The organism is Paenibacillus sp. sgz302114 (genome assembly GCF_056120345.1).
On record NZ_JBVYOI010000003.1, the window covers coordinates 1 to 115,343 of the forward strand.

118 protein-coding genes (1 of these 118 running past the window's edge) are annotated in these 115,343 nt (G+C 49.8%); 7 read left to right on the plus strand and 111 right to left on the minus strand.

Annotated features, from left to right (window positions below):
* The 61 genes from AC0LWF_RS09045 to sucC form a co-directional block, all read right to left on the minus strand.
* The coding region (locus AC0LWF_RS09045; protein ID WP_474651234.1) for a translation initiation factor IF-2 N-terminal domain-containing protein at window positions 1-677 on the minus strand (677 nt) is incomplete at its 3' end.
* Window positions 670-1,002: a L7Ae/L30e/S12e/Gadd45 family ribosomal protein gene (locus tag AC0LWF_RS09050; protein ID WP_090574476.1), complete on the minus strand. Its 333-nt coding sequence runs from the start codon at window positions 1,000-1,002 to the stop codon at window positions 670-672. The genes AC0LWF_RS09050 and AC0LWF_RS09045, both read right to left, overlap by 8 nt.
* A complete protein-coding gene (rnpM, locus tag AC0LWF_RS09055; protein ID WP_474651743.1) occupies window positions 986-1,306 on the minus strand; it encodes an RNase P modulator RnpM in 321 nt (106 codons plus the stop codon). Before rnpM ends, AC0LWF_RS09050 begins: the two co-directional genes overlap by 17 nt.
* A 33-nt stretch (window positions 1,307-1,339) precedes the next feature.
* Window positions 1,340-2,437, minus strand: coding sequence for a transcription termination factor NusA (gene nusA / locus AC0LWF_RS09060; RefSeq protein ID WP_474651235.1), 1,098 nt, complete (start codon window positions 2,435-2,437; stop codon window positions 1,340-1,342).
* 64 nt (window positions 2,438-2,501) lie between these two features.
* A complete protein-coding gene (gene rimP, locus AC0LWF_RS09065) occupies window positions 2,502-2,966 on the minus strand; it encodes a ribosome maturation factor RimP (protein WP_474651236.1) in 465 nt (154 codons plus the stop codon).
* A gap of 263 nt (window positions 2,967-3,229) precedes the next feature.
* Window positions 3,230-3,445: a hypothetical protein gene (locus tag AC0LWF_RS09070; RefSeq protein WP_474651237.1), complete on the minus strand. Its 216-nt coding sequence runs from the start codon at window positions 3,443-3,445 to the stop codon at window positions 3,230-3,232.
* Between the two features lie 348 nt (window positions 3,446-3,793).
* Window positions 3,794-8,101 (minus strand): PolC-type DNA polymerase III, encoded by a 4,308-nt coding sequence (locus AC0LWF_RS09075; RefSeq protein WP_474651238.1) that lies wholly within the window; start codon window positions 8,099-8,101, stop codon window positions 3,794-3,796.
* A 117-nt stretch (window positions 8,102-8,218) separates the two neighbouring features.
* Window positions 8,219-9,670, minus strand: coding sequence for a proline--tRNA ligase (gene proS, locus AC0LWF_RS09080; RefSeq protein WP_474651239.1), 1,452 nt, complete (start codon window positions 9,668-9,670; stop codon window positions 8,219-8,221).
* Between the two features lie 7 nt (window positions 9,671-9,677).
* Complete coding sequence (gene rseP, locus AC0LWF_RS09085; RefSeq protein ID WP_474651240.1) at window positions 9,678-10,958, minus strand: RIP metalloprotease RseP; 1,281 nt, start codon at window positions 10,956-10,958, stop codon at window positions 9,678-9,680.
* An 82-nt stretch (window positions 10,959-11,040) separates the two neighbouring features.
* The gene (locus AC0LWF_RS09090) at window positions 11,041-12,180 is read right to left on the minus strand and encodes a 1-deoxy-D-xylulose-5-phosphate reductoisomerase (protein WP_474651241.1); all 1,140 of its coding nucleotides are present in this window, start codon (window positions 12,178-12,180) and stop codon (window positions 11,041-11,043) included.
* 56 nt (window positions 12,181-12,236) lie between these two features.
* Window positions 12,237-13,031: a phosphatidate cytidylyltransferase gene (locus AC0LWF_RS09095; RefSeq protein WP_474651242.1), complete on the minus strand. Its 795-nt coding sequence runs from the start codon at window positions 13,029-13,031 to the stop codon at window positions 12,237-12,239.
* Between the two features lie 32 nt (window positions 13,032-13,063).
* Entirely contained in the window at window positions 13,064-13,828 is a 765-nt protein-coding gene (gene uppS, locus AC0LWF_RS09100; RefSeq protein WP_474651243.1) for an undecaprenyl pyrophosphate synthase, read from the minus strand.
* 74 nt (window positions 13,829-13,902) lie between these two features.
* A complete protein-coding gene (frr, locus tag AC0LWF_RS09105) occupies window positions 13,903-14,457 on the minus strand; it encodes a ribosome recycling factor (protein WP_474651244.1) in 555 nt (184 codons plus the stop codon).
* A complete protein-coding gene (pyrH, locus tag AC0LWF_RS09110) occupies window positions 14,457-15,188 on the minus strand; it encodes a UMP kinase (protein ID WP_090574172.1) in 732 nt (243 codons plus the stop codon). Before pyrH ends, frr begins: the two co-directional genes overlap by 1 nt.
* Before the next feature lie 109 nt (window positions 15,189-15,297).
* The gene (gene tsf / locus AC0LWF_RS09115) at window positions 15,298-15,948 is read right to left on the minus strand and encodes a translation elongation factor Ts (RefSeq protein WP_474651245.1); all 651 of its coding nucleotides are present in this window, start codon (window positions 15,946-15,948) and stop codon (window positions 15,298-15,300) included.
* A gap of 104 nt (window positions 15,949-16,052) precedes the next feature.
* A complete protein-coding gene (rpsB, locus tag AC0LWF_RS09120) occupies window positions 16,053-16,751 on the minus strand; it encodes a 30S ribosomal protein S2 (protein WP_474651246.1) in 699 nt (232 codons plus the stop codon).
* A gap of 198 nt (window positions 16,752-16,949) precedes the next feature.
* Window positions 16,950-17,582: a hypothetical protein gene (locus AC0LWF_RS09125; protein WP_474651247.1), complete on the minus strand. Its 633-nt coding sequence runs from the start codon at window positions 17,580-17,582 to the stop codon at window positions 16,950-16,952.
* Window positions 17,575-18,156 (minus strand): DUF6115 domain-containing protein, encoded by a 582-nt coding sequence (locus AC0LWF_RS09130; protein ID WP_474651248.1) that lies wholly within the window; start codon window positions 18,154-18,156, stop codon window positions 17,575-17,577. Before AC0LWF_RS09130 ends, AC0LWF_RS09125 begins: the two co-directional genes overlap by 8 nt.
* A 31-nt stretch (window positions 18,157-18,187) precedes the next feature.
* Window positions 18,188-18,517, minus strand: a complete 330-nt coding sequence (locus AC0LWF_RS09135; protein WP_474651249.1) for a hypothetical protein — start codon at window positions 18,515-18,517, stop codon at window positions 18,188-18,190.
* A gap of 46 nt (window positions 18,518-18,563) precedes the next feature.
* The gene (locus tag AC0LWF_RS09140) at window positions 18,564-19,973 is read right to left on the minus strand and encodes a flagellar assembly protein A (protein WP_474651250.1); all 1,410 of its coding nucleotides are present in this window, start codon (window positions 19,971-19,973) and stop codon (window positions 18,564-18,566) included.
* A gap of 19 nt (window positions 19,974-19,992) precedes the next feature.
* A complete protein-coding gene (locus tag AC0LWF_RS09145; protein ID WP_474651251.1) occupies window positions 19,993-20,778 on the minus strand; it encodes a FliA/WhiG family RNA polymerase sigma factor in 786 nt (261 codons plus the stop codon).
* Window positions 20,779-20,782: 4 nt separating this feature from the next.
* Entirely contained in the window at window positions 20,783-21,217 is a 435-nt protein-coding gene (locus tag AC0LWF_RS09150) for a hypothetical protein (protein ID WP_474651252.1), read from the minus strand.
* A gap of 4 nt (window positions 21,218-21,221) precedes the next feature.
* A complete protein-coding gene (locus AC0LWF_RS09155) occupies window positions 21,222-21,716 on the minus strand; it encodes a chemotaxis protein CheD (protein WP_474651253.1) in 495 nt (164 codons plus the stop codon).
* Window positions 21,713-22,333, minus strand: a complete 621-nt coding sequence (locus AC0LWF_RS09160; protein WP_474651254.1) for a chemotaxis protein CheC — start codon at window positions 22,331-22,333, stop codon at window positions 21,713-21,715. Before AC0LWF_RS09160 ends, AC0LWF_RS09155 begins: the two co-directional genes overlap by 4 nt.
* Before the next feature lie 4 nt (window positions 22,334-22,337).
* Window positions 22,338-22,799, minus strand: coding sequence for a chemotaxis protein CheW (locus AC0LWF_RS09165; RefSeq protein WP_474651255.1), 462 nt, complete (start codon window positions 22,797-22,799; stop codon window positions 22,338-22,340).
* Window positions 22,800-22,812: 13 nt separating this feature from the next.
* The gene (locus tag AC0LWF_RS09170; protein WP_474651256.1) at window positions 22,813-24,879 is read right to left on the minus strand and encodes a chemotaxis protein CheW; all 2,067 of its coding nucleotides are present in this window, start codon (window positions 24,877-24,879) and stop codon (window positions 22,813-22,815) included.
* 48 nt (window positions 24,880-24,927) lie between these two features.
* On the minus strand, window positions 24,928-26,238 hold the full coding sequence (locus tag AC0LWF_RS09175) for a protein-glutamate methylesterase/protein-glutamine glutaminase (protein ID WP_474651257.1): 1,311 nt from the start codon (window positions 26,236-26,238) through the stop codon (window positions 24,928-24,930).
* A 25-nt stretch (window positions 26,239-26,263) separates the two neighbouring features.
* Window positions 26,264-27,145 carry a MinD/ParA family protein gene (locus tag AC0LWF_RS09180; RefSeq protein WP_474651258.1) on the minus strand — a complete coding sequence of 294 codons (882 nt, stop codon included), beginning with the start codon at window positions 27,143-27,145 and terminating at the stop codon, window positions 26,264-26,266.
* Entirely contained in the window at window positions 27,135-28,538 is a 1,404-nt protein-coding gene (gene flhF, locus AC0LWF_RS09185) for a flagellar biosynthesis GTPase FlhF (RefSeq protein ID WP_474651259.1), read from the minus strand. The genes AC0LWF_RS09180 and flhF overlap by 11 nt, the downstream gene beginning before the upstream one ends.
* Complete coding sequence (gene flhA, locus AC0LWF_RS09190; RefSeq protein WP_474651260.1) at window positions 28,535-30,568, minus strand: flagellar biosynthesis protein FlhA; 2,034 nt, start codon at window positions 30,566-30,568, stop codon at window positions 28,535-28,537. The genes flhF and flhA overlap by 4 nt, the downstream gene beginning before the upstream one ends.
* 35 nt (window positions 30,569-30,603) lie before the next feature.
* Complete coding sequence (gene flhB / locus AC0LWF_RS09195; RefSeq protein ID WP_474651261.1) at window positions 30,604-31,695, minus strand: flagellar biosynthesis protein FlhB; 1,092 nt, start codon at window positions 31,693-31,695, stop codon at window positions 30,604-30,606.
* Window positions 31,696-31,712: 17 nt separating this feature from the next.
* Window positions 31,713-32,501 carry a flagellar biosynthetic protein FliR gene (fliR, locus tag AC0LWF_RS09200; protein WP_474651262.1) on the minus strand — a complete coding sequence of 263 codons (789 nt, stop codon included), beginning with the start codon at window positions 32,499-32,501 and terminating at the stop codon, window positions 31,713-31,715.
* Between the two features lie 11 nt (window positions 32,502-32,512).
* The gene (fliQ, locus tag AC0LWF_RS09205; RefSeq protein ID WP_090574132.1) at window positions 32,513-32,782 is read right to left on the minus strand and encodes a flagellar biosynthesis protein FliQ; all 270 of its coding nucleotides are present in this window, start codon (window positions 32,780-32,782) and stop codon (window positions 32,513-32,515) included.
* Window positions 32,783-32,805: 23 nt separating this feature from the next.
* On the minus strand, window positions 32,806-33,564 hold the full coding sequence (gene fliP, locus AC0LWF_RS09210; protein ID WP_474651263.1) for a flagellar type III secretion system pore protein FliP: 759 nt from the start codon (window positions 33,562-33,564) through the stop codon (window positions 32,806-32,808).
* Window positions 33,561-34,172 (minus strand): flagellar biosynthetic protein FliO, encoded by a 612-nt coding sequence (locus AC0LWF_RS09215; protein ID WP_474651264.1) that lies wholly within the window; start codon window positions 34,170-34,172, stop codon window positions 33,561-33,563. Before AC0LWF_RS09215 ends, fliP begins: the two co-directional genes overlap by 4 nt.
* Window positions 34,173-34,176: 4 nt before the next feature.
* Window positions 34,177-34,539: a response regulator gene (locus AC0LWF_RS09220; protein WP_090574128.1), complete on the minus strand. Its 363-nt coding sequence runs from the start codon at window positions 34,537-34,539 to the stop codon at window positions 34,177-34,179.
* Window positions 34,540-34,560: 21 nt separating this feature from the next.
* The gene (gene fliY, locus AC0LWF_RS09225) at window positions 34,561-35,781 is read right to left on the minus strand and encodes a flagellar motor switch phosphatase FliY (RefSeq protein ID WP_474651265.1); all 1,221 of its coding nucleotides are present in this window, start codon (window positions 35,779-35,781) and stop codon (window positions 34,561-34,563) included.
* Window positions 35,771-36,772 carry a flagellar motor switch protein FliM gene (gene fliM, locus AC0LWF_RS09230; RefSeq protein ID WP_474651266.1) on the minus strand — a complete coding sequence of 334 codons (1,002 nt, stop codon included), beginning with the start codon at window positions 36,770-36,772 and terminating at the stop codon, window positions 35,771-35,773. Before fliM ends, fliY begins: the two co-directional genes overlap by 11 nt.
* 42 nt (window positions 36,773-36,814) lie before the next feature.
* Window positions 36,815-37,297, minus strand: a complete 483-nt coding sequence (locus AC0LWF_RS09235; protein WP_090574125.1) for a flagellar basal body-associated FliL family protein — start codon at window positions 37,295-37,297, stop codon at window positions 36,815-36,817.
* Complete coding sequence (locus AC0LWF_RS09240) at window positions 37,294-37,521, minus strand: flagellar FlbD family protein (RefSeq protein ID WP_474651267.1); 228 nt, start codon at window positions 37,519-37,521, stop codon at window positions 37,294-37,296. Before AC0LWF_RS09240 ends, AC0LWF_RS09235 begins: the two co-directional genes overlap by 4 nt.
* A 55-nt stretch (window positions 37,522-37,576) precedes the next feature.
* Window positions 37,577-38,404: a flagellar basal body rod protein FlgG gene (gene flgG / locus AC0LWF_RS09245; protein WP_474651268.1), complete on the minus strand. Its 828-nt coding sequence runs from the start codon at window positions 38,402-38,404 to the stop codon at window positions 37,577-37,579.
* A 92-nt stretch (window positions 38,405-38,496) separates the two neighbouring features.
* Window positions 38,497-38,874 (minus strand): TIGR02530 family flagellar biosynthesis protein, encoded by a 378-nt coding sequence (locus AC0LWF_RS09250; RefSeq protein ID WP_474651269.1) that lies wholly within the window; start codon window positions 38,872-38,874, stop codon window positions 38,497-38,499.
* A complete protein-coding gene (locus AC0LWF_RS09255; RefSeq protein ID WP_474651270.1) occupies window positions 38,867-39,322 on the minus strand; it encodes a flagellar hook capping FlgD N-terminal domain-containing protein in 456 nt (151 codons plus the stop codon). Before AC0LWF_RS09255 ends, AC0LWF_RS09250 begins: the two co-directional genes overlap by 8 nt.
* Before the next feature lie 57 nt (window positions 39,323-39,379).
* The gene (locus AC0LWF_RS09260) at window positions 39,380-40,888 is read right to left on the minus strand and encodes a flagellar hook-length control protein FliK (RefSeq protein ID WP_474651271.1); all 1,509 of its coding nucleotides are present in this window, start codon (window positions 40,886-40,888) and stop codon (window positions 39,380-39,382) included.
* Window positions 40,889-40,937: 49 nt separating this feature from the next.
* Window positions 40,938-41,834, minus strand: a complete 897-nt coding sequence (locus tag AC0LWF_RS09265; protein WP_474651744.1) for a MotE family protein — start codon at window positions 41,832-41,834, stop codon at window positions 40,938-40,940.
* Window positions 41,835-41,895: 61 nt separating this feature from the next.
* Window positions 41,896-42,342, minus strand: coding sequence for a flagellar export protein FliJ (fliJ, locus tag AC0LWF_RS09270; protein ID WP_474651272.1), 447 nt, complete (start codon window positions 42,340-42,342; stop codon window positions 41,896-41,898).
* Between the two features lie 9 nt (window positions 42,343-42,351).
* Window positions 42,352-43,686 (minus strand): flagellar protein export ATPase FliI, encoded by a 1,335-nt coding sequence (gene fliI / locus AC0LWF_RS09275; RefSeq protein WP_474651273.1) that lies wholly within the window; start codon window positions 43,684-43,686, stop codon window positions 42,352-42,354.
* Window positions 43,676-44,500, minus strand: coding sequence for a FliH/SctL family protein (locus AC0LWF_RS09280; protein WP_474651274.1), 825 nt, complete (start codon window positions 44,498-44,500; stop codon window positions 43,676-43,678). The genes fliI and AC0LWF_RS09280 overlap by 11 nt, the downstream gene beginning before the upstream one ends.
* Window positions 44,493-45,506, minus strand: coding sequence for a flagellar motor switch protein FliG (gene fliG / locus AC0LWF_RS09285; protein ID WP_474651275.1), 1,014 nt, complete (start codon window positions 45,504-45,506; stop codon window positions 44,493-44,495). The genes AC0LWF_RS09280 and fliG overlap by 8 nt, the downstream gene beginning before the upstream one ends.
* A gap of 11 nt (window positions 45,507-45,517) precedes the next feature.
* On the minus strand, window positions 45,518-47,086 hold the full coding sequence (fliF, locus tag AC0LWF_RS09290; protein ID WP_474651276.1) for a flagellar basal-body MS-ring/collar protein FliF: 1,569 nt from the start codon (window positions 47,084-47,086) through the stop codon (window positions 45,518-45,520).
* A 34-nt stretch (window positions 47,087-47,120) separates the two neighbouring features.
* Window positions 47,121-47,435: a flagellar hook-basal body complex protein FliE gene (gene fliE, locus AC0LWF_RS09295; RefSeq protein ID WP_474651277.1), complete on the minus strand. Its 315-nt coding sequence runs from the start codon at window positions 47,433-47,435 to the stop codon at window positions 47,121-47,123.
* Window positions 47,436-47,461: 26 nt separating this feature from the next.
* Window positions 47,462-47,914: a flagellar basal body rod protein FlgC gene (gene flgC / locus AC0LWF_RS09300; protein ID WP_474651278.1), complete on the minus strand. Its 453-nt coding sequence runs from the start codon at window positions 47,912-47,914 to the stop codon at window positions 47,462-47,464.
* 3 nt (window positions 47,915-47,917) lie between these two features.
* Window positions 47,918-48,328, minus strand: a complete 411-nt coding sequence (gene flgB / locus AC0LWF_RS09305; protein ID WP_474651279.1) for a flagellar basal body rod protein FlgB — start codon at window positions 48,326-48,328, stop codon at window positions 47,918-47,920.
* 248 nt (window positions 48,329-48,576) lie between these two features.
* Window positions 48,577-49,350, minus strand: coding sequence for a GTP-sensing pleiotropic transcriptional regulator CodY (gene codY, locus AC0LWF_RS09310; protein ID WP_474651280.1), 774 nt, complete (start codon window positions 49,348-49,350; stop codon window positions 48,577-48,579).
* A gap of 33 nt (window positions 49,351-49,383) precedes the next feature.
* Complete coding sequence (gene hslU, locus AC0LWF_RS09315) at window positions 49,384-50,790, minus strand: ATP-dependent protease ATPase subunit HslU (protein ID WP_474651281.1); 1,407 nt, start codon at window positions 50,788-50,790, stop codon at window positions 49,384-49,386.
* A gap of 41 nt (window positions 50,791-50,831) precedes the next feature.
* A complete protein-coding gene (hslV, locus tag AC0LWF_RS09320; RefSeq protein ID WP_090574110.1) occupies window positions 50,832-51,377 on the minus strand; it encodes an ATP-dependent protease subunit HslV in 546 nt (181 codons plus the stop codon).
* A gap of 162 nt (window positions 51,378-51,539) precedes the next feature.
* The gene (gene trmFO / locus AC0LWF_RS09325; protein WP_474651282.1) at window positions 51,540-52,892 is read right to left on the minus strand and encodes an FADH(2)-oxidizing methylenetetrahydrofolate--tRNA-(uracil(54)-C(5))-methyltransferase TrmFO; all 1,353 of its coding nucleotides are present in this window, start codon (window positions 52,890-52,892) and stop codon (window positions 51,540-51,542) included.
* A 72-nt stretch (window positions 52,893-52,964) separates the two neighbouring features.
* A complete protein-coding gene (gene topA / locus AC0LWF_RS09330; RefSeq protein WP_474651283.1) occupies window positions 52,965-55,070 on the minus strand; it encodes a type I DNA topoisomerase in 2,106 nt (701 codons plus the stop codon).
* A gap of 26 nt (window positions 55,071-55,096) precedes the next feature.
* On the minus strand, window positions 55,097-56,224 hold the full coding sequence (dprA, locus tag AC0LWF_RS09335) for a DNA-processing protein DprA (protein ID WP_474651284.1): 1,128 nt from the start codon (window positions 56,222-56,224) through the stop codon (window positions 55,097-55,099).
* Window positions 56,225-56,398: 174 nt separating this feature from the next.
* The gene (sucD, locus tag AC0LWF_RS09340; RefSeq protein ID WP_126016317.1) at window positions 56,399-57,328 is read right to left on the minus strand and encodes a succinate--CoA ligase subunit alpha; all 930 of its coding nucleotides are present in this window, start codon (window positions 57,326-57,328) and stop codon (window positions 56,399-56,401) included.
* A 58-nt stretch (window positions 57,329-57,386) separates the two neighbouring features.
* The gene (gene sucC / locus AC0LWF_RS09345) at window positions 57,387-58,547 is read right to left on the minus strand and encodes an ADP-forming succinate--CoA ligase subunit beta (RefSeq protein WP_474651285.1); all 1,161 of its coding nucleotides are present in this window, start codon (window positions 58,545-58,547) and stop codon (window positions 57,387-57,389) included.
* 345 nt (window positions 58,548-58,892) lie between these two features.
* Between sucC and AC0LWF_RS09350 the strand changes: the two genes are divergently transcribed.
* Both AC0LWF_RS09350 and AC0LWF_RS09355 read left to right on the plus strand, forming a co-directional pair.
* Window positions 58,893-59,354 carry a DinB family protein gene (locus AC0LWF_RS09350; protein ID WP_474651286.1) on the plus strand — a complete coding sequence of 154 codons (462 nt, stop codon included), beginning with the start codon at window positions 58,893-58,895 and terminating at the stop codon, window positions 59,352-59,354.
* Between the two features lie 115 nt (window positions 59,355-59,469).
* A complete protein-coding gene (locus AC0LWF_RS09355; RefSeq protein WP_474651287.1) occupies window positions 59,470-61,026 on the plus strand; it encodes a YifB family Mg chelatase-like AAA ATPase in 1,557 nt (518 codons plus the stop codon).
* A 40-nt stretch (window positions 61,027-61,066) separates the two neighbouring features.
* On the opposite strand, the gene AC0LWF_RS09360 is transcribed toward AC0LWF_RS09355, so the two are convergent.
* From AC0LWF_RS09360 to AC0LWF_RS09480, 25 genes are all read right to left on the minus strand, one after another.
* Window positions 61,067-61,483: a YraN family protein gene (locus AC0LWF_RS09360; RefSeq protein WP_474651288.1), complete on the minus strand. Its 417-nt coding sequence runs from the start codon at window positions 61,481-61,483 to the stop codon at window positions 61,067-61,069.
* Window positions 61,480-61,782, minus strand: coding sequence for an EscU/YscU/HrcU family type III secretion system export apparatus switch protein (locus tag AC0LWF_RS09365; RefSeq protein ID WP_474651289.1), 303 nt, complete (start codon window positions 61,780-61,782; stop codon window positions 61,480-61,482). The genes AC0LWF_RS09360 and AC0LWF_RS09365 overlap by 4 nt, the downstream gene beginning before the upstream one ends.
* Window positions 61,779-63,707 (minus strand): hypothetical protein, encoded by a 1,929-nt coding sequence (locus tag AC0LWF_RS09370; protein WP_474651290.1) that lies wholly within the window; start codon window positions 63,705-63,707, stop codon window positions 61,779-61,781. Before AC0LWF_RS09370 ends, AC0LWF_RS09365 begins: the two co-directional genes overlap by 4 nt.
* A 407-nt stretch (window positions 63,708-64,114) precedes the next feature.
* Entirely contained in the window at window positions 64,115-64,738 is a 624-nt protein-coding gene (gene rnhB / locus AC0LWF_RS09375) for a ribonuclease HII (RefSeq protein ID WP_474651291.1), read from the minus strand.
* Between the two features lie 94 nt (window positions 64,739-64,832).
* Window positions 64,833-65,705 carry a ribosome biogenesis GTPase YlqF gene (gene ylqF / locus AC0LWF_RS09380; RefSeq protein WP_474651292.1) on the minus strand — a complete coding sequence of 291 codons (873 nt, stop codon included), beginning with the start codon at window positions 65,703-65,705 and terminating at the stop codon, window positions 64,833-64,835.
* A gap of 14 nt (window positions 65,706-65,719) precedes the next feature.
* Window positions 65,720-66,409 (minus strand): signal peptidase I, encoded by a 690-nt coding sequence (gene lepB / locus AC0LWF_RS09385; protein ID WP_474651293.1) that lies wholly within the window; start codon window positions 66,407-66,409, stop codon window positions 65,720-65,722.
* Between the two features lie 98 nt (window positions 66,410-66,507).
* Window positions 66,508-66,849, minus strand: a complete 342-nt coding sequence (rplS, locus tag AC0LWF_RS09390) for a 50S ribosomal protein L19 (RefSeq protein ID WP_091218811.1) — start codon at window positions 66,847-66,849, stop codon at window positions 66,508-66,510.
* A gap of 190 nt (window positions 66,850-67,039) precedes the next feature.
* Window positions 67,040-67,786, minus strand: a complete 747-nt coding sequence (gene trmD, locus AC0LWF_RS09395) for a tRNA (guanosine(37)-N1)-methyltransferase TrmD (protein WP_474651294.1) — start codon at window positions 67,784-67,786, stop codon at window positions 67,040-67,042.
* A 4-nt stretch (window positions 67,787-67,790) separates the two neighbouring features.
* Window positions 67,791-68,309, minus strand: a complete 519-nt coding sequence (gene rimM / locus AC0LWF_RS09400) for a ribosome maturation factor RimM (RefSeq protein ID WP_474651745.1) — start codon at window positions 68,307-68,309, stop codon at window positions 67,791-67,793.
* A gap of 128 nt (window positions 68,310-68,437) precedes the next feature.
* Window positions 68,438-68,668 carry a KH domain-containing protein gene (locus tag AC0LWF_RS09405; protein WP_090574094.1) on the minus strand — a complete coding sequence of 77 codons (231 nt, stop codon included), beginning with the start codon at window positions 68,666-68,668 and terminating at the stop codon, window positions 68,438-68,440.
* Window positions 68,669-68,694: 26 nt separating this feature from the next.
* Window positions 68,695-68,967: a 30S ribosomal protein S16 gene (gene rpsP / locus AC0LWF_RS09410; protein WP_474651295.1), complete on the minus strand. Its 273-nt coding sequence runs from the start codon at window positions 68,965-68,967 to the stop codon at window positions 68,695-68,697.
* Window positions 68,968-69,015: 48 nt separating this feature from the next.
* A complete protein-coding gene (gene ffh, locus AC0LWF_RS09415) occupies window positions 69,016-70,389 on the minus strand; it encodes a signal recognition particle protein (RefSeq protein WP_474651296.1) in 1,374 nt (457 codons plus the stop codon).
* Between the two features lie 24 nt (window positions 70,390-70,413).
* On the minus strand, window positions 70,414-70,788 hold the full coding sequence (ylxM, locus tag AC0LWF_RS09420; RefSeq protein WP_474651297.1) for a YlxM family DNA-binding protein: 375 nt from the start codon (window positions 70,786-70,788) through the stop codon (window positions 70,414-70,416).
* A gap of 117 nt (window positions 70,789-70,905) precedes the next feature.
* On the minus strand, window positions 70,906-71,907 hold the full coding sequence (gene ftsY / locus AC0LWF_RS09425) for a signal recognition particle-docking protein FtsY (RefSeq protein ID WP_474651298.1): 1,002 nt from the start codon (window positions 71,905-71,907) through the stop codon (window positions 70,906-70,908).
* Window positions 71,908-72,016: 109 nt separating this feature from the next.
* Window positions 72,017-75,592 (minus strand): chromosome segregation protein SMC, encoded by a 3,576-nt coding sequence (smc, locus tag AC0LWF_RS09430; protein WP_474651299.1) that lies wholly within the window; start codon window positions 75,590-75,592, stop codon window positions 72,017-72,019.
* A gap of 141 nt (window positions 75,593-75,733) precedes the next feature.
* Window positions 75,734-76,426 carry a ribonuclease III gene (rnc, locus tag AC0LWF_RS09435; protein WP_090574089.1) on the minus strand — a complete coding sequence of 231 codons (693 nt, stop codon included), beginning with the start codon at window positions 76,424-76,426 and terminating at the stop codon, window positions 75,734-75,736.
* Entirely contained in the window at window positions 76,416-77,657 is a 1,242-nt protein-coding gene (gene fabF / locus AC0LWF_RS09440; RefSeq protein ID WP_474651300.1) for a beta-ketoacyl-ACP synthase II, read from the minus strand. Before fabF ends, rnc begins: the two co-directional genes overlap by 11 nt.
* Before the next feature lie 137 nt (window positions 77,658-77,794).
* Entirely contained in the window at window positions 77,795-78,031 is a 237-nt protein-coding gene (gene acpP, locus AC0LWF_RS09445; RefSeq protein ID WP_090574087.1) for an acyl carrier protein, read from the minus strand.
* A gap of 82 nt (window positions 78,032-78,113) precedes the next feature.
* Window positions 78,114-78,866 (minus strand): 3-oxoacyl-[acyl-carrier-protein] reductase, encoded by a 753-nt coding sequence (gene fabG / locus AC0LWF_RS09450; protein WP_474651301.1) that lies wholly within the window; start codon window positions 78,864-78,866, stop codon window positions 78,114-78,116.
* 477 nt (window positions 78,867-79,343) lie between these two features.
* Complete coding sequence (gene fabD / locus AC0LWF_RS09455) at window positions 79,344-80,270, minus strand: ACP S-malonyltransferase (protein ID WP_474651302.1); 927 nt, start codon at window positions 80,268-80,270, stop codon at window positions 79,344-79,346.
* A 53-nt stretch (window positions 80,271-80,323) separates the two neighbouring features.
* Window positions 80,324-81,310 carry a beta-ketoacyl-ACP synthase III gene (locus AC0LWF_RS09460; protein WP_474651303.1) on the minus strand — a complete coding sequence of 329 codons (987 nt, stop codon included), beginning with the start codon at window positions 81,308-81,310 and terminating at the stop codon, window positions 80,324-80,326.
* An 8-nt stretch (window positions 81,311-81,318) separates the two neighbouring features.
* Entirely contained in the window at window positions 81,319-82,308 is a 990-nt protein-coding gene (gene plsX / locus AC0LWF_RS09465; RefSeq protein ID WP_474651746.1) for a phosphate acyltransferase PlsX, read from the minus strand.
* Complete coding sequence (gene fapR, locus AC0LWF_RS09470) at window positions 82,292-82,909, minus strand: transcription factor FapR (protein WP_474651304.1); 618 nt, start codon at window positions 82,907-82,909, stop codon at window positions 82,292-82,294. The genes plsX and fapR overlap by 17 nt, the downstream gene beginning before the upstream one ends.
* 236 nt (window positions 82,910-83,145) lie before the next feature.
* Window positions 83,146-83,319 (minus strand): 50S ribosomal protein L32, encoded by a 174-nt coding sequence (rpmF, locus tag AC0LWF_RS09475; protein WP_006211382.1) that lies wholly within the window; start codon window positions 83,317-83,319, stop codon window positions 83,146-83,148.
* Between the two features lie 77 nt (window positions 83,320-83,396).
* Entirely contained in the window at window positions 83,397-83,906 is a 510-nt protein-coding gene (locus AC0LWF_RS09480; protein WP_474651305.1) for a YceD family protein, read from the minus strand.
* A gap of 161 nt (window positions 83,907-84,067) precedes the next feature.
* Between AC0LWF_RS09480 and AC0LWF_RS09485 the strand changes: the two genes are divergently transcribed.
* Both AC0LWF_RS09485 and AC0LWF_RS09490 read left to right on the plus strand, forming a co-directional pair.
* Window positions 84,068-85,315, plus strand: a complete 1,248-nt coding sequence (locus AC0LWF_RS09485) for a nucleotidyltransferase (RefSeq protein WP_474651306.1) — start codon at window positions 84,068-84,070, stop codon at window positions 85,313-85,315.
* Between the two features lie 117 nt (window positions 85,316-85,432).
* Complete coding sequence (locus AC0LWF_RS09490; protein WP_474651307.1) at window positions 85,433-86,686, plus strand: nucleoside recognition domain-containing protein; 1,254 nt, start codon at window positions 85,433-85,435, stop codon at window positions 86,684-86,686.
* Between the two features lie 21 nt (window positions 86,687-86,707).
* Here AC0LWF_RS09490 and coaD read toward each other — a convergent pair whose 3' ends face one another.
* Entirely contained in the window at window positions 86,708-87,220 is a 513-nt protein-coding gene (gene coaD / locus AC0LWF_RS09495; RefSeq protein ID WP_474651308.1) for a pantetheine-phosphate adenylyltransferase, read from the minus strand.
* A 30-nt stretch (window positions 87,221-87,250) separates the two neighbouring features.
* Window positions 87,251-87,853: a 16S rRNA (guanine(966)-N(2))-methyltransferase RsmD gene (gene rsmD / locus AC0LWF_RS09500; RefSeq protein WP_474651309.1), complete on the minus strand. Its 603-nt coding sequence runs from the start codon at window positions 87,851-87,853 to the stop codon at window positions 87,251-87,253.
* Between the two features lie 176 nt (window positions 87,854-88,029).
* On the opposite strand from rsmD, the gene rocF reads away from it, so the two are divergent.
* Window positions 88,030-88,938, plus strand: coding sequence for an arginase (gene rocF / locus AC0LWF_RS09505; protein ID WP_474651310.1), 909 nt, complete (start codon window positions 88,030-88,032; stop codon window positions 88,936-88,938).
* Window positions 88,939-89,003: 65 nt separating this feature from the next.
* Here the strand turns inward: rocF and AC0LWF_RS09510 are convergent, their stop codons facing one another.
* From AC0LWF_RS09510 to allB, 12 genes are all read right to left on the minus strand, one after another.
* A complete protein-coding gene (locus tag AC0LWF_RS09510) occupies window positions 89,004-89,969 on the minus strand; it encodes an ABC transporter ATP-binding protein (protein ID WP_474651311.1) in 966 nt (321 codons plus the stop codon).
* Window positions 89,966-90,964 carry an ABC transporter ATP-binding protein gene (locus AC0LWF_RS09515; protein WP_474651312.1) on the minus strand — a complete coding sequence of 333 codons (999 nt, stop codon included), beginning with the start codon at window positions 90,962-90,964 and terminating at the stop codon, window positions 89,966-89,968. Before AC0LWF_RS09515 ends, AC0LWF_RS09510 begins: the two co-directional genes overlap by 4 nt.
* 20 nt (window positions 90,965-90,984) lie before the next feature.
* Window positions 90,985-91,932 carry an ABC transporter permease gene (locus AC0LWF_RS09520; RefSeq protein ID WP_474651313.1) on the minus strand — a complete coding sequence of 316 codons (948 nt, stop codon included), beginning with the start codon at window positions 91,930-91,932 and terminating at the stop codon, window positions 90,985-90,987.
* Window positions 91,929-92,864 carry an ABC transporter permease gene (locus tag AC0LWF_RS09525; protein ID WP_474651314.1) on the minus strand — a complete coding sequence of 312 codons (936 nt, stop codon included), beginning with the start codon at window positions 92,862-92,864 and terminating at the stop codon, window positions 91,929-91,931. Before AC0LWF_RS09525 ends, AC0LWF_RS09520 begins: the two co-directional genes overlap by 4 nt.
* Before the next feature lie 82 nt (window positions 92,865-92,946).
* Window positions 92,947-94,584 (minus strand): peptide ABC transporter substrate-binding protein, encoded by a 1,638-nt coding sequence (locus tag AC0LWF_RS09530; protein ID WP_474651315.1) that lies wholly within the window; start codon window positions 94,582-94,584, stop codon window positions 92,947-92,949.
* A gap of 262 nt (window positions 94,585-94,846) precedes the next feature.
* A complete protein-coding gene (locus tag AC0LWF_RS09535) occupies window positions 94,847-95,968 on the minus strand; it encodes a peptidylprolyl isomerase (RefSeq protein WP_474651316.1) in 1,122 nt (373 codons plus the stop codon).
* 128 nt (window positions 95,969-96,096) lie between these two features.
* Window positions 96,097-96,786, minus strand: coding sequence for an LrgB family protein (locus tag AC0LWF_RS09540; RefSeq protein ID WP_474651317.1), 690 nt, complete (start codon window positions 96,784-96,786; stop codon window positions 96,097-96,099).
* Window positions 96,764-97,138: a CidA/LrgA family protein gene (locus AC0LWF_RS09545; RefSeq protein ID WP_474651318.1), complete on the minus strand. Its 375-nt coding sequence runs from the start codon at window positions 97,136-97,138 to the stop codon at window positions 96,764-96,766. The genes AC0LWF_RS09540 and AC0LWF_RS09545 overlap by 23 nt, the downstream gene beginning before the upstream one ends.
* Window positions 97,139-97,142: 4 nt before the next feature.
* Entirely contained in the window at window positions 97,143-98,099 is a 957-nt protein-coding gene (locus AC0LWF_RS09550) for a D-2-hydroxyacid dehydrogenase (RefSeq protein ID WP_474651319.1), read from the minus strand.
* A 17-nt stretch (window positions 98,100-98,116) separates the two neighbouring features.
* Window positions 98,117-99,412 carry a M20/M25/M40 family metallo-hydrolase gene (locus AC0LWF_RS09555; protein ID WP_474651320.1) on the minus strand — a complete coding sequence of 432 codons (1,296 nt, stop codon included), beginning with the start codon at window positions 99,410-99,412 and terminating at the stop codon, window positions 98,117-98,119.
* Window positions 99,413-99,421: 9 nt separating this feature from the next.
* A complete protein-coding gene (locus AC0LWF_RS09560) occupies window positions 99,422-100,705 on the minus strand; it encodes a Zn-dependent hydrolase (protein WP_474651321.1) in 1,284 nt (427 codons plus the stop codon).
* Window positions 100,702-102,105, minus strand: coding sequence for an allantoinase AllB (gene allB, locus AC0LWF_RS09565; RefSeq protein ID WP_474651322.1), 1,404 nt, complete (start codon window positions 102,103-102,105; stop codon window positions 100,702-100,704). Before allB ends, AC0LWF_RS09560 begins: the two co-directional genes overlap by 4 nt.
* Window positions 102,106-102,982: 877 nt before the next feature.
* Between allB and AC0LWF_RS09570 the strand changes: the two genes are divergently transcribed.
* On the plus strand, window positions 102,983-103,516 hold the full coding sequence (locus AC0LWF_RS09570; protein WP_474651323.1) for a Ger(x)C family spore germination C-terminal domain-containing protein: 534 nt from the start codon (window positions 102,983-102,985) through the stop codon (window positions 103,514-103,516).
* Between the two features lie 195 nt (window positions 103,517-103,711).
* Here AC0LWF_RS09570 and AC0LWF_RS09575 read toward each other — a convergent pair whose 3' ends face one another.
* From AC0LWF_RS09575 to AC0LWF_RS09590, 4 genes are all read right to left on the minus strand, one after another.
* The gene (locus AC0LWF_RS09575) at window positions 103,712-104,092 is read right to left on the minus strand and encodes a hypothetical protein (protein WP_474651324.1); all 381 of its coding nucleotides are present in this window, start codon (window positions 104,090-104,092) and stop codon (window positions 103,712-103,714) included.
* Between the two features lie 113 nt (window positions 104,093-104,205).
* Window positions 104,206-104,607, minus strand: a complete 402-nt coding sequence (locus AC0LWF_RS09580) for a (R)-mandelonitrile lyase (RefSeq protein ID WP_474651325.1) — start codon at window positions 104,605-104,607, stop codon at window positions 104,206-104,208.
* Between the two features lie 52 nt (window positions 104,608-104,659).
* The gene (locus AC0LWF_RS09585; RefSeq protein WP_474651326.1) at window positions 104,660-105,871 is read right to left on the minus strand and encodes a sugar efflux transporter; all 1,212 of its coding nucleotides are present in this window, start codon (window positions 105,869-105,871) and stop codon (window positions 104,660-104,662) included.
* 189 nt (window positions 105,872-106,060) lie between these two features.
* Complete coding sequence (locus AC0LWF_RS09590) at window positions 106,061-106,954, minus strand: AraC family transcriptional regulator (protein WP_474651327.1); 894 nt, start codon at window positions 106,952-106,954, stop codon at window positions 106,061-106,063.
* 167 nt (window positions 106,955-107,121) lie between these two features.
* Here AC0LWF_RS09590 and AC0LWF_RS09595 point away from each other — a divergent pair, with 167 nt between their 5' ends.
* Window positions 107,122-107,973 carry an aldo/keto reductase gene (locus AC0LWF_RS09595; RefSeq protein WP_474651328.1) on the plus strand — a complete coding sequence of 284 codons (852 nt, stop codon included), beginning with the start codon at window positions 107,122-107,124 and terminating at the stop codon, window positions 107,971-107,973.
* A 111-nt stretch (window positions 107,974-108,084) separates the two neighbouring features.
* On the opposite strand, the gene AC0LWF_RS09600 is transcribed toward AC0LWF_RS09595, so the two are convergent.
* From AC0LWF_RS09600 to AC0LWF_RS09630, 7 genes are all read right to left on the minus strand, one after another.
* Window positions 108,085-108,387: a hypothetical protein gene (locus AC0LWF_RS09600; protein ID WP_474651329.1), complete on the minus strand. Its 303-nt coding sequence runs from the start codon at window positions 108,385-108,387 to the stop codon at window positions 108,085-108,087.
* A 175-nt stretch (window positions 108,388-108,562) separates the two neighbouring features.
* Window positions 108,563-109,945 (minus strand): MATE family efflux transporter, encoded by a 1,383-nt coding sequence (locus tag AC0LWF_RS09605; protein WP_474651330.1) that lies wholly within the window; start codon window positions 109,943-109,945, stop codon window positions 108,563-108,565.
* Between the two features lie 10 nt (window positions 109,946-109,955).
* Window positions 109,956-111,974: a Na+/H+ antiporter gene (locus tag AC0LWF_RS09610; protein ID WP_474651331.1), complete on the minus strand. Its 2,019-nt coding sequence runs from the start codon at window positions 111,972-111,974 to the stop codon at window positions 109,956-109,958.
* Between the two features lie 132 nt (window positions 111,975-112,106).
* On the minus strand, window positions 112,107-112,460 hold the full coding sequence (locus AC0LWF_RS09615) for a GIY-YIG nuclease family protein (RefSeq protein WP_474651332.1): 354 nt from the start codon (window positions 112,458-112,460) through the stop codon (window positions 112,107-112,109).
* A gap of 20 nt (window positions 112,461-112,480) precedes the next feature.
* Entirely contained in the window at window positions 112,481-112,960 is a 480-nt protein-coding gene (locus AC0LWF_RS09620) for a DUF6530 family protein (protein ID WP_474651333.1), read from the minus strand.
* A 158-nt stretch (window positions 112,961-113,118) separates the two neighbouring features.
* Entirely contained in the window at window positions 113,119-113,727 is a 609-nt protein-coding gene (locus AC0LWF_RS09625) for a hypothetical protein (RefSeq protein ID WP_474651334.1), read from the minus strand.
* Between the two features lie 86 nt (window positions 113,728-113,813).
* On the minus strand, window positions 113,814-115,343 hold the 3' portion of the coding sequence (locus AC0LWF_RS09630) for an APC family permease (protein ID WP_474651335.1). The gene runs 378 nt beyond the window's last position; 1,530 of the gene's 1,908 nt are visible here — the last part of the coding sequence; the start codon falls outside the window, past its right edge; its stop codon occupies window positions 113,814-113,816.

Sequence of the window (115,343 nt, forward strand, 5' to 3'; positions counted from 1 at the left end):
TGGTAGCCGCTGCTGCCTTGACCGCTTTGTCCTTGTGGACGGTTGCCTTGGTAGCCGCCGCCTTGACCTTGTGGACGATTGCCTTGGTAGCCGCCTTGACGTTGACCACCTTGACCTTGCGGACGAGCGCCTTGACCTTGGCCTTGCGGACGTTGTTGAGTAGTAGAATGATTGGATGCATCCGTCGAAGGCTGCGTGTTTGTTGTAGAAGCTGAATTTGAAGCTGACTCTGTAGCAGATGATGGGCTCGAAGCCGGTTGAGCAGCGTTATTCGCTGCTGATGGTGGTGTATTTGTTGTGTTCATATTCCCCTGCATTTCTTGTGTATTTTTGTTAGCATGACCAGATTGCTGCGCTGCATTCGTATTTGATTGCTGCGGTTTACGCTCTGGTTGTCCTTGCTGTGAAGGACGATTATTATTGGAAGCTCCTGCCGCTGCGGATACCGTCGCGTTCTCCTGCGCGCGTTTCGCTGCAGCATTCGCTTTAATGTCTCGGAAGAATCCTTCCACTTTCGAGACCATTTCATTCTCCATAACGCTCATATGATTATTAACCGGAAGATTGAGACGTTTGAGAATGGTAATAATTTCTTTACTGCTCATGTTGAGCGACTTGGCGTATTCATAGACACGCGTTTTATCTTTATTGTCTTTGCTCTCAGGTTGTTTAGTCAATATACTCCACCTCCGAAGGTTCAGTTAAGCTCTGTAAGATGCTCTTTGAGAAGCCTGCATCGGTTACGCCGAGCAGCACTCGCTCCGACTTGCCAATCGCTTCCCCGATCGTAATCCGGTCAAATGCTTCAATAAGCTTGACATTGTAGGTGGCACATTTGTCCCGAAACTTCTTCTTCGTATTATCTGACGCATCTGCGGCAACTATGACGATTTTTGCTTTTCCTTGCTTAACCGCCTTCAGTACGGTTTCGTCCCCGGTCACGAGCTTGCCTGCTCGCATCGCCATACCGAGTAAGGAGAGTGCTTTATGCTTCTTCGTCATCGTCATCCATCGCATCCTTGTTCGCGTTAAACGTATCCTCGACAGCAACAAAATCCTGTTCCAATTGATCGTAGATTTCGATGCCGACGGACTGTTTCAGTGCCCGATCCAGCGATCTGCTCTTCTTAGCAAGCTTGAAGCAAGACACTTTACCGCACAGATACGCGCCGCGCCCAGCTTTTTTGCCGGTCAGGTCGATCAATACCGCTTCATCCGGAGTCCGAACGACACGAATCAATTCCTTCTTTGGCATCATCTGCTGGCAAGCTACACATTTGCGCAGTGGTATTTTTCTAGGTCTCACCATACATCCCCCCTGAACACGGCTATACAAAAATTAGTCGATGGAGATGGAATCCTGGTGCATCGTGCCCACTTGCGATTTAGGGCGTCCAAACTCTTGCTCAGCCTGTGTTTCACTCTTAATATCAATTTTCCAGCCTGTCAGCTTCGCAGCAAGACGAGCGTTCTGGCCTTTGATACCAATCGCAAGCGACAATTGATAGTCTGGCACGATTACACGCGCCATCTTCTCTTGCTCATACACGATTACCTCGATTACTTTCGAAGGGCTCAGTGCATTCGCAACATATTCTTCGACGCTCTCGGACCAACGAACGATATCAATCTTCTCGCCCTTCAGCTCCGTTACGATCGTTTGTACACGCATCCCTTTTTGACCTACGCAGGATCCTACTGGATCTACTTCTGGGTTACGTGAATGTACAGCAATCTTCGAACGGAAGCCCGCTTCGCGTGCAACGGAACGAATTTCTACGACACCGTCATAAATTTCCGGCACTTCAAGCTCAAAAAGACGCTTTAGTAAACCTGGGTGAGTACGTGAAAGGAAAATTTGCGGTCCCTTCGTCGTATTCTCTACCTTCGTAATGAACGATTTCACACGATCGCCATGCTTGAATTTGTCTGTCGGCATCAGTTCAGTGAGCGGCAATACCGCTTCTACTTTACCGAGGTCGATAAACAGATTGCGTACGTCCTGACGCTGAACAATTCCGTTCACAATGTCTTCTTCTTTGTCGATGAATGCATTGTAGATCAGGCCGCGCTCCGCTTCACGAATACGCTGTGTAACGACTTGCTTCGCCGTTTGTGCGGCAATCCGTCCAAAGTCACGAGGTGTTACTTCGATTTCTGCAATATCATCAAGCTGGTAATGCGGGTTAATTTCTCGGGATGCTTCCACGGAAATTTCAAGGCGCGGGTCCAGAACGTCCTCCACGACTGTTTTGCGAGCATACACTTTAATGACACCAGTAAAACGGTTAATATCGACACGTACGTTTTGGGCGGTATTAAAATTGCGTTTGTAGCTCGAAATCAGGGCAGCTTCGATCGCTTCCAGCAAAATATCTTTGCTGATCCCTTTCTCTCTTTCGATTTCCGACAATGCTTCAATAAATTCACTGCTCATTGGAAATGAGTTCCCCCTTTCAACTGGTTCCCTAACGTTATATTCATGCCTTCATTCTCGAAACTTAGAAAATGATGGCTAAACGGGCGCTTGCTACTTTAGCGTAAGCAATTGTATGTTTCTTCTTGCCGATTTCTACAACAACCTCTTCGCCGTCAAAAGAAAGCAACGTGCCTTCAAACTCCTTCAAGCCGCCAATCGGCTCATAAGTTGTAACAAACACATGCTTGCCCACGGATTTGTGGACATCCTCCGGCTTCTTCAGCGGACGTTCCGCACCTGGCGAGGATACTTCCAGGAAGTAAGCATCTGAAATCGGATCGTTCTCATCAAGCTTCTCACTTAAGTATTCACTAATGCGGCCGCACTCATCGATGTCGATGTGGCCTTCTAGTTTGTCGACGTAGACACGAAGGAACCAATTGCTGCCTTCCTTTACATACTCGACGTCAACGAGTTCAAATCCATTCTCATCGAGGAATGGATTTACCATTTCCTCAACTGCGGTTTTGATCATAGCTGTGCTCAAAAACGATGTACCTCCCACTGCAGCTATTCGCCACGCAAGAGGCGGCGCTACTGGCAGTTCAATTTAGTTCAGCTGAATATCAACCTCATGCGAGATGCGGTCATTATACATTCTGTATGGCGAAAAAGGTGCAGACAAAACGTAAAGAGTGGGTTTCCCCACTCTTCTGCGAAAAGGTCGTATCATCAGCATTACCAGAAAGATTATACCATAACCATGATGTGGTGACAATAAGGGGCGCTAATGGCGTCGGCGGATGATCGCTAGCCGCGGGACGTCGGGCAGGATGCCCGCTCCGTTCGGGGGTGCGCCTGCGGCCGCTGCCCAACTCGGAATGCTTGGAATAGACCGCCAAGCGGTAGCATTCCGAGTTCAAAGGCGGCACGTAAACGCTCCGGCTGCTCCCTCGAACTACGCTCCCCTGCCCTTTTGGCCCACAGCAACTGGCGCAGCAGCCGCCGCCATTCGCTTCGGGACAAGGGCCGCTGCTGCCGGAGCACCTCCGCAGCAGCGGCTGTGTAGGCTTCGCCTGAGTACGTTCAAATGCCCGCTAAGGAATTCTATAGCAGCGGATGAACCGGATGAACGCAATTTATGAAGCGAGTTTTCACAAAATAAGTGCTCCTGAGTTCGTTAGCGCGAAGTAAAAACGAGAGATAGAATCCAACAGCCATTCGTCCCTGCGGGATTCGTTTGCCTGCGGCAAACCTAACTCCCTACCTAGCCCGCATCGTCCCTGCCGCACTCGCTCCTCTTCAGCGAAACTCCCACAACGCTTTACAACAGAAAAACCCGATGCCTTCTCAGCACCGGGTTTCCCATCCAAATTAGAACAATGACAACTGGTTCGACTCCGGCAAGCCGCGGAAGCAGCCCATGCCAGTCAGAACCTCAACGATCGTCTTGGAAGCTTTCGACTTCTGCTGGAAGTCCTCGATCGACAAGAACTCGCCGAAATCTCGAGCACCTGCGATGTTCTTCGCCGCGTTCTCGCCGATACCGCTAATTGCGCCGAATGGCGGAATTAGCGATGTTCCATCAACGATAAATCGCGTCGCTTCGGAACGATAAAGATCGACCGGTTTAAACGTGAAGCCGCGAGCAGTCATCTCGAGCGCCATTTCAAGAAGCGAGACGCTGTTCTTCTCCTTTGGCGTTGCAGTGAAGCCTTTTGCCTCAATTTCCCCTAGTCGGCGTCCGATTGCTTCGTAGCCTTGGCAGAGAAGCTCAAGGTCAAAGTCCTCTGCACGAATTGAGAAATAAGTCGCGTAATAATGAATCGGATAATACAGCTTGAAGTATGCGGTGCGCACAGCTGAGATAACATACGCCGCGGCATGCGCTTTCGGGAACATGTACTCGATCTTCAGACAGGAGTCGATATACCATTGCGGTACTTTGCATCGCTTCATCTCTTCAATCCACTCCGGCGTAAGACCTTTACCTTTACGTACACTCTCGGTGATTTTGAACGCGAGACCCGCATCCATTCCTGCTTTATAAATTAAGAAAAGCATAATATCATCACGGCAACCGATAACGGTCTTGATCGTGCAAGTGCGGTTCTTGATCAGCTCCTGAGCATTACCGAGCCATACGCCTGTACCGTGAGACAAGCCTGAAATTTGCAGTAAATCTGCAAACGTCTGCGGCTTCGTCTCATCGAGCATCTGGCGAACGAATTTCGTTCCCATCTCCGGTACGCCGTATGTCGCAACCGTAGAACGGATCCGGTCCGGCATAACGCCAAGCGCTTCCGTCGAGCTGAACATGCTCATCACCTTCGGATCATTCATCGGAATCGTCGTCGGATCAACGCCGGTGAGATCTTGGAGCATCCGCATCATCGTCGGATCATCGTGTCCGAGAATATCGAGCTTAAGCAGATTATCCTCGAAGGCATGATAGTCAAAATGTGTCGTTTTCCACTCGGCATTCTGATCATCCGCAGGGAACTGTACAGGTGTGACATCTTCTACCTCGATGTAATCCGGCACAACGACAATACCACCCGGATGCTGACCCGTGCTTCGCTTAACACCCGTACAGCCGTTCGCGAGACGCGCGAGTTCTGCTCCACGCCACTTTTTGCCATATGACTCTTCGTATTTCTTCGCAAAGCCATAGGCTGTTTTCTCTGCAACAGTACCAATCGTACCCGCACGGAAAACGTTCTCTGGCCCGAACATTTCCTTCGTAAAGTTATGCGCAATCGGCTGGTATTCACCAGAGAAGTTAAGGTCGATATCGGGAACTTTATCCCCCTTGAAGCCTAGGAACGTCTCGAACGGAATATCCTGTCCTTCACCCTTCAACGGCTTCTCGCAATTCGGGCATATTTTATTCGGAAGATCAAATCCGCTCGGATAACTGCCGTCGAGGAAAAATTCACTGTATTTGCAAGCTTCATTCAAACAAGTATAGTGCGCCGGAAGCGGGTTAACCTCGGAAATCCCGAGGAATGTCGCTACAACGGATGAGCCTACGGAACCACGGGAACCTACCAAGTAGCCGTCTGCGTTCGACTTTTTAACAAGTCGCGCCGAGATGAGATAGTTGGCCGCGAAGCCTGCTTTCGTAATCGGCACAAGCTCCCGCTCCAGCCGCTCGACTACCACCTCGGGGATCGGTTCACCGTATAGCTGACGCGCCGTATCATAACACGTATTGCGCATCTCTTCGTCCGCGCCTTCAAGAATCGGAACGAACAGCTTCGGCGGGAACATACTGTATTCCTCGAAGCGATCAGCAAGCTCGGATGTGTTTTTGATGACGACTTCATAAGCGCGCGCTTCACCGAGGAAAGCAAATTCCTCTAGCATTTCTTTCGTCGTACGGAAATGCGCATCCGGCTTCTGAATATCCTTGAGCGGACTGAACCCGGTAATGCCGTGAATGGTAATGTCCCGGAACAGCTTGTCCCGCTGCTGCAGATAGTGTACATTGCCCGTTGCGATGACCGGTTTACCGAGCTTATCGCCAATCTCGCAGACACGGCGAATGGCCTGTTCAATCTCAGCGCGGCTGGCTACAAATCCTTTTTCCACGAGATGCATATAGAATGTGACAGGCTGAATCTCAAGCACATCGTAATACAGTGCGACTTCTTCAGCTTCCTCGAGCGACTTGTTCATAACAGCCTCGAAGAATTCGCCTTTCTCGCACCCCGAGATAATTAGCAGCCCTTCTCGCAAATCTGTCAGCTTGCTCTTTGGAATCGTTGCGACCCGTTTGAAATGTTGCGTATGCGACATCGAAATAAGTTTAAATAAGTTCTTCTTGCCTGTTCCGTTAAGCGCATAGATGCAGCAGTGGAACGGGCGCATATTCGATAAATCGAGACCTACATAGTCGTTCAGCATTTGCAGACCGGTAATATTGCGGGCAGCACAATCGTTAATGAGTCCGAACAGAACGCCGCCGAGCGCAATGGAGTCATCTATGGCGCGGTGATGGTTTTCGAGACTGATTTTATATTTATCCGCTAGCGTATTCAGCCTGTGATTCTTCATCGAAGGATGGAGGAAGCGGGCAAGCTCCAGCGTATCGAGCACCGGGTTCTTCACTTCTGGCAAACCATGAAGCTTGCACGCTGCCTGGAGGAAGCCCATATCAAATCGCGCATTATGCGCGACGAGGATGGCATCACCGATAAAATCAATAAACTCGCCAATCTTCTCACTAAGATCCGGCGCATCTGCAACCATCTCATTGGTAATATTCGTGAGCTGTTGGATATTGTACGGAACATCTTCATGTGGGTTAATAAAAGTCGAGAATCGTCCGATTTCTTTGCCTTCCTGCATCTTCACGCCGGCAAGCTCGATAATTTTGTTGTTAACGACAGATAGACCGGTGGTCTCCACGTCGAAAACGACATATTCAGCCGTTTGCATTGCTTCTTCACGTGGATTCATAACCATCGGAATTGCATCGTTGACAACGTTGGCTTCGAGGCCGAACAGCACTTTAACACCGTGCTTCTTCGCTGCTTTCGCCGCTTCAGGGTAACATTGGACGTTGCCATGATCCGTAATCGCGATCGCCTTATGGCCCCATTTTGCAGCTTGCTTGATGTAAGTATCTACCGAAGTAACGGCATCCATCGTACTCATCGTAGTATGCAGATGGAACTCGACGCGTTTCTCTTCTGCATCATCCTTCAATTCTTTCGGCGCGACGACTTCATGCAGATCGGAAGGCATCATGACAAGCTCAGGCTCCATCATGAATCGGTCATATTCCACGCGTCCGCGTGCTTTGATCCATTTGCCGTTCGCTAGCTGCTTCAAGACTTTTACATCTTCTTTCGTCTTGGCGAACATTTTCATGGCAATAGAATCCGTAAAGTCGCTCACGTTGAACGTAAACAGCGTGCTGCCGTTACGCAGCTCTTTCTCTTCCAAGCCGAAGACAGTACCCTGAACTGTTACCTTCTTCTCTTCTTCTACGATGTTCATGATAGAAACGGCTTCGTCGCGGATATCATAGCCGACGACGAGACGCACATCGCCTTCATCAAGCGGTGGCTCTTCAATCACACTTGCCGTCATCATTGCTTCGAGCACATCACGCTCTTCTTGTACCCGTTTCTGATTGAACTGCTCGTAAACTTCTTGATTGGATTCTGCAACGGCCATCTTCACGCGGCAGGTCACAGAGAACTGTTGCTGATAAAAATCTACCGCTAGCTCGTCGATTTTCTTCTTCCGCGCAAGCTCAAGCCCCATCTCATCCATCAGATGTATCGTAATAAGGTCGCCGGATACGTCCATTTTCGACTTACTGATCCAACCGTTAACCGAAGGGTTACTATGCTGCAGCCACTCTACGAATGCCGCCCAGTAAGCCTCGACGATCTCTTCCTTCTGCACACCTTCGCCGAACTGAAACTGGAACGAAATTTGCGCAATATGGGTAAACTTCGCTTGAATGCTGCGGCAAAAAACAGTAAAAGCCGGTAAAGGAACCAAAGACGCTTTGCGAATGCAAAACGTCCACTCCCGGTTACTCCGGCTTACGATCACTTTGTCTATATAGGCGTCTCCAAAATGCTCATCCTTCATTTGTTGAGGCAACTCTGCCTGTTTCAACAGCAGCTCGAACCGCTGCCGCTTATCCCCGGTTTGGTTCATTCATTTCTCCCCCAAGTGTAAACGACTTTAGCCATCTTCTGATGGCTATAGCTTCCGTTACTCGTTTACTTGTGTCAAGAAGAAACGGCCCAAAGGGCCGTCTGTTCTTACTTTTCATTAGTACGCGCGAGCAAACACAACCGTATGAGCTGCTTTTTCTCCGCATACCAAGCAAGTCGATTTATGCTCTGCCGGTTCAAAAGGAATGTTACGGCTAGTTGCGCCTGTTTCTTCCTTCACCTGGCTCTCGCATGCATCCGAGCCGCACCAGCCTGCAAGCGCAAAGCCGCGCTGGTCTTCAAACAGCGATTTCATCTCATCAAGCGTCTCAACCGAATACGAATGATCGGCACGGAACTGCTTCGCTCTTTCAAGCATATCATTATGAATCTCAATCAGCATACCATCAATTTCTTCCTTCAAATTGCTTTGAAGAACGATACGCTTCTCGCCTGTAATCCGGGATACGAGAACGACTTGTCCATTCTCCATATCGCGAGGTCCAAGCTCAAGGCGGATTGGCACGCCGCGCATTTCGTACTCATTGAACTTCCAGCCTGGGCTGACGTCGCTGCGATCATCCACTTTGACGCGGATGCCGGCTTTCTTCAGCTCAGCGAACAGCTCGTCCACTCGACCAATAACTTGCTCACGAGTCTTCGGAGGTCCGATCGGAATCATAATGACCTGCGTAGGCGCAACCTTAGGAGGCAATACAAGGCCGCGATCGTCACCATGTACCATAATCAACGCGCCTAACAGGCGAGTCGATACGCCCCACGAGGTCGTGTGACAGTATTGCAGCGTGTTCTCACGGTCCAAATACTTGATATCGAACGCGACTGCAAACTTCGTACCGAGATAATGGGAAGTACCGGCTTGTACCGCACGACCGTCCTTCATCATCGCTTCAATCGAATACGTATCTACTGCACCCGCGAAACGTTCAGAAGGCGTCTTCTGTCCCATAATAACAGGAATCGCCAAGTAGTTTTCACAGAAATCACGGTAAGTCTCAAGCATCTGATTCGTCTCTTCGCGTGCTTCGGACTCCGATTCATGCGCCGTATGTCCCTCTTGCCACAAGAACTCCGTTGTGCGAAGGAACGGCAATGTACGCTTCTCCCAACGTACAACGTTTGCCCACTGGTTGATCAGTACAGGCAAATCGCGGTAAGATTGAATCCACTTTGAATACATATGGCCGATAATCGTCTCGGATGTCGGACGAATGGCCAGACGCTCTTCCAGCTTTTCGCCGCCTGCCTCAGTTACCCATGGCAGCTCCGGATTAAAGCCTTCGACGTGCTCCTTCTCTTTCATGAAGAAGCTCTCCGGGATAAACATTGGGAAGTACGCGTTGCGGTGACCGGATTCTTTGAATTTACGGTCGAGCTCATCGCGCATATGCTCCCAAATCTCAAACCCCTCGGGGCGAAAAACGATACAGCCGCGCACCGGGGAATAATCCATCAGTTCCGCTTTCTTAATAACATCAATGTACCAGCGAGAGAAATCCTCGCTCTGTGGCGTGATTTCCGCTGAAACGAACTGCTTCTCTTTCGACATGACCGACTCAGTGCTCCCCTCTTACCAATCGCAAAATATCATTATAAGTAACCGCCAGCATGAGCAGCATCAGCATAGCGAAGCCGATGAAATGCACCATGCTCTCCCGGTTCGGATCAATCGGACGACCGCGAACAGCCTCAATGCCGAGGAAGACGAGCCTGCTCCCATCCAGCGCCGGAACCGGCAGCAAATTGAATATACCCAAGTACAAACTTAGTACAGCTACCCATGAGACCAGCTGCGTTAAGCCTTGTTCCGCAATTTGGCTCGTCACCTGCGCAGTCCGAACGGGACCGCCAAGGTCTTCCATCTTGAAATCACCGAGCACAAGCTTCTTGAAGCCGTCAAAAATCATGATCGTCATATTCTTCATCGCTTTGCCTGCGAAGGTGAATGTTTCGGTGAATGTGACGGAACGGGATGGCGCAGCTGCTGATATACCCAGTTTCCCTACACCAGAAGCTTTATCAAGCTTTGGCGTAATCTTGAAGGAATGCAGCTTGCCGTCGCGAATGACGTTGAACGTCAATGGCACGTCGACGGACTTGCCAATCATTTCAATCATCTTCGCGGAATCGCCGCCAATCTTGACGCCGTTAACCGAATCAATGACATCGCCGACTTGAATATCCGACTTAGAGGCAGGCATCCCTTGTACAACGTCGCCAATGAGCAACCGATCCGGATTCTCCATTGGTACGCCAGCCATCTGGAAGTAGACGCCGAACAGTACGAACGCGAGAATGAAATTCATTACAGGACCGGCAACGATCGCCAAGGCACGCTGTCCGACTGTCTTGCTGCCGAACTGACGATCCAGTGGCGCAACTTGTGTCTCTTTCCCCTTCGTTATCATAAGCGCTTGTGGATGTACACGATACGATTCCGTTACGCCATCTGCCGAAAGGTCAAGCTTCATTGTGCGTTCGATATCAATCTTCTCGACTTCACCGCGAACCACATTGCTGCGATCATCAAGACGATCAAGGTAAATGCGCGTTACGACATTATCCTTCAATCTTACGGCTACTGTTTGACCCGGTTGAACCTCAACAAGCTCCGGGTCTTCCCCTGCCATACGTACAAATCCGCCTGCAGGAACAAGTCTAAGCGTATAGCGCGTCTCGCCGCGCTTGATGGAAAACAGCTTCGGACCAAATCCGATTGCAAACTCTCTAACCAATATCCCGGCACGCTTCGCAAAATAAAAGTGACCCCATTCGTGGATGGTCACAATGACGAAGAAGACCATTACCGTCAAAAAGACGACTTGTATCATATGCATCGTTATTCGAGCCTCCTGTTCGTAACGGCCTGTACTTAGATTATCATTATTCTCCCGTACGATTCAAGAGAACCCCAAGGGCTCAGATGTTTGCAGCAACTGCACGTGCCCAACCATCAACAGCGGCAATCGACTGTACGTCCGGTACATCGGTTGCTTGATGCTGCTCAAGCACTTTAGCAATGACTGTTTCAATTTCTAAGAATGTAATCGAGCCTTCGAGGAAGCGAGCAACTGCTGTTTCGTTCGCCGCATTGAATACCGTCGGCACCGATTGTCCGGCTCTTCCGCTCTCATAAGCGAATCTTAGACAAGGGTAACGCTCGAAATCCATCTCACGGAAATGCAGCGCGGACAGCTTCGCCAGATTAAGCGACTCTGTCGGCGTCGGTCTGCGCTCTGGATAAGTCAGCGCATATTGGATCGGAACACGCATATCTGGCATACCAAGCTGCGCAATAATGCTGTGATCGACGAATTCCACATAAGAGTGAATAATGCTCTCAGGATGGATGAGAACATCAATTTGATCATAAGACAGGTCAAACAGCCAATGCGCCTCAATAACTTCGAGCCCTTTGTTCACCATCGTAGCAGAGTCAATCGTAATCTTCGCACCCATCGACCAGTTCGGATGATTCAACGCTTCTGCGACAGTAACCCCTTGCAGCTCTTCACGACTTCGATCACGGAATGAACCACCCGAAGCGGTCAGCGTTATACGCTTCACATCCGCACGTCTTTCCCCGTTCAAGCATTGGAAGATCGCAGAGTGCTCACTGTCGATTGGCAGGATGGATACGCCTCGCTCAGCTGCCCTTCGCATGACAAGATGGCCTGCGGTCACAAGTGTTTCTTTGTTAGCGAGTCCAATATGCTTGCCTGCATCAATAGCCGCTAAAGTAGCCTCCAAGCCTCTGCTGCCAACAATGGCCGTAACGACCGTATCGGCATCTGTTGCTGCTGCAGTCTCGATTAGCCCCTCATTGCCATAAAGCACATTGGTCCCTGGCGGCAGATGGAGCTTGGCTTCTTCCGCGAGCGCCTTTGTGGCTAAACAAACCGTTTTTGGTTTGAACTGCTTGGCTTGTTCAATCACGAGCTCGAGATTGCTGCCTGCCGAAATCGCTTCAACCTGATAACGTTCGGGCTCCCGGCTTAAAATATCTAAGGTTTGTGTACCGATCGACCCTGTGGAGCCAAGAATTGTAATTTTTTTCAACCTTCAAGCCTCCTGATGTTCTTGCACGGAGCAAAAACAGCTTGTTAAGCGCGCATCTATAGTGGCAGCAATCCTGTCATGACAAGCAGCGGAAATACGACGAGCCAGCTGTCACAACGATCAAGCACACCGCCATGTCCTGGTAGAATCGAACCGGTATCTTTGATCCCGCGTACCCTTTTGTAAGCGGATTGAATCAAATCGCCTAGTTGACCTGCAACTGCGGCAATAAGTCCGATTAGCAGTGCGCGTCCCACCGTAATGATGTCTGGGTAAGCCAACGCAAATATGACCGCGATTGCCAGCGAAAGGACAACGCCGCCTATTGAGCCTTCAATCGTTTTGTTCGGACTGATGGATGGCCACAGCTTACGTTTGCCGAATGCTCGTCCTGTGAAATAGGCACCGATATCAGAAGCCCAGATCGCACCGAAAGCCATACATGTCGTAAAGAGACCATGGTGATCTGCATTTCGCACCTCAAACATCGCATGGAATCCATACCCGACATAGATCGCACCAAGCAGCATCAAAGCTGCGCCGTCAATCGTAATCACGTTCTTCGTCAGAACCGTCACTGTTAACAATAAAAATAACAATAGCCATATCGTATGTATCGCTGCAGGATTATCGAGTCCAAATTCATCCCAAGGAATGAAAAGCAAGAGTGTTCCTGCCAACCCGATTAGTGATAACGGATGGACTGCAGATACTCCGTTCATTCGCCTGTATTCCATAAAACCGATAATTGCAAGCAAGAGGAGAAGCGCAAAATAGAACCATCCGCCAATTATGGTAAGCGCAATAAATGCTGCACCGCCAATTAAGCCTGTAATAATCCGTTGTTTCACTTTAGAAGACACTCTCCAGTTAAGACTAAGGGTTATACCCCGCCGTATCGGCGAGCACGCATCTGATATTCTCGAATGGCTTCGTGAAAATGCGCTTCTGAAAACTCAGGCCAATAGACATCTGTAAACCACATTTCGCTATAAGCTAACTGCCATAGCATAAAGTTACTGAGTCGAAGCTCGCCACTTGTACGAATAAGCAGATCGGGATCAGGTAAACCTGCGGTGAGCAAATGAGCTTCCATGTGCGATTCATTAATTTCGCTAGCATCTAGCTTGCCATCTGCAACTGCTTGGCTAATGCCCCGTACCGCTTCAATCATTTCTTTGCGACTGCCGTAATTAAGGGCAAAATTGAGTACAAGTCCAGTATTTCCAGCTGTACGTTCAATAGCCTCTTCCACAGCTTGCAATGTATGCGAAGGCAAATCGCCTCTATATCCCATCATCCGCACCTGCACGTTGTTCTCCATTAGGTCCTTCAGCTCGATGGATAGAAACTCTTGCGGCAGCTTCATCAGAAACTCCACTTCTGCTTTCGGCCGCTTCCAATTCTCAGTCGAGAACGCGTAAAGCGTCAAATATTTCACGCCAAGCCGATTAGCAGCCATCGTAATCCGTTTGACCGTCTTCATACCTGAATGATGACCGGCCATCCGCGGCAACCCGCGGCTCTTTGCCCATCTACCGTTGCCGTCCATGATGATTGCGATATGCTGCGGGATGTTATCCGACTCAGGTATCTGCGACTGTGGCACAGAAGGCTTGCCGAATAAAGCTTTCACTCGCTGTAACACATGTTCGTCCTCCCGCCGCTAATGTCGATTTATGCAGGCAGACCCCACCTGTCGGAGGGGCCGGTTTCAATGCATTAAACTTCCATAATGTCTTTCTCTTTAGCGGATAGTACGCGTTCAACTTCAACGATGAATTTATCTGTCGTCTTCTGAATGTCATCCTGATGACGACGCGACTCATCTTCGGAGATATCGCTTTTCTCCAGTTTCTTAATATCATCATTCGCGTCACGACGAATGTTGCGAATTGCAACTTTCGCTTCTTCACCGAACTTCTTCGTTAACTTTACGAGCTCAGCACGGCGCTCTTCAGTCAGCATCGGAATGACAAGACGAATTGTAGAACCATCATTCGATGGCGTCAAGCCAAGGTCTGATTTCATAATCGCCTTCTCTATCGCAGCGAGTGAAGTTTTATCCCAAGGCTGAATGAGAATGGTCCGGGAATCCGGCGTGTTAATATTCGCTAATTGGTTAATGGGCGTCATTGCCCCGTAATATTCAACTTGAACACGATCCAGCACCGCCGGAGTAGCACGGCCTGCACGGAGTGTAGTGAGATCGCGCTTCAATGCGCTAATTGCTTTGTCCATGCGCTCTTCAGCGCTCTTTTTGATTGACTGTGGCACTAGCCCACACTCTCCTTCATCACAATAGTTCCGATTTTCTCACCGAGAACGACGCGTTTAATGTTGCCCTTCTCCGTAATGTTAAACACAACAAGCGGAATGTTGTTGTCCATACAGAGTGACGACGCCGTCGAATCCATAACACCAAGGTTACGGTTAAGCACTTCCATATAAGTCAGCGTTTCATATTTCTCAGCTGACGCATCTTTAAATGGATCCGCAGAATATACGCCATCCACTTTATTTTTCGCCATTAGAATTACTTCTGCTTCGATCTCAGCTGCACGAAGCGCCGCAGTTGTATCTGTTGAGAAGAACGGGTTACCTGTGCCAGCAGCGAAGATAACGACACGGCCTTTCTCTAGATGACGGATTGCCCGGCGGCGTATGTAAGGCTCCGCGATTTGTTGCATTGCGATTGATGTTTGTACACGAGTTGGCACTTCGATTTGCTCTAAAGCATCTTGCAGCGCCAAGGAATTCATTACCGTAGCTAACATGCCCATGTAGTCTGCAGTTGCACGGTCAATCCCTTTTTCAGAGCCTGCAATACCGCGCCAGATGTTGCCGCCACCGCATACGATTGCAACTTCAACGTTCATTTCCACAACTTCTTTAACTTGCTCCGCGATCGACGAAATCATTGCGGAGTCGATACCAAAACCATTGTTACCGGAAAGCGATTCACCACTAACTTTCAATACTACACGTTTGTACACGGGACTTTGCAACGTGGTTTACCTCCATCTTGGACCTTGTTTCAAGGCCGCATACTTGTTAAAACAGTCTTTTTATAGGAAATAGGCGGGGCGAACGCCCCGCCCCGCTTGTGCGTTCGGATTACAATTTAGCTTGCGACATAACTTCTTGTACGAAGTTGTCTTCTTTTTTCTCAAGACCTTCACCAAGCTCGAAACGAGCGAAACGACGGATAGAGATATTTTCTCCAATTGTGCTGATTTTCTCTTTCAGCAACGTATGGATTGTTTTGTCTGGATCTTTGATGAACGGCTGCTCAAGCAAGCAGTATTCTTCGTAGTATTTGCTGATACGGCCTTCAACCATTTTCTCAACGATTTTCTCTGGTTTGCCTTCGTTCAGCGCTTGAGCTTTCAAGATTTCACGCTCTTTATCCAGCTCTTCTGAAGAAACTTCTTCTCGGCTTACAAACTTAGGGTTTGCAGCTGCGATTTGCATTGCGATATCGCGAGCGAAATCACGGAATTGTTCTGTTTTACCTACGAAGTCAGTTTCGCAGTTGATTTCAACCAATACGCCGATACGACCGCCAGCGTGGATGTAAGATTCTACTGTACCTTCAGTAGCTACACGACCCGCTTTGTTTGCTGCTGCGGAAAGACCTTTTTCGCGAAGCAAGTCGATTGCTTTCGCGATATCACCGTTTGTTTCATCAAGCGCTTTTTTACAATCAAGCATACCTGCGCCTGTTCTTTCACGCAATTCTTTTACTGCACTAGCACTAACCGCCATTGTGGAATCCTCCTGAATTGTTTAAAGGTTAAGTATTCGAAAAAAGGGCGGTGAGAGGTTATGCACCGTCTGACCACCCTTTCGTTTTCTATCGCCGTAAGCTATTAAGCAGTTGTTACTTCGCCTTGACGCGATTCAACAATTGCATCAGCCATCTTCGCAGTAAGCAATTTAACTGCACGGATTGCATCGTCGTTACCTGGGATAACGTAGTCGATTTCGTCCGGATCACAGTTCGTATCTACGATACCAACAATTGGGATACCAAGTTTGCGTGCTTCAGCAACCGCGATACGCTCTTTGCGTGGGTCGATGATGAACAATGCGCTTGGCAAACCTCTCATGCCTTTGATACCGCCGAGGAATTTTTGAAGACGATCTTTCTCTTTACGGAGAATGATAACTTCTTTCTTAGGAAGAACTTCGAAAGTGCCGTCCTCTTCCCATTTCTCAAGCGTTTTAAGACGGTCGATACGTTTTTGAATCGTTGAGAAGTTAGTCAGCGTGCCGCCGAGCCAACGTTGATTGATGTAGAAGTTGCCGCAACGTTCTGCTTCTTCTTTCACCGAATCTTGTGCTTGTTTCTTTGTACCTACGAAGAGAATAGTGCCGCCTTCTTCGCCGATCGAACGTACGAAGTTATAAGCTTCTTCGACCTTCTTAACTGTTTTCTGCAAGTCAATGATGTAAATCCCGTTACGTTCTGTGAAGATATAACGATCCATCTTAGGGTTCCAACGACGAGTTTGGTGACCGAAGTGTACCCCAGCTTCTAGAAGCTGTTTCATGGAAATTACCGCCATCTCTTACACACCTCCTGTTAAATGGTTTTTAGTGGTTACCTCCGCCAATATCATCTTTCGTCATCACTCAGGCCGGGCCAGAGCACCAATGACAAAATTAATCGGCGTGTGTTTTTAACACCGTCAATTACTATATCACATCTATATGCACGCATGCAACTGTGATTGACAGATTTTCAGAGCCAAGTTCTAGAAGGCTTAATTCTTTCCTGCGGCAGCATCCATTTCGCGCTTGGCAGCATTCGGATCTAACGGTTTGCTCGTCAATAACGTTCCAACCTGGTGAAGCGAAAGCTTGCCCTTAAAAGCAAAATAGCCTGCACGTATTTTTTTGGTACGCATCAGGTCAATGAATGCTTTCTTATCAGTTATGACGCCGTGTGAAGCAAGAATAACAGCCGTATCGGCAACGCTGGTGTTCGGAGGAATGCGAAGAACGATGCGCTCCGGCTCAGGAGCTTTTGAACTGTCAGCAGCTCCGCTTGTCTCGCTGGAGCTGGTTTGCTTATCTACATCGTCCTTCCCTTCAGAAGCATCTTTCGCTTCAGCATCTTTATCAGCTTTGGCATCGGTATCTTTGGCATCGGTCGTTTTACTGTCCGGCTTCGCTTCCGTTTGCTTTGCTTCTGCCTCCACCCGTTGACGCTCATCCGACACTGCTTTATCCAGCTCCGCTTGCGAATACATCTTCGCATCGCTGCCAAGATCATCCTGCTGGTTCAGCGGATCAGGACTGTTCACCTGCTGCTCGCCGATGAGCATGAGCTGCAGCAAGGCTGCACCAATAACAATTCCGACGCCGAGTCCGAATAGAAACGTACGTTTATTCATGACGCGCTGCCTCCTCCTGCTTGGAAAGCTGAAGAATAAGCTGCACTTCTCCTTTATTTAAGCCAAGGTTCTTCGCAATCGCATCAATAGACTTACCATGCTGATGCAATTCGAACAAATCGGCGTAACGCTCGCGTATTGAAGGTGTTTGAACGATCGGTTCTTGCTGCACAATCGCTGCCTCTTCTGCTGCAGTGCTCTCGACTTTGGCTTGCGCCAACTGAGCGGCTGCCCATGAAGCTTGATCTCGAGCTTGAACAATTGCTGCTTCGAACTGCTTGGACTGCTCACTGATCAACAGCTCCAGCTCAGCGCACCGCTTCTCCAGCTGCCCTATGCGTTCATCACGCTTAGTCGCTTGATGCTGCGTATCCTGGCTGGATTTGGTCACAAGCTGCATCATTTCTTTGTTGTCCGCTTCCAAATTCTCCATAAACTGCTCAAGCGCTGTTTCCATATTACGGACCGTCTGTGACTGGTCACTTTGCTTATTTCCATTCGACCTGCGTGGTAGAACAGCCGCACATACGACTACAACTCCGCCGACAAGCATAATGGTTTGCCATGCTTCCATAATTATCACCTGCTCAAATTCGACTACCCGCTTAGAGCGAAATATCGATATGTTTGCCTTTATACGGATGCTGCGATTCCTCTGGACCCTGATCCGAGCCTTCGGCGCCTTCTGCTTGCTGGTTCTGCTTCTTTTGCTTAGATGGCGACTGATGGTCACGCTGACGATTGTTCTTAATCTGCGGCTCGCTGCTCTGCTCCACCGCAGTATTGCGCGAACGCGCAAGCTCCGTCTGCTTGGAAGTATCATTCTCAAGACGGGCTTGATCCGCGTGCACACGATGATTCAGCTGGTTCTGCTGCGACCCCTGATCAGGGGTACGAGGAATCGACATCTGTAAGTCGATCGGCCTGTAAGGCATTCTGATCGCCCCTTGCTTCAAATAGGAAGCTTATTACGCGTTAGGCTTACTTGATGTATGGAATCATAATGATGTCGCCCTCAGAATACCGGAATGTTATACGCTCTGTCGCATCTTTAATGAAGCGCGTATATCGGCCGATAACAATCTTCGTGCCGCCATAGATGACGTTTACAGCGTCAACGCGGGCGCGTTCCGTATCTTCAAGTGATTTCTCGATTTCTAGCACCGCTTCCTTGGCACTTGTAATCTCCTCTATAGCAACTCGCTTAGTGGAGCCCAATTTGCCGCGAAGCGCCATCTTGTCCGGCGACAATTGACCTGTAGCTGCTAGCTGATCAAGCAGCGTGAGCGCCTTCTCAGTCTTGTCCAGGTTCTCATTCGTTTGCTTGATTTGAGCGCGCAGCTCAAGCAGCTGTGAGCGAAGCTCTGGCCTTACGCCTACTTCAATAATAGTCGCCGTCGACATGGTGTTCCCGATTGTTCTTGCAATGACGCGCTCGCCAGCTTGGATAACGCCGCCAACGACGAGACCTTTTGCCCCACTGCAAATGACGTTCTTGCCCGCCCTGACATGCGAGTGCATGATGCTTTGAGAGACGAGGATGTCTTCAGCAGCTGTCACATTGCCGTCTTGGATGAAAGAGCTCTTTACGTTCTTACCTGCAATGATATGGCCTTTGTTGCTGGCCAGCACGCCGCCGGTAATTTCAACCGAACCTTCAGATTCAAGAACTGCTCCTTCAACGCCACCAATGATGCGGATATCGCCAGATGCTTTAATACGGAAGCCAGTCAATACATTCCCTCGGACGACAACTGTCCCGACAAAATCAATATTGCCGATCTTGTAATCGACGTCACCGTTCACTTCGAAGACCGGGAATACATTAATTTTGTTCTTGTCCGTCATCGTAATCAAGCCGTCAATTGTGGAGTAGAGCGCCGTTTGCTCTGGATTGAGAACGACATTCTTGCCCATCTTGAAGTACGCTTCTTTGCCGTTCCTCGCCGTAATCGCGTCGCCAGTTACCGACTTGCCATCGGTCCCAGGCGTGGCCCCTATCTTCTCTGCAATCAGTTGGCCGCGCTTCACATTCTTCAGCTGAGTGACTTCCTTGAAGTCAATTTTGCCGCCTTCGAGCTCAACTGGTCGGTACTCGCCTTCTGACATGTCGTATGAGAATTGAATATATCCGTCATGTCCATTAACAGGCGGCAGACCTTGTGCGACGACGGTTTGACTGTAGAAAAAAGCGCTAGGCTGCTGTACGAGCCGATTCAGCACATCTCTTTGTAGACCGAAATTTACACCATGACTCTTCAAAAACTCTTCCAGCTGCGAGAGTGTGCAAGAAAACTGCTCGTCCGCCATATTAAATTGAAGTGTTGCTGTCAGCTTATCCGGAGATAGCTGAACAACAAGATGTTGTTGTAGTGTTTCAATAGTCGACAATCCTGCCCCCCCCTTTCAATTAATGCTGCATCAATTGATCTTTTTGTTTCTCCAGCGCCCCCCTTAATCTCAAAATAGCTTTCGAATGTAATTGAGAGATTCGAGAAGGTGACAACGACATCACTTCTGCAATTTCACTTAATGACAATTCTTCGTAATAGAAGAGTGAAATTACCGTTCTCTCTTTCTCTGTTAAACGGTCAATGCCACGAATGAGAGATTCTTTCAAGAAAAACTCATGCACCTTATAGTCCGGATTCTTCGCTTTCTCATCAACGAGCAGCGACAGCCTCGTCTCGGATTCTTCTTCCCGAATCGGATCCTCGAGTGAGCATACCGTCGTCACTGCAATTTCCTGAAGCATGACGCCGAAGTCCTTCTCGGATACCGCGAGATATTCGCTGATCTCCGCATCTGAAACGGAACGCATATATTGCTGCTCTAGCAGCTGATACGCTTCTTCTATCTTCTTCGCTTTCTCGCGAACGGAACGAGGCACCCAGTCCCCTGAACGGAGACCGTCTATGATCGCGCCGCGAATACGCCATGAAGCGTACGTTTCGAATTGAAGGCCGCGTCTATAATCAAATTTTTCAATCGCATCGATGAGTCCCATAACACCATTGCTGGCCAGATCGTCCTTGGAGACATTCTTAGGTAAGCCGATGGCCATCCGGTTGGTCACATAATCAACCAAAGTGAGATAATGCTCGATCAACCGTTTCTTTGCTTCAATGTCTCCGTCTTCTTTCCACTTCTGCCAAATCTCGATGTTAGACAAATGAGGCGCTTTCGGCTCAATCATCGTCTCACTCTCCTGTTAGGTGACGTATTGCTTTTGCCAATTCTTCAGGCTCTCTATTCTGCGTCGATACAAGCTTTGGAGGGGTTAGCGGTTGAAATGCTGACTTCTTACCCGACTCCTGCTCTACGCTACCGTCTAATTGATTTTTTAATAATTGGTTCAAATCTTCGCTTGATTCCGGTGTGGAATAATCAACAGACTGTCCTTTAGAAGGATCCTGCTCCGGCTCGACGTTAATCGGCGCGGAGGCAGTTGATCCCGGTTGCAATATGAATGCGAGCAATGCGCGAAATAAATAGGCAAGTACAAAAAATGCGAAAAATGCGTATAAGCTTCGAAGACTTGAAATTGCAAGTCCATTACTGCCTAGCGAGAAAAGTAACGTAAGTAAACTGCCGCCTATACCCAGCGAAACGTTCCAGCGCCATGACCCTAACATGTTGTTAAATCTCCTTTACTCCTTGTTGAACACTCCGAATCATTAACATGCCGGTAATGCTATTGAACTCAACTGTTCTGCCATAGTTAGCGCCTGTATCTTCTGCAAGAAGCGGAATTGAATATTTCTTCAGCATCTCCTTGCAAGATTCAACATTACGTGGTCCAATCCGCATAGAATCATGATTCGAGGTGAATGCAAACATTTGAGCACCGCCGGCCATTTTCGCCACGAAACGTCTAGGTTCAGCTCCTGCCTGTTTCATCAAGTTGATGAGATGAGGTATGGAAGTATCGGCGTACTTCGCGATGTTGATAGAGGCTTCTCTGGCAATCTCGGAGGATGGCAGCATGACATGCACCATTCCCGCTACCTTCGTACGCTCATCAAACAACGTTAAGCCGACGCAAGAGCCGAGTCCAGTCGTTTTGAGAATTGCGCCATTCGACGCAATATTCAGGTCAGCCATGCCTACTTTCACTACATTTTCATGCATCATTCGTTAGGCACTCCTAAGGCGCTAAAAATCTTCTCAAACGATTCCGGATCTGGGATCAAGAAGAAATGTCCTGCCAGCTCTTCCCTTCCTTCCAGAAACGTAGTATCGATCAGCAACGCGGAATCCCCCATCTCGCCATATTGGACGAGACCATAGCTTAGGATGGCGCCTGCCATATCAATGGCAATGGCGGGGACGGTTGGAGACAAATACAATTGAGTGAAATCGGCCAATGATGATAGATAAGATCCTGCTAGTATGTTACCAATTTCAGCTAATGCGGAATATTCCATTTCAGAGTAGCCGTCTTCGCTTGAGGTTTCCATCGAAAGCAGGCCACGCAGCAATTTCCTCGCGGAGCTCTCTTCGATTAAGAAAAACATATTCCCCGGTGCATCGCCTTCAACACGAAGGAATACTGCGATTACGACTTGTTCGAATCCGCCAACACGATCGGCAACTTGCTCGAACGGAATTAAACTGACGGTGGGCACATTCATATCGACTGGCTTGTCCAGAAGCCGAGAGAGCGCGGTCGCTGCATTGCCTGCGCCGATATTCCCGACTTCCTTCAAGACATCAAGTTTGAAAGCTTCTAATTTATGTAGTGGATTCACTTGTTTAGGCCTCAACCTGTTCTAGCTGAATAATCTCGCTCTTATTTAGCACCTCGGCAAGGTTTAACATGATCAAAAGCCGGTTGTCACCGATTTTGGCTACTCCGCGAAGGTATTTAGCCTTGATTCCGCCAACTACTTCCGGCGGCGTATCGATGCTCTTCTCGTCGATATCGATAACATCATTCGCGGCATCTACGATAAAGCCAACTTCCAGATCATTCACAGCGACAATGATAACGCGTGAGCTTTCTGTTTCTTCCGTCTCAGGCAGGCCGAAGCGGCCGCGCAAATCAATAACTGGAAGAACAACGCCGCGGAGATTAATGACTCCTTTGATAAAAGAATGTGTCTTCGGTACACGGGTAATCGGCATCATGCGTTCAATCGTACGCACCTTGTCGACCTCAACGCCGTATTCTTCATTTGCTAGTCCAAACACGATAACTTTGATTTCATCACTCATAGCAGGACCCTCCTTATTTAATAAGTGCATTCGGATCTATAATTAATGCTACCTGACCGTCGCCAAGGATGGTCGCACCAGAGATCGCTTCAATATTCGTCAAGTACTTGCCGAGCGACTTCAGCACGATCTCGCTCTGTCCGATAAACTCGTCTACGGTAATCGCTCCTAGCTTATCTCCCTTGCGGATCACAACGATCTCCGTCTCCTGCTCCTCTTCCTCACGGAAACTCGTCGATTCTAGCACTTGCGCGAGCGAGATGAGCGGGATAACTGAGCCGCGGTAATCAATCATGCGATTGCCGTGGATTTTGCGGATTTGCTCACGCGGAACGATGCCTGTCTCCACAATGGAGGATAACGGAATCGCGTACTTCTCCGAACCAAGCTTCACGAGCATGGCAGAGATGATGGAGAGCGTCAGCGGCAGCTGGATCGAGAACTTCGTGCCTTTGCCTTGCTCGGATTCAACGGTAACGTGACCGCCAAGCGAAGTGATTTTCGACTTAACGACATCCAGCCCAACGCCACGGCCGGAAATATCAGAAATTTTATCAGCGGTACTGAAGCCCGCAGCAAAGATCAGCATGTTACTCTCAGCATCAGTCAAGCGCTTCGCTTCATCTACATTCACGACGCCATTCTTGATGGCGATCTGCTTCACCTTCTCGCGGTTGATACCGCGTCCATCCTCTTCCACCTCGATGAACACGTGATTGCCGCTGTGGAATGCACGCAGATGAACGGTTCCGGTCTCGGATTTGCCAGCAGCAATCCGGTCAGCAATCGGTTCAATCCCGTGGTCAAGCGAGTTGCGCAGCAAGTGAACGAGCGGATCGCCGATCTCATCAATAACGGTACGATCGAGCTCTGTATCTGCGCCTGAGATGATCAAATCCACTTTCTTATTGAGCGTCTTCGCCAAATCGCGGATCATCCGAGGGAATCGGTTAAATACCGATTCTACCGGAACCATGCGCAGCTTCAGTACGATATTCTGCAAGTCGCTGCTGACGCGGCTCATATGCTCTACTGTTTCCGTCAGATCATTTCTGCGGACTTCGCTTGCAAGCTGCTCAAGCCGTACGCGATCAATGAGAAGCTCGCTGAACAGATTCATTAGCGCATCGAGACGTTCGATGTCAACGCGGATCGTGCGGGAAGCTGCCCCACCAGATGCTTGCGCGGCAGGTGCTGCAGCTGGTGCTGCTGCGGCTGCAGTCTGCGCTCTTGCAGTTCCAACCTCTGATTGCGCTGCCGTAACGCTTGCCGATGCTGTTGGAGTTGCTTGCACGGCAGCTGCGCCTGCGAGCTGTTCGAGCGACTCGCGGTCGAGCTGCGTAATCGTTGCTCCTTCAATCTCAGACACAGATTCGATTCCTTTACGAAGCTCAGCCTCGGAAATGCTCGCGATAGTAAATACGGTGAAGGAACGATCAAACTTCTCTTGCTCGATCTCTTGTACGCTTGGAACTGACTTTACAATCTCGCCGTTATGCTCGAGGAAGTCGAACACCATGTAGGCGCGCGCAGCCTTCAGCACACAGTCCTCTCGGACCGTTACAACAATGTGGTAAACGGCAAGACCAGCGGCAATGGATTGCAGCAAAATCGAGCTTTGGAACTGATCCAGCAGCTCTCCGCCGGCAGCAGTGTCGCTGCCACCTGTGTTACCGCCTGCCGATTGATCCTTCTTGTGGTCGCCTCTAACAATGACTTGGAGATTCGAAACAATTGCCGTTACATCGGCTTTACCTGTTCCTCCGCCGATAATGTCTTGGACCATCGACTCCAGTGCATCGAGCCCTTTGAACAATGTATCGAAGATAAAATTGTCCATCTTGAGCTTGTTGTTACGAACGAGATCGAGCACATTCTCCATCTCATGGGTGAGCGATGCCAAATCTTCAAAGCCCATCGTCGCGGACATGCCTTTAAGTGTGTGGGCTGAACGGAAAATAATTTGTACGATGCTTATATCTTCTGGTGCACTCTCGAGTTTGAGTAGGTTTTCGTTTAATGACTGCAAATGATCATTCGACTCGTCAATAAACATTGAAAGATAATCGCTCATATCCATTTCTATGCACCTCCTAATGATTGGTCGTCAGCGAGTAGACGAGCCTGCCTACTTGCGCACCGCTTGCGTTATAGCAGTTGCGATCTGCCGCAGATTGACTACTGACTTCGCCACGCCAGCTTCGATTGCGGATCGCGGCATTCCATACACGACGCATGATTCTTCTGCTTCCGCGATCGCGCTCTCCGCGCCGCTGTCGTTCATTACTTTCATACCTTTCATACCGTCGCTGCCCATGCCTGTCATAATGACGGAATGACGGCGCAGCTCAGTGAAAGCCGCACACGATTCAAACATCGTATCTACAGAAGGACGATGGCCGCCTCTTGGTGCCTCATCCGATAGCTTGATACAGTAGCCTTCGCGATCTTTGGCAAGTTCCATATGATAGCCGCCTGGCGCGATATACACAACGCCTGCAAACACGCGCTCGCCATGTACAGCCTCGGTCACATTCAGCGCGCTGAATGAGTCAAGACGCTGCGCGAGCGAGTGGGTGAACTTCGGCGGCATATGCTGCACGACGAGTACCGGAGCTGGAAAATCAGCCGGCAGCGCGGTAATCACTTCGTGCAGTGCCCGAGGTCCTCCTGTGGAGGTGCCAATCGCCACCAGATGCCGGAAGTTCCGATTCGGCGCTGGTTTACCCGTATTCTTCGCCGGTGCATCCGCATCGGACTGCACCGTCTGTGCAGGAGCTGGCTGAGGCTTCTCCTTCTTCGCAGCTGACTTGTTAAGTCCAGGCTTGCTTGGCTCCGCAGGTTTCGACGATGCTGCAGCAGTCTCGTTCATTGCGGCTTGGTCGTACATTTCCTTACTCGCATTGGCTGCGTCCGAACGGCGCGAAGGCTTAGGCAGCGAAGCCGTATCGAATGTGAATGACTCTTTCTGCTTCGGTACTGCTGGCTTTCTCGGAGCGGGCGCCGACACTTGCTGGTATAGAGAAGAATGGCGCTTCGTCAACACCGCAATCCGCAGCTTCTCCAGCAATTGTTCTCCGACCATTTGAATATCTGGCGAGTTCGGTCCAGATGGCTTGCGGATAAAGTCAAACGCTCCATTCTGCAGCGCTCTGATCGTCTCTCGTGTTCCGTCATCGCTAATGCTCGATAGCATAATAATCGGCGTTGGGTGGATGCGCATAATCCGCTCAAGCGCCTCCAGGCCGTTCATTTCTGGCATTTCGAGGTCCATCGTTATGACATCCGGTTGATGGACACGAACAGCCTCAATGGCTTCTCTGCCATTGTTGGCAGTGCCAACAACTTCAAACTGCGGATCAAGCGCGATCAGATCACAAAGAATTTTGCGCATAAACGCGGAATCATCAACCACAAGTACACGAGATGTTACAGTCATAGATGCAGCCTCCCATTTCAAAGGATTATTTTGAAAGTCTGAACATTTTATGTAGAAACCCTTTGACACCATTGCTGGTGGCCCCTGAAGCACCTGGGATATCGGCAAATTGCTTCGCGATATCCATGATTGTCTTTGATGCAACAGTGCCTGGAAATGCGATTGAGAAAGGTACTTGTTTCTTTACTGATTTAGGTACATTCGGATCATCCGGCAAATAGCCGAGCACTGGCAGTTCAAGATTCAGGAAGCGTTGGGCGACTAGCGCCATCTTATCCGCTGTCGCCTTACCTTCCTTATCGTCTGATGCACGGTTCACGATAAGCTTGAATTTCACGTCATGCTCCATCGCGGTGACCATCTTAATCAGCGCGTATGCATCTGTGATTGATGTCGGCTCGGGCGTTGTAACAATGATCGTCTCTTGGGCGGCGGTAATGAATTTAATCGTTTCCTTCGAGAGGCCTGCGCCTGTGTCGAACAAAATCACATCATACTCACCATGCAGCCGGCCGATCTGTTCCGCGAAGTAATCAAGCTGCGCCGAAGATAGATCGACGAGATCCTTAAAGCCCGATCCCCCTGCAATAAAATGAACACCGTGCGGGCCTTCCTGAATAATATCCCAGATCGTCTTCTCTTGCTTTAGCAGATGATAGAGATTATAGCGAGAGGAAACGCCCATAAGCACATCAATGTTCGCCATCCCAATATCCGCATCAAAAATGAGCACTTTCTTGCCGAGCTGTTGCAGCGCCAAGCAGAAGTTCAAGCTGAAGTTGGACTTCCCGACGCCGCCCTTCCCGCTAGTAACGGTTACGATTCGGGTCGCTCTGCCTGCTTCACGCATCGTCTCATTGTTCCGAACCAAGTTTCTAAGCGCTTCCGCCTGATCGTTATTTATCATCAGAAGCCCCCAGCAATTGTTCGACATAGCTGGCTGCTTGGAATGGAGCGATGTCATCCGGAACTGTCTGGCCGTAAGCGATATACGTAGGTTTAAGGCCATGCTCAAGCGCTAAGTTCAGAATCGCTCCGCAAGCGTGCGTCTCATCTTGCTTCGTGAAGAGCACATGGTCAATGCCATATTGAGCAAAATTAGCGGCAACCTTCGACATATCGCTGAACTTGCCCGTTAGGCTGAGCACCAGATATGTCATCGCATGGCTTCCTGACTGCAGCAAGCTGTTCACTTCGGATACATAGAGCTCATTGCGGAAATTACGTCCCGCCGTATCCATGAAGATCAGCTCGCGACCTTCAAGCTGCTTGAAGGCTCTAGTCACCTCAGCAGGAGAGAAGACGACTTCAAGCGGCACATTAAGAATCGTTGCATATGTGCGCAACTGATCAACCGCTGCAATCCGGTACGTATCAGATGTAATGAATCCGACTTTACGTCCGGCTTTCAATGTTTGCTCAGCGGCTAGCTTAGCAATCGATGTAGTTTTGCCGACACCAGTCGGACCAACAAAATGGATGACCTGCGTATCGCGGCTAATTTGATTCGCTTCAAACTTGCTCATCCAGCCAATCAAGATCCGGCGCGCGCAGCCCCATACATATGTTGCGTAATCAGCATCAGGCATACCGTGTTGCTTCGCTTCAATCATTTCGGCTTCGACCTGCTCGATCAACTGGTCAATCCATTGCTGGTCGACTTCTTGATCTACGAGCCTGTCTTGAAGCGCCTGGATGGCGGCCGGACGGGATTCCTGCTGCTGTTGTTTGGACATCCGCACAATCCACTGCTTCATGTCGCGAATCTCAGCAAGCAAATGATCTTCCGCCAGTATCGGTTTGCGAACATCTTGAGTTGGCACCTCTGGCGCAGCCGCTACAGGCACCTCACTCGGAGCCGCTGTTCTTGCTCCATAAGCAGCCGCTGGAGATATCTTCGGAAGCTCTTGGACTTCTACTTCTCTTGCCGTTGCAGCTTCTCTTGCCTGCTTCACTTCAGCCGCATGGCTGAGCACTGCATCAAATGCGGATGCAGCAGCCGGTGAAGGCGCTGCGGGAACTGCTGGTTTTAGTGTTGCCAGCGGCATTGCATTAGGTCTTGCACTGACCGCAGTTTGCGTGCGAGCCGGCGGCTTCGCCTTAGAGCTTGAGCCTGAATTGTTGGCGCTGCCAGTCTCTACAGCGGCGATAACTTCTGTCTTCTTCTTGCCGAACATGCCAAGAAATCCGCCGACGCGAATTTCTTTGGTGTTTAAAATTACGGCATCTATGCCGAGTTCACTTCGAATCATGGGAAGTGCCTCAGGTAAGGCATTGACGACATAGCGCTTTACCTTCATAGATTCACCACTCCAATGCTTTGTACTTCAATACTAGGTTCAAGCTCACTGTACGAGAGAACCGGAACGTCCTGCATCGTGCGCTCAACAATTTGACGAAGGTACATCCGAATGGTAGGAGAAGCGAGTACAATCGGCTGATAGCCAGATTGAATCTGCTTGTTCACTTGTTCATTCAGTTTCTGATAGATCGTCTGCGTTGACATCGGGTCCATCGCCAAGTAGGTGCCTTGGTCGGATGACTGTACCGATTCCGCAATCTTCTTCTCTAACAGCGGACCTACCGTAATCACTCGCAGCGTGTCGCCATTATGGGAGAATTGCTGCGTAATCTGTCTGGATAGCGCTTGACGCACATATTCAGTAAGGATATCTGGATCTTTCGTATAAGCACCATGATCGGCGAGTGATTCGAAGATCGTAACCATATCGCGAATCGAGATTTTCTCACGAAGCAGCTTCGCAAGCACCTTCTGAATATCACCGACATTCAGAATAGATGGGATAAGCTCATCCACCAGTGCCGGGTAAGACTCGCGAACGTTCTCGATCAGAGCCTTCGTTTCTTGGCGGCCGATCAGTTCGTGTGCATGGCGCTTGATAAGCTCAGTCAAATGAGTTGCTACGACTGACGGTGGATCAACTACGGTGTATCCGAGCAGCTCGGCACGTTCCTTCGTTGCTTCATCGATCCAGATTGCCGGTAAGCCAAATGCAGGCTCCATCGTCTCAATACCAACGATCGAATCATCATCAAAGCCTGGGCTCATCGCCAAGTAGTGATTCAGCAGCAGCTCGCCGCGAGCAACGGTGTTGCCTTTGATCTTAATGACGTACTCGTTCGGTTTGAGTTGAATATTGTCTCGAATCCGGATAACCGGTACGACAAGACCAAGCTCAAGGGCACACTGCCTGCGAATCATAATAATTCGGTCAAGCAAGTCACCGCCCTGCTGCGTATCCGCGAGCGGGATAAGACCATAACCGAACTCGAATTCGATCGGATCGACCTGGAGCAGACTGATGACACTTTCCGGGCTGCGAACCTCTTCGATTTCTTGTTCTTCCACGAGCATATCTTGCGCTTGTTGCTCCTTCGTAAGGTTCGACTGCATCCGGAAGCCTGCATACACGATAATTGCTGCAAACGGAAGTGTCGCAAAAGGACCGATTGGAGTTCCAAGACCGAGCAGCGTAATCGTTCCAGCAACAATGTAAAGGAGCTTCGGATAGCGGAACAATTGCATTGTCACATCATGCGCCAAATTGCCTTCAGAAGCAGCGCGAGTAACGATCAAGCCTGTCGCTGTGGAGATGAGCAGTGCTGGAATTTGGCTGACAAGTCCGTCACCGATCGTCAGAATGGAGAATGTATTGATCGATTCACTGAAGGAAAACCCGTGAACAGCCATACCGATAATGAATCCACCGATCAAGTTAATGATTAGGATTATGATGGAGGCGATGGCGTCACCTTTAACGAATTTTGTGGCACCGTCCATGGAGCCGTAGAAATCGGCTTCCTTCTCAATCTTCTGGCGGCGCTCTCTTGCTTGCAACTCGTTAATGAGACCCGCATTCAAATCCGCATCAATACTCATCTGTTTACCAGGCATCGCATCGAGTGTGAAACGAGCCGCAACCTCTGCGACACGCTCCGAACCTTTCGTAATAACGATGAACTGTACAACAACTAGAATAAGGAATACGACGAAACCGATGGCGATCTGCCCGCCTGCAACCCAACTTCCAAACGTATGTACGACTTTCCCCGCTTCCGCTTTGGACAATATGTTGCGTGTCGTTGATACGTTAAGTGCAAGCCGGAATAAAGTCGTAATGAGGAGCATGGAAGGAAAAATGGAGAATTGCAGTGCGTCGTTCGTATTCATGGATATAAGCAAAATCATCAAAGCGATAGAAATGTTGATGATCAAGAGCACGTCCATTAAGCCGGTTGGAATCGGAATGACCATCATAAGAACGATGCCGATGATCCCGATAAGTATTGTCAGGTCTCTAGCCTTCATGACGTACCCTCCTCCACTGATGATTGCTGCTGATGTTACTTCACTTTTTGCTTCAATTTATATACATATGCCAGCACTTCCGCCACAGCTTGGAAAAGATCGGCTGGAATCGTGTCACCAATTTCCGCCCGATCGTACAACGCTCTGGCAAGCGGCCTGTTTTCCATCATTATGACGCCATTCTCCTTCGCCACATCTTTAATCCGCAATGCTACGAAATCCATCCCTTTAGCAATAACGGTCGGAGCTTCCATCGTCGCCCCATCGTACTTGAGCGCGATCGCGAAGTGAGTTGGGTTCGTGATAACTACATCAGCTTTAGGCACTTCCTGCATCATACGCTGCAATGCCATACGTCGCTGACGCTCTCTGATTTTGCCTTTTATGAGCGGGTCGCCCTCTGTTTTCTTGTGCTCATCTTTGATATCTTGCTTGGACATGCGCAAGCTCTTCTCATGCTCATAACGCTTATACATGAAATCAAAGAAAGCGAGAATAACAAGGACTGCGCCAATCTCAATCCCGAGCTTAATCGTGATGTTTGCTACGTAACTAAAAATGTCGCCAATTGGAACACGCGCGAGATTCATAATCTGCGTTCTCTCGTTCCATAGTGCCCGATAGACAATTAGTCCAATTACTAACAATTTCGAAATATTTTTGACGAACTCGACTAAAGCGTGCATGGATACAATATGTTTGAATCCGCTTATGGGATTCAGTTTGTTCAGCTTCATCTTGATCGGTTCCCCAGTAAACAAGATACCGACTTGCCAATAATTCGCCAACAATGCCACAATTATAGCGATGCCGAAGATTGGAGCTAGAAGCATGAAGCCCTGCATCATGAGGTCGTAGAACAAGGAAACAACGTTGCTCTTAGTCACTTCCATCAACAATCTCTGTTCAAAGATCATGCCGAAAAGATGCAGAATACGTACTTTGTAATAACCGTCTAGAGCAAAGAAGCTAAGAAAAATAAACAATAGAATGAGCGCGCCCGGTATTTCCTGACTTTTGGCAATCTGGCCTTTTTGACGTGCTTCTTGCCGTTTTCTTGGTGTCGCACGCTCTGTTTTTTCCTGATTGAACAACTGCAGATCGAGCGTGAAACGGTACTTCACCATAAGTTTTAGCCCTCCCCTTAAGCTGCGGGACCTTGTAGAATGGAGAAAAGCTTCTGCATCGCAGTGAACATCTGGTCAAATAAGTGCTCGTAGATCATAATCAATCCCGGCATCATTACGGTGAGCATCAGTAAACCGACTAGAAGCTTAATCGGAATTCCGATAACAAACACGTTATACTGAGGTGCTGTTCGTGCGAGAAACCCGAGCCCTACATCTGTCAGGAACATCGCTACGACGAGCGGTGCTGACATTTGAAGCGCAAGCATGAAGGATTGGACAAGCATCGTCGTTAGAAACGTTGAGATGCTTCCTGAATGCACATGAGCAAACAGCGTATTCGAGAGCGGTATCCATTCATAGCTTTGAATAAGCGCTGAAAGCAAAAAATGATGTCCATTGATAGACAAGAATACCAGCGTTGCGACCATGCCTTTAAAGTTACCGAGCAGCGGTGCCGAAACACCTGTCATCGGGTCAAGGATGTTCGCCATCCCGAAGCCTATCTGCATATCAATAAAGCTGCCGGCTGTGTTGATGATCGTAAAGAACATATATGCAGTAAAGCCTAGTAGAACGCCTGCGAGAATTTCTCGAAATATAGCAAGAATATATTCAGCATCAGGCACAATCGTTTGCTTTAAGCCGTACGTTAGAAAGACAAGCAGCGATACAAAAAAACAGAGTCCCAATTTAAACGTTTTTGGCACATTTCGAGTCGAGAATACAGGAGCTACGACGAAAAAAGCTGTTATTCGACAAAAAATAAGCAAAAAAATAGGGAACCCTTGAAGAAAAATCTCCATCGATCCACAGCCTATCCGATGTATTTATACAAGTTACTCAGCAGATTGTAGGTGAAATCGACCAGTGTGTTCAGTATCCATGGACCAAAGAAAAGAACGGATAGCAATACTGCGGCAACTTTTGGTATGAAAGCAAGCGTTTGCTCTTGGATCTGCGTTGTCGCTTGAAAAATACTGACGGCCAAACCGACAATGAGGCCTATCAGGAGCATCGGTGCGCTGGCCTTAAGCACCGTGTATACCGCTTGCCCAGCTAAGGTAATGATGAAATCAGTACTCATTCTTATGCACTCCCTTGCAATTGCTAGCCGTTGAAACTAAGCAGCAATGATTTGACGATTAGATACCAGCCATCTACGAGTACGAAAAGCAAGATTTTGAACGGGAGCGAAATCATTACAGGCGGTAACATCATCATCCCCATCGCCATGAGCGTACTGGCGACAACCATATCAATAATTAGAAACGGAATGAAGATCATGAATCCCATCTGAAATGACGTTCGAAGCTCACTAAGCGCATAAGCTGGAACCATCACCGTAATCGACACATCCTCGTAAGACTTCGGCTTCTCCGTCTTCGTATATTTCAGGAAGAGCAGCAAGTCTTTCTCACGCGTCTGATTCATCATAAACTTCTTGAGCGGAACCGCCGCTTTACTCAGCGCCTGCGTTTGCGTCAGCTCGCCTTTCAAGTAAGGCTGCAGTGCAACCTGATTCATAGTGCCCAAAGTTGGTGACATAATAAAGAAGGTTAGAAACAGAGCAAGTCCGACAAGCACTTGGTTCGGCGGCATTTGCTGCGTTCCAAGCGATGTCCGAACGAAACTAAGCACAATTACAATTCGAGTAAAGCTCGTCATCAGAACTAGAATGCCTGGCGCTACGCTTAACACTGTAATGATAAGAAGAAGTGACAAAGCGCTTGAATCCGGCGCACCACTTCCACTTGCGTCTCCGATACTAACGCTTACATTCGGAATCGGCTCGGCAAAAGCATGTGCATGAAAGAGTAAACCTAGCAATTGAAATGCAAAAACTGTCCATAAGATTTTTCTGTTCATTCGTCCAACAACCGATCGTTTTGTTTTTGCTCGTGCAGCAACTCTTCAACCTTCTGTTTCTGACCCGATTGCCGCTTCATACCGTTGCTCAGCAGTTCCTTGAAAGAAACTGCTTCTTGCCACGGCTCGTTCGTTGGCTCATCATCCTTCGAGCTTTTGCGGAATTTACTCAAGAAATCAGTAATCGTTGGTGAGTTCCATGCGCGTCCATTCTGCTGTTCAATTGCGGCGAGTACACTTTCAGCTAGCTCAGGATCCTCGATCTTGTCCAGCAGCGTGATGTCTTCGCCAACGCCGACGACATAGACTCTCCCAGCCAGTTCAATAACTTGTACCGACTTGTTCTGGCCGAGCGGGATACCACCTAAAGTGCGAAGCGCCCTGCTCGTTCCCCAGCCGCGATTACGGCTGGCTAGAAATTTGATAACGAGAAGAATGAGTCCAATAACGATCATCAGCGCGACGATCACCCAGACATAGTAACCAATGCTGGTTCCTATGACGGGCTTGTCATCTTCTACTGATGGATCTGCTGATGCAAGACTTGCTGTCACTAACCAGCCGGAGATGGTTAAGCCAGCAAGCCGATATCTATTTAAAGCTTCCATACAATTAACCTAGTGTTTTCTTGATCGCTTCAATAACGCGGTCAGCTTGGAACGGTTTAACGATGAAGTCTTTCGCGCCAGCTTGAATCGCATCGATAACCATCGCTTGTTGACCCATAGCGGAGCACATAATAACTTTCGCATTGCCGTCAATTTTCTTAATTTCTTTCAAAGCTGCGATGCCGTCCATTTCAGGCATTGTAATATCCATCGTGATCAAGTCAGGTTTGAATTCTTTGAATTTCTCGATTGCTTGTGCGCCGTCTTGCGCTTCCCCTACTACTTCGTATCCGTTTTTCGTCAATATGTCGCGAATCATCATTCTCATGAATGCTGCGTCGTCTACGACCAATATGCGATTTGCCATTGTTGTGTTTCCCCCTAAGGATTATTGTAATTTTTGGATACGATCCCATTGGCTAACAATATCAGTTACGCGCACGCCGAAATTCTCATCAATAACGACTACCTCGCCTTTAGCGATCAGTTTGTTATTTACTAGAATATCGACTGGTTCACCTGCTAGCTTGTCCAGCTCAATGATTGAACCTTGTGACAATTCAAGAATATCCTTGATTTGCTTCTGAGTTCTTCCTAATTCTACTGTGACCTTAAGCGGTATGTCGAGCAATAAATTTAAATTTGAATCCTCTGCTTGCACATATGGCGCACCTTGGAAATTCGCGAATTGGACTGGCTGTATATTCACGTTCCGGTTAGCTGGTGCTCCGTATGTTTGGGGCATATGCGGCGGTGCTGCATACTCCGGCATTGGCGGTGGCATATAAGCTGCCGCTGGTGGTGCTACAGGTGCCTGCGGCGGTGTGTGAACCGGCGGTGGCGTTGGTACTGGCGCAGCAGCAACGGCTGCAGGTGCCGGCGTACTTACCGGAGCTGGTGCTGGTGCTGGATCAGAAGCGCCTCCCATCAAAGTGTCTACCATTTCTTTGGCGAACGAGATTGGGAGAAGCTGCATGATTGTCGAGTCGATCAAGTCACCGATTTTCAGCCGGAACGATATTTTGATAAAAGAATCGTCTTGCGGTAACTGCTCCATCCCGTCTCCGTTATTTACATCAAGAATATCAATGCCTGGAGGCGAGATATTAACGAAGCGGTTGAAGATCGTCGACATCGAGGTTGCGGATGAGCCCATCATTTGATTCATCGCTTCCTGAACGGCACTAATATGAATCTCGTTAAGCTCTGAACCTAGCAGTTTGCCTTCTCCGCCGAGCATCAGGTCTGCAATCGTTTGGGCATCTTTCGTCTTAATGACTAGGGAATTGATACCCTGGAAGCCATCCACGTAGCTTACTGAAACGGCAACATGCGGTTTAGGGAACTCATCGTCGAGCTCGCTGCGCTTGATAAGCGATACTTCAGGCGTTGTAATGTCTACCTTCCGGCCGAGCAGTGTCGAGAGCGCAGTCGCGGCACTACCGAACGTAATATTGCCGATTTCGCCCAGCGCGTCTTGCTCAATCGAGCTGAGGTGACTGTTTAATTCCTTCTCACGGTCGAATGGCTCCGGCATATCAGGCTCATCGGAAGATTGACGCAGCAAGGCATCAATTTCTTCTTGAGATAGGTAATCTTTACTCGTCATAATCTTCTTCCACTCCTTCGGTGAGAACTTCATCGATTTGAATTGCCATACGATCCTTAACCGAACCTGGGCTGCCGATAAATTTCAGTTTTTCCCCTACTTTAATATCAAGCCCTTGATCGATTGATTTAGTGAGCGATATGACATCCCCGACCGAAAGCCCCAAAAACTCGCGAATCGAAATGCTGGATTGACCAAGCTCAGCTACGATAGGCAATTTCGCCTTAGTCACCCGCTGCTTTAGAATTTCCACCTCTTCTGGAGCCCTTGTCTTCTTCTGTGAAACAAACCAATGGTGAACGGACAAGCGCGACATGATAGGCTCAATGACGACATGCGGGATACATAAATTTATCATCCCCGTTGTATCACCGATTTTGGTGCTTAGCGAGATCAGTGCAATCGTTTCGTTAGGCGATACGATTTGCATGAACTGCGGATTCGTCTCAAGCGCTTCGAGTCTCGGCTCGATATCCATAACGGTCTTCCAGGCCTCTTGCAAGCTCTCAAATGCACGGCTGAATATTCGCTCCATAATGTTCGTTTCGATTTCAGTCAGCGCACTAATCTTGGAAGGCGCCAGTCCTTGACCGCCCAACAATCGATCGAGCATCGCATAGGCGACGTTCGGATGGACTTCAAGCACCATTCGTCCTTCAAGCGGCTCAGCCTCAAAAATGTTGAGGATGGTCATCTTCGGAATCGAGCGGATAAACTCGTCATATGGCAATTGCTCAACTTGAACTACGCTTATTTGGACAAATGTGCGAAGCTGCGCTGAGAAATAGGTGGTCAAGTATCGCGCGAAGTTTTCGTGTATCCGAGTCAAGCTTCGGATATGATCCTTCGAGAAACGGACCGCACGTTTAAATTCGTAAAGCCGAATTTTCTTCTGCGTCTCTTCCTTCTTCAGTTCTTCAGCATCCATCTCTCCGGATGATAAAGCAGCAAGCAACGCGTCAATCTCGTTCTGCGACAGAACATCAACCAATTATCTCACCCCCTTCAAAGGAATGCGGCGTTCTTAAGATGATTACAGCTTCGTTACAATAAAGTTGGTGACTTCCACTTTGATTAGCTTGCCTTCCGGCAGCTCCGGATTGATTAAGTTGAGAAGCTTCGCGCAGAGCAAGTCTTTTCCTGCGGAACCGTTAATCTCTTCCGGCTTCATATCCGACAAAGTACGGATGATGATTGGTTTAATTTGAATCTCTTTAATTTTCTCGAAATCTTCTTTCGTCGATTTCTCATCTAATTGAAAAGCAAGCCCAAGAACCGCGATATACTCTGGGTCCGAAAGATTGGTTTTGATATCCGCAATCTCGCTTGTTAGTTCAACGCGATCATCTGCGGTAAGCTTCTTTGTTTCAACAGATGCAGCGTTATTGGCAGCTTTGTTAGTCGCGTTGTTTGTTTTGTCATCCCCCATAATCGAGTTTAGCAGGATAACAGCCACGATAGCGATTAGCGTGATAGCAAGCAGAATCGAGATTAGCCAGGGCAGCAGTTTTTTCATTGTGATGTTCCCTCCGTTTGATCACTCTTTAGGGTCGCCGCATAGACGCCGATCGAGCGAAGATAAGACTGTATGGAGGAAATGACTTCGGTTGCTTTCTCCAACACCAGTATTTTTTTACCTGTTGTCATCGTAATCAAAGTATCAGGCGTTTCTTCTACCAGCTCAATAAGCAGCGCATTGATATGTAGGGTCTTTCCATTCAGTCGCGTTACAGCGATCATGAGCTTCCTCCTTAACCTGGCAGGGAGGCGAAGAGCCTCCCTAGCGGTTATTTACCTAGTGCTTCAAGTTTACGACCTCTTGCAAAATCTCGTCGGAAGTAGTGATGATCCGCGAGTTGGCTTGGAAACCACGCTGTGCAACGATCATCTCTGTAAACTCGGAAGTCAAGTCTACGTTCGACATTTCGAGCTGACCGGAGATAATCGCGCCTGTACCCGCTTCTGCGTCATTAGCAGTTGTCAGCGTTACTTCACCATCAATGTTCGCATTCGGTGTCATGCGGTACAGATTGCCGCCGATTTTCTCAAGTCCGTTCGGGTTCGTTACTTTTACAACACCAAGCTGAATGCCGGTGGAATTGGCTGTACCGTCAGCGCCTACTGCGATAATCGAGCCGTCTTGGGAAATCGTGAACGATTTAACCTCAGCTGGATCAAGCGTAATTGGGCCTCCGTTGGAATCAAGCACGAACATGCCATCGCCATTCACGAGCTGACCCGCTGCATCTAGCGAGAAGTTTCCTGCGCGAGTCAGGTATGGCGCCTCTGCACCGTCACCGGATGGGGAAACTGCGAAGAATCCATCACCGTCAAGACGAACGTCCGTCGGCACGTTTGTTGTCATCGCGCTGCCTGGCGTGTGTACCGTGTCGATTGACGCAATCGCTACGCCAAGACCAACCTGCTTCGCATTCACGCCGCCTGTTGTGCCTTCTTCCGGACGCGTAACACCGGAAACAGTCTGGCTCAAAATATCTTTGAACATAACGCGTCCTGCTTTAAAGCCTACTGTATTTACGTTTGCGATATTGTTGCCGATGACATCCAGCTTCGTTTGGAAACCACGCATACCGGAAACGCCAGAGTACATAGATCTTAACATCGAGTAGTCAACCTCCTAGTGGTATATAGCAGTTGTATTGAGCCGCTTCCGTCGTTCCACGGCTCTTCGGCTTCCTCATTAGGTCCAGCCGATTAATTCACAATGACTGCACTGTCTATTTGAGTGAACACATTCCCTTGCATCTTACTGCCATCCAGTGCAGTAACGACCGTCCGCGTCGGTACATTGACTATCATCGCAATATCTTGATAAACGATCAATGAGTCTTTGGCTCCCTTTGCAGCCGCTTGATCGAGCGCACTCGAGATCTTCGATAATGTCTCAGGCTTCAACGTTATTCCGCGCTGCGCCATCCTCGTTTCGGCATGGTGGCTAAACTTCAGAACATTGCGATCCAGAACCTCTTGAAAGGACTCCGTACGTCCAGCCGCCTGTTCTTTCTGGGCTGCTATATGTACCTGTGCGGTAGCAGTTAACCGTAAATGGCCAATTTTCATGACATCACTCACCGGTAGCTTCACCGCCTTTCTCGCCAATAGAGACGATGTCATCAAGATTGACATCCGTATTGCCGATTCTTGCATACTGCACTTTGTCTTTGATGACAATTGAATCCACAGTTCCTGTTTGCGTAAGCATTTCACCGGTATCGGAATAATCGTACCATTGCACGTCTTTACCAATCATACTGGAAACCATTCCAAGGTTCTGGCGAAGACCAGCCAATTGATCCGACATATTCACAAGCTGCTCTACAGAGGAGAACTGCGCCATTTGAGCGATAAAGTCTTTATCCTCGAGCGGCTGCATCGGATCCTGATTTTGCAGCTGCGTTACAAGAATGCGCAGAAAATCATCTTTTCCAAGAGAGGTATCTGCCGCTTTATTAGTAGCAGCTTGCACGTTGCTGGAGCTGTAATAAGGCCATACGTTGGCGGTGGAAACACGATCGGACATTTTCTGTCACCTCCGTTCTATCCTGTTATCGGTATCGAACAGACTGCGTGCTTGTCGTTAAGCAGTTGTATGAATACCTCGACCTAATCCCAAATCCTGATCGACTGCCTGTTCAAGCGTAAGCTCTTCGAGATCCGTGTTAAAGTCAAGATCAGTCTCCTTGCTCGAACCTCCGCGTCCAGAAGTGCCTTGCTCTCTTCCGCTTTGACCATTGCGATCATGCTCTTGGAATAAATTCGTTTGAGCAGCGGTCTGTGAAACTTCCAGCTTATCGACTTGAAGACCTTGGGATTGAAGGGTAGAACGAAGCTGTGCCAACTGGTTCTCAAGCATATCCTTAGCCGCTACGGTATCAGTCAAGAACTGCGCAGTTACAACACCGCCATGTATGGAAATGTTCACGTTCACTTGACCCAAATGCTCAGGATTCAAGGTCAGCTGTGCTTGCGATATTCCGTTGCCCGATGAAACCTGGAACTGTTTAACGACGAGCCCTTGAACCGTTGATGCGAACTGATTAACCGGAACCGGCTGCTGGATGACTTCCTTGGTGGAAGCTAGCTGCGTACGCTGGAAATCTTGGCCAAGAGTGACAGTTGGAGAGTTCAGAGCGTTCAATTGCTGCTGCGAATCTGCTTGTCCAGCTTGTCCTTGTTGAGACTCAGCCTTCGGAACCACTTTCAGCAATCCTACATGAAGGAGCTGATGGGACATACGCTGAAGATGCGAGCTTGTCGTTACAGAAGCGGTTTGAACCGAGCGGATCGTGTCCACTTGCTCGCTTCCTGCAGACTCAGTTAGCGCTTTAATCGCAGCTTGCAGGTCAGGTTTCGTCCCACTTAGGAGCTGCTCAGTCGCAATAAGTTGTTTGCTAATGAGCACATTCTGATCACGTCCGGCCGCACCGCTGTTTTTGCTTTGCTGCAGCAATGAGCGCAAATCAGAAAGCGCTTCTTGCAGGCCAGATTTCAATGCTGCGATTACTTCAACGTTTGCACTCTTCGAATCTGAGCTGTTCTCCGTTAGCTGTGCAGTAGTTTGTTCGGTAGCCGTTTGCGTTCCTGCCACAGTAAGTGCTGCAATTACTCCAAGCATTGTATGATCTGTACCGGCTTGATCACCAGTACCATCTGCTGGAAGTATATTGCTGAAATCAATTTGAGCATCAGGCTGTTGCTGATTAGCCATTGGCATGCCGGTAAGTAAGCTCATCAAGCTGTCCAATTGAACAAGCGCGTCAGTCAAATTGCCTTCAGTTGTCGTATTCGCTAGCTGTGCAGCATCTGTATCATCTAGCTGTTTCAAGAGCGAGTCGATTGCGGCTAGCAGATCTTCCTTCGATAGATTGCCACCGAGTAAAGAAGCTAACAGATTCGCAGGAGTTTTCGGCATCACAGCAGCTTCGCCAGTTGTCTCGCCGCTTGCATTCGCAGTAGGACTACCTGCCAGCGTTTGTGCGAGGGTTTGGACAAAAGCAGCGTTATCGCCGCCTTTAGCCGCAGAAGGTGCAGCGGTTGCTCCAGCAGGAGTTACGCTAGTTGGTGCATTAGAAACGGACATTTGCATATTTCTCACCTCCTTTCACCTAGAAAAACGAACGCGAGAATGGAAGCAATTACTTACCTACCATCAGCTTCGAGACGAGCTGTGCAGTAATATCTTTGTTCAAGCTCGACATCTCCGCAATGATGGAAGCGCGGGATGCGTCCGTTACGGCGTTCAAGATCCTCAGCACCTTGCTTGGACTGACGTCCGCCATTTTGAGCAGCAGCTCAGCGGCACGTTTAGGATCCATATTCGAGAACGTTGTGTTCAACTGTGTATTGCTCAGAACGCTGCTCGGCTGTGTCGCTGTCGATTCCTTCTTGTTGACTCTTGCTTGCAGTGCTGCGATTTGACGATCCTTAACCGTCTTTACGTCTTTCAGCATGATCGTAGCTTCGGCTGCTTTGGAAGGTGTCATCTTCTCAAGAATGCGTACACGGTCATCCGGCTTCATTGCATCGAGTACCAACACGGTCTCTGCCATCTCCATGCTCTCTAAGATTGGAGCTGCTTTGCTTGGCGAGATCTTTCCGTACATCGTTGCAAGCTCACTGATCTTGCTCTGATATTCGGCATCCTCAAGCTGCTTCTCCGCCCCAGCCTGCTTCAGCGTCTCAATCTCTGCTTTCAAAGCTTTTACTTGCCCAGATAGCTGCGTCTTCTCATCCGTCGCTTTCGTGAGCGCCGCGCCTTTCGTGGCGACCATCGCCTTAAGCTCAGCGATCTTGGCATTTGAATTCTCCGCCTTGATCTTTCCTTCATCTACAACTGTTCCATCTTCTGCTGTAGGGTCAGGCAGTACCTTACTCAAGAACGGAATCGAATTCCCGATCTCCAGAGCTCTGTTTCGTAGATCGAAGTTAAACAGCGTAACGAGTACGCCGAGCAGAATGAGTGTGAAGAGAATCGGCGTTACGAAAAACATAAACCGCTCAAATCCGCTGTATCCTTGCTTTTCCATATCCATATCTGCCAAAATATTTCCCTCCCTCGGGCGTCGCTCCCGATTCGCAATGCAACATTAACGATTATTGTGCGGCGTACATAAACCTTGAGGTAGCTAGCTCATCGAGCTCATTCTGTTCTCTTACCATCATGTCGGCACGGAAACGATCATGTGCGTTCGACTTCGTTTTCTGCCATACCTTCTCGTCCATCATCCGGTGGGATAACACTCGGCGACCTGCCTCAACGGCAATTTCTGCTTTCTTGACATCTGCAAGCTTGTGAACAATTCTGTTGTCGAGATGTTCGATGTACTGCTGCATGGCGAGCAACTCCGATAGGCTCACCGCTTCTCTTGATGCGGCCCCGAGCCGTTCGGCCCAAGAAGATCTCTCTTGACGCAGCTGCTGCAGTGACTGCTCTTCATTGTTAAGCTTGCCGATGACAACGGACAGCTGCCACTCGGCATGTGATTTCTCGCTCGTCTTCAAGTCGACGATCTTCTGGTAGGCGTACTGAAATCGAGCCATCTAACGGTGTCATCTCCCTAGGTTCATGTAGAAATCCCGGATTAGTCGTTCTTTTGATTCCTCATAACCGGCCTTTTCCGTCGTTTTCTGTCTGGTAAAAGCTTGGATCGTGTCGAAAAATTCGATAGATTGGTCAATTTTTTCATTTGACCCCCTTTGGTACGCCCCAATATTAATCAGATCTTCCGAATCTCTATAAATAGACATGAGACGTTTGAGCTCATTCGCGGCATCCTGTTGTTCTTCCGGGACGATTTCCTTCATGACCCGGCTAATCGATGCCAAGACGTCAATTGCTGGAAAATGACCTTTGTGCGCCAATGCTCGACTGAGGACTATGTGTCCGTCAAGAATCCCTCGAACAGCGTCGGCAATCGGTTCATTCATATCATCGCCATCAACAAGGACGGTGTAGAAGGCTGTAATCGAACCGCGCTGGCCTGTCCCAGCTCGTTCGAGCAGTTTAGGCAGATTTGCGAATACCGAAGGCGTGTAACCACGCGTTGCAGGCGGTTCGCCGATGGCAAGACCGACTTCACGCAGCGCCATCGCATAGCGCGTTACCGAATCCATCATGAGCATGACGTTTAGTCCACGATCTCGGAAATACTCTGCAATCGTTGTGGCGATTAGCGCTCCTTTAATTCGGATTAACGCGGGTTGGTCTGAGGTCGCTACGATCACGACTGATCTTGCAAGCCCTTCTGGACCGAGATCCTTCTCGATAAACTCGAGAACCTCGCGTCCGCGTTCACCGATAAGCGCGATAACATTGACATCAGCGGAAGTATTTCTAGCTACCATGCCTAGCAATGTACTCTTGCCCACACCCGAACCGGCAAAGATACCGACCCGCTGTCCTTGGCCAACCGTTAGCAGTCCGTCAATCGCGCGAACACCGATGCTGAGTGGATCTTTCACACGCGGCCTTGAGAGCGGATTGCTTGGCTGATTATACGTCGAATGATGCGGCAATCGGCTAGGGAGATGAGAGCCGTCAAGCGGCTGTCCAAGACCGTCCAACACTTTGCCAAGCAATTCGGAGCCCACTTGAACCGTAAGCGGTTTGCCGGTACCGACAACATCACAGCCTGGACCGATCGATGTAAGCTCGCCAAGCGGCATTAGAATGACTTTGTTATCCCGGAAACCAACTACCTCTGCTTTGAGCGGTTTGGAAGATTTGACCGGGTAGATCAAGCAAACATCGCCAATGCTGGCATCCGGACCTTCGGATTCAACCGTCAAGCCAATAACTTGCGTCACCTTGCCATTTACTCGGACTGGGTCAAGCGGGCGAAGATGTTCGATGTAGCGATCAGCATCAAGTCTACTAGCGCTCATCTGCTATCCCTCGTTCGTCGGCCTGCAAGGCAAGCCCTATCAATTCTCTCTTAATTTCGGCAAGCTGTGTATCGATACGAGCGTCAATGCTGCCAAAAGAGGAGCGAATGACACAACCGAATTCTTTCACCGAAACGTCCGGCACAATCTGAAGCTCGGCTTGCGAATCTATGACAAGCGACAGTTCTTCTCTTGCGGCTTGTACGAATGTAAGCTGCTGTGGCGATACGCACAGTGTAATAACACCTTGCTCACGCCGCCGTTCAAGCGACTTGCGAATAATATCAAGCGACCAGTTCGGATCAACGTTCAATTGCTTGTTAATAATTTTCTCGGCAATCGCCGTACTTAGCGCCACAACGAAAGGTTCAGCTTCTTGAATGATCTGCTCCTTCGTTTCGTAAGCGGAGTCTAGTATCGCTTTAGCTTCTGTCAGCATAACTTCCCACTGGGCATATACCTCTGAAGTAGCAGCATCTCTGCCTTCCTGGTAGCCTTGCGTGTAACCATCCTGACGGAGCTGTTCTTGCAATTGTTCATCCTGCAAGCGCCGCTCCAACCACCATTGGTCGATTTGGGCATTTGCAGCTTCATACATCGTCTCGATCTGCTCGCCTGTCTCTTGAATGCGCTGGTTTGCAAATTCCTCAGCGTCATCCAGGATTTGATCCCGAAGCGAAATGGTTTCTGCTGATGGGCCGACCGGAACATTCTGCTCATCAGTTGGCTGTGCAGGTTCGTACTTGTTGTACCATTCAAGCCGCTTTAAATCTTCAACTGAAATCACATGCGACGATTTGAACAACCTAGACAATGATATCATCTCCTCCGCCGCGGGCGATGATAATCTCGCCAGACTCTTCCAGTCTACGGATGGTTGCTACGATGCGAGTTTGAGCCTCTTCGACGTCACGCAGCCGAACAGGACCCATGTATTCCATTTCTTCCTTGAAGGATTCCGCCATCCGTTTGGACATGTTGCGGAAGATCGCTTCGCGAACCTCTTCGCTCGCCACTTTAAGCGCAAGCTGCAAATCGGCGTTCTCGATATCGCGGATAATGCGCTGAATCGACCGGTTGTCGATGTTGACGATATCCTCGAAGACGAACATTCTTTTCTTGATTTCTTCTGCAAGTTCTGGATCTTGAATTTCGAGCGCATCGAGAATCGTACGTTCTGTACCTCGGTCGACGCCATTCAAAATTTGAACGATTGATTCAATACCGCCTGCAGTTGTGTAATCTTGTGTAACGGTAGCGGACAGCTTCTGCTCGAGGATACGCTCGACCTGCGAAATAACTTCAGGGGACGTACTGTCCATAAGCGCAATTCTGCGAGCAACTTCAGCCTGCTTCTCTTGCGGAAGTGACGATAGAATCTGCGATGACTGATCTGCTTGCAAATAAGAAAGGACGAGTGCAATCGTTTGAGAATTCTCGTTCTGAATAAAGTTGAGAATTTGGCTCGCTTCTGCCTTACGGGCAAAATCGAAAGGTCGCACTTGCAGCGTCGCGGTCAGACGGCCGATAACTTCCATCGCCTTGGACTCGCCGAGCGCTTTCTCCAGAATCTCGCGAGCGTATGAGATACCGCCTTGCGATATATATTCTTGCGCGACACAAATTTGGTGAAACTCGCTCATAATATTTTCTTTGTCCAAGTTGTCTACTTTACGCACGTTGGCGATTTCGAGTGTTAGCTGCTCAATCTCTTCTTCTCTTAATTGCTTGAAGATTTGAGCAGAAACTTCAGGACCGAGCGAAATTAATAATATGGCTGCTTTCTGACGACCACTGAATCCACCTTGATATCTTGCCATCCCAGCCACCTCTATTCATCCACAAGCCAAGTCCGAAGCAAATTGACAAATTCCTCGGGTTTGCGCTTGGCCAGTGTTTCAAGCTGTTTGCGTACTTGATTTTCGTTCGTAACATTCTCAAGATCAATTGTCGGATATTCGACTTTGCCTGGCGTTTCAGCTATTTCCTGAACAAGCGCGGCTTGTCTGCGGCGTCTTACGACCATGTAACCAAGTCCACCGATAATTGCAAGAGCTGCAACTCCGATTGCTGTCAACCAGCCTGTCGAAAGGATTGCGGAAGAAGTTGCTCCGCCATTGTCGACGAATGTTGAAGCCATAATCGAAATTTTCTTCTGAATAAGAGCATCATTATTCACATCTTGACCGGACTCTGCGAGTTGGGAGCGAATAATTGTCGATAAGAAATTGTTCATTTCCGTCTTCGCTTCAGCGCTTAAGGCACTCTTCTCAACACCTACGCTGATGGACAAGTCTTTAATCACATATGGCGCGGACTCGATCGTATTCAAAATTTTGTTGTAATCATAATTTGTCTCTCGGTTATTCTCCTCGGAGGTACCGCCGCTTGTTGCGTCAGTCGCTTGGTAACCTGGGACATCCGTCTCGCCTGTTCCAGCAACTCCGCCGCTGCCGCCAGTTCCGCCAGTTGCCGTCTTGCTGTTCTCCTTCTCGCTAAGGATAATACCGTTGTTATTGTTATTCTCCAGCGGAGAAACGAGCGATTGATCCGATTTCTTCTTATCGAAATTGAAGGAGCTCGATACCGTTACAACCAGGTTCTTCATACCAACCATAGGAACTAGCATCGCTTGTACTTTCTGCTTTAGATCATTCTCAAATTTACGCTGAATTTGATAATGTTCGTCAATTAGCTCACTTCCTAAGCCACTTCCGCCGATATTACTAGAAGGGAGTACTCCTTCAGGACTAGAAATCGTAATATTCTCTGGTTTAATATGAGGAATTGCCGTTTTTACGAGATTATAGTAGCCGTCGACTTCCTTCTGCTCCGGGCGATAACCAGGACGGAACGTCATCGTGATGGAAGCCGATGCTTCCTCTTTCTCTTCTGTCGTCATGAATGCCGTCTCTTCCGGCAAGTTCACGAGCACGTTGGAACTCTTAACGCCTTGCATCACATTAAGGAGCTTCTGGATTTCACCATTCAAAGCGTTGCGGTATTGAATATCCATAATGCGGTCAGTTGGACCAAACATTGAACCGCTGTCGTTAAATTGGTCGAATCCAATCGTACCGTTACGGACAAGTCCTTGAGAACCCGCTTCAACTTTAACTTTTGCCGCATTCGCAGCTGGCACCATAATGGTTTGCCCTGCATCGGCAAGCTTGTAAGAAATCTTGTTCGTATCGAGGTATTCCATAACGGCCGCTGCATCTGTACTATCCAAATCCTGAAACGCTACTTCATAGCTGACTCTTGAAAAGAGATATGTAAGCAACACTATAGTTAGAATCAGGATCCCCACTGAGGCTCCCAACCAAATTTTTTGTTTCTTCTCCATTGCATTCCAAAACCCAGCAATCTTCGCTCGGTATTGGGCTATTTTCTCGTTCACGATTTCACCTCACTTATGTCTCTAACCTGTGTCATTAGATTTGCATCCGCATGATTTCTTGGTAAGCCTCAATTACTTTATTGCGGATTTGCGAGGTGAGTTGCAAGCCAAGCTCAGCTTGCTGTGAAGCGATCATTACTTGAGACACATCTACATTGCCCAGAATATACTGATCATTCATCGCTTGTGCGTTCTGTTCTTGCGTGGCAACGCCGTCAATTGCTTTTTTCAGAAAATTGCTAAAGGATTCGGTCATTTCTGAAGGCGTCGTCTTATCTTGAATGCCGCTTGTGTCAGGCAGTTTAACCGATTGTGTTTGGATCGGATTAAACGACATTGGGTTAATCAATGGAATCCCTCCGCTATTATCTCTGTTTATTTACCGATTTCAAGAGCTTTCACAAACATGCCTTTAGTCGCATTCAAGGCCGTTACGTTAGCCTCGTAGGAACGCGAAGCTGAGATCATATCAACCATTTCCTTCAGAACATCGACGTTCGGCATCTTCACATACCCGTTCTCGTCAGCGTCAGGATGGCTTGGATCGTACACAAGCTTCGCTGGCGTCTGATCCTCGATTATTCGCGAAGCCTTCACGCCAGGTGATGCACTACCCGAACCACTCATTTGACCATTCAGTATATCTGCAAAAGATTGCGAGGTCGGCTCAAGGACAACCAACTTTCTCTTATAAGGTTCATATTTGCCATTTACAAATTGTCCCCTTGTCGTTTCGGCATTTGCGATATTCGACGAGATGACATCCATCCGGAGCCGTTGGGCGGTTAGAGCCGATGCGCTAGCATCAAATCCATTAGAAAGTCTCATGCACTATCCTCTCCCTTCAATTCCGATACGCATCATCTTAATGTCATGATTAAGTTGCTGCACGTAGAAGTTGTAATTCAACTGGTTCTTTGCAAGTAACGACATTTCTCGATCAATATCGACATTGTTCACGTCATTGTTCATGACCGTGGTTTCATCCGTAATCACTTTAGCTTCAGGGATCGAAGACGATTGCCCAATCGGAATGTGCCGCGCATTCGTGCGCCGGCCGATAAAATTAGAATTTCCGCTGCCCATGCTCTGTTCCAGCAGCGACTCAAAAAGGACCTCGGAACGCTTGAATTTCGGCGTATCGACATTCGCTATATTGTTGGAAATCACACGCTGGCGTATCTCCGCCGCATTAATAGCACCCTGTAATCGACTGAATTCCGGGCCATTCAACAAATTCACTGAAAAACCCCACTTTCCCATCTTGTGTAATGTAAATATTCAACAGAATAACTCTCATTCCTTCTTCGTTCGACAAAGATTTATTAAAAATATGAGAGCTTTGTGTCGAAGGAAAACCGTCAAATTAATATTCCTCAACTTGCTAAATTATTACAATGAGAAAAAAGCCCTATCTTTGTCGAAGATAGGGCTTAAAACAGGGATTAATGTACTGGTTTTTGAATGATTTTGTAATATTTCTTGCACTTTTATGAATTTTTATTCTTCTCAAGCTCGGTCAAGAGTTGGGTATTGAGTATACGAATGTATGTCCCTTTCATACCGAGCGAGCGTGTTTCAATGACTCCGGCGCTCTCCAGCTTGCGTAACGCATTCACAATAACCGATCGCGTAATGCCGACACGGTCCGCGATCTTAGACGCGACGAGAAGACCCTCTTTGCCACTCAATTCTTCAAAGATATGTTCCACCGCTTCCAGTTCACTGAACGAAAGCGAGCCGACAGCAACGGCTACAACAGCACGGCTGCGCGCTTCCTGTTCAATCTCCTCCGCACGCTCACGGAGAATCTCCATGCCCACGATCGTACTGCCATATTCGGCCAGAATGAGCTCGTCATCGCCGAATGGCTCGGAACCGCGCAGCAGAATTAGTGTCCCAATCCGATCGCGCCCGCCTACGATAGGGACAACGGTCATAATGCCTTGTCCTGCCATCATCAAGAAGGTTTCCTGTATGCCTTCGTCAGGAGTAACGTTCGTCACTGTTTCCTGTAAGCTCATGAAGCGTTCGTTGCTCTCGTTCGAGAAACGCAGTTCAGATGCCGGCAATGCGCGCAGCTGTTCATGCTGGAATGGCCCAACAGCGGCACATCCAAGCACTTTGCCTTTACGGCTAACTACAAACACATCCGCCTGTATCGTTGTACAGAGCACCTCTGCCATCTCACGGAAATTGAGCGCTCCGCCAGCTGCACGCTGCAGCAGCCGGTTCAGCGTTCTTGTTTTTGCTAATAAAACCATTACTCTATGCCCCCTACTTTCCAATCCGATCCCTTACAGTATATATTGACTTAGATCGCGATTTTTCGCAATATTGCCAAGCTTCTCGCGTACATATTCCGGCGTAATGACAAGCTCCTCAAGCGACAGCTCCGGCGCTTCGAATGACAGATCCTCGAGCAGCTTCTCCAGAATCGTGTGAAGCCGGCGAGCCCCGATATTTTCCGTATTCTTGTTCACATCCGCTGCTATCGTCGCAAGTTCTTGAATCGACTCATCCGAGAACGTAATCGTAATTCCTTCCGTCTCGAGCAACGCTGTATATTGCTTCGTTAGAGCATTCTTCGGCTCCGTCAAAATCTTCACAAAATCCTCTATGCTCAGATTCGTAAGCTCAACACGAATCGGGAATCGGCCTTGCAGCTCCGGGATGAGATCAGAAGGCTTCGCCATATGGAACGCGCCAGCTGCGATGAACAACACATAATCCGTCTTCACCGGACCATACTTGGTCATCACCGTAGAGCCTTCAACGATCGGAAGAATATCGCGCTGCACCCCTTCACGGGATACATCAGGACCCGAACCACGGGAAGAGCTCGCGATCTTATCAATCTCATCGATAAAAATAATGCCGGACTGCTCCGCACGCACAACTGATTCCGAGATTACATCATCCATATCGATCAACTTATTCGCTTCTTCTTGAATGAGCGCTTTGCGTGCTTCTTTCACCGCCAGCTTCCGTTTTTTCGAGCGCTTTGGCATCAGTTGGCCGAATAACTCCTGCATATTCGCGCCCATACCCATTCCTTCATTGCCTTGGCCTGCCAGCATATCGAGCATATTCGGGGAATTATCCTCTACCTCAATCTCGATCGTTTCATTCTCAAGCTTACCTGCTGCGAGCTGCTCCTTCACTTGCTTGCGGCGTTCCAGCACCTGCGAACTCTCTACCGGCTCCTCATCAGTATCATTATCATTCGATTGATTGCCAAACAGCATCTCAAGCGGATTTTTCTGGGACTTTGGTTTCACTTGTGAAGGAACAAGCAGTGTAACGATGCGATCATTCGCTAGCGCTTCCGCCTTATCTTTCACCTTGTCGGTTTTCTCCAGCTTCACCATCCGTATCGACGTCTCGACGAGATCGCGTACCATTGATTCCACATCGCGGCCCACATAGCCGACCTCGGTGAATTTAGTCGCCTCTACCTTCACGAAAGGCGCATTCACCAGCTTCGCCAGCCGTCTCGCTATCTCCGTCTTACCTACGCCTGTAGGCCCAATCATCAGAATGTTCTTAGGTACGATTTCATCACGTAACGCTTCATCAAGACGGTTGCGACGATAACGATTCCGCAATGCTACCGCGACTGACCTCTTTGCCGGTTTCTGACCAACGATATATTTATCAAGCTCCGCCACAATCTGCTTCGGTGTCATTGCTTCATTTGCCATTATTAACCCCTCCAAATGAGTCCATTCGTAGATACAGGCATCTAGCCAATTTCTTCTACAATAATATTGCGGTTTGTGAACACACAAATATCAGCAGCGATTTCAAGCGCCGAACGAACCATGTCCTTCGCCTCAAGCTGAGGCGCATGCTGCTTCACCGCACGTGCTGCCGCAAGCGCGAAGCTGCCACCTGAGCCGATTGCAAGGATGCCGTCATCAGGTTCAATGATTTCGCCGCCACCGGAAATAAGCAGAAGGCTGGTAGCATCCATAACGATCATCATCGCTTCGAGCTTGCGCAGCACACGATCTGAACGCCAATCCTTCGCCAGTTCAACCGCTGCACGCTGCAAGTTGCCGTGATGCTCCTCCAGCTTGCCTTCAAACTTCTCAAAGAGCGAGATCGCATCCGCAACAGAGCCTGCGAAGCCGGCGATCACTTGCCCGCGATACAATCTGCGGACTTTCTTCGCTGTATGCTTCATAACCATGCTGTTGCCGAAAGTCACCTGGCCATCACCAGCTATGGCACCTTTGCCATTATGGCGAACCGCACATATCGTGGTCGCATGAAATTGCATTTCCATGTTCCTCAACCTCACTTTTTACAAAAATATATTTTATATTTCCGCTAATAATTCTACTTCGTAAGAATAGCTTGAGTTTTGCAAAAATTTCAAATAAAAGTAAACAGCGGCGTAGAATGATCGCTGCCGCTGCTGTCTACTGCGAGATGCTATAGATTCCGATTACTCGTGAACCGTTTCTTCCTCTGCTGCTGCATAACCGAGCTGCTCCACTTTAAACCGCGCTAGCTGATCGAGCGCACGGTTTGCAATGGCATCGTTCTTATCCTTCTTGCTGCGCATCCGCTTCTCAAGCGGAGGGACTAGCCCGAAGTTCGCATTCATCGGCTGGAAGTGCTTGAAGTCCGCCGTCGTAATGTAGTGCGCCATACTGCCAAGCGTTGTATCCGCCGGAAGAACAACTGGCTCCAAGCCGCGAGCTAATCGGCCGGCATTAAGCCCTGCGATCAAGCCAGATGCTGCTGATTCGACATAGCCTTCAACACCAGTCATTTGGCCTGCAAAGAATAACGTATCGCGATTAATCGACTGGTACGTCGACCGAAGCAGCTTCGGCGAGTTGATAAACGTATTGCGATGCATAACGCCAAAGCGAACAAACTCTGCATTCTCAAGACCAGGGATTAGCGAGAATACCCGCTTCTGCTCGCCCCACTTAAGGTGAGTCTGGAAGCCTACTAGGTTGTACAGCGTGCCTGCAGCGTTGTCCTGACGCAGTTGAACGACGGCGTGTGGTAGCTTACCTGTATGCGGATTAATGAGACCCACCGGCTTCATCGGCCCGAAAAGCGCCGTTTGCTTGCCACGGCTTGCCATAACTTCGATCGGCATGCAGCCCTCAAAGTATTGTTCTTTCTCAAAATCCTTCATTTCGGCTTTCTCTGCTGTCGTCAATGCTTCGTGGAAAATATCGAACTCCTCTTCAGTCATCGGACAATTCAAATAAGCAGCCTCACCTTTATCATAACGGGATGCGAGGTATACCTTCGACATGTCGATGGAGTCCTTTTCCACGATTGGCGCAGCCGCATCATAGAAGTAGAAATACTCTTGGCCGAGCAGCTCTTGAATTTGTGCGGACAACTTCGGAGCTGTCAATGGACCTGTCGCAATGAGTACAATGCCATCTTGCGGGATCTCCGTCACTTCTTCAGTACGGACATCAATCAGCGGATGCTCCTTCAGAATACGAGTGACGTCGCCCGAGAAGCCGTCACGGTCAACCGCAAGCGCGCCTCCTGCTGGTACGGCATTCCGATCTGCGCAATCGAGAATGAGTGAATTCATTCTGCGCATCTCTTCTTTCAGCACGCCAACTGCATTCGCAAGCCCGTTTGCGCGCAAGCTGTTGCTGCACACGAGCTCTGCGAAGTTCTTCGTATGGTGAGCAGGCGTCTGGGTCGCCGGTCTCATTTCATAAAGAGTAACAGGTACTCCTTGCGATGCGATCTGCCAAGCAGCCTCGCTGCCTGCAAGCCCCGCTCCGATAACTGTTACACGTTGTATTTCTGACAATGCACTTACCATCCTTTCAATATAACCAATCCTGATTCAATTTCATGTCTGCTGACATAGGGCAGGCCGGCGTTATAGTTCCGCCGGCTCCATATCTTCAATAACTTCTTCATTATAGTCGCACTGCGTACAGAGGAGCTTAGCGCCACTCTTATTGCGTTTCTCAACCATTACGCTATTGCACTGAGGACAAGGCTTGCTAACCGGCTTATCCCATGAGACGTAGTCGCAGCCAGGGTATTGATCGCAGCCGTAGAAGTAACGGCCTTTCTTGCTGCGGCGTTCGATGATTTTACCCGCATGGCATTTCGGACAAGTAACGCCGATATCTTTGACAATCGGCTTCGTATTCCGGCAATCCGGGAATCCGGAACAAGCCAGGAACTTACCGAACCGGCCCATCTTGAATACGAGATGCTTCCCGCACTTCTCACACAGCTCATCGGAGATTTCATCCTGCAGTTCAACTTCCTTCATCTCTTCCTCAGCGTACTCGAGCCGCTTCTCAAAAGAGCTATAGAAGTTAGCAAGCACTTTCACCCAATCTTGCTTGCCGTCTTCCACATGGTCGAGATCGTCTTCCATATGCGCCGTAAACTCCGCATCGAGAATTTCCGGGAAGAACTCTTCCATCATCTGAATAACGAGTTCACCGAGCTCTGTCGGAATAAACTTCTTCTCCTCCATCGCGACGTAGCCACGCTTCTGGATCGTCTCCAGCGTCGGTGCATACGTACTCGGTCTTCCGATGCCTACTTCTTCCATCATGCGCACTAGACGGGCTTCAGAGTAGCGTGGCGGAGGCTGCGTAAAGTGCTGCTTCTGATCAATCGCTTCAGCACTTACCACTTCACCGACGGAAAGCGGCGGCAGGAATTTCTCGTCATCTGTAGTTGTACCGTCATCATTGCCCTCGACATAGATTTTGATAAAGCCCGGGAACTTTACTTTCGAGCCAACTGCTCTGAATATAGCTCCAGAACCTACTTTCAAATCTACTGTCATCGTATCCAATACAGCTGACGACATTTGGCTCGCTACGAACCGGTCCCAGACGAGCTTATACAATCTGAACTGATCGCGGCTCAGGAACTCCTTCACCGACTCCGGATCGCGGAATACAGAAGTAGGACGGACAGCTTCATGCGCATCCTGCGCATTGCTGTTCTTCTTCGTGTACACGCGTGGCTGCTCAGGCACATATGTCGCGCCATATTTCTCTTCAATATAATTCTTCGCTTCTTCTTGCGCGATAGGCGAGATTCGCGTCGAGTCCGTTCTCATATAAGTGATGAGACCGACTGTGCCTTCTTTGCCGAGATCGACGCCCTCGTAGAGCTGCTGCGCGACCGACATCGTCTTGGACGCGCGGTAGCCTAGCTTACGAGCGGCTTCTTGCTGCAAGGAGCTCGTAATGAACGGCGCTGCCGGATTGCGCAGCCGTTCTTTCTCTTTCACTTCGCTGACGGTGAACGCCGAGTCGCCCATCGCCTTCATTACTTCTTGAACGTCCGCTTCGTTGCCTAGCTCGCGCTTCTCGCCATTCAGCGAATGATATTTCGCTTCAAACGTCGTTGCGCCTTGCTTCAGCTGCGCTGTTATCGTCCAATACTCCTCAGGAACGAAAGCATCAATCTCATTCTCGCGATCAATTATGAGCTTAACCGCTACGGATTGAACGCGACCTGCCGACAGTCCCTTCTTCACTTTCTTCCATAGAAGCGGGCTAATCTTGTAACCGACAAGCCGGTCAAGAATACGACGCGCTTGCTGCGCATTCACCAGGTCCATATTAATCGGACGCGGCGCTTTAAAGGCATCCTTAACGGCTTGCTTCGTAATCTCGTTAAAGACAACCCGGCAAGAATCACTCTCATCAATTTCGAGATAATGCGCCAAATGCCATGCAATCGCTTCACCCTCGCGATCAGGGTCAGCTGCGAGATATACTTTTTTTACTTTTTTGCTAGCATCCTTCAATTCCTTCAAGACGCTGCCTTTACCGCGAATCGTTATATATTTGGGGTTGAAATCATTCTCTACTTCAACACCGATCTGGCTCTTCGGCAAATCACGGATATGACCCATCGATGCTTTCACGATAAACTTGCTGCCGAGATATTTTCCAATTGTCTTCGCTTTTGCCGGTGACTCGACAATGACAAGGGAATCTGCCATCGCTGCGCCCTCCTCTCAACTACATGCTACATTACACTATATATGGAACCTGAATGCTGTTCAATCTTACGTTTTAAAGTTAAATTTATCAGAACTGAGTGCAAAAGTCCAAAAGGGAACGAGGAAAGCTCGTGAAGTTGGTCTACGGTTCGTGGTTCATCGCTCAAGAAACGATAAATAATCGCTTCATTCGCGCTCAGTTCGTGCTCCACGTTGCTTGCTGATGATTCCGCTTGTCCGCTTGCTAGCGATCGTGCTTGATTATATATCGGCAGCCCGGAATATTCTTCCATAATATCCTCAAATGAAGAGACAAGCTTAGCTCCTTGACGAATCAGACCGTTCGTGCCCGCACTCTTCGGTGAAGAGATCGGTCCTGGTACAGCGAACACGTCACGCGACATTTCTAGCGCTTGATCGGCCGTTATGAGCGAGCCGCTGCGCTCTGCCGCCTCGACTACGACGGTACCGAGAGACAATGCAGCGATAATCCGATTGCGAAGCGGAAACAAGCCAGGATGAAAAGGCGTTCCAATCGGCACCTCAGAGAGAATTAGCCCGTTCTTCGCAATTTCAGCATAAAGCTGGCGATTGTCTGCTGGATAGATCATATTGGCGGGAGTGCCAAGAACAGCGATCGTGCTTCCTGAGCCCTGCAAAGCTCCCTCATGCGCTAAAGCATCAATCCCCCTTGCCATGCCGCTCACAATGGTTACACCTCGCTCAGAGAGCTTCCTAGCAAGCTCAGAAGCCGTTCTTCGTCCATAGGTCGTCGGCCCTCGCGACCCGACAACCGCAATTGACGGCCTTCTCAGCAGTGTATCCTTGCCAATCGCATATAAAACCCATGGCGGCTGGGGTGATTCTGTTAACAATTCCGGGTAGTCTTCGTCCAGTCTCGTTATAACTTTAATGCCAAGCTCTTTCATTCTTTCATCTCTTGCTTTTACATCAACGCTTGAAAACGCATTCGATAATGCACGCGCCTGATCAAGCTTTAACCCTACCGACGTCACCCATGCCTCAGGCGCAAATCGCTCGAAAGAGTGCCATTCACTGCTTTCGGCAGCCTTTCTGATTGATTGCCAACCGATACCTGGTGTTTCGTGCATTGTGATTAACAGCTCTCTGCGCTTGCCAAGTTCCATGTTCATAGTGCTCCGCCTCCCGCTTCGAAGGCTCGCATTCTTCTTTATTGTGCCTTCGCAGCAATCAGAATGCAAGCCGTATATGGTAAATAATGAAAAAAGCAACCTTCGAAAGCCCAGGGTGAGGGCAATTCGAAAGGTTGCTTACCTTTTCGTTATATGCAATTGGCATTACTCAGCTTAGTGAGTTTTGCACTTGTCGAGCATGCCGCGCTCTTCCAGGACACTCACAAGTGTGGAGCCCATTTCGGAAGGCGTTGGAGCTACGCGGATACCGCATTTCTCAAGCGTTGCGATCTTCTCAGCTGCAGTACCTTTGCCGCCGGAGATGATTGCGCCAGCATGTCCCATACGTTTGCCTGGAGGCGCTGTTGCGCCGCCAATGAAGCCAACAACCGGCTTCTTCATGTTTGCTTTAACCCACTCAGCTGCTTCTTCTTCTGCGGAGCCGCCGATTTCACCGATCATGATAACCGCATAAGTATCCGGATCTTCATTGAACATGTTCAGAATGTCAATGAACTCCGAGCCTTTAACAGGGTCGCCGCCGATACCAACTGCGGAGGATTGACCAATGCCGCGAGTTGTCAGCTGGTGAACAGCCTCGTAAGTAAGCGTTCCGCTGCGGGAAACGACGCCTACATGGCCTTTTGTATGGATATAGCCCGGCATGATGCCGATTTTGCATTCGCCTGGCGTGATAACGCCTGGGCAGTTCGGTCCGATCAGGCGCGTTTTGCGGCCTTCCATGTACCGAGTCACTTTAATCATGTCGATTACTGGAATACCTTCTGTAATACAGATAACGAGATCCAGCTCAGCATCGACAGCTTCCAAGATGGAATCTGCAGCGAATGCTGGCGGTACGTAAATAACCGAAGCAGTGGCGCCAGTCTTAGCGACTGCATCAGCAACTGTATTGAATACAGGAAGGGATACTACAGTGCCGTTCTCAAGTGTAATGTCAACGTTCGTGCCGCCTTTGCCAGGTGTAACGCCGCCAACCATTTGAGTACCGTATTCCAAGGCGCCTTTCGCATGGAAAAGACCTGTTGCACCGGTAATACCTTGTGTAATGACTTTAGTATTCTTGTCTACCAAAATGCTCATCGAAACTCACATCCCCTAAATGAATTCATTTGCCGCGGAAAGTGCGACTTCAGATGTCTTACTTAACTAGCGCAACAATTTTTTGTGCACCGTCAGCCATCGAATCCGCAGCCACGATGTTTAGTCCGGATTCATTCAACATTTTCTTGCCGAGCTCTACGTTAGTGCCTTCCAGACGAACGACGAGCGGACGGTCAAGACCGAGCTCCTTCGCTGCTGAGATAACACCGTCTGCGATAATATCGCATTTCATAATGCCGCCGAAAATGTTAACGAAAATGCCTTTAACCTTCTCATCGGAGAGAATGATCTTGAACGCTTCCGTTACTTTTTCTTTCGTAGCACCGCCGCCTACGTCCAGGAAGTTCGCAGGGTCGCCGCCGTAGTACTTGATAATATCCATTGTCGCCATAGCAAGACCTGCTCCGTTAACCATGCAACCGATGTTGCCATCGAGCGCGATGTAGCTGAGGTCGAACTTGGACGCTTGAATTTCCTTCTCATCTTCTTCATCCAGGTCACGAAGCTCGAGAATGTCTTTGTGACGATACAGTGCGTTGGAATCGAAGTTCAGCTTGGCGTCAAGCGCCATTACGTTGCCATCGCCAGTAACGACGAGCGGGTTGATCTCTGCAATCGAGCAATCCTTCTCAACGAAAGCTGTATACAAGGACAGCATGAATTTAGCCGCTTTGTTCACCAGCTCGTTAGGAATGTTGATGGAGTAAGCAAGCTTGCGCGCTTGGAACACTTGAAGGCCAACCGCTGGATCGATTACTTCTTTGAAAATCTTCTCAGGCGTATGCTCAGCAACCTCTTCGATTTCTGTGCCGCCCTCTTCGGATGCCATCATAACGATGCGTCCTGTTACACGGTCAACAACGAGACCAATGTAATATTCCTTCTTAATGTCGCAGCCTTGCTCGATCAAGAGGCGCTTAACCTCTTTACCTTCCGGGCCTGTTTGGTGCGTGACGAGAACTTTACCTAGAATTTGGCTTGCGTAGTCGCGAACCTCATCCAAATTTTTGGCAACCTTAACGCCGCCCGCTTTACCGCGGCCACCAGCATGGATTTGCGCCTTAACAACGACGACCGGCGTACCGAGCGATTTCGCTGCTTCTACCGCTTCTTCAACGGAGAATGCCACTTTGCCTTCCGGCACCGCAACTCCGTATTGTTTTAGCAATTGTTTTCCTTGATACTCATGGATATTCATTTACGAAAATCCTCCTATCCGCAGTTAACTACTACGTATGTACACAAAACCATAAGTATTGTAACACGTTTCGTCATAGCTTTACTATTTTTTTAGCTCAAGATGCCATCTTTTTTGATATTAATTTCATCTCAAATCGATATGAAAAGCGATGAAAGTTAATATAAGAAGATGAAAACATTGCTTTTGCATTGAAAAGCCTTATGACGGATGGCAGTTCACGATTAGTATTACCTAACTTTTACAAAATATTGACACCGAACGTAAGTTCGCATTATAATGAATTCATATCATCCATTCTTTATTGAGGAGCTGTTCTGAGTCATACGTACGATTCCACTATTAATGGTTGCTTTTGAATCCATGATTTCGTTCGCGGCTTCGCTGCGCGTTCTATCCGGCGATGAGTGGACCACTCCGCTCGAACCTGGCAAATGGTCGACACAGCAAGTGATGGCGCACATTATGCTGTGGGACCGTCATTTCCTAAACGAAGCTATAGCTCCTATTGCCGCTGGTACTCCGCTTACATACAAACATTCCAATTTCGATCAGTTTAATGAGAATGCTGCAACATATGCAAAGTCAATTAGCCAAGAAGAGCTGATCGTTGCTTGTATCGAAGTACGTGGTGAGCTAGTTGGAAAGTTGAAATCATTAAATGAGACGCAGCAAAATGAAGTTTATCGTGATGGAGATGGCATTCCGTTCACGGTATCGGCATACTTAAAGGATTTTGTCGATCACGATACCCACCATAAGGAACAAATCGAGCGATTTATCCAGCAATTAATCAAGTCAGAATGAAATCGAGCGTTGTTGACAATATTTTCAAGTATGTACTATCATAAATGTGAAGCATGATATACACGGACTAGTGAGGAAGCACCTTCATCCGATAACGATGGAGGTGTTTTTTGTTTTGTATACTCAAATTTGCAGCGGCAGCGTATACGGCGTGGAGGGCAGAATGATTGCCGTAGAAGTCGATATTTCCAGCGGGCTCCCGCAAGTAAATGTCGTTGGTCTTCCCGATCCGGCCGTAAGAGAATCTGTTGAACGTGTACGAGCTGCGATCAAGAACTGTGGTTTCACGTTCCCGATGGAACGAATTACTGTTAACCTTGCTCCAGCTGACTTACGCAAAGAAGGAACTGCCTTTGATCTCGCAATCGCAGTTGGTGTCTTAGTCGCGAGCGGACAACTGCAGGCGGAATTGTTCCGGGATATGATAATACTCGGCGAACTCGCGCTGAACGGCGAGGTGCGCGCGATTCCAGGCGTCCTTGCGATGGTGGAACAAGCTAAGCTTAGGGGCCGCACGAAAGTGCTGCTTCCTCATACCAACGCTTCAGAAGCTTCCTGCATTGAAGGACTCGAACTGTTCGCAATCACCCATTTGCTAGAGCTGAAGGATGCCGATTCGGACAAAGAAGCTTGGCGATCTTTGCAATATCATGCCGACCATTCACGAGATGTAAAGAATAGCTTGCTAGTCGAGAGTATCCATCTACATGGTGATTTCGGTGATGTGCTTGGACAGCACCACGCGAAGCGGGCGCTTCTGATCGCTGCAGTTGGCAAGCATAATTTGCTGCTGTCGGGTCCGCCTGGCACAGGTAAGACGATGCTCGCCAAGCGGCTTCCCGGCATCATGCCGCCACTCGGAGAAGAAGAGGCGCTGCAAGTAACGAAGATATATAGCGCCGCGGGCAAGCTCCCTGGAGGTATCCCATCGCTGATGAAGGAACGCCAGTTCCGCAGTCCCCACCATACGATATCCGCTGCAGGATTGATCGGCGGAGGCTCGATACCGCGACCAGGCGAAGTGACGCTTGCTCATCGCGGCGTCTTGTTTCTGGACGAGCTGCCTGAATTTTCACGAGCTGCACTTGAAGTGCTTCGCCAACCGCTGGAGGATCGTGAGGTGACGATCGCAAGGAGCCGGGCGGTATTTCGGTTCCCAGCACACTTTTTATTGGCAGCTTCTATGAACCCTTGCCCTTGTGGCTATTATGGCCATGATACAGAGGATCAACGCTGCAGCTGCAGCGAAGCGTATCTCTCAAGGTACCGCGCCAAAATTTCCGGTCCACTCCTCGACCGAATAGATATGCATATTGAGGTCGCAAGGCCGCCTGCGACTGCTGACTTACAGATTGGCATGACTTCCGCCCAGATGAAGCAGATTGTGCTGCAAGCTGTACAATACCGAAATGCGCGTGCTGACGCTCTCGGAAGGTCACTTGCCGATCTGGCTGGAGCTTCATTACGAAGAGCTGTGCAGCTTACAAGAGAAGCGGATGAGCTGTTGCGCCTAGCCTTTGACTCGCTTGGCGTAAGTTTACGAGCGCATGACCGGATATTGAAGCTTGCGAGAACAATTGCAGATCTGGAGCAGTGTGAGCTAGTAGACAGTCCGCATGTTGCAGAAGCGATCGGTTACCGAGGATTGGACCGGAAGCTACATGCGCTTTAGAAATGAGAAAAGAGATGCCTGAGTAGGCATCTCTTATTCGTTAAAAAGCAGCTTTGATATGTTTCAGTTCAGTAATTTGATAAGGAATAGGCTCGTTCGGCGTTGGAACAGCGGTTATCGCAATGACATCGAACCGGACCGGCTGATCGTGCAGCTTCAGAAGTGATATATAAACCTCAGCCGTTGCCCGTACTTGATGCTGTTTACGGAAATCTACTGATTCTACAGCTGTGCCGAATCTCCCGCCTTGTCTACGAGTCCGAACTTCGATAATGACGAACGTATCGGCAGTTTGTGCGACGATATCGAGCTCGCCTGAACGACAGCGCCAATTCCGAGCTAAGACATGATAGCCTTGTTCGGTTAGATAACGGGCAGCATGTTCTTCGCCGAACTTGCCTATCGATTGTCGTGAGTCAGCTTTTTTTGCTTCATTAGATTGTCGTGCGCTCGTCATTTGATGGCACCTGCCCTCTGATCGGAACGATAGACGAAAGAAAGGATTTCAGCAACCAAAGCATATAGCTCAGGAGGGACCTCTTGATCCAGATCGAGTTTGGAGAGCACTTCAACAAGCGACTTGTCCTGCTGGACAGGAATTCCGTTCTCCGCCGCTTTCTCTAATATCGCTTCTGCAATTCTTCCTTGCCCTTTCGCAACGACAACAGGCGCATTCCGTTCACCAGGTTCATATTTAAGCGCAACCGCCTTCTTGTTCGGGAGAGGCTGCGGTGTTGTATGGTTGTTGTCCCTCATACTCGGAAGTCCACTCCTTTATAGGGCTTCGCCGTCCATTCTTGTCCATTTGATTGGGCAGCCGCTGTCGCCCCATCTGCCGCATTCATTCTCGCCGCCATCCGATCCGGCATCGGTGTCGCTTTCAGTGTGAGCAGCTGGTAACCGCTCTTCTGCAGCGCTTCTGTCAATTCCGGCCGGGCGGACTCCGCAAGCTCCCCGGTCATTGGATGATCGTTCCAAAGATTCAAACTCACGATCTTATCGACAACCTGTACATCAACGACCGTATCGCCTAAGGTTTTCATCCGAAGGTCAAAGAGCAGCCGGCAATTGTCCGCATCCAGCTCTCCTTTGCGGTCGCGGCGTGTTTGAACGTGGACCGACGCTGTTTGGCTGCCGTCAGCCCCTTTCATCGGGATAAACATCGTTATATAAGAGAAAAGCGAGCCCGTCTTCTCCGGCGTAAGCAGAAGTTGCTGGCCGGTAATATGAGAAACAAGCTGCTGCGACGTATCTTTCAGCGCTTGCGGTACATCATCCGCGCTCGCTAATGTCAACAGCGCGCTCTTCATTGTCTCGGCGGCAGCATGTTTGATGCCATCGCCATCTTGCGATAGTGCCAAACCAGGCGCAGGAAGCTGACTCGCTTGCTGCTGTTGCTGCAGCGCGCGTTCAATGACCGCGCTGTTCGCACCGCCGCGAGCCGGTTCTTTGGCAGCGGCATCGGCATTGGTGTGAGACTGCTGCTGCGTCTCTTGCGCAGCCTCATTGGGTTGCCCCGCTGCCAGCTTCTGCGACGTCTGAAGCTGGTCTTCTGTGGCGGAAGCCGCGAGCAGTCGTTCGTGGTCGACGCCGAGCCATTTCATCAGCTGGCCGACCCAGTTCTGCGGGGCGGCTGGCTGCGGGGTTGGCGTGCCGCCGCCGCTAGGAGCCGAAGCTCCGGCAGCAGCGGCATGGTTTGGCTGCTCCGGCGCAGCAGCGCCGGAGCTTGCCGGCGGCAGCGCGCCCGCCGGCTGCGCAGCTGCGCTGCGCGCAGCCGTGGCGCCGGCCGCGGCCTGCGGCGCCGGCGCGGGCTGCGGCCCCGCGCCTGTGGCGGCTTCGCCGCCAGCGCGGGCGCTCGGCGCAACCGAGCTCGCTCCCGCGCCCGCATCCGCGCTTCGCGCGGACACACCCGCAGCAGCTTCGCCTGCTGCTCGGGCCGTCGCCGGCTCCGCTGCGGCTTCGGCCCCTGGCGCTTCGCGCATTAGCGCTGCACCTTCGGTAAGCAGCGCCTGCAGCTTCGCTGCTGCCGCTTGCCCTGCTGTCGGCGGCTGCTTCGCCACTCCCGCCTCCGTCTCCGTTCCCCCAGAGCTGCTCCAAGCGGCAAGCCCCTGCTCCAGCGCTTCCAGCAGCACATGTGCTGGAGCGCCGGACTGCGTCTGTGCAAGCGCGCTAATCGTCGCGCTTGTCATCGGCAAACCGCGCTTCGCCGCCAGTGACGCCGCATTCATCCAAGTCTTCAGATCAACACCTTGCGGCATCTCGGCAAGCGCTTGTTTGAACTGCCCTGCTGTCTCTCGATTAAGCGACACTCCGCTTTGTTTCAAATCATTCACCAGCTGAGCAGTCCATTTCTGCTCCGGCAATCCCGCTCCCTTGAGCCATTCCTTCATCGTCGCTTCCGGCATCGCTGCTGTCTGCTGATCTACCTGCTTCAGCACAAGCGACCCGTCCATTGACTGAGGCTGCACCTGCAGCAAGGTAGATTGACCTGGCTGCAGAAGCGTCTCCAGCTTTGCCTGTACCTGAGTTCCGTTAATTTGAATGATCCCTTCTTGATCATCCAGCATCTTAACGAGCACCGCACGTACGATTTGGCCAACTTTCAACTCCAGCGCTTTACCTTCCATAGGCTGCGCATCGCCGAGCAAGCCTTTCATCAACTGTCCAATTGATAATGTCATCCGAACGCATCCTTCCTGCACATGCCAATTGCCATACGCGCACGTAAATCTATATTTCTTTTATCGGTTTGCGGTACGAGCATCTTAACCACAAAAGCTAAGAATTCAATCGAAACAAAGCCGATTGAACCCCACTTCATCCTACCTCTGTCATATTCCATCCAAGTAGCTGGTCTACTTGGTCTCTTTAACACTTGTCCTTCAACCTTCCATCCATCTAGCTAGTCTGCTGGACCTCTTTAACTCTTTCCCCCAACTTCCCATCCACAATCGATCCTAATCTTTTTTCCAGCTTATCCGCCCAAAACAAAAAAACCGCTGACTCCGATTATACCGGAACCAGCGGTCAAACACACAGCACATAATGATCTATTCCCATATGTGATGATCTTTTTCCTTATCTTCACCTAAAACAACAGCTGCTGCTCTACTTCCTGCTCCGCAAACAGCTTTCGAAGGAAGCTCTGACGGTGCATCGAGCTTGGACCATGCTCAAGCAGCTTCTCACGATGCAGCTTCGTTGCATACCCTTTATGTATCGCAATACCGTATTCCGGGTACAGATCGTTCCATTCGCCTTGGCAAAGGCGGTCTCGAGTCACTTTCGCCATAATCGAAGCGGCCGCGATAGACTGGCTCCTTGCATCACCCTTGATAATCGCTTCCTGCGGCAACTGGAGGTCCACCTTCTCCGCATCGACGAGCAAATACTCCGCCTGTACCGACAGCATCTCGACTGCTTGCTTCATCGCCAGCCGCGCCGCTTGCTTAATATTGATCGTATCTACAGCAGATGCATCGACTCGCGCGACCGCCCATGCTTCCGCATGTTCCATAATGACCTCATACAGCTCGTCACGCTTCTTCTCGGACAGCTTCTTTGAATCATCAATACCTTCAAGTACAAGCCCTTCTGGCAAAATAACCGCAGCAGCAACTACATCGCCGAATAGGCAGCCCCGGCCAACTTCATCAACCCCGGCAATATAACGGAAGCCTTGCGCCCATAGCGGCTTTTCAAACTCCAGCATCCTCTGTTCCCCGCTTCCCGCTCGCGTTCTCCCATATCCCATGAAACAACAAACGGCTCCCTCATAGTTAACAAGGCAGCCGTCCATACAAAATCTACATTACATCTTCCGGTGATTCCAACGTTATCCGGCCCAGGTTGCCTGCCCGGAGCTCACGCAGAATGATGCCGGATGCTTTCTCCAGATCAACCCGACCGCCGCTCACGAGACAGCCGCGCTTGCGCCCGATATCTTCCATGACACGAACAATTTCATCCGCATCATCGTAATCGCTCGGCGGTTTTGTCAAACTGAAACGTTCCGCCATTGTATCCCAATAACGTTTCGTCAGTTCTTTCACAGCGAAGAAGGCAACTTCTTCCACATTGATGACCTGTTCTTTAATTGCACCAGTCATTGCCAGCTTCATGCCGACGTGCTGATCCTCGAACTTCGGCCACAAAATACCCGGGGTATCGAGAAGTTCCATCTCTGTGCCGACTTTAATCCACTGCTGCCCCTTCGTCACACCAGGACGGTCGCCTGTTGCCGCGATTGCGCGACCTGCAAGACGGTTAATGAGCGTCGATTTGCCGACATTCGGGATACCTACGATTAGACCGCGAACAGCACGTGGCGTGATGCCTTTGGACACTTGGCGTGCAATCTTCTCATGCAGCAGCTGTTTCACTCGAACCGGAATTTCATTCACTCTCGTTCCAGTCGAAGCATCTATCGCAAGACTTGTATGCCCCATATCTGCAAAGTAAGCCATCCACTTGTCCGTTGTCCGGGCATCTGCCAAATCTGTCTTATTGAGCAAAATTAAGCGAGGCTTCCCTTTGAGAATGTCATCCACCATCGGGTTTCGGCTTGAGAGCGGAACTCTCGCATCAAGCAGCTCGATTGCAATATCAATCAGCTTAAGCTTAGCCTCAATTTCCCTCCGGGCCCTTGTCATATGGCCGGGAAACCATTGAATCGTCATATAATTAACTCACCTCATCCATGTTTCACGAAAGACATTTTCGCAGCGGGCCAGAAAATAATATCTGCTCTGCCGACGATTTCCTTGTCGGAAACAAAGCCAATCATCCGACTGTCCTTACTGTTGCGGCGGTTGTCACCGAACGCAAGCACTGTGCCTTCAGGCACAACATCCGTCGTAAAGTTCGCGTTCGGGAAGTTGCGGTCTGCGCCTTCGTTATTAAAAATCTCACCGTTCGCTTTGGCATTCGCAATCGATTCTGCCAAGTAAGGCTCATCGACCTTCTTGCCGTTAATGTACAAGTTGTCGCCTTCGTACTTCACTTTATCGCCAGGCACGCCAACGACGCGTTTAATGAAATCACGGCCTTCCTCAGGCACGTGGAACACGATCACTTCGCCGCGCTTCGGTTCTCTAATATCATAAATCACTTTATTAACGATTAACCGTTCACCGGTATAGAAGTTAGGCTCCATCGAAGGTCCGTCAACAATAAACGGAGCAAACAGAAAATAGCGAATGACAAGAACGAGTATCGCTGCAATGGCGAGTGCTTTGACCCATTCCATCACTTCCTTCTGCGTTCGGTTGCCTGAACGGTTGCTTGTAGCGACTGGCACATCTGCACTCTCTTCAGCAGTTGCTACTACATCATTCTGCTTAGCTTCTTGTTCGTTTTCTTCCGTCCGGCGTTGTTGATCCACGCTATCCACCCTCTTCTATAATCGGAGTTTACATTTTAAACACATATGTAGAAAAACGAAAAGGGACTTGTTTGCGCAAGTCCCCCTCTTGACGTTCATTAACGAATTTCTTTAATTCTCGCAGCTTTACCGCGAAGCTCACGAAGATAGTACAGTTTCGCGCGGCGAACTTTACCACGACGAGCAACTTCAATCTTCTCGATCTTCGGCGAGTTTAGTGGGAAAGTTCTTTCCACACCAACACCGTACGAGATTTTACGCACTGTGAAAGTAGCGGAGATACCGCCGCCGCGACGTTTGATAACAACGCCTTCGAACAGCTGTACACGCTCACGCGAACCCTCGATTACTTTAACATGCACCTTCAACGTATCGCCTGGGCGAAAGTTAGGAAGATCTGTACGAAGATTTTCTTGCGCAATGATTTGTAAAAGATTCATTTATATTCACTCCTTCCACCATAGACGTTCATATAAGCTACCCGAATCCTTCAGAACAAACGAAACGGATCATGGCTTCATAGCGGACCGTCCGAGTTAACAAAGCAACATCTGATAATATAACATATTACCGCCTAGAACACAACACTACATTTCTGAAAATCTAGCAATGCATGCTAGAGCGTTAGCATTATTCTTTATTCGCGCGTTCTTTGATGATTTCATTCAGCCACAGTCGTTCTTTCTTCGTCAGCTCAGCCGTTTCAAGCAGCTCTGGACGACGTTCAAGCGTGCGCAGAATGGATTGCTGTCGGCGCCAGACCTCCACATTCGCGTGATGTCCGGAGAGCAGCACATCAGGCACTTCCCAATCGCGAAACACCGCAGGACGAGTATAGTGGGGATGCTCAAGCAGCCCTGTGCTGAACGAATCGGTCACTGCCGAGTTCTCATTGCCCAGCGTGCCTGGAAGCAAACGAACGACACTGTCGATAATAACCATAGCCGGAAGCTCGCCGCCAGTTAGGACATAATCGCCAAGCGATATTTCATCGGTGACGAGATGCTGCCTAATACGCTCATCGTAGCCCTCATAGTGGCCGCACACGAACACAAGATGGTCATGCTGCGACAGCTCCTCCGCTTTCTTCTGCGTGTAGGGTTCCCCTTGCGGGCAAAGCAGAATGACGCGTGGACGCTGTCCGCCTTCGGGCATAAGCTCCTCTACAGCAGCGAAGAGCGGCTCAGGCTTCAGCACCATGCCTCCACCGCCGCCGTATGGATAGTCATCAACCGTATTATGTTTATTATTCGCATAATCACGGAAGTTAACCGCGTTCAGGCTTACAATCCCTTTATCTCGCGCTTTGCCGAGAATGCTCGCACCGAATACACCGTGGAACATCTCAGGGAACAGCGTTAATACGTCAATGCGCATAAGGCTAGATCAGCCCTTCCATCAGGTGTACTTGCACAGTCTTGGAGGTAATATTGACATCGAGCACGACATCATCAATGACAGGAATGAGCACTTCTTTGCCCTTTTTCGGTTTTACGACCCACACATCGTTCGCACCGGGTGATAGAATCTCCGTAATGACGCCAAGCTCAGCACCTTCATCAGTTACAACCGTACAACCAATGATTTGGTGATGGTAATACTCACCTTCTTCAAGCGGCACAAGGTTTTCCTTGGACACCTTCAGCTCCCAGCCTTTGTACTTCTCAACATCATTGATGTCGTCCCAGCCTTTGAACTTCACGATGTACATATTCTTGTGCAGCCTAGCGCTTACTACTTCCACTTCGAACTTCCGCTTCGATTCCGGCTCAAGCAACGTCAGCACCGAGTTCGGAGCGAAACGCTCCTCTGGAAAATCCGTTTGCAACACAATTTTCACTTCGCCGCGGATGCCGTGTGTATTCACCAATTTACCGACCGATAACCACTGTTCCATTATTGTCTCCTGCCTTATTCGTTATTAACATCGAAAAGAGCCAGAATACGTTCGTATCCTACTCATCATTATTAACATCGAAAAAGGGTTAGGATACGTACGTATCCTAACCCTGTCTCGATGTACGATCGCTATGAAATAATATCGACCATGACGCGCTTATGCGATTTGACGGCCGCCGATGTGACAACCGTCCGCAGCGCTTTGGCAATTCGTCCCTGCTTGCCGATGACTTTCCCGACATCGTCAGGGTTCACCGACAGCAGATAGACGGTGCCGCGATCGTCTTCTTTCACGTCGACACGCACGTCCTCCGGGTAATCCACTAAAGCCTTCGCTATGACAAGAATCAAATCTTTCATCACAATAGGCCCCCCGCATCGAGTAGTTATTTTTGAAGCTTCGCTTCGTGAAGCTTAGTCATAACGCCTGCTTTGGAAAGCAAGTTACGAACTGTGTCAGAAGCTTGAGCTCCGTTTTGAAGCCATTTAAGAGCTTTCTCTTCATCGATTGTCACTTGTGCCGGTTGAGCAACCGGGTTATAAGTGCCGATTTCCTCAATGAAGCGACCGTCACGCGGGGAACGGGAATCCGATACTACCACGCGGTAGAAAGGTGCTTTGTGCGCACCGATACGTTTCAAACGAATACGTACTGCCATTTTGAAATTCACCTCCTTCAAAAAATTTTCGTATGCTTATCTCTTCGCTTAGAAAGGGAACTTCATGCCTTTCGGCAGCATGTTCTTCAAACCTTTCATGCCGCCCTTAGGACCTTTCGGACCCATCATCGAGGAGAATTGCTTCATCATCTTCTTCATATCATCAAACTGCTTAATGAGGCGGTTAACTTCCGTAATGGAAGTGCCGCTTCCCGCTGCGATACGTTTACGTCTGCTGTGATTCAGAATTTCAGGCTTCTGCTTCTCAGTCTTCGTCATCGACTTCACAATCGCTTCGACGCGGCCAATCTGCTTTTCATCCACCTTGAAGTTCTTCATATCCTTCATTTTTCCCATGCCAGGCATCATGTCGAGCAGCTGATCCAGCGGTCCAAGCTTGCGAACCTGCTCCATCTGATCTAGGAAATCATCGAACGTGAACTCCGCCGTGCGCATCTTGCGCTCCATCTCAGCCGCTTTCTCAGCGTCAATGGTCGAATGGGCTTTCTCGATCAGCGAGAGCATATCGCCCATGCCGAGAATTCGGGAAGCCATCCGTTCCGGATGGAACGGCTCAAGCGGTTCAATCTTCTCGCCTGTCGCCGCGAACTTAATCGGACAACCGGTTACTGCTTTAACCGACAGCGCAGCACCACCGCGTGTATCGCCATCCAGCTTCGTAAGAATAACGCCTGTCAGCTCAAGTTGGCTATGGAAACTCTGTGCAACGTTAACAGCTTCTTGACCTGTCATTGCATCGACAACCAGGAGCACTTCATCCGGCTTCGTTACGTCATGGATCTGACGAATCTCAGCCATGAGCGCTTCATCAATATGAAGACGACCCGCTGTATCGATAATGACATAATCATGACCGTTGTCCTTCGCGTGTTGAAGACCTGCGCGTGCAATGTCAACCGGCGACGTTTGATCACCTAGCGTAAAGACGGGAACACCGATCTGCTCGCCGAGCACTTGCAGCTGCTTGATCGCTGCAGGACGGTAAATATCGCCTGCAATCATAAGCGGCTTATGCTTGTCCTTGAGGAGAAGCTTCGCCAGCTTAGCGCTGGAGGTTGTTTTACCTGCGCCTTGCAGACCAGCCATCAGAATGACAGTTGGCGGCTTATTCGCTTTGGCCAGCTTCGATTGCGTGCCGCCCATTAGCTCCGTAAGCTCTTTGTTAACGATATCGACGACGACCATGCCAGGCGTGAAGCTCTTCATCACTTCCGCTCCGATAGCCTGTTCCTTCACCTTCGCGATGAAATCCTTGACGACCTTGAAGTTAACATCGGCTTCCAATAAGGCTAACCGCACCTCGCGCATCGCCTCGTTAACATCATCCTCGGACACTTTGCCTTTGCCGCGCAGCTTGCCAAACACGTTCTGCAGCCTGCTGGACAATCCTTCAAATGCCATGATCGTCACCTCCTTAGTTCTTACTTATGTAGCGCTATGAACTTCATTGCGCAATCCCTTGGCAATTTCTTGAAGCTTCGTGCGAAGATCTTCATTCGACCCTGCCAGATCTGCGAGCGACTCCAGCTTGTTCAGCCAGTTCTCCGAAGCAGCGTGCTTGCGCAACAACCCAAGCTTGCTCTCGTAGCTCTCCAGAACCGTACCGGCACGCTTCACATGCTCATACACGGCTTGCCTTGTAATATCGAACTCGGCAGCAATTTCACCGAGCGTATAATCATCATGGAAATAATATTTAAGAAAAGTTTGCTGTTTCTCAGTCAGCAACTTCTCATAGAAGTCAAACAGCATATTTATTCGGTTCGTCTTAGCCAGGGCGTCAGATTCATGGATCATCATGCTTCCCACTCCTTTGCGTCAAGGCAATTACCTTTACACCAATTCCACGACGCTTATCATAGCGCATCTCAACATAGGCTGTCAAGTAAAAAAGGTTGACGCCCGCGATGACCATGATTATTCCGCCTTTTCAGCCTCTTCTTCAGCGCTTTGAAGCAGTCCGCCGAACAGCGCGTGAACGAATTGCTCGGAATCAAATTCCTGCAGATCGTCCATTTTCTCGCCAAGTCCGACCAGCTTCACCGGCAGATCCATCTCATTGCGGATTGCAATGACAATCCCGCCTTTTGCCGTACCATCGAGCTTCGTCAATACAAGGCCTGTTACGCCGCTCTTCTCGCCGAATAGCTTCGCTTGGCTAAGTGCATTCTGGCCTGTTGCTGCATCCAGAACGAGCAGTACCTCATGCGGCGCACTTGGCACTTCACGCTGGATGACGCGGAAGATCTTGTTCAGCTCTTCCATCAAGTTATGCTTATTCTGCAAGCGTCCAGCCGTATCGCACAGCAGCACATCAACGCCGCGTTGCTTCGCCGCATGAACCGCATCGTACATAACCGCCGCTGGGTCTGCGCCTGACTCCTGCTTGATCACGTCAACGCCAACGCGCTTGCCCCATACCTCCAGCTGCTCGATCGCGCCTGCGCGGAATGTATCGCCAGCTGCAAGAAGAACGCTCTTACCTTCGCTCTTGAACTTGTGCGCGAGCTTGCCGATTGTCGTTGTCTTGCCGACGCCGTTAACGCCTACGAACAGAATGACAGTCATGCCTTGATCTGCCATGCGCAGCGCTGTTGATGCGTTGCCTTTAAGCAGATCAACAAGCTTCTCGGACAGAATAGGCTGCAGCTCGGATGCATTCTCAATTTTACGTTTCTTCACTTCTGCACGTAAATCATCAATTAGTTCCATCACCGTGTTTACGCCGACATCCGCGCCAATTAGAATTTCTTCCAGCTCTTCATAGAACATTTCGTCAATCTTCTTGCGGCGTGAGATCAGATCTTCGATCTTGCCTACGAAAGCCGTCCGCGTCTTCGTCAGGCCTTCCTTGAACTTCGATGTGACCGCTTCGGTCTTCTGTGCAATGCTCTCTTTCAACCGTTTAAAAAAACTCATCTGATGTCCTCCATCCCTTTAGTTGCAAAAGCCGGGCCTAGGCGCAAACAAGCTGCTGCCTAAGCTCCGGCTCTACAATACGTTCGTTCATTGCTGCAAGCTGCAGCAATTAAGCAGATACCGCTTCTTCGTCCTCCAACCGGACCGAAACGAGCTTCGAAACGCCGCCTTCCTCCATCGTTACCCCATAGAGTACATCCGCTTCCTCCATCGTCCCTTTACGGTGTGTTACGACGATAAACTGTGTAAGTTCCGAGAATTCGCGCAAGTATTGTGCGAATCGCGCAACGTTTGCTTCGTCAAGAGCAGCTTCAACCTCATCGAGCACGCAGAATGGCACTGGTTTTACTTGCAAAATCGCAAATAATAGCGCAATCGCAGTCAGTGCGCGCTCGCCGCCGGAGAGAAGCTGCAAATTCTGCAGCTTCTTGCCTGGAGGCTGGGCAACGATATCAATACCGCTATCGAGAACCCGATCCGGATCGACCATGATGAGGTCTGCGCGTCCGCCGCCGAACAGCTTCGCGAAGACAACGACAAAGTGGCCCCGAATCGCTTCAAATGTGATGCGGAATCTCTTGCTCATCTCTTCGTCCATCTCGCGAATGACTTGATACAGCGTCGTCTTCGCTTCGATGAGGTCGTTCTTCTGATCATTCAGGAATGTGTACCGCTCCCTTACACGTTCGTACTCATCAATCGCGCCAAGGTTTACTTCCCCAAGGCTCGAGATACGACGCTTCAGATCACGCACTTCATTCTGAGCAGCAAGCACATCCTCCGGAACAGGATAACGTTCCTTCGCCAGCTCGTAGCTGAGCTCGTATTCCTCGCTTAGCTTACGAAGCAGGTTATCGAGCTCAACATCAAGACGGTTCACTCCAATTTCGATCTGTCGAAGCTGATCTTCGATGCTGCGCAGCTGTGTGCGCTGCTCCTTCGTCTCGCTCTCGCCCTGCTCCAGCTCACGAGTAAGCTCAGCACGCTCGGCGCGTTTCAAGTCTGTCTGCTCCGCGCAGGAATCCTTCTTCAGCTTCAAAGCGTTCAGCTGTTCAATCTGCTTCACGCTCTCAGCCGCATGCTGAGACGTCTCTTCCTCTTGGCGCATAAGCATTTCGCGCAAGCCGGATAGCTCCTGCTTCGCGCGGCCAACATCCGTTCGGATCCGGGCAGCTTGGTCCTCGAATGACATCTTCTCTTGGTCAGTCTTGGCGAGGGCGATCTTCAGATCCGTCAGCTGATCCTGAAGCTGCTCTTTGGCTGATTCACCGGCTTTACGGCGATCCTCTGCCATACGAATTCCATCCTGCAGCCGCAGTTCTTCCTTCGTCAGCACCTCAAGCCGTTCTTCCGCATCCTTCGCCGACAGGCTCAGTTGCTGCTGCTCCGACTTATGACCGGCACTGTCCGCTTGGAACAGCAGTGCCTGATCATCCAGATGGCGCTGCTCATTATCGAGCTGCTGGAGCTCCGCACGCAAGTGCTGCTCCTCTATCCGCACCTTCTCGCCTTGTGCGCGCAAGTCATCGACGTTCTGATTGCGAATGGACTGCTCCTTGCGGAGGTCGCTGATCCGGTCGCGAAGCTTCGTGATTTGCTCCCCTGTCGCTTTAATCTCTTCATCAAGCTGTTCAATTTGCCGTGTACGGCCGAGCAGGTTGGCGCCTTTCTTCTGAATGCTGCCGCCTGTCATCGAACCGCCTGCATTAACGACGTCTCCTTCGAGCGTAACGACACGGAACCGGTATGAGCACCTTGCTGCAATCCGGTTCGCATGCTCCAGCGTTTCGGAGATAAGTACATTACCAAGCAAGCTTTCGGCAATCTGCGCATACTTCGCATCGCAAGAGATGAGCTCAGCGGCTATGCCGACGAAACCTTCCATACCGGCAATTGTTCTGCGATCATGATCCGGAATATTCCGCCCGCGGATTACATCGAGCGGCAGGAATGTAGCTCGTCCAAGCTGACGAGACTTCAAGAATGCAATCGCCGCGCGGGCGGAGCGCTCATCGTTCATGACAACGTGCTGAAGCGCACCGCCAAGCGCTGTCTCAATCGCAAGCTCGACCTTCTCTGGCACGCGGATTAGCTCCGCGACAGCGCCGTGTACGCCTTCAACACCGCCAGATGTACGGCGAGAAGCTTTCAAGATCTCACGGACACCTTGCATAAAGCCATCAAGGTCGTCCTGCATCTCTTTCATCGTATCTCGGCGAGAGGTGAGCGCTTCAAGCTTCTGCTCCCACTTGCGAACTGCTCCGCCGGCTTCCTCTAGCAGCTTCTGGCCGTTCTGCAGCTGCTCAGCTTCCGTAATGTACTTGTTACGGAACTTGTTAATGTCAGAGAGTGTCGTCTCTAGCTTCTGCGTCAGCTCAGCTCGTCTTGCCTTCAGCTTATCGTGCTGCTCTTGCCACTTCGTATGCTCATCGCCGAGCCGTTCCATGCGGCGCTGCAGCGCTTCTTCCTGCTGATTCGCATAACGAATTTCATTGCGCAGCTGAGCCATCGTACTCAGCACATCAAGCAGCTCGCCTTTGAGCGATTCTTCCGCATCTCCGGATGCCGATGCAGCGGTACCAAGAAGCTGCGCTTCTTCAAGCGCCAGCTTTGCCCGCAGCGCGTTCAAATCGCTATCAAGCGCAGCCGCCTTACCGCGGAACTCCGCCTCTTCCTTCGTCAGCGACTGTATCCGCTCGTTCTGTGCAGCGAGCGTCGCTTCGAGCTGCGTACGGTTCTGCTCCAAGTTGCGTTTACGCTCCTTGAGCACCTCCCCGTAGCCTTCGCATTTCTCATACTCTTCGCTATATTGCAGCATTGACTCGTGGAGACGATCAAGCGTCTCCTCCAGCTCGCGCAGCTTCAAACGGTCCTTCTCGAGCACCGCATCATGCTTGCTTACGACTGTGGAAAGCGCAAGCTGCTCTTCCTGCAGCTTTGCCATCTTCGCATTCGATTCATTCCAGGACTTGTGTACGGTATCAATATTATGTACATACATCGAAATCTCTGCATGCTTCAACTGATCTCGCAGCTGTTTGTACTGAATAGCTTTCTCAGATTGCACGCGAAGCGGTTCAACCTGGTCTTCAAGCTCCGTGACCAAATCGTGGATACGCAGCAGGTTTGTCTCCGTCTCATCCAGCTTCTTCTGCGCCTCGCGCTTACGCGACTTATACTTCACTATGCCCGATGCTTCTTCAAAGATACCGCGTCGGTCTTCCGAACGGGTACTTAGAATCTCTTCAATCCGGCCTTGTCCGATAATGGAATACGCCTCTTTACCGATGCCCGTATCCATAAACAGTTCCGTTATATCTTTCAGTCGGCATGACTGCTTGTTAATCAAATATTCGCTATCACCGTTACGATGAACACGGCGGGTGACCGTTACCTCGTTAAAATCAAGCGGCAACGCATTGTCGGAATTGTCCAGCGTGAGCGATACTTCGCCGAAATTCACCGCCTTGCGCGCATCACTGCCCGCAAAAATAATATCTTCCATCTTGCCGCCGCGAAGACTCTTCGCGCTTTGTTCACCCAATACCCAGCGGATGCTATCGCTAATATTGCTCTTCCCGCTGCCGTTCGGGCCAACAACAGCCGTAATACCACGGACGAATTCCAACTCCGTCTTATCGGCAAACGACTTAAACCCGGCTAATTCAATCCTTTTCAGGAACATCGCTTACCTTCACCTCAACGACTATTGTACCATACTTGCCGAAAAAGGACATGAGGAGCAACCTTTTCCAGCGCGTAAAAATGCTCCTAAATGCAAAAAATCCGGTTACCAAGGAGGCACCAGAATTTTGGCTTAACCTTATTACTGAGCAAGCTTTCTCCAAGCTTCCGCTGCAGCCTGCTGCTCAGCCTCTTTCTTCGTCCTGCCGGCTCCGGAGCCGTAAGACGTATCCCCGATGTACACTTCAACAACGAACTCTCGGTCATGTGCCGGACCGCGTTCTTCCATAATCCGGTACTCAATCGGACCCATGCTCGCATGCTGCGCTTTCTCTTGCAGCGTCGATTTGAAGTCCTTTACGAGTAAACCGCCATCGCTATCGATATGCGGGAACATATGTGTCGCAAGAAAAGCTCTGACGGATTCCAGCCCTTGATCAAGGTAAATCCCGCCGACGAACGCTTCAAACAAGTCAGCGAGCAATGCTGGTCTCTGCCTTCCACCCAGCTGCTCCTCGCCTCGTCCAAGAAGGACATGTGAACCCAGATCTAACATTTCTGCGAAACGGGCAAGCGAAGGCTCGCATACGATCGAAGCTCTCATCCGGGTTAGCTGGCCTTCAGGCCGCTCAGGGAACGTCCGGTAAAGAAACTCCGAGACGGTGAGCTGCAAAATCGCATCCCCCAAAAACTCAAGCCTCTCGTTATGCTCCATAGCACTTTGCCGATGCTCGTTCACATAGGAAGTATGGGTGAACGCCTGCTTTAGCAGGCGCACCGTACGAAATCGGAGCTGCAGACGCTGCTGCAGCTCTTCAAACTTATCATGCTTCATATTTTTTCATCACGATCGTAGCGTTATGGCCGCCAAAACCGAACGAATTAGACAACGCGTATTTCACGTCTGCTTCTCTCGGTGTGTTAGGGACATAATCGAGATCGCATTCAGGATCTTGATTATCGAGATTGATCGTTGGTGCGATGACTCCGTTCTGAAGCGTAAGGCCGAGAATAACCGCTTCTACACCGCCAGCTGCGCCAAGCAAGTGACCTGTCATCGACTTCGTCGAGCTGACTGCCAGCTTGTATGCGTGCTCACCGAACGTCTTCTTAATCGCAGTCGTCTCGGAAAGGTCTCCAACTGGCGTTGAAGTTCCGTGCGCATTGATATAGTCGATCTGAGTCGGTTCGATCCCGCCATCACGAAGCGCTTTAACCATACAACGCGCTGCGCCATCTGGATCCGGCTCTGTCATGTGATGCGCATCGCCGCTCATGCCGTAGCCGATGATCTCCGCATAGATATGAGCGCCGCGCTGCTGCGCATGCTCAAGCGATTCCAGAATAAGCACACCGGAGCCTTCGCCCATGACGAAACCGTCGCGGTCTTTGTCGAATGGACGGGAAGCTTTAGCCGGCTCATCGTTTCGTGTCGACATCGCACGCATCGAGCAGAAGCCTGCCATGCCTGTCGGACGGATTGTCGCTTCGGCACCGCCGCAGATCATAACGTCTGCATCGCCGCGCTGAATCATTTTGAACGAGTCGCCGATGGAATGCGTACCTGTCGCACAAGCAGTTACTGCTGTGCTGTTCGGACCTTTCGCGCCTGTTGCCATCGAGACTTGGCCGGAAGCCATGTTCGCGATCATCATCGGAATGAAGAATGGGCTGACACGCTTAGGACCTTTCTCCAGCAAAATATTATGCTGGTCTTCCCACGTTCCGAGTCCGCCGATACCTGAGCCGATCATAACGCCAATGCGCTCAGCATCGACATTGTTGCCGATATCAAGTGCAGCATTCTTCACAGCTAGCTGACTGGCTACAACAGCGAATTGAACGAAGCGGTCCATACGGCGCGCTTCCTTCTTGTCGATATTGTAATCTTCTGGATTAAAGTTTTTGATTTCGGCTGCAATTCGTGTCGGATATTCGGAGAAGTCAAATGCATCAATGACAGAAACACCGGACTTCCCTTCCATCAAATTACCCCAAAATGTATCTAAATCGGAACCGAGCGAAGTCATAACTCCCATGCCCGTAACGACTACTCTCTGTTTCATTACGATTCACCTCTGATTGGAAACCCTATTGGTTAACGATATCTATAAAAACGCTAATGCGCTTACAGCTTTCATAATGGCAGATGCCTTGAATATGGAGAGAAGTCCCGCTTTGACGGGCGGGACTTATCAGTTCTTTACTTAGCTAGAGAAGATATGTAATTAACAACTTCCCCTACACTCGTAATTTTCTCTGCATCTTCATCAGAGATTTCCATATCGAACTCATCTTCCAGTTCCATGACGAGTTCTACGACATCAAGAGAGTCTGCTCCAAGATCTTCTTTAAACGAAGCCTCTAGAGACACCTCCGATTCATCAACGCCAAGGCGGTCGACAACGATGCGTTTTACACGATCATATACATCGGACATCCGGTTCACCTCCTCCATGGTATTATACGAGAATTGATTGCAAAATGCCATACTCCGCGATTCTAAAGCTATTTGGCTAGCTTTACATGTACATGCCGCCGTCTACGTGGATCGTTTGGCCTGTCATGTAAGCTGCTGAGCCAGATGCCAAGAAGCGGACAGCTGCCGCAATATCTTCTGGATTGCCAAGTCTTGCAAGCGGTATATCCGCAGCAAGCTTCTCACGCATCTCCTGTGGCAGCTTATCAGTCATATCCGTCTGAATAAAGCCAGGCGCTACGCAGTTCACAGTGATACCGCGTGAAGCCAGCTCGCGCGCAGAAGCCTTCGTCAAGCCGATAACTCCTGCTTTAGCTGCCACATAGTTAGCCTGCCCCGGATTGCCGAGAACGCCGACAACGGAGGAGATATTAATGATGCGGCCGGAGCGCTGCTTCATCATTTGGCGTGTTACCGCTTTGATGCCGTTGAATACGCCTTTGAGATTCGTCTCAATGACTTGGTCAAACTCTTCTTCCTTCATGCGCATGATTAGATTGTCACGCGTAATGCCCGCATTATTCACGAGAATGTCTATGGAGCCGAATGTCTCGACAACCTGCTTGACCATGCCATCGAATTCATCGGTTTTGCCGACGTTCGCCTTTAGCACTAGCGAGCGGCGGCCGAGTGCATCGATAGCTTGAGCCGTCTCTGCTGCTGCTGCCTCGCTGCCGGAATAGTTGATGGCAACGTCTGCACCAGCTTCAGCGAGTGCAATGGCGATCGAGCGGCCAATGCCGCGGGATGCTCCCGTGACTAGCGCAATCTTACCCGTAAGGTCGCAAAAACTCATGGGAAAACCTCCATTATTCTTTAAGTACCCCCTAAATCCCCCTAACTAGGGGGACCCCAAGGGTCTACCGACCCTCTGGACACCCGGAAGGTTGTAACGTTGGTGCTGCAGAGAAGCGCTCCCGGGTATGGCGTTGGTGCTGGGCCTCGCTTTCGTCCCTCGCGGGACACGCTTAACGTTTGGCGTTGTTTAGTTACCTGGTGTCCCATGCGGGACCATTGTAACGTGATCCGCCACAGAGGCGCACTGTGAGATGGTGCGTGCTGGTGGTCGCTTTCGTCCCTTGCGGGACACGCTTTACGTTCGAGCGATTGGTCAGCCCGCGCCTACGGCTGGCTTCTTGGCCGGCGGCATACCCCGCCGGCGTTAGTGTCGCCGCCTGCGCCGGCTTGTGCCGTCACCGGCACCTTACAAAACAACCTTGCGCCTGCGGCGCTAAAACCAAACAAAACCAAACCAAACAAACCAAACCAAACCTTACAGAGCTACTGCCTTCAACGCTTCCAAGCTATTGATCGAAATGATATTAACCGACTTGTCGATTTTCTTAATCAAGCCCGCTAATACGGTGCCTGAACCAATCTCGACGAACGTGTCTACCCCTTGTTCGATCAAATATTTGACGCTGTCTTCCCATAGAACCGGGGAATACACTTGCTCTGCGAGCAAGCTGCGGATTTCTTCCGCCGCTGTTACTGGCTTAGCCGTTACGTTCGCGATAACCGGGATAGCTGCGTCGTTCACTTGGACGGACGCGAGTACATCTGCTAGACGCTCTGCCGCCGGCTTCATCAGTGATGAATGGAACGGGCCGCTCACTTCTAACGGAATAACGCGCTTCGCGCCGGCTTCTTTGCCGCGCTCGACTACGCCTTGAACGCCTGCCGCTGTTCCCGATACTACGATCTGGCCAGGGCAGTTAACGTTTGCTAGCTCAACTGAGCCTGCATCAGCCGACACGCTTGCGCATAATGCCGCGAGAGCATCGCGTTCTGCTCCTAGTACCGCTGCCATCGCGCCTTGTCCGCTTGGCACCGCTTGCTCCATAAATTCGCCTCGCGCGCGGACTGTGCGCACTGCATCTTCGAAGGAAAGCGAGCCAGCTGCTACAAGAGCGCTGTATTCGCCGAGGCTGTGGCCTGCGACGAAGTCTGGCTTGATACCTCGGTCCTTCAACGCTTCCAGAAGAGCGATACTTACAGTAAGCAGTGCTGGCTGTGTATTCGCGGTCTGCTTCAGCTTTTCTTCAGGACCGTTAAAAATAATATCGCTAAGCGCCAAGCCGAGAGCCGCATCCGCCGAATCAATGATTGCGCGCGATGCATCTACAGCTTCATAAACATCTTTACCCATGCCAACGGCTTGTGCCCCTTGGCCTGGAAATACAAAAGCGATTTTGCTCAAACCATTGCACCTCCGATCCGGCTATTTTCGAATACTTCTAATGAAAGAATAAATTACCAAATGAGTACGGAAGCGCCCCAAGTCAAACCGCCGCCGAAGCCGACCATGACAAGCTTGTCGCCTTCCTTCACGCGATTCTGCTCAACCGCTTCTGCCAAAGCAATCGGAATGGACGCAGCTGACACGTTGCCGTATTTATCAAGGTTGATCATACATTTCTCAGCAGGCAGATCGAGTCGGTTAATTGCCGAGTTGATGATCCGAATGTTCGCTTGATGCGGAATCAGGAGATCGATATTGCCTTTGTCCATACCCGCCTTACGCAGCGCTTCTTCAGCGGCATTACCCATGATGCGAACCGCGAATTTGAACACTTCGTTGCCCGCCATATAGATGAAGTGATGCTTGTTCTCGATACTCTCCGGCGAAGAAGGCATACGCGAACCGCCTGCGCACACTTTGAGCAATTCGCCGCCTGAGCCGTCAGCGCCAAGCTCGAACGATTGGAAACCGCGACCCTCAGGCACTTGACCAAGCACAACCGCGCCTGCGCCATCGCCGAACAGGATACATGTGTTGCGGTCTGTATAGTCTGTAATACGGGACAATGTCTCCGCACCGATGACGAGCACATGCTTATACATGCCAGTCGCGATCATGTTTGAAGCTGTTGCTAGACCATAGATGAAACCGGAACAAGCTGCCGACAAGTCAAATGCTGCCGCTTTCTTCGCTCCGAGCTTCTCCTGCAGCAAGCAGGCTGTAGACGGGAAGAACATATCCGGTGTAATCGTCGCTACTATGATTAGATCGAGATCCTCTGCTGTAATGCCGGCAGCTGCCAGCGCCGCCTTCGAGGCGTGAAGCGCGAGATCCGATGTTGCTTGCTCAGGAGCTGCAATCCGGCGCTCACGCATGCCGGTCCGCGATACGATCCACTCGTCGTTCGTCTCGACCATCTGTTCCAATTCCTGATTCGTCAAAATCCGCTCTGGCACATATTTGCCCGTGCCGAGAATACCTACGGGATGTAGTTGCATAGTCCCACTCACTTCCTGCTAATTTCCGCTGCGATTGACGAAATTAAGTTGCTCTCAATAGCTAATTTCGCTTGCCTTACAGCATTTTTGACTGCTTTGACATCCGAAGAGCCGTGGCATTTGACTACGAGACCGTTCACGCCCAGCAGCGGCGCCCCGCCATGCTCTTTATAATCCATTTTGCCCCGAAGCCGTTTCATTCTCGGCAAGACGATTGCCGCTGCAAGCTTCGTCAGCAAGCTGCTTGTGAATACGTCGCGGATCGCCTTGAATAGCGTTCCCGCCGTACCTTCCATCGCTTTCAGCATAATATTGCCGGCAAAGCCGTCACAAATAAGGACGTCGCAATTGCGGAGCAGCACATCGCGCGCTTCCACATTGCCAATAAAATTGATCGGAGCCGCTTCCAGCAGCTCATAAGCCGCTTTAGTCAGCTCATTCCCTTTCATCGCCTCAGTACCGACATTCAGCAGCCCAACCCGGGGCTTCTCCATGCCGTTCATTTTACTGCGATAAATACTTCCCATAATGGCATACTGAAGCAAGTGCTCCGGCTTCGCATCCATATTCGCACCAAGGTCAAGCGCGAGACAGCCTACATCATCCATCGTCGGAAGCATGGTTACGAGCGCCGGGCGCTCCATGCCTTCCAAACGCCCAACGACGAGCAGTCCTGTCGTCATCAGCGCGCCCGTATTACCTGCAGAGAGCATCGCTTCCGCATGACCTTCTCGCACGAGCTGACCTGCCATGACCATGGAGGAGGTTTTCTTCCGCCGAACGGCTTTAACCGGCTCATCTTCAGGTCCAATGACATCATCCGCATGAATGATTTCAATATTGGAGGGCTTCTTCGCGCCAATATGCTGCTCAATCTGCGCCGTATCCCCGACAAGAATAATTCGGAGCTCCGGCCATTCTAGTGCTGCTTCCACTGCGCCTTGCACAATTAGTGAAGGGGCATGGTCGCCTCCCATCGCGTCAATTGCGATCCGCACCATTCATTCCTCCCTCGATGACCGGCTCGCCTGCGGAACGGAAGATGATGAAATGGCCTTGAAACACCATCTCATCTCCTACGTAAGAGCAAACTTCAACCTTCGCCTTGCTGCGGCCGCCGGAGCCAGAACGCACGTAAGCTTTCGCAATGCATTTCTCTCCAAGCTTCACAGAACGTACGAACCTGATGTCCGCAGTTGCCGTGAGCGCAATCTCATCGTTAATAACTGCAACCGCTAGTGAGTTCGCCTGAGCAAAGACATGATGTCCGCGGGCAATGCCGGTTCTTGAAAATACATGTTCCTCTTTAATTTCAAAAAGCGAGATGCCGCTGTGGTCCAGCTGCAAATCTACAATATCCCCGATTATCTCATGCAGCGGCAGTGAACGGACGGGGTCATACGAACGTTCCGCCATTAACTTCATTCGTTCCCGCAGCTCGGGAATGCCGAGCTCTAGCCGGTCAAGCCGCACCGTTTGAATACTAACCTTTAGTTGACGCGTCAGCTCCTGATCCGTAATGAACGGATTGTCCTCGATCAAACTTTGGAGCAGCTGATGTCTCTGTTTCTTCGGAAGACGTTCGATGGTCCACACCACCTTTGCCTAATGTTCTAAGTATGTACCTCTGCTTATCATCATACACCATTACAAGCTGCTATTATAACCAGGTACTAATAGTATATAGAAGAAAACAGCATCGCGCAATATTCAGTCGCCTAATTGTGGCCCACAATGGCCACGACAACTGGCACAAGCCAACGATTCTACAAAAAATAGTGAATAAAAAAAATAGCACTCCACCCGTAGGATGAAGTACTATGATCTGCTTAAAACTATTGCTTGATGATCTCTCTTGCTTTGTATGTTCCGCAAACCTTGCACACACGGTGAGCCAATTTCAACTCTCCGCATTGCTCACATTTCACCATACCTGGCACCGCCAGTTTGAAATGCGTGCGGCGTTTGTCACGACGTGTTTTGGACGTTCTACGTTGTGGTACTGCCATGTTTCCCACCTCCTTAACAGAATTCGACGCAGATGCATGATTGTAATGCATCATTGAGTATTAAGCAAGCCCTTCACTTAATCTCCGTTGTTGAAAAAATCTTTCAAGGCGGCGAGTCTTGGATCAATTCGATCGGTTTGACAACCGCAATTTTGCTCATTCAAGTTAGTGCCACAAGAGTGGCAAAGACCCTTACAGTCTTCTTTACAAAGCGGCACAAAAGGCAACGCGAGCATTAGCATTTCTTCAAGAAATGGGTCCAGCTCGAGCTTGTCTTCCTCCACTGGAATGATGGTCTCTTCTTCATCGCCAGATAGCTTCGACTCTGGCTTGAAGCGCTCATGAAACGGGACGACAACATGCGTATGTGTCGGCTCCAAACACCGTGAGCACGCAAGCTCAGCATCGACGGACAGCTCGCCCTCCACATGGGCAACACCGTCTTCGCCCCAAGTGGTCATATTGACTTCCATCGGGCTCGTACTGATGATGTCTTTACGAACTTGCTTCAGCCAGTCGGTGTCCAAGCTTGATTGATAAGAAATCTTCAATCCTTTGGACGCTAATTCTCGAACATTAATCTCCATACGATCACTCCAAACAAACAAAGTTTATTATATCGACTATTGAATAGTTTTGTCAACATTTTCACGACGTGATATTATAACAAAAGCAAAAACGATTACAACTTCACCCAGAAAAAGCATACCGTTTTGTGCTTATATATCCTACTTTTGGAGGAATAGCAATGCGGACAGTCGGGCTTATTGTCGAGTATAACCCATTTCATAACGGTCATCACTATCATTTGCAGCAATCGCTTAAAATAACGAACAGCGATGCAGTAATCGCCGTGATGAGCGGGCACTTCCTGCAGCGCGGGGAGCCTGCGCTGCTGAATAAATGGACGCGCGCCGAGATGGCGCTGCGCGGCGGCTGCGACGTTGTCATTGAGCTGCCCGTCGCCTATTCTACGCAGGCGGCGGAATGGTTCGGCTACGGCGCCGTGGCGCTGCTTGAAGCGACAGGCGTCGTAGACGCGCTCTGCTTCGGCAGCGAGGCCGGCGACATCGGGCCGCTGCGGCGGGTTGCCCGGCAGCTCGCGCATGAGCCCGCGGCATTCGAGGGGCTCATGGCGGATTGCCTCAGCGGCGGCGTGAGCTATCCGGCTGCGTATAGCGAGGCCGTCCGCCGCTTCATGCTGGCCGCGGGCGATGATGAAGCGGCCGCGTTTCCGCTTGCGCAGCCCAATAATACGCTTGGGCTGCATTATCTTCTCGCGCTGGAGCGGCTTGGCAGCGCGATTGAGCCTTTTACGGTGCGCCGCGAGAAGGCCGGCTACTCGCAGACGAGCATTACCGATGCGCAGATTGCGAGCGCAACTGCGATTCGCGGCATCGTCTTGGGCGACGCTGCATCACCGGCGGATGCTGCGCCTTATGTTCCCGCATCGACGCTGGAGCTGCTGCTGCGCGACAACGCTCTCGGACGCGCCCGAAACAGCTGGGCGCAGTACGAGTCGGCTTTGTTCCATAAACTCGTGAGCGAGCCAGCTGCAGCGCTTGAGCGATATCATGAGATGAGCGAAGGGCTCGAATACCGGATCAAACGAATGCTCCCCGAGCTAGAAGCGCTTCATTTCGAGTCGCTGCTGGACAAGCTGAAGACGAAGCGCTATACCCGCACGAAGCTGCAGCGTGCCTTGCTGGCCGTTCTGCTCGGACACTCGAAGGAGCTGCTATCGCGCGAGAGGCTTCGCGAAGGAATTCAATACATTCGCGTGCTCGGTTTCTCTCCTCGAGGCCAGGAGCTGCTAAAACGAATGCGCAAGACGGCGAAGCTGCCGATCCTGACCAGCGCCGCCCGCGCACAGGATCATGATCCATTCTTGGCGCTAGATATCCAAGCGACCTCCATCTACGCGTTAGGATGGCCGGACGCAACGCCTCGCGATCTGTTTCGCGATTATTATGAGAAGCCGATGACTATTGAATAAGCAAGCTATAAGCTTGGTCTAACTCCAAGAAGACAAGCGTAACAATATAGTGGCTCTGTTTGTCATATTCTGATATGAGTTACACAGAGACACTATATCTGCAATGGAGTGAGCTGTATGACGCGCACCATTACGTACGCTTGTTTATCCATCCTGCTCGTCGCCGCCATCATCATGCGGCCGGACGAAGCTTTTCAAGCTTCATTGCAAGGCTTAACGGTCTGGTGGAATATCGTCTTTCCCGGACTTCTTCCGTTTCTTGCGCTGCTCGAACTCATGCTCACCTTCGGCGCTGTTCACGCCCTGGGCGCGCTGCTTCACCCGCTGATGCGGCGGTTATTCCGCCTACCGGGTGAATCCGGCATCGCTATGGCGCTCGGCTGGACAGGCGGGTTCCCCCTTGGCGCTGAAGCCGTCGCTTCCCTTCGCCGCAGCAAGCTCGTGACGATCGCTGAAGGCCAGCGCCTGCTCGCACTCTCGCATATGCCTAGCCCGCTGTTTATGCTGCTCGTCGTCGGCTCTGGCTTTCTTCACCACCCGGAGCTAGGCGCGGCAATTGCAGCAGCTGTATGGCTATCGGCTTTACTGACCTCTTTCATTACAGCGCGCTTCACCCCTGCATCTGCGTCCGCTCCAACTTCAACTCGCAATAAACCCGATTCAGAATCAACTGATAATATCGATACTCGCGCCAAAGAACCGACTTCCTCGTTGCTGCGGCGTGCCTCAACAGCGATGCATGCTGCCAACAAGCGCGACGGCCGTACATTCGGCAAAGCACTCGGAGACTCAGTCGTTGTGTCCGTCTACAAGCTAATGGCTATCGGCGGCTTCATGATGTTCGCAGCCGTTCTCGTCCGCCTCTTGCAGCCACTCCTGCCAGAGAACATTCCCGCATTCTTGCTCCCTGCTTTTCTGGAGAGCCATATCGGAGTCTATGCCGCTGCAACTACAAAATTCGCAGGCGGTATCCCCTGGACCGCTGCATGCTGTGCTGCCGTGCTGAGCTGGAGCGGCTTAAGCGCACTCCTGCAAGCCAGCAGCATGCTTACCGGCTCCGGCCTATCACTCGCCCGTCTCGCGGCATCGCGGCTTGTTCAAAGCCCGCTCGCGTTCTTCATCACGCTTCTGGCATGGAAGCCTGCCGGCAAGCTCATGCAAGCCATCTTCCCAACCGCCGCTCCCGCCTTCACGCAAACAGAAAAAACAGGCGCCGCCACGGATGCTGCAATTCGCGTTAGCGATCTGCATTCCCTATGGCCGTATACGCCCGTTCTGCTGTTTGGGTTCCTTCTCGCCGTATCCGCTCTGGTCATGATCTCCATAGCGATAGCGGTAGCCTTGCGGGATAAACAGAACACGCTAAGCTAAGCTTAACTAAGCTCGCTTCAGTCAAGGACGGTCCGCGTACTTGTCCACTAGCGCTTCCGCCACTACAGGAGGGACGAGATCCGTCACGTTCCCTTTGAAACGCGCGATCTCTTTTACAATGCTTGAACTGAGGTACGAATACTTCGGATTCGTCATCATGAAGATCGTCTCGATCTCGCCATCGAGCTGATGGTTCGTTGATGCCATCTGCAGCTCATACTCAAAATCCGTCACAGAGCGGATTCCTCTGACGATGACATGAGCATCCTGCGAACGCATGAAATTGACCAGCAGATCGCGGAAGCTGTCAATCGTCACATTCGGCAGATCCTTCGTCACTTCCGCTAGCAGCGCCTTGCGTTCCTCCACCGAGAAGAGCGGATTCTTGCTCGTATTGTTGAGCACTGCAACGATTAAATGATCGAATTGTTTGGCAGCGCGGCGGATGATGTCCAAGTGTCCGCATGTAACAGGATCGAAGCTGCCCGGATATACGGCAACTCTCATCCCGGGTAATCTCGTTGGTGCAGTCATGTTATTAGCCTCCATATGTACAGTTGGCTTCTATTGGCCATCTTTTGTTTCTTCATTAACTTCGCCTTGCTGTTCTCCATCTTGTTCATAGCGATAGACGGTAACCGCGGTATCGCCATATTGCGATCGCTTCAGCTGAACGATGTCTTCGATTGACTCTGGATAGATAACCTCGGCATCATGCTCGACGACAATTTTCGCGCCAGGCGCAAGCAAGCCCCGTTCAGCGAGCTCTGCCATCAGCGTGTCCATCTCCTTGATCCGATACGGCGGGTCCAGAAAAACAAGCTCAAACTGCAGTCCCCGCTTCTCCAGCGCTTTCACCGCACGAAGCGCTTCTGTACGGTAAATCTCCGCATTTTCCGCTACGCGGGCAGCTTGTACATTATGCTTGATGACTTCAATACTGCCGCCGTCCAGATCAACGAACACCCCGCGCTCCATCCCCCTGCTCAAGGACTCAATGCCTAGTCCTCCTGTACCTGCGAACAGGTCGAGCACCATGCCACCATCGAAAAATGGGCCAATCATACTAAATATCGCTTCTTTTACTTTATCGGTTGTCGGCCTCGTGTTTTTTCCCGGCACCGCTTTTAAAGACCGGCCTTTCGCCGATCCTGCAATTACTCTCAAAGCTGTCCAAAGCCCCTTTCATTCCGCTTGCCAATTTCTAAATAATATCGTAACACAATTTCCCGTCCGTGTTAAAGGATTCACACGCTTGTTTGTCATGACCTCCCCTCTTGGCGCCTATATATAAGCAAACAGATCGCAAGCCTGCCGCGTATGGCAAAAGGAGGGAATTCCACATGAGCAAACATCGGCAGCCGGTCACCGTCCTTCCAATACCGTTCCATCACGGAGCAAGCCGTCCCGGTGCTGACGGCGGGCCGCAAGCCGTCCTGCAAGCCGGGCTAATGGAGAAGCTCAAGCAGCTGAAAAGATCCGTTACCCTGCTGCCTCCTCTCGAATGGCAGAAGCTAACGAAGGATCGCCGTTCCATGGAAAGAATGCGCAACTGGGGCCGCGTACAGACGATGAGCGAGGACGTTGCCGAATTGGTCCTCGCAATCGCCAAGAGCGGCGCCTTCCCACTGACGATCGGCGGCGATCACAGCATCTCAATCGGCACAATTGCCGGCTTAACTCAGCACATCCAGCAGCTCGGAGTCATCTGGATTGATGCGCATGCCGATATGAATACACCTAAGACGACACCTTCCGGCAATCTGCACGGCATGGCGCTCGCAGCCAGTCTCGGTCTTGGCGACGCGCGTTTCACGAATATGTATGGCCTGAACCCGAAGCTGCAATCTAAGCGCGTCGTCCTCGTCGGCAGCCGCGAGCTCGATGAAGGCGAGAAGCGGAATATATACGCCAGCGGCATCAGCTGCTTCACGATGCATGACATTGACCGTATCGGCATGGCCCGCGTCATGGAGCGCGCAATCGCGATTGCCTCGTATGGCTCCGAGGGCATCCATGTCAGCTTCGACATCGACTGCGTCGACCCCGGTGAGGCGCCTGGAACCGGAACTCCCGTCCGGGGCGGATTGAACTACCGTGAGGCGCATCTCGCGATGGAGATGCTGTACGACTGCGGACGAGTAACGTCCGCCGATATTGTTGAGGTGAATCCATCGCTTGATCCAAGCGGGAGAACGGCAAGGCTTGCTGTCGAGCTCATCGGCTCTCTCCTCGGTGAACGAATCCTCTAACCTTAGCACACAAAGAAGGACGTTTCGCGGGTACTTAGCGAAACGTCCTCTTCTATTCGTACGAATTATGCATAATGGCAAGCAGCCCAGTGGTTCGGCTCCACTTCGCGGAAGATCGGCACTTCGTTCGCGCATTTCTCTGTCGCAAACGGACAGCGAGTACGGAATTGGCAGCCGCTCGGCGGGCTAATCGGGCTCGGCAAATCGCCAGATAGAACGATACGTTCTTTCGTTTCTTCTACATCAGGGTCCGGAACGGGGATCGCGGACATAAGCGCCTTCGTGTATGGGTGCTTCGGATTCGCATAAAGCTCTTCACTTTCTGCAAGCTCCACCATTTTACCCAAGTACATAACGGCAACACGGTCACTGATATGTTTAACCATCGCAAGGTCATGTGCAATGAACAGGTACGTTAGACCCATATCACGCTGCAAATCTTGCAGCAAGTTAACCACTTGTGCCTGAATGGATACGTCTAGCGCCGAGATCGGCTCATCGCAGACGATAAACTTGGGATTAACCGCAAGCGCGCGGGCAATCCCGATCCGCTGACGCTGGCCGCCGGAGAACTCATGCGGGTAACGCGTAGCATGTTCCGAACGAAGACCAACGCGGTCAAGCAAACGTTCTACTTGCAGCTTGCGATCCTTCGACCCATTAGCAAGGCCGTGAATATCGATAGGCTCCGCGATCAGGTCTTCTACCTTCCAGCGCGGGTTCAGCGAAGCATATGGATCTTGGAAGATCATTTGCATTTCGCGGCGCAGCGCCTTCAGAGAAGCGCCTTTCGCTTTGACGATGTTCTGGCCTTTGAAATTAACAGCACCGGAAGTTGGCTCATACAAACGAAGAATCGTTCTGCCCGCAGTCGATTTACCGCAGCCGGATTCACCAACCATACCGAGCGTCTCACCTTCGCGAATGCCGAAGGAAAGATCATTAACCGCCTTCAGCAGCTTACCTTTGCCAACGTCAAAATATTTCTTCAACTGATCAACTTCAATCAGCATGTTATTGTTTGTTTTCATGCGCTCTCTCCCCCTTTAAGGGCCGAGTCATGAAGCCAACATTTCGCAGTTTGCGTTTCGCTCAGCACGTAAGCCTGCGGATCGTTGTCGACACAAATACGCATCGCTTCATCACAACGTGCGCAGAATGCACAGCCTTTAGGCGGCGATGACATATCTGGCGGTGTACCGATGATCGGAACGAGCGGCTCGTCCTTCTTCTGATCCAGGCGCGGAAGCGAACGCAGCAAGCCTCTTGTGTACGGATGCTGCGGGTTTTTGAAGATTTCTTGCTTCGTGCCTGTCTCCACAACTTTACCTGCATACATAACGACAACTCGGTCACACATATCCGCTACGATACCAAGGTCATGCGTGATCAGGATGATCGACGTTCCAGTCTTCTGTTGAAGTTCTTTCATCAGCGTCATGATTTGGGCTTGGATCGTAACGTCAAGCGCCGTTGTCGGCTCGTCCGCAATGAGAAGAGACGGATTACATGCAAGAGAGATTGCAATCATTACACGCTGGCGCATACCGCCAGAGAATTGGTGCGGATATTGTTTCACACGCTCAGCAGCGTTAGGAATACCGACTAACGTCAACAGCTCAACAGCACGGTTCGTTGCATCAGTAGCGTTCATTTTCTGATGCTTATGAAGCACTTCAGAAATTTGACGACCAACTGTAAGGGTAGGATTAAGAGAAGTCATGGGGTCCTGGAAGATCATGCCGATCTCCTTACCGCGGATGGACTCCATTTCTTTCTCTGTTTTGGCTAGCAAATCTTCGCCTTTAAACGTAATGGAGCCTTGTTTGAACTCGCCCGGAGGCGTTGGAATCAAACGTAGAATAGATTGAGCTGTTACGCTCTTGCCGCTGCCGGACTCGCCGACAATCGCAACAGACTCGCCGCGGTTAACATCCAAGCTAACTCCGCGAACGGCCTGAACCTCTCCACCGCGCACATGAAACGAGATATGCAAATCAGAAATACTAAGAATCGGATTGCTCATAAGCTCACTCCCAGCGCAGGTTATTTTTTCATCTTCGGATCGAATGCGTCTTGCAGACCATCACCGAAAATATTAAATGCAATCATTGTGATGCAAAGCAGCGATGCCGGGATCGCCATTACCCATGGATACAACTGCCAGGAAGACATCGCTTCACTGATCAAGGAACCTAGGGAAGCATCCGGCGATTGAACACCTAGACCCAAGAAGCTCAGGAAGGCTTCGGTAAATATAGCAGACGGTACCGAAAGCGTTACGGTAACGATAATCGGTCCGAGAGTATTCGGAATTAAGTGGCGGAACAGAATACGCGAGCTGCTTGCGCCCATGGATTGCGCTGCAAGCACGTACTCTTGGTTCTTGAGCTGCATAATTTGACCACGAACGATCCAGGACATCGTAATCCAGCCTGTAATCGACAATGCCATAATGATCGTAAACAAACCAGATCCCATAACAACGCCAAGCAAGATAACAACGAGCATATACGGAATCGCATAGAGCACTTCTGCGAACTTGTTCATTGCATTACCAAGACGTTTGCCAGCGAAGCCCATAATACCGCCATACGCTACCCCAATTAAAAGGTCGATAAGTGCAGCAGTAAAACCAACGATTAGAGAGATTTGAACACCTCTCCATGAACGCGTGAACAAATCACGGCCCAGGTTGTCCGTACCGAACCAATGCTTCGCCGACGGCTTCGCAAATTGATTGTCCAGATCGTTCGTATACGTATTATACGGAGAAAGCATTGGGCAAACAATCGCCAAAATTATGATAAGAATCAGGACATACATGCCTGCCATCGCATACTTGTTCTTGCGAAGGCGTGCCCAGCTTTCTTGGAAAGTCGAGCGGCTTTCTGCCGTAATGATCTCAGCTTCTTTATGACGCTGCGGAAGCTTCTCGAAGAGGGATCCCGCATCCACGTCGTTCTGCTGAATTTCCTTCAATTGTGTGCTCATTTCTTAACGACACCTCCGCTGATTTTGATACGCGGATCAATGATAATGTAAAGAATATCCGTCACGAAACGTGCCGCCATAAGGATTACGGCATAGAAGATCGTGATCCCCATAATGAGGGTATAATCTCGGTTTGAGATACTATCTACGAAATAAGCACCGAGGCCAGGCAAACCAAAGATTTGTTCCACGACGACCGAACCAGTAATAACGTTCGCCGTCATCGGACCTAGATAAGTGACAACAGGCAGAATACCATTACGCAAGCCGTGCTGCCAAAGTACAGCATGAGGCGTGAGCCCTTTTGCTTTTGCAGTACGAATATAGTCCGAGGTCAGTACCTCGAGCATGGTTGAGCGAGTCAGCCTCGCGATGAATGCAATCGGAAGAGTTGACAGTGCAAATACAGGAAGCACGTAATCGAGCGGCCCTTCCAGCCCTGCAACCGTAAAGATCGGGAATTTAACGCCAAGGAAATATTGAATCATCGCACCAACGACGAAGCTTGGAATCGAGATCCCTAGTACCGCAATAAACATAAAGAAATTATCGATAAATTTCTTATGCTTCAGCGCAGCCATCATACCGAGGTAAACCCCAATGATGACAGAAACGATGATCGCAATGATACCTATTTTGAAAGATGTTGAAAATGAATCCGTAATGATGCTTGTTACTGTACGATTCGAGCTCTTCATAGATTCGCCAAGGTCAAACTGAAGCAGGTTCTTCATGTAAATCAAATACTGATGCCAAATTGGCTTGTCCAAACCGTAGTGTGCCATAATCTGCGCCTTAATTTCAGGCGGAATTGCTTTTTCTTGTGTGAAAGGGTCCCCTGGGACAGCCTTCATCAAGAAAAAGGTCGCGGTGGCTAGAATTAGCAGCGAAACGATTATGTTGACAAACTTACCACCTATATACCGAGCCATCCCAAGCCCTCCCCAATCATAAGAGAAGGGATATATATGGTTCCCATATATATCCCTGAACCCTTAAATTTTCTTGTTAATCTTATTTTTCAATCGTGATGTGGCTGTAGTCGATGTTACCGGAGTAGTCAACTACATAGTTCTTAACATATGGTTTGATCAATTGTGCAGAAGTGTAGTAGTACAGCGGCATAATTGCTTGGTTGTCACCGATAAGGATCTTCTCAGCTTTAGCCATTGCGTCTACACGTTTTTGTTGATCGTTTGTTGCATAAGCTTCTTTAACGAGTGCATCGTAGTCTGCATTCTTGAAGCCGATATCGTTGTTACCGCCTTTGGATGTGAACATGTCGATGAACGTCATTGGGTCGTTGTAGTCAGCTCCCCAACCAGCGCGTGCAACGTCATAGTTCAAGCTTTGACGGTTTTTCAGGAAGATCTTCCATTCTTGCACTTCAGTCTTAGCAGTGATGCCAAGGTTTTCTTTCCACATGTTCGCGATTGCTTCAGCTACAGTCTTGTGCAAACCTTCGTTGAAAGTAAGCGTGAACTCAGGCATCGAAGTCATGCCTTCTTCTTGAAGACCTTCAGCAAGCAATTTCTTCGCTTCTGCTACGTCTTCTTTGAAGTAGTCGTCTTTCACTTCTGCACGGTATTCGCCGTTCACGCCGTGGATACCGCCGGAAACGAAACCGAATGCCGGTGTTTGACCTGCTTTAGTTACTTTGTCAACGATATCTTGACGGTTGATCGCCATCGAAAGCGCCTTACGTACTTTTACGTTGTTGAAAGGCTTCTTCTCGTTGTTGAAGTTGTAGTAGTATGTGCTTGCAATTGGTTTGATTTGAAGCTCAGCGTTTTTCTCTTGACGGAATTTGTCAAGTTGCTCAGCTGGGATCGAACCTGTTGGCGAGCCAGCCCAGTCAAGTTTGCCTGTTTTGTACATGCTAAGCTCAGTGTTTGGATCTTTAACCATCGAGAACTTAACGCTGCTCAGGTGGATATCTTTCTTATCCCAGTAGTTTTCGTTAGGTACGAGTTCAAGGGAATCGCCGTGTTTCCAAGCAGACATTTTGAAAGGACCGTTGGAGATGTAATCTTTAGCTTCTGCAGCCCAGTTAGCGTTTGTTTGCGCAGACTTGTGGACTGGGTATGAAGTGAAGAACGCTGTGATGTTCAGGAAGTAAGGCGTTGGGTTCTCCAACTCAACTTCAAGCGTTGCATCGTCGATTGCTTTAACGCCAACTTGCGCAGGATCGCTAATGTGATTAGGGTTGTCCGCTTCAACGTTGTAGTTTTGAGCATTTTTAATGTAGTAGAGTTGGTAAGCATACGGTGCTGGTGGATTCAGTTTCGGATCCAAAGTACGCTTCCAAGAATATTCGAAGTCTTGAGCTGTTACCGGGTCACCGTTCGACCATTTCGCATCGCTGCGCAGGTGGAAAGTGAATTTCTTGCCGTCTTCAGAAACGTCCCATTTCTCAGCAACGCCTGGAACGATGTTGCCATCTTTGTCCATACGCGTCAAACCTTCGAAAAGGCCGCTTAGCACAGTAAAGGATACTTGATCCTGTGCTTGTGCTACATCGAGACTAGGCGGTTCGGTTGTCAGGTTCATCCGAAACGTTTGGTCGTCTCCAGATCCGCTCTTGCCACAAGCTGACAATACGCCTGTGAAGACCAGCATGAGTGAAACAAGTACTAGCAGTTTTTTCTTCATTACTTGAGCCCGCCTCCATGTATTTGTTTATATTTTTAAACCCGAAGCCAATAATACAACGAATTTAAGCATTTGTAAAACATAATTTGAACACTTGTAAAGATTTACTATCCCTCGATGTCAACTTATCTCACAAGAAAGTGACTAGAAGCACGACTTACTGGCTCTAGACGTTTTGTAATTACGTACATTGTGCCACAAAAGAAACAACCATCACCAAGCCAATTATTGGCTGGTGATGGTTAATGGGAGTTAAAACGTATTAATTTGCGCTGCCGGATGTTGTCGCCACAGGTGCTGCCACTTCATCTTTTTTTGGCAATGTGTTTGTAATTTGGGCTTTGGATTTCAAATCCGCTAGCCATGTTGGAGAAAGCTCCGATACTTTCTGACGAATCAGCGTATCCTTAATATCCGCCTTCTTCTCGTCGAGAGTCGCTTTTTTGCCTGCTTTATGATCGAATACTTTAATGATATGGTAACCGAATTGCGTCTTCACCGGCGCGCTAGTCTCGCCGGCTTTCAATTCGAACGCCACTTTTGCGAAATCCGGATCCATCTTGTCTGCGCTGAAGTAACCGAGGTCGCCGCCAGCATCTTTGCTGCCTGGATCCGTCGATTTCTCTTTTGCAATCGCTGCGAAATCGCCGCCGTCTTTCAACTGCTTCTCGATCGCATCAGCTTCTTCTTTCGTCGCCACAAGAATGTGGGAAGCCTTCACTTGCTCAGGCTCGTCGAACGTTGCTTTATTCTCGTTGAAGTACTTCTTCACGTCGTCGTCTGTTACTTTAACTTGCGGCTCAACAAGCTTCGAAATACGAAGCTGCATTGGCGTTTGTGCTTTCAAATCCTCAAGAGACATTCCCGCTTGCTGCAGCGCAGCTTCGAAATCCGCATCTGTCGGGAATTGCTTCTTAATCTTAGCAATCTCTGCATCTACTTCTTTATCGCCGATTACAATGCCCTTCTTATCGGCTTCTTGTTTCACGAGTTCATCTTGAATAAGGTTGTCCAACGTTTGCTGTCCGCCAACCTTCGCCATAGCATCATACAGCTGATCCTTCGTAATCGCGGTGCCATTAACGGAACCAACCGCTTCCTTGCCGCCGCTGCTGCCAAATGGCGACTTCACGAGGAATACGAGAAGAACAATTGCAAGACCAATGGAGATGTACATCCATGCTCTGCCGCCGTTTGCCGCTGGCTGTGCTGCCTGTTCTTTCACTTCTTCCTCTTCTTCGTTCTCTTCAGTCTCTACACTCGCTTCATCACGGCTATCTTCAAACTCTTCGCGCGATTCTACCGAAAAGACTCCCTCTTGCTCTTCATTATTGACTGCATCTAGCTGGGCTTCCTTATCAAACTCTTTGTCTTTCTCGCTCAAGATTGAAGTCTCCCTTCCAACATTTGAAATCTGCTATTCCTTTACTGTGCCACTATATCAGATATTTAGGCAACAAACCTTAAGAAAAGCTGAAATATGTAAAAATTGCTCGAAATCTTGCAAGCTTTCTATAGCAACCAAGCATGTACGGGCAGCAATAATACAGGAGTAAATACAGTGCAAGCCGCCATTGAAAATCCGCTAAGCCCACCTTGCTCCTCCGATTCGGACAGCAATCTTGCCGAACCGATGCCATGCGCTGCCGCACCAATCGCAATTGAAGCCGCAATCTTGTCGGTGACCCCGCATAGCCGAAGCAGCGGAGGTCCAAGGACGCTGCCGATTAGCCCCGTCGTCACCGTAAGCGCAGCTGTCAATTCCGGAGAACCGCCTAGCCATCGCGACAAATCAATCGCTACCGCCGCAGTTACGGACTTAGGCAGCGCCGAGTGCAGAAACGATTCCGTGCCTCCAAACAAAATGACCGACAGCGCATTTACGAGCAACCCTAGCAAACTCCCGACGAAAGCACCCAGGAGCAGCGAGGGCAGAAGATGTCGCAGCCGCATCGCATGTTTGTACAGCGGCACCGCCATCGCGACAGTAGCCGGCCCAAGGAAGTAGGTAACCATATCTCCGCCAATCCTGTAGGCACTATATGGAATGTCACCTAATTGCAATACAACATAAACGAGGAGCGGCGCAGCGATTAACGGATGCAACCAGCTCCACCTCCGTTTCAGGAAGAGCGCAGCGCCATATGCCGCGATAGTCAGTGTCGTGCCGAAGATCGGATCAGCGATCAGACTGTTGTTCAACGTCCGACACCCCCTTTCGGCGGTTTGCGATGATAATTTGAGTTGCAAAGCCTGTGGACAGCAGAATGACAAGCGTCCCTGCCGTTAGAGAGACGATTGCGGCAAGCCAGGAATCGCCTATCATCTTGGCGAAGGCGGTAACGCCGGCGAGGAGCGGTATGAAGAAAAGCATCATATGCTTCGTCAGGAAAGTCGCACTCTCTTCTACCCACTCCAGCTTGATGACACGCGTAAACAGAGCTGCCGCAAGCAGCAACAGCCCCAATACATGCGACGGCAAAGGGATACCCGCATAGGTATGCAGCAGCCATCCAAGCCCGTCAAATCCCATAATAATGCCGAATCCCCGCATCGGGCTAGTTCACCTGATTCTGAATATCAGCGCTCAGGAATGCGCGCAAATTGTTCGCCGCAATCGCCATGAGACGGCTGCGCGCCTCCACCGTCGCCCATGCAATATGCGGCGTGATGATACAATTCGCCGCATGCAGCAGCGGATTGTCAGCTGACGGCGGTTCTACGCTGAGGACGTCCAGCCCAGCTCCGGCTATGCGGCCGCTGTTCAGCGCTTGAGCCAAGTCCTCCTCAACGACATGACCACCACGCGCGGTATTGATCAAGAAAGCAGAACGCTTCATAAGGCCGAGTGTATCGTTGTTCACGATACCGTTCATATCCGGTGTTAGCGGACTATGTAGCGAAACAACGTCAGCCTTACGGAAAAGCTCGTCACGCGGAACGAAACGAACGGTTTCCAGTCCCGGAACAAGCTTGACTGTCCGTGTATGTACAATAACTTGCATGCCAAATGCAAGCGCGGCCCGGGCAACTTGCTGGCCAATCTGACCAAAGCCGATAAGGCCAAGCGTCTTGCCGGAGATTTCGTGCAGCGGGCTTAGCGTGAACGAGAAATCCGGACAGTTAGCCCACTGTCCGCGATGAACAGCGTCACTATGCGCGCTCACTTGAGATGCATGCGCAAGCAGCAGCGCAAATACAAGCTGCACGACGGAATGCGTGCTGTAATCCGGCACGTTCGTGACGACGATGCCACGTTGCGCAGCCGCCTGTGTATCCACGATGTTGTAACCGGTTGCGAGCACACCGATATATCGGAGATGCGGCAGCTTGCCGATCGACTCCGCAGACAACGGAGTTTTGTTCGTCAGCACAATTTCGGCATCGGCCGCTCGAGTTACGATATCCTCTTTCGCCGTGCGGTCATACACAACCAGCTCGCCGAGCAATCCGAGCTCTTCCCAATTCAGATCACCCGGATTCAGCGTATAACCGTCCAACACTACGATTTTCACTACTTACCAGCTCCTGTCTATTCATCTTCTTGCCTTTTTCCACCAGGGATTGAGGCGTCATTAAGTAGATCATACAGCATAAAAGACAGGATGCGAACCGCTAATGTCAGATCGCGTATCTGCACATGCTCATCCGCCCGATGACCGTTCGCTTCTTCCAGCGTGCGCGGACCAGCGCCGAACATAACTGCAGGAACGCCAGCCTCCGTGAAATGCCTTGCATCCGCGTAAAGCGGCACACCAACCACCGGCATCTCCTCGCCGCCCATGACAGCCGACCAGTTCGGGCGAAGCGCGCGAAGCAGCCGCTCTGTCCCTTCCACTTCACTGAAAGGACGCGCAAGCAGAACACGGCGCACATCTAATTCAATTTGCGGAAAACGGGCAGCCGTCCTTGCAATCAACTCATGCAATTCTTGCTCCGCAAGCTCCGGATTCTCCTCCGGAATTATGCGTCTGTCCAGCCTAATCGTACATCGGTCAGGCACGACATTCGTATTGATGCCCCCTTGAATCAATCCTACAACAAGTGTCGGAGACTCGATGCCAATGACATCCGAATGCCGCCGTCCCAGTTCAGCACGATAGTCATAGAGCGCCGCCAACACTTGCGTCATCGCCTCGAGCGCATCAGCACCGGTATGTGGAATCGCCGCATGGGCCGACCGCCCTTGGAGCGATACTTCTAGATGCAGACAGCCATTATGCGATGTGACGGCTGCATGCGTGAAGCCAGCTACGATTGCGTAGTCAGGCTTAATCGCCCCTTGCCCGAGAAGCCGCTTCGGCCCAAGCTCACCTCCTGTTTCCTCGTCAAAAGTAAACGCGAGCGCGAGCGTACCCCCAGGAAGCTGCTGTCGCTCCGCTTCCCACACACCGCTATCTCTAAGCGCCATAACGGCATATGTGTACACAGCAATATCGGATTTGGACACAGCCGCGCCACGACCGAATAACTTGCCAGCTTCAATCATCCCGCCATATGGATCGCAGTGCCAACCATCGCCAGGCGGCACTACGTCGCCATGCGCGTTAAGCACAATCGCAGCCCCCCGTCCTTCGCCAAGCCTCGTGTCAGCGACAATATTGCTAACCGCGATCATCCCAGCTGCTCGCACCTCCTCCTGCGGAACCGTGTCCACCATCGGCGTGAAACCTAGAGCCGACAACTCATCGAAGACCAGCTCCGCTATCGCCAGACAATCTCCCTTCGGGTTATCAGAGGGCATACGCACGAGCCGCTGGAGGAGCGCTATCATCTCATGTTCATGTTCTTGAATCCATGCCTCTAGCTTGATATGGGCTGTTTTCATATGGACCCATTACCCCCATTCGTCTTCATATCCGTCTGTATATGCAAGCTCATATAGAAGGTCAATTAGACCGTTTATTCCCGTCCCAAGAGCAGCCGGAGGCGTATATTCAAGCGGCGAGTGGCTAATGCCGCCTCGGCTCGGAACGAATAGCATCGCAGTTTTGCAATGCGCAGCAAACAACTGAGCATCATGCCCCGCTCCGCTCGGCATCAACTTCCAGCTGGAACCGCCGCGCGTGCCGCTCTGCTCAAGCAGCAGCCGAAGCCCAGCGTTCATTCCTGCGGATGGTTCGCTCATCCATAGTTCAATGCGGACATCAACGCCGAAGCGCCCCGCCAAACTTTCGATTATCGCAGTCGCTTGGTCATATTGAACTTGAAGCTGCTCATCTGATGGATGGCGCATATCAATCGCAAACACAGCTTTGCCCGGAATGACATTTGACAAATTCGGTTCAACTTGCAATGAACCGACCGTGAATGTCAGCGGAGCTCCCGCATCAGAAGCTAACTCATTCAGCGCGGCTATCATCGCGACAGAGGCATGTAGCGCATCACGGCGCATATGCATCGGCGTCGTACCGGCATGATTCGATTCACCGAGAACAGTAATCGTCGCCCGCTTCTGGCCGACAATCCGGTCTACAATTCCGAGTGCAACCCCCTCTGCCTCCAATACCCCTCCTTGCTCAATGTGAAGCTCTATGAACGCTTCGACATCACACCTCTGCGCGGGTTCGGGCAATTTACCGGTGCCAGCAATGAGCTTGCCAACCGCATCCCCCATCGCATCAAAGAGCGTAAGACCCTCCGATTCCGATCGAATATGCACCGCATCTTCGACCACGTATTTTCCAGTAATAGATCCTGAACCCCAGCAAGTAAGCGGAAACCGACTCCCTTCCTCCTCGCATAGCGATAAGGCTTCGATCGTGCGACGAGGCTGCCCGTATCGCACCTTAAGCTCGCGCAGTGCGATGATAGCCGCAACAATACCAAAAGCACCGTCATATATGCCGCCACAGACGACCGTATCGACATGCGAACCTGTAACAATAGCTTTCAATTCCGGGCTCGTTCCTCTCAGCCTTCCGTATACATTTCCCACTTCATCCGCACGAACTTCAAGCCCCTCTTGCTTCATCGCCTCCGCAAGCCATAGCTGAGCGCCCACCCACTCCTCTGTATATAGAAGCCTTGTCACCCCTCCACGAGTCGCATCAGCCCCGAACTGAGCGAGCTCACGGAGCCATCCCTCCGCCTCCTGTCCCAGCTTCTCCACGTTCTTCATCGCTCTACCACCCGAGTCCGAGCTGGCCGCGAATCCCCAGCAGCCTTTAGGAACTGACCGATACGGTTCACGAGAACGCCTTGATCAGCAGAGTATACGAGCTGTCCTCTGCAGAAGGTCGCCATTACTTTACAGCCTACCTCCCGTCCAACGAATGGGCTGTGCGGGTGCAAGTAGAGCAGGTCCTGCGTTTCAATTTTATAGCTCTGCTTCAGATCAATGAGCACGAAATCCGCATCCATCCCCACTTCGAGACGACCTTTAAGCGCACCAAGACCGAAACGCTCCGCAGGTTTACCTGCGAGCAGCTCTGCCATTACCGTCAGAGGCATGCCCCGTTTCAGATGTCCCTCGTCAATCATAAGCTCCATCCGATGCTGCGCACCTGATATCCCGCCCCATGCCGCGAAGAAATCATCGCCTTCTTTCATTAAAGTCTCGCAAGGGGAATGGTCCGATGCAATCATATCCACTTCCCCGCGGATGAGAGCCGCCCATAACGCTTCCATGTTCGAGCCGTTACGAAGCGGAGGCGCGCACTTAGCAACTGGCCCAAGCCGAGCCAGATCGTCAGCCGTCAGCATCAGCTGGTGCGTACACACTTCCGTACTCACATCCATTCCACGGTTGCGAGCTTCCGTAATCTTCGAGAGCGCCACCGCACTGCTCACATGGACAAAATGAAGCTTGCATCCCGATTGTTCCGCGAGCGCAAGCGCCCGTTCGACCGCGAGCACCTCCGCCGCAATCGGCCTTGATGCGGTGTAGCTGTATGCATCCGTATATCCAGCAGCTCGCGCAATGGTTGACAGCCGCGAAACGAGCTCATTATCCTCAGCATGCAGTGCAAGAATGCCTCCGAGACGAGCAATCTCCCTCATCCCCTCAAGCAGCACAGCTTCATCCGATTCTCGAAAATCATCCTCAAGCGGCATACCCGGCGAAGACATGAACGCTTTGAATCCGATGACGCCCGATTCCGTAAGCTCAGCAAGCCGATCCACATAGCCCGGCATCAACCCGCCCCATAGCGCGTAATCAACAGCCGATTTCCCTAACGCTGCGTCAAGCTTCTGTTCGAAAGCTGAAGCAGTAACCGTTGGCGGACGGGCATTAAGCGGCATATCGAAGTATGTTGTCGTGCCGCCAGCCGCCAGCGCCGCCGAGCCAGTCTCGAAGCCTTCCCAATGTCCCATGCCAGGCTCATTGAAGTGAACATGCACATCCACTCCGCCAGGCATGACGGTCAGACCCGCTGCATCAATAACCGGACAACTGTCGCTCGGCAGCTTCGCCTCAATGGCAGCCATCCGCCCTTTCAACACGCCGATATCGCGTTTCACCACGCCCTCCGGGGTAACAGCGACCGCGTTTTGCAAAATGAAGTCGTAAGCCGTCATGCCAACCGCCTCCATTTCGATAATGTTAGTTTTAATAACATCATATAAGCGAATCGTCGGTTTGTCATCGGATTTTTGCTTCATTTTCAAATAATTCAGTATATATATGACGCCAATGAGGAAACTTTAATTCTAAATACCTTACATATGTAAGTCTGAACTACAACATTAAAGGAATAAATTCATACTGACGTATAATTCCCCCTGATGTGGGCATTCTTAAGATATCGGCGTCGCGAGATGCCGTAGACAACCGCGGAGAAGACTTACGTTTCCCCATAAGCTCTTCGTCCGGTTTCTCCTCTCCCATGAAAGGGGCCCCCGCAAGGGGGCCCCGGATTTTTTTTGTTCAGCCCTTTAATATCAAGGATTTCAGTCAGACTTGAATGTTCCCACTGGTTCATTGGTTGCCCAATGGTTGCCCAAATCCAAATACTAATCCCCGATCAATTCAGACCGGGGATTTTTTTCTTTCTTTAATAAAAACGTGAGCAACTCATTACGAGTGCGTTTCAACCGAGTTTACGTAGGTTCCGTATTGTTCTACAAGCTGTATCTTAGCCTATTAAGACCGTTAAGGTTCGGGAAGAATTTTTATGGCGGTAGATGAACGGGTAGATGAAAACCCTAGGTAAAACGCGGAATATGAATAAAAGCCACCAGATAGTGGTAATAATGATTTTGATTCTACGGAGGTAATAACGATGACCCAATTACCGAAAACAAGATCTCCTATAACAAAAGAGACCATAAGAAAAGCAAATATTTTAACGATCTCCTTCGTCCAACTGAGGCGACAGCATTTAGCCCATTTACAACGATTCGCGACTTTATTTTTGAATTAACGAACAGAGTAAAAGATCCTCTTGCGCCGTTTTTGGAAGTACACCATAAAGATGCAGAAATTTCAAAAGTCGCCGTATTTCGGGATGATAAATTAGTTCTGCTACTAAGCCCGGATCAAGCACGAATAGCACAAATGCTGATTCGTAACCAACACCTGCCTAATATCACCATGCCATTGGAGAAAAAATCAAAAAGCAATGTAATGATGGATTTCGCAAAAAGCAAAATCAAAACACAAATTAGCGGTGAATCAGATAGACCCACCGTTTCATTTAATCTTAAAGTTGAAGGCGCGATCCAAGATTACCAAGGTGACATGGATCTTGAGCAAAGTAGAGATTTGAACATAATCTCAAATGAATGTGAAGCCTATCTCAGCCAAAGTATTCTAAACATCATGAGTACTTTCAGTAAATACGGTGTGGACCCAATCGGCGTGGGCAAGCACGTCAGAGCAACCCAAAGGGGTGTATGGTCAAAAGAGAAATGGATTAAAACGATCGGTATAGCAACGTATAAAGCCCATGTTAAAGTGATTATTCGTAACTCTGGAACAATAAGTTAAAAGACCTTTCTTTTTAGCTGTTTAATAATAGATATCCAGTAAAAGCTCTAAAAATTTCAAATATCCTTTCCTACCCATCCTTACTTCTAACAAACACCTTCGAACAGACTCATACAGTCTGTTTTTTTTTCGCATTTGGGGACGATTAATAAGGCTCCCTTTGAGAACGGCAGCCTTATTAAAGAAGCGCGTTAATTAAATAATTGGAGGACTCAGTGAAGAAATAAGGATAAGCTCATTCTGAGTAAAGAGCTGCTCCTCGACTAGGTTTCCGAATTCGTTAATACCAGTAACGGCCATTAATACATCAGGCGGGCTAACATCCATTGTATTAAGCTGAACCTCGTAGGTTACATTTCCGGCAATAAAGAACTCCCTAACATCATACGAGTTTGGCGGTACTACATACGAGAGTTGGTATGCAGTGTAGAACGTACTGGAATCAACAGAAGCAAAGATCTCTGCGATTATCGTTACTGGAGTTGTTAGATCTAGATTTCTTGCACTAACAACAATATTAGTTGAAGCTGTTCCGAAATCTCTAGTATTCGTTACAGGACCAGTAGAATAAGGCATGGCGTCTCACCTCGCTTTCTTAGTGGACATGCTCTATTCTATGAAAATAATAAGGTAATGATTGGGCGGTTTAACAAATCCTTTTACCACAGGACAAAATTATGGTGGAGATTTCAGTCCTCAGACATGTACTGCTCATCACTGACCTTCTCCAACCATTCAACCGCTTTTCCATCAAGACGTTCTTGAATGGCAATGTGGGTCATCGCCGTCGTCGGTGATGCTCCGTGCCAATGCTTCTCGCCTGGCGGGAACCAAACGACGTCGCCGGGACTGATTTCCTCGATAGAACCACCCTCTCGCTGAACCCGCCCCTTTCCTGCTGTTACAATAAGCGTTTGTCCCAGCGGGTGCATATGCCAAGCAGTCCGTGCCCCCGGCTCGAACGTAACGTATGCTGCAGCTACTCGCGCTGGATCAGCCGTTTCAATCAGCGGATCGATGCGAACCGTGCCGGTAAAATAATCCGTTGATCCTTTACCTGAAGGCTGCGAGCCAATTCTTCTAATTTCCATGTTCTATATCCCTCCGTTAGAGTTATGAATGTTGCGTTTCATCTTGGTACCTCTAATTCATTCCATTCGCATATGCACCTTCAATATCCTTCTGAGGCCGTGTCCTCCATAAGATAATGAACGAAACAATAACAACGACTAGGCTGACCCAATATACATCACGAATCCCTACATACTGAGCAATGATACCGCCCATTAAGTTACCGACTAACCTTCCAATAATGGAGCCGTTGTAATACGTCGAAGAGGAAGTCCCCGGCGAGTTTGGCAAGAGCTCCGTGAAATAACTTAGCCCATTGCCCATTACAATGGCCACAAACACCGCCTGTAGAAGCTGCGCACAGATAATCTGCCAAGAGTCCGTTGAGACACTTAAGATGGCATTGTACAAGAGTGCAATAAAGCAGGCGCTAATCATTAATGTATGGTTCGAGAGCTTCCTTCCCACGGCGCCTAGCGCGAACATAATGGGGATTTCCAAACCTGCACAGATGCTAACCACCAATCCGACATCTGTATGCGTACCTTGAAGCTCGTTTACAATAAACAATGGCGTAATGATCCCATTAATAGCATTTACCGCAAATAGTAAGATGAAAGCAAGCAAAGGATACCAAATTTTCCTCCGGTTGAGCGAATTGGCCCCAGCGCTGCCTGATTTCTTCTTAGAAGTTGCTCTCTTCTTAGGCAGATACAGAAGTACAAGTGAGGCGATAGCAAGAAAAATGGCGGAGGTCCCGAGGAAAAGCCCCTTATATCCAACTAGCCCCAATATCACGGTTCCAACTAAAGGTCCGACTAGGAACCCGAGCGACACAAGGGAACGTAATGTGGACATCGCAAACGTCTTGTCATAGGAGTTGCTTTCATCGGCCGACTCCTGAGCATAAGCATAAATTTGCGGCATGGCGGCTGCTCCCAAACCGCTAAAAAAACTAACGAATATGAGCAAAATCAAGAAATGATCAAAACAGATATACGAAGCATAGGCTACTGCAGATGACACGGTTGCCACTAAAATAATGTATTTCCGATCCAGATTACGATCCGAATATTTACCAATGAACGAATTTGCAAATACGCCGCTTAACGAACTTACAGCTGTGAACAAGCCAAATGTTCCTGCGCTCATACCGAGTTCCTCCGTACAATAGAGTGCTAAGTACGGCATTGTAATCGAAATCCCAAACCCGACCAATAGAACACAGAGGACAAACAAACGATATCCTTTTATTGCAAACAAATTTCTCAATCGCGTGTACAAATTGACTTCTCCTTCATATCCAGTTAGTTGTCACTCCTGTGGTAGCCATACCTAATTATGCGGTAAGTGCGACTGTGACCGTTAACTCATTCATGCTGAATCATTGCCTAATCCTCTCAAGCTCCTTCTAAACGCAAAATAGGCAAGCCCTTAACGGCCTGCCTACTACTCTGCGTTCAGCGTAATCACCTATGCTTTTAAACGCTTAATATCTTGTCTAGGCGGGAATCCAAACATTCGGGAATACTCACGGCTGAATTGAGATGTGCTTTCATATCCTACACGAAATGCGACATCGGAAGCATCTGTGGACTCGGTTAATAATAAACGCCGGGCTTCCTGAAGTCTCATTTGTTTCTGATATTGAATCGGACTCATAGCCGTTACTTCTTTAAAGTGCCGATGAAAAGTAGATACACTCATATTCGCTATTTCTGCGAGCTCTTCAATGCGGAAAGAACGCTCATAATGGTTTACAATATGTTCGATTACGTCACGGATTTGGTTGATTGCGCTCTCTTCCTTTACAATGGCTTTTAAAATGTCCCCGTTCTCGCCCTGCAACACCCTGTAAAGAATTTCTTTCGTAAATAATGGAGCAAGCATTGGTACTTCATTAGGGCTATCTAACAGCCGAGCCAGCCTGACGACCGCATCCAATAAAGGCGATTCAATATGGCTCACATACATAGCACGTTTCGGATTGACTTTCGGATCGTCTAACAGCTCCGATTGTTGTAACACCTCTATAATTTGACTCGGTTCAAATTCCAGCTTCAAACCCAGGTACGGCTTCTCGGGTGTAGCTTCAGTAATCTGGGTATTAACCGGCAAGTGTACGGAAGCAACAAGGTAATCTGCAGGACTATATCTGAAACGATCTTGCGCTAACCACACCTCCTTAGCTCCTTGTACAATCATACAAAAAGAAGGCTTATATACGCCGTGGCTTGGCTCCGTCGTACTGGATCGACGCATGAAAAACAAAGATGGAATGCCCGTATCATGTACGCCGTCAACGTGCGAATACCGTTCAATAATATTGGTAAGCTCCTGCTGTTGTGTCATGCTTATCCCAGACATTCAATGCCCCTCTTCCGTCAACTTATATTAGCTCGATTATAATCCAATTTCGCTTGGCAAATAAGTGGTTTGAGAGGATTAGGCAATCATTTGAGAAGAATGGGATAACGTTCATTGCATGTTGTGGAACATAATAAATGAAGAATAGATGAACAGGAGGATGTAATATGAAAAACGTAACTTTAAATAATGGCATTGAGATGCCGATTCTCGGTTTTGGTGTTTTTCAAATTCGTGATGAGAATGAATGTGAACAAAGCGTTTATGAAGCTATTATGGCAGGCTATCGGCTGATTGATACTGCTGCCTCTTATCTAAATGAGGAAGCTGTCGGCAGAGCGATCAAGCGTAGTGGCGTGGCTAGAGAGGAGCTATTCATCACGACGAAGCTTTGGGTACAGGACACCGGTTATGAACGTACGAAAAAAGCATTCGAGAATTCACTGAACCGATTGCAGCTCGATTATTTGGACTTGTACTTAATTCATCAGCCTTATGGAGATGTTTACGGCTCTTGGCGCGCGATGGAGGAATTGTATCGTGAAGGAAAGATTCGTGCGATTGGCGTCAGCAACTTTCATGAAGATCGCCTGATCGATTTAATGCTTCATAACGAAGTGGCTCCTGCTGTAAACCAAGTCGAAACGCATCCATTCCAGCAACAAATCGACAATGCCACGTTTATGAAAGAGCATCAAGTACAGATCGAATCTTGGGCACCTTTTGCCGAGGGTAAAAACAACTTGTTCCAAAATGAAATATTGGCCGCTATAGCTGAAAAGCATAATAAATCCGTTGCTCAAGTCGTCCTGCGTTGGTTGACACAAAGAGACGTCGTCGTCATTCCAAAGTCCGTTCGTAAAGATAGAATTATGGAGAACATCAACATCTTCGACTTTGAATTAGACCAATCAGACATGGAGTCGATTGCTGCGTTAGATACGAAACAAAGCTTGTTCTTCTCTCACCGTGATCCTGAAATGGTGAAATGGATTGGAACGCGTAAACTGGATATCTAAAATAACAAGGGCTCCCCGAAGGGAGCCCCTTATTTGTTAACAGCATCTCTACTTTGCTTGTACCGCGGCAAAAGGAACAACGGCTCGCGATATTTCATAAGCCCCTTTTCGTTACAGAACTGGACTTAATACCGGAATAAACGTGAGTTCCGCCTGAGGAATACGCTGACCCTCCGTCAAATTCCCGAATTCGTCTAATCCGGTGACAGTGAACAAAACATTGTTCAAAGTCGAGCTTAGCTGTACCTCATAAGCGACATTGCCGCCAATCGCAAAGCTTCTTACATCTATTGAATTGGCTGCTACGACATATGAAGTCAAATATGCGGTATAGAATACACTCGAATTTACGGATGCAAAAATATGAATGGTTACTGTTGTCGAGTTAATGACATCCAGATTTCTTGTGCTCACAACGAGAGAAGAAGCAGCAGTCCCGAAAAATCTTGTATTCGTTACGATTCCTGTAGAATAGGCAATCTTAGCACCTCTTTCTTAATAAGACATGCTCTATTCTATGAAAATCAGCGATATGAGTTACAAGAATAATAAACGCATGTCATTCTGAATCGGAATAGTTGCTCTATTCTCAGATCACCCGATAACGCATCCATTTTCCGCTCAAATACCGATAAGTGAAACAGATGAATCTGACGAACCAGTCAGCGAACATCGCAATCCAAGTTCCGAATACGCCCATATGAAAATGCACCCCGAGCAAGTAAGCCAGCACGACTCGGAACAGAAACATCGTCATAATGCCAATGGTCATTGGATACTTTGCATCACCTGCAGCTCTGAACGTAACGGGCAGCGTATATGCAAAGGGCCAAAGGATGATCGCGATTAGCCCATGCCACAAGGCAATATGATAGGTCAAGTCTGCAGTCGCCTCTGAGAGCCCGTATACCTTCATAATGAGCGGAAGCAAGGCAATGATTAACGAAATAAACACGAGTTGACAGGCATACACAATCGCCATAATCTTCTTTGTGTAATATTTAGCCTGCTCGTAATCCCCTGCCCCGACACATCTGGCAATGATGGCTGTCATCCCTAGATTAATCGCTACCCCTGGCAATACTTGAAACACCGCAAGCGATCCGCCGATCGCATTGGCCGTTATCGCTGCCGTACCGAAGGTCGATACGAGGCTCAGCACAATGATCCGACCAATAAAGAACAGGCTGTTCTCAAGCCCGAACGGAATCCCGATACGCAAAATTTGCTTGATCATCCTCCAGTCGAACTTGTGCTTCAAGCTTCTTTTCAAATGCAACATATAATCCGGATTAATGACAACAACGATAATGATTGCTGCGGCGACAATTCGAGATACTAGTGTCGGAATAGCGACACCCTCCGTCCCCATATGAAACCCGTACAGCAGCAGCGCACTTCCCGCCACATTGATCACATTCATGAGCAGCGCGACTTTCATCGAGATAACTGCATTGCCAGTGGAACGGAAAATCGCCGCCCCCGCATTATAAATAGCTAGAAAAGGAATAGATAGCGAAACAATCATAAGATACGTATCGGCATGGCTTCGCACCTCATCCGATATTTGACCAAACAACGTAAATAGAATGAAAGATTTGAGTGCATAAACAACAATCATAATGACGATTGAGATTGCGCTAACGAACCAGAACATTTGCTGTGCGGATTCACGGGCTTCTCTCACTTGTTTCGATCCGATATATTGTCCGGCTATGACCGCACCGCCTGTTGCTAGCGCAGCAAACAAACTGATCAACAACGCCATGACAGATTCCACGAGCGACACGCCCGACACAGCTGCCTCTCCCACGAAGGCAACCATGACAGATGAGATGATTCCAACGAGAAATTCCAAGCCCTGTTCTACAGTCAGCGGCAGAAACAGCCTCAGCAGATCCCGGTTGGAAAATAAATAACCGATGCGGCTCCCCGCTGTATTCTCTTTCTTATCTAGCGCAATGGGTTCCATAGCTTCTCCCCTACATGATCTCAGATATCGCCGTTTCGCGATCACGAATCGTCCCTCTTAAGCCACTGGCTAACTCACGCGTAATTTCGCCGCTCTCATATAACGTTTGGACCATATCCCGCTCTGCTTGAATGGCGACCCAGTACATTTCTTTCTTCATATCGTTCTGCTGCAAATCTTCAGAAGCACGCGAGCCCTGCAAGAGCGACAACCGGCCGAGCATCTGCTTGTATTGCGAAATGACATAGTTTGTTTCCGTCTCGGTCTCCGGTCGTTTCTGCTCGCCTAATTCGGCTATCGCAGATTTGCACATCGAGATTTTGAGCCCTTTCATCGCATCCCGTTCCTCATATTGACTCATGCTTTTCTTACGGTTCTTTGCGAACAGCTTCTTCATAAACAGCTTGATAAGCACTCGACCCATGCGAGTACGCTTCGTAAGCACTAGCTCCATCTGATCGAGCAGCTCCGTCACCTTCGCCGCTTGTTCCACATCGGCACTGCCTTCCTCCACCATCGCTTCGATACATCTGCGCTCGGCTGCAATTGCCTTAATACGCAGCTCTGTTTCTGTATCTCGGCATCTCGGCTGCCCCGGATCGTAAGAATGCGAGAGATACGCCTCTTCTTGCACCCACTTCTGGTAATCGGTTATGACAGAGATTGCAGCAGCTTCATTCTCCGGCTTCTGTTCCGTCTTGAGCGTTTCGATTGCAGCTTGCAGCACGCGAATCCGAGCTTGCTGCTCCAACCGATTCTGCTCGGCCGGCGCTTCCTTCCTCTTCGCAAGCAGTGGCAGCAATGCGCTTGACACGACCAAAGAAATCAAGATTACGATGGCTGCTATGAAGATCATCATGTCACGCTCCGGGAATGCCTCACCGCTTCGAAGCACGTAAGGAATCGAGAAAGCACCGGCAAGCGTCACGGCACCGCGGACGCCTCCGAGCGATGCGAGCAGCAGCATTTTGTAATCAGGCACCTCCTGCCCCTGCTTCTGCTCAACGCCGAACAGCCTCTGATTGCGAGTGAAAATAAACGTCCAGACGAATCGCAGCACGACGAGCAGCAAGAAGATTAGAAAGGCGTAGATAAACACCTGTGTATTGTCGATGGAAGCATTGCGAAGCACAACGCTGGTCACATGCGGAATTTGCAAGCCGAGCAATAGAAAGACGAGCCCATTCAGCACGTATAGGAGAACCGACCACGTATTGTTCGAGACGATGTTCAGACGAAGCATGGAGGAGTCGACCCGGTCCCGTTCAATCGCATGGACAAGCCCGCCAGCAACCGCCGCCAAGATGCCAGAGACGCCAATCTCCTCTGCGACCAGATAGAGCAGGAACGGTGTCAAAATCTGAATCAGCATATGAAGGGTAACGTCCTCAAGCCCGCTTCTTCGCAGCATGACGCCAAACCATACGATGAGCAAACCGACAATGACTCCTACAAGCAAGCCCCCAATAGCAATGACGAGAAAGCTGAAGATGGCATGCGTCATGGAGAAAACGCCGGTTACAGTTGCCGCAATTGCAAAGTTGAACGCGACAAGTCCCGAGGCGTCGTTCATTAGCGATTCGCCCTCGAGCAATCGAAGCAGCGTCTCCGGCATATGGATTCGTTTCGCTAGCGCGCCCACGGCGACAGCATCCGTCGGCGATAGAATGGCGGCAAGCCCAAACGCAGCAGGAAGCGGAATCGTTGGAATGAGCCAGTGAATCGCGTAGCCAGCGACGAGCACAGTTACGAACACAAGCCCGACTGCGAGCAGCAGGATCGGCGCGCGAAGCCGCCACAGTTCTCTGCGAGGCGTATGCTTGCCGTCATTATAGAGCAGTGGCGCGATAAACAGAATAAAGAAGAGCTCCGGCTCCATCTCCAGATGCACGCCCGACGGCAACAAGGCGACAATCGCTCCGAGAGCTATCAGAATCAGAGGGGATGGAATAGCAGGAATGAACCGGCTAATGACATGGGAGAACCCGATCATGAGCAGCATGAGTAGGACAGCATGAAATAATTCCAAAGCGCAACAACTTCCTTTCCATGGTGCAGTATGTATCCAAGTTGATCTGTATAAGGATTTCCTAACCAGCCATAAAATTATATCTATACTAATACCAATTAATGGTCGTGTAAACAAAAACCGCCCTGAATGTTATTCAGGACGGTTGTAACCTCTTTCTCCGTAAGGCTGCAGCTTCTCGAGCCACAGCTTCTTCATCATCTTCATCTCCCAGCGGACGTCCTTCACTTCGGCAGCATCCTTGCGTTCTAATTCCTCGAAGGTGAAAACCCCTTCCCCTTGCTCCTTCCAGTCCTTCTGCAGCTGGGCGTTGGCGAACCTGCCCACATCCAACTGCATTTTGATCGTCATCCATTTGTTCTTTAAATTAGGATAGCTGTCAATGAACATCTTCCCGTTTGCGGTATTCGTAATTTGAATGACGCCCATGAACGTCTTTATTTCCTTGTACACTTCGAGCAGCTCTTTACGCTTATCCTTATCCATCTGCGCACCTCCTCATTCCATTAATATCCCAAATCCTTCAGCATGCGCGACAGCGTCCGCAGCCGTTCCCCGATCAGCTCATCATCATCGCTCAGCGCTTGGCTGAACAGCTTAATATCTTCATTGATCTTGTCATTATCTGTGCACACCGCAACAGTCATTGCATCCCCTTGAAGACCCACTCTGTCGATAACCGGATTCTCTTCATCGTAGAAATGCTCATAGCGGTAAGCTTCGCGTAAGTGAGCAACCGAGCGACAGATGAGAATAGAGAGATCAAGCACGCGGTGCAGGGGGAGCTCCTCAGACTGCCTGGACCATTTCTCTCCCGTGTACCGCCATACTTTCGCTGAGATATCAACCTTCCCACGGTCATTCCACTGCGCGAGCCCTAACGAGAGGCCTTTCGCATCCGTCTTTCCAGCTAGCCGTCCGTCTACTTGCTCGTAATTTTCGGATACGATGACTGGTTTATGTTTTAACGTTGTAGGTATTTTCATATTTGCTCTATCCTCTCGACTGGATCACTGAATTTGGTTATTTAGTAAATTATTAATTTAGTAAATTAGTCATTTAGTAAATTACTAAACAAGTATATTCTGATTTCCGTTCTCCGTCAATTAACGCTGCATCATTCACTGCAAATAAAAAAGCACCTCTACAGGTGCTTTTTCCTCAAGTTTGATGCAGAATGGTCTGTCTGTCTCGCACGTTTCTCTAATACCAATACGGCACCGCCTACCGCAAGCGCCGACATCAATGCGATTAACACTGAGCCGCCGGCATGCAGCCATAATACCGGAATCCACAGCAATCCAAGTGTCCGATGTACCCCTCTCATCCATTTGTTGCGGACCTTATGGATGGTGAAGCCGTAGCCGATAATGGCCAGCAGCAGCACGAAACCTGCCAGACCACTATAGATTTTGTTATCCCACTGCCTTGTGAGCAATAAAAAAGTACCATGAGCGGCAACCAAGATTAAGGTAACCCATCCGAGCAGTTTATGCGATGAATGGAATAGCTTACCAGCTTTACGTACAAGCATCGATGGGGACTTATGCTTTCTCTTAAACCATATCCAAGAGAAGCCTGCTGCTCCCAAGTAGAGCGCAATGGTTCCAAGAGTTGTAAATATGTCGCTGAATTCTTCTGGCCGACGTCGCAGCTCTCGATTCTCAGGCAAAGCGAAATAGATCACGATAAATGCTGCTGCAGCTGCTAGGAAAATAACAGCAGGCAGCCATGTTTTCAATTTCGGGTTCATGATGTACGAGGCACCTCCACTTGTATTTAGAGCGCCAGTATAACTCAACATTCTTAAATATCTATTAATCGTTTCTTAAGCACAAGCTACTTCTGCAAATGATACGGAACCGTCGTGATGACGACGTCCTTATTGCGCAGAAACCAAGCACGAATAAGCAGCGCACTCTGGTTATGCAGCAGATTATGCCACCATTTCTTCGTTACGAACTGCGGCATGATGATGTGAATGCTCGACGGCTCACACTCCGTGACCTCCAGCCTGTCGATGAACCGGCTCAGCGGCGCTAGAATGGAGCGGAATTCGCCTCGGAGCGTAACGAGCTTGCAAGGCTCACCCCACTCCTCCCATTTCAGCTTCATTTTGTCTACGGACTCATCATCGAATCCAACATAGACAGCAACTGCACGGCTATCCAGGCTCTGGGCAAAAGAGACCGTGCGCAGCACTGCGCGATGTACACCGGACACAAGCACGATGGTCACGAGCTCATGCGGCTCGGGCCGAGTCTCCTTCGGGTCGATTCGCAGCTCTGCTGCAATAATATCGTAATGGCGTTTGACCATCACCGAGAATGAGATCATTATAGGCAGAATGACAAGCACAATCCATGCCCCTTCCAGAAACTTCGTGAACGCCACGACAGCCGTGACGACCGCGGTGACGAAGAAGCCGAACAGGTTGATTGCGAGCTTGAGCTTCCACATGCTCCCCTTCACCTTCAGCCAGCGCTTGCACAGCCCAACCTGTGCGATGGTGAAGGACAGAAACACACCGATTGCATAGAGCGGGATAAGGCTGTTCGTCTGTGCATGGAAGAGCGCGATCAGCAGTGCAGCAGCACCTGCCAGAAACATAATGCCGTTCGAATAGCCTAGCCGATCCCCGCGATTCGTGAATGCCCTCGGAAGGAAGCTGTCCGAAGCGACGATCGCAGACAGCTGCGAGAAACCGGTAAAGGTTGAATTCGCCGCCAGAATGAGCACGATGAAGGTCGACCAAATAATGATCTGATACACGATGCCATGTCCAAAATACTGCTCTGCCAGCTGAGACAGCATCGTCTTGTCCTCTCGCACCTCCACACCGCGCACATAGAGATGGTACGCATATCCGAGCAGCGTGACTGCCGTTATCGTGCCTAGAGCTACATAGGTCTTGATCGCGCTTCGCTGCTGCGGCTCCCGGAAGACAGGAACAGCGTTAGAGATCGTCTCAATCCCGGTAAGCGCCGAGCAAGCCGAGCTGAACGCCTTAAGAATGAGAAGAATCGTAATGCCGCCTGGTATCGTTCCGAAAGAAGGGGTTTGCGGCTGCACAAAGCCATGCGAAAACTCATCGATGAATCCCGTGCAGATGATGAGAATCATACATGCCATAAACACGAACGTCGGCCAAGCGAAGATCGTCGCCGACTCTGCCACACCGCGCAAATTCACAATAACGAGCAGCAGCACGCAGCATATCGCAAGCGAGCTGCTGTATGGCTTGATGACCGGATATGCCGAAGCTACGGCTTGAATGCCAGCTGATACCGACACAGCGACGGTGAGCACATAATCGACGAGCAATGAGCTCGATGCTACGAGCGAAGCCCATGGCTTCTTGAAATTATC

Excerpts from the sequence above, each read along its gene's own strand:
- AC0LWF_RS09050 (WP_090574476.1), bottom strand. The coding sequence starts at position 1,002 with ATGACGAAGAAGCATAAAGCACTCTCCTTACTCGGTATGGCGATGCGA.
- nusA (WP_474651235.1), bottom strand. The coding sequence starts at position 2,437 with ATGAGCAGTGAATTTATTGAAGCATTGTCGGAAATCGAAAGAGAGAAA.
- AC0LWF_RS09075 (WP_474651238.1), bottom strand. The coding sequence starts at position 8,101 with ATGAACCAAACCGGGGATAAGCGGCAGCGGTTCGAGCTGCTGTTGAAA.
- proS (WP_474651239.1), bottom strand. The coding sequence starts at position 9,670 with ATGTCGAAAGAGAAGCAGTTCGTTTCAGCGGAAATCACGCCACAGAGC.
- rseP (WP_474651240.1), bottom strand. The coding sequence starts at position 10,958 with ATGCATATGATACAAGTCGTCTTTTTGACGGTAATGGTCTTCTTCGTC.
- tsf (WP_474651245.1), bottom strand. The coding sequence starts at position 15,948 with ATGGCGGTTAGTGCTAGTGCAGTAAAAGAATTGCGTGAAAGAACAGGC.
- rpsB (WP_474651246.1), bottom strand. The coding sequence starts at position 16,751 with ATGGCGGTAATTTCCATGAAACAGCTTCTAGAAGCTGGGGTACACTTC.
- AC0LWF_RS09125 (WP_474651247.1), bottom strand. The coding sequence starts at position 17,582 with ATGAATAAACGTACGTTTCTATTCGGACTCGGCGTCGGAATTGTTATT.
- AC0LWF_RS09130 (WP_474651248.1), bottom strand. The coding sequence starts at position 18,156 with ATGGAAGCATGGCAAACCATTATGCTTGTCGGCGGAGTTGTAGTCGTA.
- AC0LWF_RS09135 (WP_474651249.1), bottom strand. The coding sequence starts at position 18,517 with ATGCCTTACAGGCCGATCGACTTACAGATGTCGATTCCTCGTACCCCT.
- AC0LWF_RS09145 (WP_474651251.1), bottom strand. The coding sequence starts at position 20,778 with ATGATTGAGCCGAAAGCGCCTCATTTGTCTAACATCGAGATTTGGCAG.
- AC0LWF_RS09150 (WP_474651252.1), bottom strand. The coding sequence starts at position 21,217 with ATGTTAGGGTCATGGCGCTGGAACGTTTCGCTGGGTATAGGCGGCAGT.
- AC0LWF_RS09155 (WP_474651253.1), bottom strand. The coding sequence starts at position 21,716 with ATGATGCATGAAAATGTAGTGAAAGTAGGCATGGCTGACCTGAATATT.
- AC0LWF_RS09165 (WP_474651255.1), bottom strand. The coding sequence starts at position 22,799 with ATGAGTGATGAAATCAAAGTTATCGTGTTTGGACTAGCAAATGAAGAA.
- AC0LWF_RS09170 (WP_474651256.1), bottom strand. The coding sequence starts at position 24,879 with ATGGATATGAGCGATTATCTTTCAATGTTTATTGACGAGTCGAATGAT.
- AC0LWF_RS09175 (WP_474651257.1), bottom strand. The coding sequence starts at position 26,238 with ATGACTGTAACATCTCGTGTACTTGTGGTTGATGATTCCGCGTTTATG.
- AC0LWF_RS09180 (WP_474651258.1), bottom strand. The coding sequence starts at position 27,145 with ATGATAAATAACGATCAGGCGGAAGCGCTTAGAAACTTGGTTCGGAAC.
- flhF (WP_474651259.1), bottom strand. The coding sequence starts at position 28,538 with ATGAAGGTAAAGCGCTATGTCGTCAATGCCTTACCTGAGGCACTTCCC.
- flhA (WP_474651260.1), bottom strand. The coding sequence starts at position 30,568 with ATGAAGGCTAGAGACCTGACAATACTTATCGGGATCATCGGCATCGTT.
- flhB (WP_474651261.1), bottom strand. The coding sequence starts at position 31,695 with ATGGTGAAGTACCGTTTCACGCTCGATCTGCAGTTGTTCAATCAGGAA.
- fliR (WP_474651262.1), bottom strand. The coding sequence starts at position 32,501 with ATGGAGATTTTTCTTCAAGGGTTCCCTATTTTTTTGCTTATTTTTTGT.
- fliQ (WP_090574132.1), bottom strand. The coding sequence starts at position 32,782 with ATGAGTACTGATTTCATCATTACCTTAGCTGGGCAAGCGGTATACACG.
- fliP (WP_474651263.1), bottom strand. The coding sequence starts at position 33,564 with ATGAACAGAAAAATCTTATGGACAGTTTTTGCATTTCAATTGCTAGGT.
- AC0LWF_RS09215 (WP_474651264.1), bottom strand. The coding sequence starts at position 34,172 with ATGGAAGCTTTAAATAGATATCGGCTTGCTGGCTTAACCATCTCCGGC.
- AC0LWF_RS09220 (WP_090574128.1), bottom strand. The coding sequence starts at position 34,539 with ATGGCAAATCGCATATTGGTCGTAGACGACGCAGCATTCATGAGAATG.
- fliY (WP_474651265.1), bottom strand. The coding sequence starts at position 35,781 with ATGACGAGTAAAGATTACCTATCTCAAGAAGAAATTGATGCCTTGCTG.
- AC0LWF_RS09235 (WP_090574125.1), bottom strand. The coding sequence starts at position 37,297 with ATGAAAAAACTGCTGCCCTGGCTAATCTCGATTCTGCTTGCTATCACG.
- AC0LWF_RS09240 (WP_474651267.1), bottom strand. The coding sequence starts at position 37,521 with ATGATCGCTGTAACGCGACTGAATGGAAAGACCCTACATATCAATGCG.
- flgG (WP_474651268.1), bottom strand. The coding sequence starts at position 38,404 with ATGTTAAGATCTATGTACTCTGGCGTTTCCGGTATGCGTGGTTTCCAA.
- AC0LWF_RS09255 (WP_474651270.1), bottom strand. The coding sequence starts at position 39,322 with ATGTCCGATCGTGTTTCCACCGCCAACGTATGGCCTTATTACAGCTCC.
- AC0LWF_RS09260 (WP_474651271.1), bottom strand. The coding sequence starts at position 40,888 with ATGCAAATGTCCGTTTCTAATGCACCAACTAGCGTAACTCCTGCTGGA.
- AC0LWF_RS09265 (WP_474651744.1), bottom strand. The coding sequence starts at position 41,834 with ATGGATATGGAAAAGCAAGGATACAGCGGATTTGAGCGGTTTATGTTT.
- fliJ (WP_474651272.1), bottom strand. The coding sequence starts at position 42,342 with ATGGCTCGATTTCAGTACGCCTACCAGAAGATCGTCGACTTGAAGACG.
- fliI (WP_474651273.1), bottom strand. The coding sequence starts at position 43,686 with ATGAGCGCTAGTAGACTTGATGCTGATCGCTACATCGAACATCTTCGC.
- fliG (WP_474651275.1), bottom strand. The coding sequence starts at position 45,506 with ATGGCAAGATATCAAGGTGGATTCAGTGGTCGTCAGAAAGCAGCCATA.
- flgC (WP_474651278.1), bottom strand. The coding sequence starts at position 47,914 with ATGAGACTTTCTAATGGATTTGATGCTAGCGCATCGGCTCTAACCGCC.
- codY (WP_474651280.1), bottom strand. The coding sequence starts at position 49,350 with ATGGTTTTATTAGCAAAAACAAGAACGCTGAACCGGCTGCTGCAGCGT.
- hslU (WP_474651281.1), bottom strand. The coding sequence starts at position 50,790 with ATGGCAAATGAAGCAATGACACCGAAGCAGATTGTGGCGGAGCTTGAT.
- hslV (WP_090574110.1), bottom strand. The coding sequence starts at position 51,377 with ATGGAAATGCAATTTCATGCGACCACGATATGTGCGGTTCGCCATAAT.
- topA (WP_474651283.1), bottom strand. The coding sequence starts at position 55,070 with ATGGCAGATTCCCTTGTCATTGTCGAGTCACCGGCAAAAGCGAAGACA.
- dprA (WP_474651284.1), bottom strand. The coding sequence starts at position 56,224 with ATGAACATGGAACTTGGCAAGCGCAGAGAGCTGTTAATCACAATGCAC.
- sucD (WP_126016317.1), bottom strand. The coding sequence starts at position 57,328 with ATGAGCATTTTGGTAGACAAGAATACTAAAGTCATTACACAAGGTATT.
- sucC (WP_474651285.1), bottom strand. The coding sequence starts at position 58,547 with ATGAATATCCATGAGTATCAAGGAAAACAATTGCTAAAACAATACGGA.
- AC0LWF_RS09350 (WP_474651286.1), top strand. The coding sequence starts at position 58,893 with ATGGTTGCTTTTGAATCCATGATTTCGTTCGCGGCTTCGCTGCGCGTT.
- AC0LWF_RS09360 (WP_474651288.1), bottom strand. The coding sequence starts at position 61,483 with ATGACGAGCGCACGACAATCTAATGAAGCAAAAAAAGCTGACTCACGA.
- AC0LWF_RS09365 (WP_474651289.1), bottom strand. The coding sequence starts at position 61,782 with ATGAGGGACAACAACCATACAACACCGCAGCCTCTCCCGAACAAGAAG.
- AC0LWF_RS09370 (WP_474651290.1), bottom strand. The coding sequence starts at position 63,707 with ATGACATTATCAATTGGACAGTTGATGAAAGGCTTGCTCGGCGATGCG.
- rnhB (WP_474651291.1), bottom strand. The coding sequence starts at position 64,738 with ATGCTGGAGTTTGAAAAGCCGCTATGGGCGCAAGGCTTCCGTTATATT.
- ylqF (WP_474651292.1), bottom strand. The coding sequence starts at position 65,705 with ATGACGATTCAATGGTTTCCCGGCCATATGACAAGGGCCCGGAGGGAA.
- rplS (WP_091218811.1), bottom strand. The coding sequence starts at position 66,849 with ATGAATCTTTTACAAATCATTGCGCAAGAAAATCTTCGTACAGATCTT.
- trmD (WP_474651294.1), bottom strand. The coding sequence starts at position 67,786 with ATGCGCATTGACGTATTAACGCTGTTCCCTGAGATGTTCCACGGTGTA.
- AC0LWF_RS09405 (WP_090574094.1), bottom strand. The coding sequence starts at position 68,668 with ATGAAAGATTTGATTCTTGTCATAGCGAAGGCTTTAGTGGATTACCCG.
- rpsP (WP_474651295.1), bottom strand. The coding sequence starts at position 68,967 with ATGGCAGTACGTATTCGTTTGAAACGTATCGGTGCGCACAAAGCACCT.
- ffh (WP_474651296.1), bottom strand. The coding sequence starts at position 70,389 with ATGGCATTTGAAGGATTGTCCAGCAGGCTGCAGAACGTGTTTGGCAAG.
- ylxM (WP_474651297.1), bottom strand. The coding sequence starts at position 70,788 with ATGATGATCCATGAATCTGACGCCCTGGCTAAGACGAACCGAATAAAT.
- ftsY (WP_474651298.1), bottom strand. The coding sequence starts at position 71,907 with ATGAGTTTTTTTAAACGGTTGAAAGAGAGCATTGCACAGAAGACCGAA.
- smc (WP_474651299.1), bottom strand. The coding sequence starts at position 75,592 with ATGTTCCTGAAAAGGATTGAATTAGCCGGGTTTAAGTCGTTTGCCGAT.
- rnc (WP_090574089.1), bottom strand. The coding sequence starts at position 76,426 with ATGAAGCATGATAAGTTTGAAGAGCTGCAGCAGCGTCTGCAGCTCCGA.
- fabF (WP_474651300.1), bottom strand. The coding sequence starts at position 77,657 with ATGAAACAGAGAGTAGTCGTTACGGGCATGGGAGTTATGACTTCGCTC.
- acpP (WP_090574087.1), bottom strand. The coding sequence starts at position 78,031 with ATGTCCGATGTATATGATCGTGTAAAACGCATCGTTGTCGACCGCCTT.
- fabG (WP_474651301.1), bottom strand. The coding sequence starts at position 78,866 with ATGAGTTTTTGCGACCTTACGGGTAAGATTGCGCTAGTCACGGGAGCA.
- AC0LWF_RS09460 (WP_474651303.1), bottom strand. The coding sequence starts at position 81,310 with ATGCAACTACATCCCGTAGGTATTCTCGGCACGGGCAAATATGTGCCA.
- rpmF (WP_006211382.1), bottom strand. The coding sequence starts at position 83,319 with ATGGCAGTACCACAACGTAGAACGTCCAAAACACGTCGTGACAAACGC.
- AC0LWF_RS09480 (WP_474651305.1), bottom strand. The coding sequence starts at position 83,906 with ATGGAGATTAATGTTCGAGAATTAGCGTCCAAAGGATTGAAGATTTCT.
- AC0LWF_RS09485 (WP_474651306.1), top strand. The coding sequence starts at position 84,068 with ATGCGGACAGTCGGGCTTATTGTCGAGTATAACCCATTTCATAACGGT.
- AC0LWF_RS09490 (WP_474651307.1), top strand. The coding sequence starts at position 85,433 with ATGACGCGCACCATTACGTACGCTTGTTTATCCATCCTGCTCGTCGCC.
- coaD (WP_474651308.1), bottom strand. The coding sequence starts at position 87,220 with ATGACTGCACCAACGAGATTACCCGGGATGAGAGTTGCCGTATATCCG.
- rocF (WP_474651310.1), top strand. The coding sequence starts at position 88,030 with ATGAGCAAACATCGGCAGCCGGTCACCGTCCTTCCAATACCGTTCCAT.
- AC0LWF_RS09510 (WP_474651311.1), bottom strand. The coding sequence starts at position 89,969 with ATGAAAACAAACAATAACATGCTGATTGAAGTTGATCAGTTGAAGAAA.
- AC0LWF_RS09515 (WP_474651312.1), bottom strand. The coding sequence starts at position 90,964 with ATGAGCAATCCGATTCTTAGTATTTCTGATTTGCATATCTCGTTTCAT.
- AC0LWF_RS09520 (WP_474651313.1), bottom strand. The coding sequence starts at position 91,932 with ATGAGCACACAATTGAAGGAAATTCAGCAGAACGACGTGGATGCGGGA.
- AC0LWF_RS09525 (WP_474651314.1), bottom strand. The coding sequence starts at position 92,864 with ATGGCTCGGTATATAGGTGGTAAGTTTGTCAACATAATCGTTTCGCTG.
- AC0LWF_RS09530 (WP_474651315.1), bottom strand. The coding sequence starts at position 94,584 with ATGAAGAAAAAACTGCTAGTACTTGTTTCACTCATGCTGGTCTTCACA.
- AC0LWF_RS09545 (WP_474651318.1), bottom strand. The coding sequence starts at position 97,138 with ATGCGGGGATTCGGCATTATTATGGGATTTGACGGGCTTGGATGGCTG.
- AC0LWF_RS09555 (WP_474651320.1), bottom strand. The coding sequence starts at position 99,412 with ATGAAAACAGCCCATATCAAGCTAGAGGCATGGATTCAAGAACATGAA.
- AC0LWF_RS09560 (WP_474651321.1), bottom strand. The coding sequence starts at position 100,705 with ATGAAGAACGTGGAGAAGCTGGGACAGGAGGCGGAGGGATGGCTCCGT.
- allB (WP_474651322.1), bottom strand. The coding sequence starts at position 102,105 with ATGACGGCTTACGACTTCATTTTGCAAAACGCGGTCGCTGTTACCCCG.
- AC0LWF_RS09575 (WP_474651324.1), bottom strand. The coding sequence starts at position 104,092 with ATGCCTTATTCTACTGGTCCTGTAACGAATACTAGAGATTTCGGAACA.
- AC0LWF_RS09580 (WP_474651325.1), bottom strand. The coding sequence starts at position 104,607 with ATGGAAATTAGAAGAATTGGCTCGCAGCCTTCAGGTAAAGGATCAACG.
- AC0LWF_RS09590 (WP_474651327.1), bottom strand. The coding sequence starts at position 106,954 with ATGTCTGGGATAAGCATGACACAACAGCAGGAGCTTACCAATATTATT.
- AC0LWF_RS09595 (WP_474651328.1), top strand. The coding sequence starts at position 107,122 with ATGAAAAACGTAACTTTAAATAATGGCATTGAGATGCCGATTCTCGGT.
- AC0LWF_RS09605 (WP_474651330.1), bottom strand. The coding sequence starts at position 109,945 with ATGGAACCCATTGCGCTAGATAAGAAAGAGAATACAGCGGGGAGCCGC.
- AC0LWF_RS09615 (WP_474651332.1), bottom strand. The coding sequence starts at position 112,460 with ATGGATAAGGATAAGCGTAAAGAGCTGCTCGAAGTGTACAAGGAAATA.
- AC0LWF_RS09620 (WP_474651333.1), bottom strand. The coding sequence starts at position 112,960 with ATGAAAATACCTACAACGTTAAAACATAAACCAGTCATCGTATCCGAA.
- AC0LWF_RS09625 (WP_474651334.1), bottom strand. The coding sequence starts at position 113,727 with ATGAACCCGAAATTGAAAACATGGCTGCCTGCTGTTATTTTCCTAGCA.